The organism is Commensalibacter sp. M0268, from assembly GCF_016101925.1.
GTDB classification, from domain to species: domain Bacteria; phylum Pseudomonadota; class Alphaproteobacteria; order Acetobacterales; family Acetobacteraceae; genus Commensalibacter; species Commensalibacter melissae.
In genome coordinates, this window is sequence record NZ_JACFPQ010000003.1 from 1 (window position 1) to 115,343 (window position 115,343).

Consider the following 115,343-nt stretch of genomic DNA (forward strand, 5'->3'; position numbering starts at 1 on the left):
CTGCACCAGATTCAACAATATCAAAACACTCGCCTTTTTCTGCCCATTTAGAGGAGAAAAGCTTTCCAGGTCTTTGAATAGACATATATAATCCCAACCAACTTTATTGTAAAATAACTAATTAATCATAATAAGAAATTAATTAATTACTTATTGATTGAATAGGGATTATTTGCCTTAGTTAATTAACTTATCAATATTATTCATTTACAAATTTTAATATATCACTTAATTATTTTAAATAACAAAGCCGAGAAAAATATTTTTCTCGGCTTTGTTATTTAAAATACATCTATTACATTAGGGAAAAATTCTTTTAGTAATAAAATAAAATATCAAATAAACAGCCAAATAAATAAAAGGAACGCAAAATATGATTAATTCAAGATAACCACCCATTAGAATTCTCCTGTTGAATCACGTAAATCTGATTGAGCATCAAATAAAACTGCCCCTGCCACTGATATGAGAATAATCATCACTGTACCAATTAACCATGCAAAATACCAAGGTCCCTGATCACCCACAAAAACAGCGATTAATAATGCGACTATTAAAACCAAGCCAAGTCCAGTGAAACGTAGAAATATAGACATAATAACACCTTATTATTCAATAACTGTGATGATCGTTTATGATATTGGAAGTTTTAACCTTACCCCGCATGACATAAAAGCACCATGACGTATAAGAAAGGATGATGGGCACAAAAAGACAAGCCACAACAGCCATGCAAATTAGTCCATATAAACTACCGCAACTGTTCCATATTGTCAGACTTTGATTTGGAATTGTTGTTGAAGGCATAAAAAACGGAAACATGGCAGCCCCAACCGTACCAATAACACCAATCCAGGAACCAAGTCCGATCCACCAGGCAACAACAGGTCTATCAGATTTAACCATTAATGTTCCCAGTAACATGCATAAAACACCCAGCAAAGGTAATCCCCATAAAATTGGATGTTCATAAAAATGATGTAACCAGGCCCCTTTATATAATGCAACATTCTGACCAAATAATGGATTTGAAGGCATTGCAGGATGACCACTGACTAAAACAAATCCTTTAATTTGCGTAATCCATAATCCTCCCAAAACAAATAATATTATCGCTATCATCCCTGCAATAGTGGCATATTTTTTTGCCCGTAAATAAATGGGATCTTCACCACGTATCATCAACATGGCTCCACCTTGATAAATACTTAACGAAACCGATAATAAACCACATAAAACAGCAAATGGATTAATCAGATAGCTCCAGAAAGATTCATCTTGAAAATACTGTCCATTCCAAATGAAATGATATCCTACACCTTGCAAGATATTACCAAAGGCTGCTCCACAGACAAACATTGGAAAGAAACCAGAAACCAAAAAAATCCAGTCCCAACTCGAACGCCATAATTTTGCATCAACTTTTGATCTAAATTCAAAAGCTACAGGTCGCAAAATCATGCTGAACAACAGTAAAACCATAACAACATAAAAAACAGAAAACGCCGTGGCATACAAGGTTGGGAAAGCAGCAAAAATGGCACCTGCTCCCAAAATAAACCATACCTGATTCCCTTCCCAATGGGGTCCGATAATATTAAGGGCTGTACGACGCTCAACATCATTTTTGCCAACGAAACGAAGAAGCATACCAACACCCATATCCATACCGACCATCAGGCCCAATCCAATAAGCAGGATACATAATAATGTTGCCCAGATTAATTTGAGAATTACATAATACTCCATATCAATCTCCCCAGCCTTCTTGATATGTAAACACTTTTTTCGATAAAGAATCCCTATCTTGATATTTTACCGGCCCAAGTCGAGCAAATTTAAACATCAAATAAAATTCCACGACAATAAATACACTGTAAAATAATAAGAAGCCGATCAAGGAAAAAACCATATATCCCGCACTATGTGTTGACGAAGAAACAACTGTCGGCAGAATTTCATAAACGGACCATGGTTGTCTTCCCACCTCTGCTGTGATCCAACCGAACTCGGATGCAATAAAAGGAAGCGGAATTGACCATGTAATTATCTTTAAAAACAAACGGTTTTTTTCAATTTGTCTTTTCAGGCTTACGTATGATCCCATGGCAAAAATGACAAAGAAATAGATTGCAAGGAAAACCATAATTCTGAAGGCCCAGAATGTAACAAAGACATTAGGGACAATATCATTCTTGGTTTTTTCAATAATAGTCGATTTATACTCTGGCGTGATTTTTGCTATATCCTGATCTGGAGCATATTGACTTGCCAGAAAACCATATCCCATATCTTTTTGATGAGCCTTAAATATATCGAGATCAGCCTGTCGATGGTCTTCCCCATAACGTTTTAAAGCCGATACCGCCTTTATGCCCGACTCAATCCTTGGAACCGCTTGATTTTTTAATTCCTTAACACCAGGAATAGAAGTTGTAAAATCATGGGTTAACAAAGGGGTTAAAACAAAGGGAACTCCAACCTCCAAATGGTTTGTCTGCTTTTTATCATCGGGAATACCAAATAAAATCCATGGTTCATAAGGAGGTTTGCTTGTTTCCCACAACCCTTCCATTGCAGCAACTTTTGTCGGTTGATGCATATAATCCAATCGGCCAAGGACATCCCCAAGCGTTATGACTGCAATTGTTGAAATAATTCCAAATAATGCGGCCATACGAAAAGAACGTGCGGCAAATTCACGATGCTGTTTACGTAATAAATAAAATGCGCTGATCCCCATTACAAACATTGATGCGGTTACAAATCCTGCCACAGAAGTGTGTACAGCTTTTGCCTGTGCATCAGGATTGAAAACCAGAGCAACAAAACTTGTTGAGGTTAATCGCATGGTCTCTGGATCAAAATGAGCCCCTGCAGGCATATTCATACATGCATTTGCCACTAAAATCCATAAGGCGGAAATATTTGACCCCAATGCGACAAGATAGGTAATTGCCAGATGCGCACCACGACTCAACCGGTCCCATCCAAAAAACATTAGTCCGATAAATGTTGATTCCATAAAGAAGGCCATTAAACCTTCAATCGCAAGAGGTGTTCCAAAAATATCGCCAAAGAACCTTGAATACATTGACCAGTTCGTGCCGAATTCGAATTCCATGGTTAATCCTGTTGCGACACCAATCGCAAAATTAACACCAAATAATTTTCCCCAGAATTGTGTCATTTCCTTGTAAATTTCTTTACCAGTAATGACGTAGGCAGTTTCCATGGCAGCCAAGATAAATGTTAGACCCAGTGTCAAAGGAACAAACATGAAATGATACAAAGCTGTCAAAGCAAACTGAAAGCGGGAAAGATTTACAACCAGAAGGTGTATCCCATCCATTTTATATAACTTTCATTTTTCCAAAAAAATGTTCTAGTCTAATATCTGGCTAAAATAGAAAATCATAGAAAAAGACAGCAAAAAACCCTATACCAAATAAAAGAATAATTATTTGATTGCTTTTATAAACTATTTTATCAACGAGGTGTTTTCTATAATAGCCAAACACAAATATTGTTTGAATATTTTACTTATGAATATGTTTCATAAAATGGGGGCGCTCTTGCCCCATTTGCCTTGTAAAAAATATTGAGTGGAGCCTTAGCAAGATATACCCGATATAAATATAAAATAATGGATATTAAAATCGAAGGTAATAGAGGCTCATAATTAACAATCGATATTGGCAACCAAAAAATACTACAATAAAGACAGAAAAGTATCCCTTTTTGTTTTGAATGAGAAGTTGAACTGTGAGAAAAGGAAATTTTCTCATCCATTGGCATAATGACGTTATTCATACTCAACATACTGTTCATATGTTGCATATGCATCATGGCCTTTGGCGCGAATTGCCCATTATGCATTGGGCAATGCCATATTTTCGTAAATGTCAGGGGCGTAGTGAATAAATGAAAAACAAAGAAAAACAAAACTGTCAGTGCTGTATAGTTACAAGCCCTATCTATGTTTTTTTCTTCAATTTTCCGTTTTGGATACATTATCAAACAGCTAAAAACAATATTAATTCCTTATAACATATCCTGTTAAAATCGATTGATAAAAAAACTGTAATTATACGTAAAATATTCGTGTAATTTAATTTTGAAATTAAGATTATTTTCTATAGTCATCCATGATAACTTTATTAAAACATCCATTTTCCAGCGAAAAAACAAGATTCATTAAAAACAATATACTTGTTTCATGAGTAATGATTATCAGAGTTTTGTCAGCATATAGTTTCAATAATTCCTGCATCATTGTATATTTTGTTTGCTGATCCAAACCATCTGTTGGTTCATCAAGAATCAGCCAAGGGGTTTTACGTAAAAGAGCAATAGCAATAGCCAATCTTTTTGCCTGTCCTCCCGACAATTCTATTGCGTTATTGCCTATATGACTGTGAATATTCTTTGGTAGTCGTTTAACAAAATCATCAAGTTGCACAATTTTTAACACATCATAAATTTCATTTTCAGTTGCATCCGGTACAATCAATCTAAAATTATCCATGATACTTCCAGAAAAAAGATGAAAATCCTGGGAAACAACAGTGATAAAAGAAGATAAATTATACGTATTCAAATTCTTGACAGCTTCACCGGCAAACTTAATTTCTCCAGCCTGGATTGGATAAAACGAAAAAATCAAATTGATCAAACTACTTTTACCAGTCCCGGACTCGCCAATAATCGCCACTTTATCACCTTGTTTGATTGTTAAAGATGCATTCTGTAAAATCATTCTTGGGTTATGGGGATAACTGAATTGAACTTTGTCAAATACGAGACAAGTGGAAGAGGATACGGAATTGATGACCCTACTGCTTTGTTTCTTTTTCCCTGCATTTGATAGAATCTGTAACCGTTTTTGTGCCAAGCATGCTTTTATATGAGCATGACAGGCCTGTGGTAAAGGAAGTATAACATCAAAAGCTGCCATTACACCCAAAACCAACATGGGAATTTCAGCTGCATTCAGTCCCATATCATGATGAGCATTACTGGCCTGAAACAAAACGGCAATAACACAAATCATCATAATAAATGTAATTAATGACTTGGCCACACTTTCAATACAATCCAGCATCAATCTGCTTTGATCAATAGATTTCTGAGCAGTCTGAATTTTTTTAAAATACTGATCAATAACCTTAAAAATATATAATTCACCAAAATGACGCAGAGTCTCACCTAGATCAGCCTGTAAATTGTTTCTTGATTCAAGAATATGACAAATATACTTGTATGAACAACCGTAAACTCCAACAGAAACCAGACCGACTGCCATGATAAAAGCTATGGCCAAGGAGAAAGCCGCCACAGGCAAAAAGAAATAAAAGGTAACAACAAATATAATCCCACAACATAAAGCCCGAATAAATGGAAGCAATGCATCAGTATAATAATTTGCTATATTTTCTGAATCGGAAACAAATTGTCCCAGCAAGTCACCCCCTCTTTTATTCACAAGTCCTGCAGGTGTTAAGGGGATCAGACATTCATAAACCTTTTTTCTTGCCAGGCTTATAACCCTTAATGCACCATCATGCGTGATCACACGTTCCAAATATCGTGTCACAATCCGTGTTATGGCAAAAAAACGGACCCCTGAGGCTGGAACAATAATATTAAATGCCTGAACGGCAATAATCCCACTTAATCCAACTATGGCTGCACTAGCTATCAACCATCCTGATAAAAACAGCAACCCAAAATTACTCAGGGCCGCGATACAAGATAAAAATAGACCCAGCATTAAATGCCATTTAATCGGTTTAACCAATTGAAAAAAAGAAAAATTAAAATTCATAACGACTTGCCTCCAACCCTTGAATTATGAAGCAGTTGTCCCCGATCTATTTGTACAGAAACCTCACCATAAAAGATTAAAAGGGGATTGTGCGTTGCCACAATAACAATCCTGTCCTTTTTAAGAAGTTGAATAGTCTGAATAATCTGCAAGGCATTTTTTTGATCCAACCCGGAAGTGGGCTCATCAAGAATCAGAATATCTGGATTTTTTAACAGCGCTCGTGCCAACATAAGGCGTCTTATTTGTCCACCCGATAAATTCTGCCCTTCCTCCCCTATATGAGTTTCAAAACCCTGTGGTAAGGTTTCTATAAAAGACAAAATACCGGCTTGATTGGCTACACTACACAATTGTTCAAAAGAAGGTTCAAAAGCTTTCAGGGATAAATTATCCCTAATCGTCCCATATAGCAATAAAGGTTCTTGAGGAACCCAGGCAATATCCACCATATTTAGAGATTGTGACTGGTTTTTTAAATCAACCATTCTAAGCGTGCCTGATTGTATAGGCAAAAAACCAAGTAAAATATTTAATAACATCGTTTTTCCAGCACCGCTATGACCAAATATAATATTGAGCCTATCTCTTAAAAATGTACAAGTAATATCCTGCACTAAATTTATATTTTCTTTATTCTTAACCGTTACATGATCGAGAATGATTTCCCTAATACCTGTATCTGTTCTTTTATTTTGATAAGAAAATTTAATTAATTTTGGTAAACTATATATTTTTTTTAATTGATCCAAGGCTGCATTTGCATTTTGTCTGGCATGGTAACTCGATGAAAAGTCTCGTAAAGGCATGAAATATTCTGGCGCCAATAACAGGACAAGAAAAGCAGAGTGAAAATGCATGGTTCCATTTAACAAACGAATACCAAATGTCACAGCGACAACTGCAATTGATAAACTTGAAAAAAATTCCAACACTGCTGACGTTAAAAACGCAACCTTCATAACTGACAGTGTTGTTTTACGATATTCATCTGAAAGTTTTTCAATAAATTTCAGACTTTCACCAGCCCGTCCAAATAACCGTAAGGTCTTCAACCCTTTCAACATGTCAAAAAAGTTTCCGCTTAACAGGGATAACTGCCGCCATTGTCTATCCATAATCACCTGTGCCGTATATCCAACCAAAGCCATAAAAAGCGGAATTAAAGGACCCGTACATAACAAAATCACAAAACCCCAAATATCAAAGTTTAAAACAGTGGCCAAAATAAACAGGGGCAATATGACCATCATCACGGCACTGGGGATATAGCGTGCAAAATAAGGAAGCAGATTATCGACGGCTTCTGTTAGGCTGTTAACCATTTCCCCCAAAGAAATATGACTGTAGGAAATTGGACCTGTTCTAAACAGTGATTGATAAATCTCCAACCTTATGGCTTTTGTAATTTTTAATGCCGCTTTTATGCCAGTAATATCAGAAACAGATCTGGTACAAATTTGAAAAAATACACAACATATAAAATAAATAACTTCGTTATCAACAAAAGAAATATTCGCTTTATAAAATATGATTGAAGTAATGATTTTTGACAACAACACCAATTCTAATATTAATAATATTGATGAAATTGAAGATAAAAAAACAGTAATAACAAACCAATTTACTGATAATTTAATAAATTTGTTAAGCGTTATTGATATATTATTCATTTTTATAAAACATATAAAATTAATCTAAATTTTATACTAATCTAAATAATGATTATTTAAATTGGCGGCAACATGATGATAATGATTATAAAATGTATTTTATATTGACCCCTAAAATTATAAAATAAACATTTTCGCGAAAATTGAAGTTTGTTGCAAAATAGAAATAATTGATATATATATAAAAATTAATATCATCAAATTTATCTTCTAGATAAATCTGAAAGTTTATATTTACACAGATTTAAAATACTTTATAAAAAAGTAATTTATTATATTTTTTAAAAATTAACTTTTATTTTTTGTTAAAATAGTTCATATTCACATTTACGCAAGTGATTATTCCCCTTTCAAAGCCATATCCCTATGTTTTTATTCAGATATATTACTCAAACATTACATTTATATATAGCTTTGATTATTGTAGTTTTTGCCGTTACAACATCCACCGTCCGTACTAAAACCATAACTCTATTGAATTCTTCCTATGATCCGACACGAGAATTTTTTCATCAATATAACCATTTTTTTCAACATTACTGGAAACAGAAAACAGGTCAGGATGTCATAATATACCAATCCCATAGTGGTTCAGGAAAGCAGGCCAGGGCCATTATTGACGGTATGCAAGCCGATATTGCCACACTAGCTCTTGCCGGAGATATTGATGCAATCAATAAATATCACCCCTTGCTGACCAAAAACTGGCAGGACAATTTTCCCAATCATAGTGTTCCTTATACATCAACCATTGTTTTTCTTGTTCGCAAAGGTAATCCCAAGCATATCCATGACTGGAATGATCTTGTCAAACCTGACATTGCTGTAATTACCCCCAACCCAAAAACCTCTGGTGGGGCAAGATGGAATTTTCTCGCTGCATGGCTTTACAGTTATACCAAAAATCATGATCCACAAGAGGCCTATGATTTTGTCAAACAGCTTTATAAAAATGTTCCCATACTTGATGCCGGGGCAAGGAACGCCAGTCTTACATTTACCCAACGCAACATTGGAGATGTACTTATTTCTTGGGAGAATGAGGCCTATATGGCAACCCGTGAATCAGGGGCAGGACAATTTGAGGTAATAACCCCATCCACATCTATCCTAACGGAACCCCCCGTTGCACTCATCGATACTGTTATTGACCAAAAAAAAACAAGGGAAGTAGCAAAAGATTATTTACTTATGCTTTACAGCGATGAAGGTCAAAAAATTGCCGCTCAAAATTATTATCGTCCCATTAATCCACGTATAGCATCCCATTACATCATGTTTCGTCCCCTTCATCTTTTAAAGATCAATGATTTCTTCAAAAACTGGACAGAGATTAACCAAGAGTTTTTCAAAGATCATGCCATTTTTGACCAAATCATTCACAGTATTAATCAATAAAGCCATAAGGAAAAAATTATGTCTTTTTCCCGATATTCAATTCTTCCAGGGTTTTGGCTTAGTTTTGGATACAGTCTTTTCTGGTTGTCCTTTATCGTTTTATTACCATTGGTTGGACTGATTCTTTACAGCACCCATATCAATAGTCATCAGCTTGTCATGATCTTAACCGATCAACGCTTATTAAGCGCATTAAAACTTTCTTTTTACACCTCTTTCTGCGCTTCTTTAATGTCCTCTATCCTGGGCGGTTTTTTGGCCTGGAATTTAATACGTTACGAATTCAAGGGAAAAAAAATAATTGATTCAATGATTGATCTTCCCCTGGCATTACCTACTGCAATTGCAGGCATTGCATTAACGGACTTATATGCGCCCAACGGTTTATTCGGTACAATTTTACCCTTCAAGGTTGCCTACACACCCCTGGGCATTATTCTTGCCCTCATATTCGTTACAATTCCCTTTGTAATCAGAACCTTGCAACCCGTTATAAAAGAGTTCCCCCCCTCATTACAAGAAGCGGCTTACACACTAGGTGCAACCCGTTTACAAACATTTATATATATCTTTCTCCCCATTTTATTTCCTGCATGGCTTACCGGTTTTTCGCTTTCTGTTGCAAGAAGCTTGGGAGAATATGGCTCCGTTGTGTTCATTGCCGCAAATATTCCTTACAAAACGGAAATTTTACCTATCTTAATCGTATCAAAACTTGACCAGTTTGATTATACGAGTGCCACTGTAATCAGTCTCTTAATGTTGCTGGTTTCTTTTTCTTTATTATTTTTTTTCAACCTGTTCCAAAGACATTTTAAACCTTACCGCCTAATTCTATCCACATCCCAGCTTTCCCCTTTTAATATTTTTCAGAGGAATACATAAATGCCCTTTTATTCCTCCAAACCTTTTGTAAATTGGCAAAAAAACAGCCTTATCTTTATTACTTGGCTTATTTTTTTAATTATTTTTATCGCACCCCTTTCTATCATTCTAATTGAAGGTTTAGGCAAGGGTATTGTCTTTTTCTGGGTCACCTGTAATTCGTCAGAAGCCCTGGCGGCACTAAAATTAACAATAATAGCGACTTCCTGCGCCGTTTTTTTCAATGGAATCTTCGGACTGATGGCTGGATGGTGTTTATGCAAATATGATTTCAAAGGGAAAAATATACTTTTAACCCTCATCGATCTGCCTTTTTCCATTTCCCCTGTGATTGCAGGTTTGATTTATACCTTATTCTATGGATCGCAAGGTATTTTGCATACTTTTTTAATGCATTATCACTTACAAATTATTTATGCAATTCCAGGAATTATTCTTGTAACCATTTTTGTGACTTTTCCTTTTATCGCACGTTCTTTGATCGCCTTAATGCAAACCCAGAGCAATCAAGAAGAGGAAACCGCCCGTCTGTTAGGTGCATCAGGATGGCAAATTTTTAAAAAAATAACATTTCCCAACATCAAATGGGCATTTCTATATGGTATTGTTATGTGTACCGCCCGTGCCATGGGAGAATTTGGTGCCGTTTCAATTGTTTCAGGCCATATACAAGGCCTGACCAATACCTTACCCCTTCATATCGAGATTTTATATAATGAATATAATGCCGCGGCCGCATTCAGTATTTCCATTCTCCTTCTTATCATGGCCCTATTCATTCTCATTCTAAGATATTGGTGTGAGAAACAACTTAAACCGTCCCAAAAGAAGGGAAATAGTTAAAATGGGTATTCAGATATCTCATCTCAATAAATGGTTCAATCATTATCATGCACTCAATGATATAAACCTCACCATTGAAAAAGGTGAGCTTGTTGCACTCCTAGGACCATCGGGATGTGGAAAAACAAGCCTGTTACGAATTATTGCAGGTTTGGAATTGCCCACCTCGGGACACATCTTTTTTGAAAACCAGGATATAAGCAAGGAAGATATTCGTAATCGACATATTGGGTATGTATTCCAGAATTTCGCTTTATTCCCACATATGAAAGTTATTGACAATATTGCGTTTGGTCTACGCATTAAACCAAAAAAAGTACGGCTTTCCCCCAAAGAGATCACGAAAAAAGCTCAATTTCTTTTGGAAATGGTACAACTTGAACATGTGGCCAATCATTATCCACATGAACTCTCCGGCGGACAATGCCAAAGAATTGCCCTGGCCCGTACCTTAGCCATAAATCCCAAAATTCTATTACTGGATGAACCTTTTTCCGCTCTTGATACAAAGGTCCGAAGAGAATTACGACGTTGGCTAACCCGGTTTCATCAAGAAATTCAACTGACAACCCTTTTTGTAACGCATGATCAGGAAGAGGCCATGGAAATTGCTGATCGTGTTGTCATCATGAATAGGGGTATCATTGAACAAATTGGCTCCCCGATTGAAATCCTCAATAATCCGGCCAATGATTTTGTCTATAATTTTTTGGGCGATTCGAATAATTTACGTATTGGGGAAAAAAGCTTTAATTTTCGCCCCTATGAAATTGATATACAAATTAACGATATATCCCCTATAGGATACTATCCAGCAGAAGTCATCGATATACGACCCCTTGGTGCTTTAATGAAACTAGTTTTAAAACCTCAACAATGCACCTCTCACATTGAAGCCCAAATTCCAAAAACAATTCCAAAAATTCATAATCTAAAAAAAGGCCAAATTATTTATTTTAAGCCAATTTTAGATTTTGAAATATGAATATATACAAGGAAATTATAAATTTTATATATAAATCAATAAACTACAAATAAAATGTACAATATTTTATAGTTATTAATTGACTTTATTTACTTAAATAATACAAATTATATTGCTTAAATTGAAAATATTCTATATTTTACAGTTAATTAAAGTAATTTGAGGAATAGTTTTATCATGGATCAGCCCCCTATTGCAGATTATCCTGTTTAGTCATTAACACCAGAATTTCTAACCGCATCTTTTTCAAATTCCTAATAACAGAATTATTATATCAACTTAGGTAACAGTTTACGATGACACCACTTGAATTCTATTCCAAACATCCAAGCGAGCAATATGAACAGAAGCTCGAACAAACAAGGTCATTCCTGCAAAAAATAAATCGGGATTATTCACCATTGGTTCAGGCAACCAGTTTAGGGGTGGAGGATATGGTAATCACAGATCTTATTCATCAGCTTGATTTACCCATTCAGGTTTCCATGCTGGATACACTAAAACTGCATCCTCAAACGCTAGCCTTAAAAAGACAAGCTGAAATTCATTATAATATTAAAATAAAAAGCTACTATCCAAACAAAAGAACAATCCAGAATTATGTTCAAAAAAATGGTGAAAAAGCGATTTATCAATCAACTGAGCTTCGTAAAGAATGTTGTCACATCAGAAAACTGGTCCCCCTGACCGACCTTTTACGGAACTATAAAGGTTGGATTACAGGATTACGCAAGGAACAATCAAATTTCCGGGCCAATCTTCAAGCAGTTGAACCTGAAAACAAAGGGAATGATCAACCTGAAGTAAAGCTAAACCCTTTACTTGACTGGACAAATGGAGATGTGTGGTACTACGTTAAAACATATCGCGTTCCCTACAATACGCTTCATGATCATTTTTTTGTCAGTATTGGCTGCGAACCATGCACTCGCGCCATCACTCTTGGCGAAGATTTTAGAGCTGGACGCTGGTGGTGGGAACAGGATGAGGCGAAGGAATGTGGTCTTCATGTGAGTGCACCCATTTCTTTCAACTCTCATCAGTCTTAACATATTTTAATTATGGTCATTTTATCATGAATTTTCTCATATCATCCTCGAACCCTGCCTTAAATGATCTGGAAGAAGAGGCCATATTCATTATGCGTGAAGTGGCTGGTTCCTTCGAAAAACCAGCCCTGTTATTTTCTGGCGGCAAGGATTCATGTATTTTATTAAGGCTGGCTGAAAAAGCCTTTGGGCAGGGACGCTTCCCCTTTCCGCTTCTTATGATCGATACAGGACATAATTTTCCAGAAGTCATCCAATTTCGTGATCAGAGAGCAAAAGAATTAAAGGCAAATTTAATCATTCGATCAGTAGAAGAATCAATGAAACGAGGTACGGTGAGGCTATCTCATCCTTTGGAAAGCCGTAATCCCCATCAATCAGTAACATTGTTGGAGGCTATAGAGGAATTTGGTTTTGATGCATTAATTGGAGGGGCCCGCCGTGACGAAGAAAAGGCCCGTGCCAAGGAAAGAATTTTTTCACACAGGGATTCTTTTGGTCAATGGCAACCCAAAGATCAACGGCCAGAATTATGGAACATATTCAATACCAGAATTCATCCGGGTGAAAATTTCCGTGTTTTTCCAATCTCTAACTGGACGGAATATGATGTATGGCGTTATATCGAACAGGAAAATATTCCCTTACCCAGCCTTTACTACGCTCATCAACGGCAAGTCATTCCCCGCAAAGGGTTGCTTGTTCCTGTAACAGAGGTGACACAGCCTAAACAAGATGAAGAAATTCTTACCAAAACTGTCCGCTTTCGCACGGTCGGTGACATGACCTGTACTTGCCCTATTGAAAGCAATGCAAAAACAGCACGCGATATTGTCAGGGAAACAGCTACCGTCACGATCAGTGAACGTGGTGCAACCCGTATGGATGACCAGACCTCAGAAGCCTCAATGGAAAAACGTAAACTTGAAGGTTATTTCTGATCTCTCTATCCCCGTTTTTATTTCTTAAGGAATGCATCATGATATCTTCTCCCGTAAATTCCACCTCTCATTCACATCATACATTAAAATTCCTGACCGCCGGAAACGTTGACGATGGCAAAAGCACATTAATCGGCCGTTTATTACTCGATAGCAAGGCAATTCTTGCCGATCAACTATCTGGTATACAACAACAGTTTTCGACAGACCGTTCCTATGATCTCGCCCGGCTTACAGATGGATTACAAGCTGAACGAGAACAAGGTATTACAATCGATGTGGCATACCGTTATTTTACCACACCAACTCGTAAATTCATTATCGCGGACGCACCAGGTCATGAACAATATACAAGAAACATGGTAACCGCCGCCAGCAATAGTGACGCTGCCGTCATTTTGGTCGATGCGACAAAATTAAACTGGGAGATGGAAAATGTTGACTTGTTGCCTCAAACCCGTCGACACACATTACTTGCCAACCTATTAAAAGTCCCTTCGCTGCTTTTCGCCATCAATAAACTTGATGCTGTCAAAAATCCCGATATTGCCTTTGTGCATATTAAAAAAGCACTAAAAAAATTCACTCAGGAAGCAAATATACCTGTTACGCACATCATACCCATTTCAGCATTAAAAGGTTATAATATCATCTCCACTATAGCTGATAACGAAAGATATCGCTTATGTGAAAATGTCTATCACGGTCCCTGTCTTTTAGACGCCTTGACCGAACTTCCCTCCCAACAACATATTGTCAAATGTCCTTTATATTTCCCTGTCCAATATGTACAAAAACTATCTGAAACCCAATCCAGCCCCACCCAACATGGTCAAAGAATTTTTTGGGGGAAAATAGCGGCAGGAACTGTCAAGCCAGAAAATGAAATTATTGTGCAACCTTCTGGACTAAAAGCAAAAATTGCTAAGATTTTTGCCGATGCACTACAAAACGAAATACCCTGTGCTGAAGCGGGTAAATCCGTTGGATTAATTCTTGACCGGGAAATAGACATTTCCCGAGGGGACTGGATAACCTCTCCTTCCATATCTCCATTACAAAAAGAGATCCAAGCCACCCTGGCATGGTTGGATGACGAACCTTTGATTATTGGAAGACTTTATTGGTTGAAACATGGTCACCGCTGGATCAAGGCGAAAATCTCATCAATTCATAATCATCTAAATATACATAATCTGGAAAAAGAACCTGCCAAGGATTTACAGAAAAACAGTATTGGACAAGTTTCCCTAACCTTGCAACAGCCAATTCCGGTTTTACCCTATAACCAGGCAAAAGATGTGGGTGCAGCCATTTTGGTAGATACGGCCACCAATCGGACTGCTGGAGCTGTTCTCCTCCAAGGCTAGCCGGCAAGCTGTTATTGCACTATCACCCATAAGATATAGAGACTTTTATTTTTTAATAAAATTATCAACCTGGCTTGGCAAATAAACCGGTATTTTTTCCTTTCCCTCAATCGATAACCATGTGGAGGTTGAAATATCTCCACCTGATGGCAAAAACTGATCCGGACTAAAAATCCAGCTCAGTATATCCTGCACCACAATGTTTCTATTTCTACCACGCAACAATAAATGATATCCTCCAGGAATATAATCCTTTCTTACCCAAGAAGGAAATTGTCGCCAGACCTTTTTCATTGAAGAATCAGGGATGAGCTGATCCATATCACCATACATTACAAGGATTGGAGAATGAATATAAGGAGCCGCCTTTGCAGCCTTGCTCATCAAATTGACCAACCCATACAATGCCTTTACACGGGCTTTGTGCAATGATAACGGATCAAAATACAAACGTAACAGGGATTCATCATTATCACTTGCCCTGATGGTTACCGGGGCGCTTTTTCCACTTAACCGCCAATTCGGGGCGATCGTATTGATCATGCGCAAGATAACATCGGCAACCAGTCCCAGCTGTTTATGACCCCACACGGCTGGGGCCAGTAAAATATAACCATCGACTTTTGGAACATTGGGACGTGAGGCCAAACACATGGCGACAGCCCCCCCCATACTCTCTCCCATCACATACAAGGGTGTATCGGGATATCGAGTTTTTAAAAATGATATTTCCTCAATAATATCGTCAATCATCCGACGGCTACCCGCCCAATTCCCTCTTAACGGTGCTTGTCCAAATCCTCTCTGATCCGGGGAATATAAAGTTACACCTGACTTAACAAAATAATCTGCTGAATCTTCCCACGCATCGCGACTATCATTAAATCCATGTAAGGCCAGGATAATTGCCTTTTGTTGTATTGCCCGCCATATACGCACGGGAATACGGGCATGATCCGACATTTCCCACCACAAATCAGGAGGAATCAGCTTTTTATAACGTGCATAGGGATCAGAACCGATAGAGGATGTATTCAAAACAGAACTATTCACTTTAACTTCTGCATAGGCTATATTACAATGTTGGGTCAGGAAATAAATTCCGATCAGAAAAAAATAGCAAACTTTATGTAAATAGACAGAACTTAAACGGTTTAAGAAAAACATATTTGTCCAAGATAAATTTTATTTTTATAAATGATAAGTTCTGAACCACTTAACAAGGGTATATTCATGAATTTAGAAAAAGATTCTACAACAACCTTACCGACGAAACCTATTGAAACCATTTATACGTCCTCCCAAACCGTTGCTTGTGAGGGTAATCATACACTATTCGGTCATCCACGGGTTTTTCTAAAACTAAAAAACGGACAGGCAACCTGTCCTTATTGCTCAAAATCATTTGTCTATAAACCATCTGAATCAAATTAACATCTTTCATGACTTCATCTTCTGCATCAAATCAAAAACACTTAATCCTCATTGATGGATCCGGGTTTATTTTTCGTGCTTTTCATGCCATTCCCTTAATGACTGATCCATCAGGAACACCTGTCAACGCGGTTTATGGTTTTACTAACATGATGATAAAACTAATCCGTGATCGTGTGGCCAGTCATATGGCTGTAATTTTTGATGCAGGAAGAAAAACCTTCAGGAATGAAATTTATCCAGCTTATAAAGCACATAGACCCCCTCCTCCTGAAGAGCTTGTTCCCCAGTTTTCACTTGTTCGGGAAGCCTCTGAAATTCTGGGATTACCAACAATTGAAATGGCAGGATGGGAAGCTGATGATCTTATTGCAAGTTACGCAAAAGCAATCGTGGCAGATGGGGGCAAATGTACAATTATTTCTTCCGATAAGGATCTGATGCAATTAATCAACGAACATATTCAAATGCAGGATCCCATCAAGGAAAAAATCATCAAGATTGAAGAGGTACAAGCTAAATTTGGTGTGTCCCCAACAGATATGATTTCCTTACAAGCATTGATGGGAGACCCGGTAGATAATGTCCCTGGAGTTCCTGGCATAGGTCCCAAAACGGCAGCCGCTTTAATTCATGAATATGGACAGTTGGAGGATATCCTTGCTGCCATTCCTACGATGAAGCCCTCCAAACGGCGCGATAATCTTGAAACCAACAAGGAAAATGCACGAATTTCATACCAACTTGTTCAGCTAAAAGATGATATTTCTCTACCCACCCCGATTGATCAGTTAAATTGTTGCAAGGCTGATCCTGAAAAAGTTACCGCATGGCTTCAAAAACATGGATTCCGCTCCATATTAAATCGCTGGACAAAAAATTCTCATAATACAAACGACATTCCTCATACATCTCGCAGACAGGAAACACAGACCGGTCCCGAACCAAACAAAGCGGTTCTTGCCGCCCCGTATCATCAGTATGAGACCATTCTCAATAACACGCAATTACAGGAATGGATTCACCGAATTCAAACAACCCATTTTTGTGCCGTGGATACTGAAACCGACAACCTTAATGCATTACAGGCAAATCTAATCGGGATTTCCCTAGCTGTAGCCCCGGGTAAAGCCTGTTATATTCCCATCAATCATCAAATAGATGGAGAATTATTAAAACCAGAACAAATTTCATTAAAAAATGTCATTCAGTATCTTGGCCCCATTCTGACAGATCCTTCCATCCTCAAGATTTTTCATAATGCTAAGTATGATTTTCTTGTTTTGGAACATAACGGGTTTCCGCAACCTGCCCCCTATGATGACACAATGATTATTTCTTACAACCTGGCGGCAGGAGAGCACAGACATGGAATGGATGAGCTGGCAAAACGCTATTTGAATCATCAAACAATATCTTATGATGCATTAACCGGAACCGGTCGTAAACGTATCCCTTTTGCGCAAGTTTCAATTGAAGAGGCAACAACCTATGCAGGTGAAGATGCAGATGTCACTTTGCGTTTATGGGAAATATTGCGACCTCAATTAAGAACCGCACATGTTCTAGGTCTTTATGAAGAAATAGAACGCCCCCTAATTCCAATCCTGACCAGGATGGAACAGAATGGAATTATGATTGACGCTTCCCTTCTTCAAAAGCTTTCTACTACTTTCACCGAAAAAATGTCAGAACAAGAAAAAGAAATCTATCATGTTTCCGGTGACGAATTCAATTTGGCCTCACCAAAACAGCTTGGGGAGATCCTTTTTGACCAGATGAAGTTGCCTGGTGGAAAACGTATGAAATCTGGTACATGGGGGACAGATGTCAAGGTATTACAGGAACTTAGCGATCAGGGTTACGAGATTGCTGAAAAACTGCTGGCTTGGCGACAATTGGCGAAACTTAAATCCACCTATACGGATGCCTTGGTTAAGGAAATAAACCCGGAAACAAAACGTGTACATACCAGCTTTAATATGGTTGGAACCGTTACGGGACGTTTGTCTTCCAATGATCCCAATTTACAAAATATACCTATTCGAACAGAAGAGGGTGGAAAAATCAGGGAAGCATTTATTGCCAAGCCTGGCCATGTTCTTGTTTCCGCAGATTATTCACAAATAGAATTGAGGCTTCTCGCACATGTTGCAAATATTCCCCAATTAAAAGAATCCTTTATTCATAATGAGGATATTCATGCCCTTACAGCCTCAGAGGTCTTTGACGTTCCAATCAATGAAATGCAACCTTTGCTGCGTCGACAGGCCAAAGCCATCAATTTTGGTATTATTTATGGAATTAGTGCCTTTGGGTTAGCCAAACAACTGAATGTTTCATCATCTGATGCCAAACAATATATTGAGACCTATTTTAAACGTTACCCTGAAATAAGGGCATATATGCAAAATACCCAGGAAGAGGCAAAGGAAAAGGGATTTGTTCTAACACCTTTTGGCAGAAAATGCTGGATTGCTGGAATTAAAAATAGCAAAGGTCCACAAAAGGCTTATGCCGAACGCCAAGCCATAAATGCTCCTATTCAGGGGGGCGCCGCCGACATTATAAAGTGCGCAATGCGGGATATGGACAAAATCATCACAGAAAAAAAACTCCCCGTAAGCATGTTATTACAAGTTCATGACGAGTTGCTTTTTGAAGTGCGAACAGATTATGCTGAAACATTCGTTAATCTTGTTAAGCAAACAATGGAAAACACTGTTAATCTTTCCATTCCCCTTGTTGTTGAGGCTGGAATAGGTAAAAACTGGGCAGAAGCACATTAAACCATGCCACAGAATCAAAAAAAATCTATTTGGATTATTTCATTCCTATTTATCGCTTTCATTATTGGCATGATGTTCCTCGGGATTAAATTCACTGCCAATCATACAGCCGTTGCGCCTGAAAATTCCAATGTAATCGGAGGGGGTTTTCAACTTATCAGCCCTGCAGGAAGTATCGTCAATGACGGAATATTCAGGGGAAAATGGATGTTGATGTATTTCGGTGCAACACGTTGCCCGCATAATCAATGTCGTAAGGATCTTATAAAAATGGGTGAGATCATTAACCATTTAGAGAATAAAGCATCTCAACTTGTTCCAATTTTCATATCCTTTGATTCTAACTATGATACACCCAGCCGTCTGATGTTAAGTATGAAAGCCTATAATGATAAAATTATAGCCCTGACCGGTGGTGAACTGGCGCTTCGTGATATTTCAATTCTTTATCATGTTTCCATTAAAAAAGCGCCAATCAATAGTGATATAAGCCTTGTTGAACCTTATGATCAGTTCATTCTCATGGATCCAGAGGGAAAATATAGAACCTCCATTCAAACAGGAACAGAAACGCATCAGATTGTAGAGACCCTTGAATCAATAATCCATTAAATATAGTTTATACAAACTGTCCTCATTTCAAAAAGCGTGAAACTGCATAAATTCTTGATATGATTATTCACATATATTTACTTTAAATATCTATAATGAAATAACAAATGATCACAAATAAAACTTGAAACAAAAAAATAGCTGTGGTCATAATCTTTCTGCCATCGCAATTGAAACGGCCAATTCTTTTTGAGGGCAACAGTTTCCAAAATTTCTGGTTGTAACTGTTTTAATAAAAATTCATCCGTTGTTCCCTGATCAATCAATATGGGAAAGGGTTGATCAATATAATGTTCCATTAGAAAACAGCTATCATAGACTTGCCAAGTTTCCTTGCTATCTCCAAGATAATGACAAAATGCCTTCCGCCCAAACGGCACCTGCATTGGATTAACAATTGGTGCAAAAGCCGAAACCGAACAAAATCGACCAGGATGTTTTAGGGCAAACATCAAAGCACCATGACCACCCATTGAATGTCCAGCAATAGATTGCTTGCCATTCGATTTAAATTGTCGCTTGATCAATTTGGGAAGCTCAATGGAAATATAATCAAACATTTGATAATTTTGTTTCCAGGGTTCTTGTGTCGCATTAACATAAAAACTCGCTCCCTGTCCCAGATCATAAGAAGGCGCGTCAGGAATTATATCACCTCGGGGACTTGTATCAGGGACAACCAGTATAATTCCCAATTCTGCAGCATATTTTTGCGCCCCTGCCTTAGTCACAAAATTCTGGTCATTACAAGTTAAACCGGAAAGCCAGTATAATATAGGTAAAGTTGTATTCCTGTAATCAGGTGGCAAGTAAACTGAATAACTCATTTCGCAGCCCAGTGTGACTGACCAGTGTCTAAACCGTTTTTGCTGTCCACCAAAAGATTGATGAGTTTCCAATTCAACATATTTCATAATATTTCCTGTCAAACCTATCTGAAACTAGTAATGTAAAACAGTTCGAATAGCCTTTCCCTGATGCAATAAATCAAAAGCCCTATTAATCTCATCAAATGCCAAGTCTTGTGTTATAAAATCCTCCAAAACAAATTTGCCTTGCAGATAATCATTTACAATAACAGGCAATTGTGAACGCCCCTTAACCCCACCAAATGCGGATCCTCGCCATACGCGGCCGGTCACCAACTGAAAAGGACGGGTGGAAATTTCCTCACCTGCCCCGGCAACACCAATGATAACAGATTCTCCCCAACCTTTATGACAACATTCAAGAGCAGAACGCATTACCTGAACGTTTCCTATACATTCAAATGAAAAATCTACTCCACCTTTTGTTTTTTCAATTACAACTTCCTGTATTGAGACGGAATAATCTTTAGGATTTATAAAATCGGTAGCACCTAACTTCCTAGCCAATTTAAATTTTTCTGAATCAATATCAATTGCGACAATGCGACCTGCACCCGCCATATGGGCTCCCATAATGACCGACAAGCCAATCGCACCCAACCCAAAAACTGCAACACTATCACCTTTTTGTACTTTTGCCGTATTTTTTACAGCTCCCATACCAGTTGTGATTCCACAACCCAATAAACATACTTTTTCCAAAGGTGCCTGTTTACTGATTTTTGCTACGGAAATCTCTGGAACAACCGTATATTCGGAAAATGTAGATGTTCCCATATAATGATAGATAGGTTCGCCGTCTTTAAAAAAACGGTTCGTACCATCAGGCATCAACCCTTGACCTTGAGTGACACGAATAGCCTGACAGAGATTGGTTTTACCAGAACGACAATATTCACATGTTCCACATTCCGGAGTATATAAGGGTATAACATGATCACCAACAGAAACACTTGTTACCCCTTCACCAACAGCCTGTATAATTCCCGCCCCTTCATGACCCAATATTGCTGGAAATATACCTTCAGGATCTTTTCCTGAAAGCGTGTATGCATCTGTATGACATACGCTGGTTGCAATTATCTTTATTAAAACTTCCCCTTTTTGTGGCGGCATTAAATCAACTGTCTCAATTGAAAGGGGCTGATTGGCTCTCCATGCAACAGCAGCCTTCGTTTTTATCATCTCCATCTATGATCACTCTTCTGATACAAAAATTAATTTATTCAATTAAATATTAAAACCTAGGATTTTATAAACCAAACAAACAGTTTCAAAGTAAAGATTATATCTATAAAATTGAATTTCATGACTCAATTTAGGTTAAAATTTATTATAGTCTTCTGGTTCCAACAGTTTGAAAATAATCAATCCATAAACCCCAAACAGGCATTGATAGAATTTTCTTTCTTGATATATTCTTACTTCAGATAATCTTCCCGAAAAAGTATTTTTAATTTAAACCTGTTTCAATTTTAAAAATAAAATGGCAATAATCAAATAAACTATATAATAAAAAACATATATATCGGCTGAACCGATCATAAATATTATTCAATTATACATGAATACTACTTGTATATTTTTAGTTGTGTCTTAACTCAAAATGAACCGTGGTGGTTGTCTGAACAAGCGTATCATTATCCTCCAGTGCACTGCATTTTATTTGTTGGACTGCCTCGATTGCAGCCCGATCCAAATCAACAAAACCACTTGTCTCAACAATTTTTACCTGACCAACCTGTCCATTTGACAAAATTTGCAATGCAACCTTTGCAACACCCTGTTCATGTCTTCTACGGGCAGCCAAGGGATAAGTGCTTTTTGGTGATGAGCAGCGTTGCAATGGAAAATTGTGGCTGACTAAAGGTATTGATGATTTGGCTTTTTGTTCCATTCCCCTATCCTGCCTTTTCTGCTGTCCCATTGCTGATTGAGCAGCTATTTTATTTTTGGAAATGTTGCGATTACTCGATTGATCCTGAGTGGTTGGCACTGAAATTTTTTGCAATGCGTTCATGGCCGGCAAAGCATTGACAGGACTTCTGGCCACGGGGATGGTTACTGCCTTCAGATCATCCGTTTTATTTTCTGCAATTGCATCCAATGAGGAAAGAGATTTCATCCCTTCTTGAAATTGAACCACAACCATTGAAGAGAGTGGGAAAACTTCTTTCTTTACATGTAAACAAAAAAACATTAGCAGGAAAACAATTATATTAAATAGAACAGCAACCGTACAGGCCAGCTCTATCCCTACTGAATTGACATGTTCGGAAAAAACCAACGTCCTTTTTGGAAATGATGATAAAATCGTTTTCTGTTTCAGAGAAGGACAGATAGGTTCCTGTTTCATAATCCTTGATGCCATATTTGCTCAAATATATTAGAGGTAAAGAGCCTTTATTCTATTCTATCTATAAAACAAAACATTCAAATACTAAAAAGAAATTTGACTTTATTCTTAATTTTAATCAAATAAATAATAATGATCTTCAATACTTGACCAAGGCATTAATGATTTTATCCTCTACAACAAATATATGGGTAAAAAAAAATAAAGATTCTTATCCTGTATCTTTATATTCTGTTATTATTGTCCTGTTTCTGTTTATAAGTCATTTAATTCTTTTACCTTTTACATTTACCTCGCTTTGGCATTGTCCAATGATGCAAAATCAGCATGCATCCATGTCAATGACGATGTGTGACACTGCCACTCTCTCCCACTCTAAGATAAGCAAGAAAACGGATCAACATTCCAAACACAATCAACAACATCATGGAATCTTTGTTTGTCCCCTCTGTAATGGATTGGCTGTTCCAAGCCCCTTGTTAAATTTATTACTTATCTTTCCCCAATTGACAATTATTCATCTTTTTTTGAAGCGCAAGGTTTATCAGGCTCAACCTCCCCCGATATTACCCTTGAATACGCAGCTACCCCGTGCACCACCCCTTTATTAACACTGATAGTTCTAATGGTCATACAAATATTATGATCAAATTATTCCTTTGTCATTATTATATCAGGTTAATCTATGTCTTATCGATGGCATTGTACATGTAAATTTTACCTTTTTTTATTGTTGTGTTCTCTTTACCCCTATAATGGAAAAGCACAAAAAAACATTACACAAAATAAAACCTCTCTTTCAAGAACCAATACCACTGCACCAGTTCCAGAAATACATATTGAATCAGAAGACATCCCAGACTTTTCCACAAATCCACCCAATTCAATTTTTTTAAAAAAGGATAAATTAAAGGATATTGTGAATAACAGTCCAAACCCAATGGATCTTTTCAAAAATCAAATGGGTATCAGCCAATATGGTGCGGGTCGTATTGCCTCTTTACCCGTAATTAACGGAATGGCGGATGATCGGGTGGCCACGTTCATTGATGGTATGCGTATCAATGGGGATTGTCCAAACCATATGAATCCTGCCATTTCCTATCTTAATCCCCATGATGTTGCAACAGCCAAAATCATGGCCGGTATCACACCCGTAAGTATGGGAGGGGACAGCCTGGCCGGATCAATTGATATCCAACGAAAAGATCCTCTTTTTGCAGAAAAAAACAAAAAAATTCTCATCAAAGGAGAAGTCTCAAGCTTTTATCATAGTAATGGTTCAGGCGTAGGAACGGCAGGAAACATTACTGTTGCCAATAAACATTTAAGTCTCCGCTATAACGGGTCATGGTCTCAATCCCGCAATTATCATGCAGGCAGCGGAGGTGGAAAAGTGTATTCTTCTGCTTATAAAACATTCAATCATGATGTGACCCTAGGTTATAAAAAGGATAACCATTTATTCTCTTTGACCTATGGACAATCTGACACACCCTATGAAGGTTTTCCCAATCAATATATGGATATGACCAATAATCGCTCCATTTTTGTCAATGGAAAATATAAGGGTGACTTCGATTGGGGAACAATTGAAGCAAGAGGCTATTGGCAACGTGTCACCCATGCCATGAATATGCTCAGCAATAAAGGCGGCCATTCCGCCACGAAAGGAATGCCCATGAACATTGATGGTCGTACAGCTGGATATAATGTTAAGGCAACGGTATTCATAGATAATCATAACACGTTACGGATTGGCAGCTCTTTCGATCATTCAGGTTTAAATGACTGGTGGCCCCCCCTACAAAAAAACATGATGATGGGACCTCATACCTATCACAATATCAATAATGGCCATCGGGATCGATTGGGAAATTTTGCTGAATGGGAAGCCCAATGGACCCCAAAAGTCACAACCATTCTCGGTTTTCGAAATGATCTGGTCATGATGAATACAGGGAGAATATCTGGATACCAGGGCATCAATGGAATGAATGCCGAGGAACGGAAAGCCATTCATAATTTCAATACTGCAAACCGTGGCCATACCGATACCAATTTTGATGTTACAGCCATGGCACGATGGACAGTCAATAAATCCTTTACCTGGGAAGGTGGGTATGCCCGGAAAAGCCGTTCTCCAAATTTATATGAACGTTATACATGGGGCACATCTCCAATGGCCATGCGCATGATTGGCTGGTTTGGTGATGGAAATGGTTATATCGGCAATCTCAACCTCAAACCGGAAGTAGGCAATACCATCAGCACAACCTTTGACTTTCACGATCCACACCAGGATATATGGGAGGTCAAGGTTCAACCCTTCTATACCTATATTCACCATTACATCAACGTTAATTACCTTGGGAGTATGCGAACACGTCAAAATACAACTGTCTCAAAATTGCAGTTTGACAATCATAACGCCCAAATCTATGGAATTAACACAGCTGAATCCTATAAATTATGGAACAATAAGAAATATGGTCAAGGCATATTGAAAGGAAATATCAACTGGGTTATGGGTCAAGATCGAACCAATCACAACAGCCTTTATCACATGATGCCATTAAATGGAACGTTAAGCCTTAATGAATATTTTGGTCCATGGGCTGGCAGGATCGAGGCAAATTTCGTCAATACAAAAAGTCAGATTGACCCTATGCGTCGTGAACCAAAAACACCTGGGTATGTTTTGTTCAATATCGGGGGGAGTTATACATGGCGTATGCTTCGCCTGGACGCAAGCATAGAAAATATTACCAACAAAAAATATTATCTTCCTTTGGGAGGAATGTCCTTAGGGGATTTAATCACAACAAACGAATTGCGTGCCCTGCCTGGCCTGGGTCGTTCTTTTAATATCGCCCTGACTGCCAGCTTTTAACTAAAGTTGCTGTAATTTCATTAGTGTATCTCGAATAACCGTTTCAAGCGGATGGGACATGTCAATTTCTATATGAGGTTCATCCACCTGGAGCGGTTCAAAGCTTTTCAGCTGTGTATCCAGTAAACTTGCGGGCATAAAATGCCCTTCACGTTTTTCAATACGATGAAGAAGAACATCATATGGGACTTTTAAATTTACAAAATAGAAAGGTTTCCTAATGCCCTTGCGCAAAAAATCACGATAGGATCTTTTTAGGGCGGAACATGTTAACACCCCTTTCCCACCATGTTCTTCCGCGCATGCCTTCAACCATGCATGACATTTTTCCAGCCATGGCCAACGATCGCTATCTGTTAGGGGTTTGCCTTCTGACATTTTCTGGATATTATGTTGTGAATGAAAAGAGTCCCCTTCCTGAAAAGGCCAGTCAAGATACTGATCCAAACCTTTTGCCAATGTCGTTTTTCCACATCCCGAAACACCCATTATCACCAATAAACAAGGCCTAATCTGTACATTATCATTCGTGGACAAAGACATTGATGTGTTCCTTTACTTATATAAATGCTGAATCCCGTTATAACCTGCGACTAAAGCCTCATCCGTACAATTAATAAATAAACCGCTTTCGATAACCCCAGCAATCGAAATGATATCTTTCTCTAGTCGCACAGGATCGTCAATAATTCCAAAATCACAATCGAGAATCATGTTCCCACCATCCGTCAGGAAAAAATCAGGATGATCATTCTTGACTCGAACTTTTATTGATGCTCCAATTTTTTCCAAATGTTTCATTGTGGCTTCCCAACCGAAAGGGGTAACCTCAACTGGAACAGGTGTATGCTCACCAAGCTTATCGACTAATTTACGTTCATCAACGACTATAACAAATTTTTTGGCTGCATAGCGAACAATTTTTTCTCGTAATAAAGCGCCACCCAACCCCTTAATTAACTGTAATCCTTGATGCGTAACCTCATCTGCCCCATCAATGGCAATATCCAATTCTGGACATTCCCCCAATGTTGTCAGTTCAATTCCGTAAGATTCGGCCAGCTTGGCCGACGCAATCGAGGAAGGCACACCTTCAAAACGCAACCCTTCCTCTTGCCACCGCTTGCCTAAAGATCGGATAACACATGCCGCGGTACTCCCACTTCCCAATCCGACTTTCATCCCTTGCGAAACTAATGAAGCCCCTATTTTTCCAAGCTGCTCTTTATATTTAACGATTTGTTGTGCATCCATCTCTATCTAGTATTCTTTCGTTATCCAATTACCGACCGCTTTTATTCACCACCGGCTGCTTTATCCAAAATCCAGTGAACCTCTCCTTCCGTTTCAATTTTTGAAGAGGGATATATTGCATTCTCTTCCCTTACCTCACGGAAAATCTTAACCTTGTTTTCTCCACTCACTACAAATATTACCAAACGGCTGGAAGCAATTGCTGGATAGGTCAATGTCATTCTTCTATGAGGGGCGTCTTTTGGTTGACACCAAGAAACCCACTTCTGTTTTTCCTCCAAAACAGCTGTGTCAGGAAAAAGTGAAGCCGTATGACCATCTGTTCCCAGTCCCAATAAAACGATATCAAATAAGGGTTCCCCATTCTTCAATACCCTTGATCCATATTCGTGCTGTAGATTTTCTTCATATAATCGCGCAGCTTTTTCCACATCTTCTAAAACAGGCATCGGATGAACATTCCTAAATGGAATATTCACATGATTAAGCAGAGCCTCGGTAACCATACGAAAATTGCTGGCTTCATCCGTATAGGGCACCATTCTTTCATCACCGAAAAACAGATGCAACCGTTCCCAAGGCAGTCGATGACTGTAAGTCTCTCCCCCTAATAATTCATATAATTTTTTAGGTGTGGATCCTCCTGATAACGCTATCCTGAAAACCGCATCCTTTTTTTCCTCAATCTGATGCAAAATGATATCAGCCAGGTAATTAGCCTGTGCATTTGCATCGGGTAAGACAAGAACATATCCGGTTTTCGCATTATGCCCTTTTTCCATATTGTCTGTCATAGATAACTCGTTCTTTATAATTTTTATGTACCCCTTCCCGGGATTCAACAATTCAGATTACAAAATTAAACCATTATTTCACAACTTAAAATATTTTCATTTAAATTGAAGTAAAAATTGATTAACAGCATAAGCCCATCCATTTTCCTCATTCGTACGTGCAATATGATGAGCATATTGTTTTACCCTTTGACTTGATTGTCCCATAACAATCGGCATTCCTGCAATTTTCAGCATCGGAATATCATTATCCATATCCCCTATACAGGCCGTTTTACTTAACGGAATTTTAAGTAATTCCGCTATTTTCTGAGCTGCAAATCCTTTATTTGCCTTTAAATGAGAGATATCCAGATAATTTTTTGAAGAATGAACTGCGGAAACTTCCCGGCCATGACGTCGTTTTATCTGTTGTGCTAGATTATCAAGTAAAACAGTATCCTGGGAAATACCCATGATTTTTATTGTATCCGTTACATGATCTTGAATGTTTTGAATAATTTTCGGCTGCAATTGCAAGGCTTTTTGTTCATGCTCCACAAAGGCGCTTTCAGTAGTAAATACAAACCATTCAAGACTACTATAAAGCCATATTTCAATTTTATGCTTCTGGAGCATATTGCATATATCGAGAATCAGGACAGGATTCATGCAAATTCTGGAAAGGATATTTCCTTTTACATCAAGAATTTCTCCGCCATTCAATGCGGCAAAAGGCAACTCTATTTTCAATTGCTCCAAATACAAACGCATACCCAAGGCAGGCCTGCTACTTACCAGGGACAATCCAATCCCTGCCTGTTTCATTTTATGAACAGCATGAATGCTTTCATTTGTGACAATTTTATTGTTTGGTATCAATGTTCCATCAATATCCGAAATTAACAACCAAATTGCTGGAGTTGTTTTATTCAAGATTGACACTTTCCAACTGTATTAAAATGTTTTAAAACCATCCAAAAAGCCATTTTTGATTTTCTAATAATCAATTGGAAAAATATTATATTCACAAATTGATAAAAATATGACGATATATAATTGTCAAAATATAAAAACACCCCTTGACCGCAATCGTCAAGGAGTGTCATCAATCACATATTTTAATTTAGTCTCAATGTTTTAATCCCAATACAACAGGATTGACTTCATCCGTTTCAATTGATGCCAGGGCCTCATATTGTTTATAACGACGGTCAATTGCCTTTTGTGCATTTTCCATAATTTCCTCGGCATCATTCGGACGTATCCGTTTTAGATTCCGATATCTGATTTCATTACCCGCATATTCTTTTAAAGCAATACGTGGTCTGGCTGAATCCAGTTGGAAAGGATTTTTACCAATTTTCCGCATCATAGGATCAAAACGGAATAATGGCCAATAACCGGATGCTGTCGCCAATTTTTGTTGGGTCAATCCATGGCGCATATCTATTCCCTGTCCAATGCAGTGGCTGTAGGCAATGATCAACGATGGCCCATCATAAGCTTCGGCCTGGCGAAATGCTTTTAGGGTATGTTGCGGATTGGAACCCAGGGCAACCTGGGCAACATAGACATTATCATATGTCATGGCCATTAACGCCAAATCTTTACGAATTGTTTCTTTTCCCTTTGATGCAAATTTGGCAATTGATCCGAACGGTGTCGCCTTTGAGGCCTGACCTCCTGTATTGGAATACATCTCTGTATCCAGCACGAGGATATTGACATTTTCACCTGATGCTAAGACATGATCCAAACCACCATAACCAATGTCATAGGCCCAACCATCTCCACCAACAATCCAGATACTGCGACGGATAAAGTAATCAGCCAATGCCAATAAACGTTTTGCATCATCACTGTTAAGCCGAGCTAAACGTGTCTTCAGCATTTTTACCCGTGAACGTTGGGCCTGAATTTCAGATTCTTCTTTCTGTGATGAATTCAAAATCGCATCAGCCAGATCCGTACCGACCTCTTCCCTCAATCGCTTCAATAAATGACTGGCCACTTCTAGCTGTTTGTCAACAGCAATCCTAAAACCCAATCCAAATTCGGCATTATCTTCAAACAAAGAATTGGACCAGGCTGGGCCCTGTCCTTCTCCATTTACAGACCAGGGCGTTACAGGCAGATTGCCACCATAGATTGATGAACAACCAGTCGCGTTGGCAACTTGCAAGCGATCTCCAAACAACTGGGTCAATAATTTCAGGTAAGGCGTTTCCCCACATCCGGCACAGGCACCAGAAAACTGAAATAAAGGTTCCAGAAACTGCACACCCCGTACATTCGAAAAATTAACTTTGCTACGATCATCAACCGGTAAAGTTTCAAAAAACAAAATATTCCTTTTTTCTCTTTCAAGCAGGGATTCCTTTGCTGTCATATTGATTGCCCTAGTTTCGGGCTCAATAGGACTTTTCGCTGGACATACATCAACACACAAAGTACACCCTGTGCAATCCTCCACGTAAAATTGCAAAGTATAATTAATATTTGGATATCCCCTAACTTTTAAAGGTGCCGTCTTAAATCCCTCTGGTGCTTTTTCCAGATAACGATCATGGTAAGTTTTGGAACGTATCACACTATGTGGACAAACATAGCTGCACTGACCACATTGCACGCACAGATCCTCTCGCCATTCAGGAACAAAATCCGAAACGTTACGTTTTTCATAAACGGCTGTTCCGGAAGGAAAAGTTCCATCTGCCGGGATCAAGCTTACTGGAATTTGATCCCCCTTGCCCGCAAACATAGGAGCAATAACCTTATGAACAAACTCTGGTGCATCTGCTGGAATAGGACATTCAAGATCGATATTGCTTGATACACGGTCTGGAACCTTTACTTGCTGTAAGCTATCGCAGGCTGCATCAACAGCCCTGTAATTTTGCTGTACAACATTCTCACCTTTTACAAGATAGGTTTTCCTGATCGAATGTTTGATATATTCAATCGCTTTATCCCTTGGAAGAATATCCGAAATTGCAAAAAAACAGGTTTGCAAAATCGTATTGGTGCGCATACCCAACCCAACTTCCTGGGCAACTTTTGAAGCATTAACAACGTAAAATCTTAATTTCTTTTCAATAATACGCTGTTGTACCAAACGAGGTAAATGTTGCCAAATTTCATCTGCATTATAATGCGCATTCAGCAGAAAAACTCCACCTTCCACCACATGTTCAAGAATATCCTGACGATAAAGAAAATGAAAATGATGACACCCGACAAAATCGGCACGTTGAACCAGATAGGCCGCCTTGATCGGAATTTTACCAAAACGTAAATGGGACACGGTCTGCGCACCGGATTTATGAGAATCATAAACAAAATACCCCTGTGCATATTCCCCTGCATCCTCAGCAATAATTTTCACGCTATTTTTGTTGGCCCCAACAGTTCCATCCGCACTCAATCCAAAAAACATGGCGCGTTTAATTTGATCACTATCAATTGTAAAGGATGAATCATAAATTAAACTGTTATGGGTTAAATCATCCTGGATACCGACTGTAAAACCATGTCGAGGATTCTCTGTCTTTAACTCATCAAATACGGCCTTGACCATTGCAGGGGTGAAATCCTTGGATGAAAGACCATACCTACCACCGATAATCAAGGGCAAATCCCTTCTTTTCCCCCTTGAGACAGCCTCGGCCAAAGTCGCCATCACATCTAAATATAAAGGTTCCCCCAACGCACCTGATTCTTTTGTGCGATCCATAACTGCAATTCGTTTGACTGAAGTAGGCAGGAATTCGAGAAATTTTTCTGAAGGAAAAGGACGATAGAGACGAATTTTTAAAACACCAACAGATTCCCCCTGTTTTATGAGGGCTTCAGCTGTATTATCAGCAGTTTCGGCAGCGGATCCCATCAATACGATAACATATTCTGCCCGAGAATCCCCAACATATTCAATCAGATCATGGTAACGCCCTGTTAAATCCCCTAAACGCTTTACGTATTTTTCAACAAGTTTGATAACCCGGTTGTAATATGGATTAACCGCTTCACGTGCCTGGAAAAATGTGTCAGGATTATGAGCCGTTCCTCTAATAAAGGGTTTTTCGGGATTTAGGGCCCGTTCACGATGTGCAATGACAAATTCATCATCGATCATTTTAGCCATAATCTCATCAGATATGATATCCAATGTGTTTAATTCATGAGACGTACGAAAACCATCAAAAAAATGAATGAAAGGTACACGTGCCTCCAATGTAACAGCATGCATAATCAAGGCCAAATCATGGGCTTCCTGGACTGATGCAGAACAGCACATGCCAAAACCTGTCATTCTGCTTGCCATGACATCAGAATGATCCCCGAAAATTGACAGGGCAGAAGTTGCAACAGAACGTGCTGCCACATGAAAAACCGTCGAGGTCAATTCACCAGCGATCTTGAACATGTTTGGCAACATCAACAACAATCCCTGTGATGCCGTAAAGGTTGTTGTTAACGCCCCTGTTTGTAAAGAGCCATGTACTGCTCCTGCAGCACCACCCTCACTTTGCATTTCCTGAACAAGGGGAATATTTCCCCAAATATTTTTAATTCCCTTTGCCGCCCATTCATCAATATGCTCAGCCATCGGGGATGAGGGCGTAATCGGAAATATGGCACAAACCTCATTAACACGATAAGCAATATGGGCAACTGCAGTATTGGCGTCCATTATTGTATTAGTCATCTATAACCATCCTCTCTTGAGACGTTATCTGCATGTAATATTAATATATTTAGATATTTTCAGCTGTCATATCAATTGCTTGGCATGGACAGGATTCAAAACAGACCGCACATCCCGTGCAACGATCCATATCCAGTAAATACCCTTTTCCCACTCCGGCTTTGGTTAAAGCATCCTCTGGACAAGCTGCCAGACAGTTATCACACTCATAGCAATTTCCACAGGAAAGACAGCGTTTGGCTTCATACAGAGCTTCCTTTTCATTAAAACCTATTAATGTTTCCGTAAATCCAACACGCTTTTCAACAGGCAATTCCTTTTGTAGGATCTGAGGTGTATCCTCCAATAAGGGAAGATGTAAATCCGTATAATAGGTAATCGGATTTTTTGGGGATACAATAAAGGGTTTATTATCCAGCCAAGCATTAATGAACCGAGCAGCCTTTTTACCAGAACCCACAGCATTCGTGATACTTCGAGGACCGTCAATAGCATCCCCGCCCGCAAATATGCCAGAAACCCCGGTCATCATCTGGGCATCAATAACCAGAGTCCCCTTTGAATCAAATTCTATTCCTTCAATATTTTGCAAAAAATGATTATCAGGTTGCTGTCCCAATGCCATAATAACGGTATCCATCTGTATTTCCTCCATCTCCTCGGATGGTTCCGGACTAGCATCCTGGCCAATGATCATTTTCCGTAAAATTACCCTGTCTTTAAAAACAGAATCAATTGTCCTCATACATTTAAATTGAGTACCTTCTGCCTCTGCATCCTTAATCTCAAATTGATGCGCCTCCATATGCGAACGATCCCAAAAGAAAATAACCGTTACTTTTTGCGCCCCTGCACGAAAGGCTGTTCGAGCGGCATCCATCGCTGTATTTCCGGCTCCATAGACCAAAACGTTCTTACCGATTTTTGGATTTTTCCCCGCACTGACATCACCCAAAAACTCTATGGCTGACAAAAGACGCGCTTCTTTATCAATTGGAATATTTAACAAACTTGGTTTTGTAGCCCCTATTGCCAAAAAAACCGCATCAAACCGTTCCTCCTGCTTTTCTTTCAATAAGTCCCTCACTGGATCATTACATCTGATCTTGACCCCCATCTGTTCAATCCGATAAATATCAAGCTTTAGAATATCTCTCGGTAAACGATAAGCGGGAATGCCATAACGCATCATGCCTCCAGGTTCAGGAAAAGCCTCACGTATTACAACTTCATGCCCCATACGACACAAATGATAAGCTGCAGATAACCCCCCAGGTCCAGCTCCAACAATTAAAATACGTTTACGATTAGGATTATCCGCAACGGAAACTTGCCATCCCCGGTCATTAGCCATATCCCCCAAAAACCGTTCAACAGCGTGAATGGTGACAGATCCATCCAATTCTTTACGATTACATGAACCTTCACATGGATGATAACATGCCCGCCCGTGAACTGCAGGCATGGGATTATTATCAAGAATATGTTCCCAAGCCTCTCTAAACTTTCCCTCTTGAGCAAGGGAAAGCCACCCTTGTATATCCTCGCCGGCGGGACAAGCATAATTACATGGTGGTAAATGGCGATTATAAACAGGATATAATTTCCTTACCGGCCCACCAAACTGTTGTTGAGTCATATCAATGACCGGACTCATATCGTGATGTTTTGTTCCCATTAGATGATACCCTTAAATTATATCTTGTAGATTTTTATAATCTTTATGAAAAACCATTATGCTTATGTATGTTGTTAGAAAATTATTATGTCATAAACCATTCAATAGCGAATTTTGTTTAACGTAATGTTAGTAAAATAAATTTGATTTATTTCACTAACTCCATATATTCCTTATATATTTTGTATAAAATTTATAAAAAAAAGCCTTAATCCTCACGATTAAGGCCTTTTCCAATAAAATTGGAAAATTTATATTATTTCTTTTCTACATGGCCACCAAAACCAAAACGCATTGCTGACAACATCTTTTCGCCAAACGTATTTCCTGAACGGGAACGAAAACGGGTGAATAAAGCGGAAGTTATAACGGGGGCAGGAACAGCCTCTTCAATTGCGGCTTCAATGGTCCAGCGCCCTTCTCCCGTATCTGCAACATCACCTTTAAAACCTGCAAGAGTACCATCCTTTGCAAGCGCATCCGCACATAAATCCAACAACCATGATGGAATAACGCTGCCACGACGCCATACTTCTGCAATATCTGCCATATTCAAATCAAAACGTTCATCTTCGGGTAAACGATCTGACCCTTTGGTACGCATGATATCAAACCCTTCTGCATAGGCCTGCATCATACCGTATTCAATACCGTTATGAACCATTTTGACAAAATGTCCAGAACCTGCGGGACCACAATGAAGGTAACCTTTTTCCGCACGGGGATTCAAATTGGCATTACGTCCCTTTGTACGTGGAATATCGCCCATTCCAGGAGCCAAAGAGTCCAAAATCGGATCAATATGGTCAACAGCTTCCTTACTGCCACCATACATCATGCAATATCCACGTTCCAGACCCCAAACGCCACCGGAAGTTCCAACATCAACATAGTGAATACCCTTTGCTTCCAGCATTTTTGCACGACGTATGTCATCTTTATAGAACGTGTTTCCACCGTCAATAACGATATCCCCTTTATTTAACATATCTCCAAGACTTTTGATTGCCTGTTCTGTCACTTCACCACAAGGCAGCATAATCCAAACAATTTTTGGGGAAGGCAATGCTTCTACCAAAGATTTCAAATCATCGACAATGGTACTTTTAGGAGCTTGATTATGAATTTCCTCACTTTTGCTGCGCGTACGATTTAACAGAACAACTTCATGACCATGACGAGCCAAACGAATTGCCATGTTACCACCCATTCTGCCCAAGCCATACATACCTAGTTTCATAGTTAATTTCTCCATTTTCATCACAATAAGTTTATATCTTGCGGTAATCGTAAGATATAAACGTTGATTAATCTACAGAATATTTAAAATTGATTGGCTTAATTTATCCAATCCAACTTTCATATTCCCTTTTACATGAATACGGATAACCCTTCTATCCCGTTCCGATAATACATCGAAATCACCACGAGCTTGTGCTTCCTTCACAATTCCAAATGTGTATTTTTCACCGGGAACAGGCAAATCATGATCATCATCGGCAGTGATCTGTAAAAATACACCACTATTGGGTCCACCCTTATAAGCCTGTCCAGTTGAATGCAAAAACCGGGGACCGAATTCAGCCGCTGTTGCAACCTTTTTCTTGTCTCTTATAGCCAGACGTAATTTCTGGATCCACTCCCGTGTTGCCAAATCACGTTCAATATAGGCCAAAACAGCAACATAATCCCCTGCAGCAATTTCATTGAAAAAACTTTTCAAGGCTTCAGAGATTGTGGAAAGACCTTTTAATTTTGCAATTTCAACCTTACCTGCATAAAGATCAAACCCTTGCTCTTGAACGATTGGGGTAATAACGGGAAGAGAACCTTTTTCATTATAAGCAGTTGTAATTTTCTTGGTTTCAATCTTACTGGCTTCAACATCGGGTTGATCAAAAGGATTAATCCCAATGAAGGCACCCGCCACAGCGGTTGCAAATTCAGTTTGGAAAAAAGTCTGAACAATCTGTGCTTTATCATGTAGATTTATTGTCACAACAGGCTGTTGAGCCGCTTTTAATTCAGCAATCGCTTTTTCCTGTTGAGGATCAATCTTATTCTCTAACCGTAAATAGATAAATAGACGATCCTTTCCATAGACAGATGGAACAGTCAAGGTTTCCTCATCTATAGGAATGATTCCTTTACCAACCTTACCCGTTGATTCTGCCAAAAGTTGCTCAAGCCATGAACCTAAGGAGCCAATATCAGGTGAGGCTATGATTGTAAATTTATCCCGTTTGAATTCAGCAACACCAACCCCGAAAATTGTCCCGAGTTGAACTCCCGGATTTTGTGCCGGTGGAGATCCTGCAGAACAAGCTTTTTCCATTCGTTGGGCCGAATACAGGATTTCCTGTAAAGGCAATCCCGCCGCGGCTGCGGGAACAATTCCAAAATTAGATAAAACGGAATAACGCCCACCGATTGATTTCAAGCCGTAAAAGATTTTCCAGAAACCATCCTGCTTGGCCACATCTTCCATATGGGAACCCGGATCGGTAACCGCAACAAAATGCTGCCCCACTTTGTCACCCAGCACCTTTTTGGCTTCATTGAAAAAATACGCCTTAAGAATATTAGGCTCCAGAGTGCTGCCTGATTTCGAAGAAACAATAAACAGGGTTGTCGCAATTGTCACTTTCTGCTGGAAGCTGTGCACTTGCTGTGGATCAGTGCTATCCAGGACATGAAGACGCGGAAAACCAGCCTGATGTCCAAAAACCTCTCCCAGAACTTCAGGACCAAGACTTGATCCGCCCATACCTAGTAAAAGGATATCGGTAAAACCTCTATTCCTGACTTCTTTTTGGAATTCCTCCAGTTCAGCAAGATTTTCAACCTGTTGATCAACAATATCAAGCCAACCGAGCCATTTATTCTCATCCTTTCCCGTCCAGACAGAAGATTCACGATCCCACAGTTTGCGGACTGTACCATTCTTACGCCATTTATCCAGACCAGTTTTTACAGCGGTTTCATAATCTGAAGGTAAATCAGACTGCAAATGAGTTAGCTTATTCCCCTGTAATATCATCTGCTTTTCACCAACAGAACCCAATAATTGATCAAAAGCGTCGGCAAATGAATTAACACCGTCTTCCAATAACTGATCCGTAACTTTTTTTAAATCAAGGTTCAAATGTTCAGCCTCAGCCAGAATCTTTTTAGCTTCATCAATATTTTGTTCCAGGGTGTCAGCCACAGTACCATGATCTCTAAAAGCATCCATGGTGGCAGGTGGAATTGTATTGACAGTATCCCTACCAATCAGTTGATCAACATAAATAGTGTCTGGAAATGTCTTATCCTTGCAACTTGTACTGGCCCATAATAAACGTTGGGGTTTCGCCCCTGCAGCCTCAAGTTTTTTCCATCGGTCACTTTGCATCACTTCAAGATAATGCTGATAAGCAAGTTTTGCATTTGCAATGGCAACCTTGCCACGAATAGCTTTTAATGCACCGCTTTCCTTATCCCCTGCGGCGATCCTTTGATCAATTTGCTTATCAATGGCCGTATCAATACGACTAATAAAGAAAGAGGCCACACTGGCAATATGCGCAATATGATGCCCCTTGGCAAGATGCGCTTCAAGCCCCTTGATATACGCTTCAAGAACCTGTTTGTACATATCCAAGGAAAATAGTAAAGTTACATTAACATTGATTCCCTCGGCAATGGCCCCTTCAATAGCGGCAATACAAGGTGCTGTTGCTGGAATCTTGATCATAAGATTCTTTTCAGCAACCCTTTTCCATAATCGGCGTGCGTCTTCCAATGTTGCATGCCCGTCCATAGCGATATATGGAGAAACCTCCAAACTGACATATCCATCCAGTCCATGGGTTTTTTCCCATACAGGATACAATACTGAACAGGCCGCACGGATATCATCAATCGCCATTGTTTCATATAAGGTAACAACATCGGTGATTCCCGAAGAAATCAGTTGTTTAAATTGTTCATCGTAGTCAGTGCCATGCCCCATTGCCTTTTCAAAAATTGAAGGATTGGAAGTAACGCCCTTTAATCCATCTTCATCAACCAGTTTTTTTAACCCACCGCTTTGTGTAAATGAACGCTGGATAAAATCTAGCCAAGGTGATTGTTTATACTGTTCTAATTTAATGAGAGGGTTTTCAACCATTTCTATTTCTTTCCTTAAATATGCTGCGACAAAAAATCCTTCTTAATAAATTAAGAAGGATTCACTACATTTACCTTGTCAATTGTTCCTGTGCCGCTTGTAAAACAGCTTCAAGAGTAAACCCGAATTTTTTCTGTAGATCACTATAGGGAGCAGAGGCACCAAAACCACGCATAGCGATGATTGTACCGGTTGTTCCAGCATAACGATCCCATCCAATGGGAGATCCCTGTTCAACCGCGACACGTGCTGTTATATCAGGAGGCAAAACCTGATCACGATAAGACTTGGACTGTTCTTCAAAAAGTTCCCATGAGGGCATTGAAACAACCCGAACCTTTTTTCCGGATTTTGTTAAAACCTGATAAGCTTCCATAATCAAACCAACCTCGCTTCCTGTCGCCATGAGAATCAAGTCTGGCTTACCTTCACAATCCGCAACAACATAAGCACCCTTTTTAAGCCCTTCTGCCGAAGCATATTGATGGCGGTCAATTGTTGGCAAATTCTGACGGCTTAATGCCAGAATGACTGGTTTAGAATTTTCCTGCATCGCATATTTCCATGCCTCGACAACCTCGTTTGCATCGGCGGGACGAAAGACAACAAGATTAGGCGTTGCCCTGAAGTGAACCAACTGCTCAATTGGCTGATGTGTCGGACCGTCCTCACCAACCCCGATACTATCATGCGTAAAAATATATATGACCGGCAAATGCATCAATGCAGACAAACGGATGGGATTTTTCATATAGTCAGAAAAAATGAAAAATCCTGCGGCATACGAACGCAAACCGCTTAAGGCCATTCCGTTGACAATTGCCCCCATGGCATGTTCACGAACGCCAAAATGAAAATTCCGTCCATCATATGTACCGCCATAAGCAGGATTTTGAAAAACCCCGGCCCCTTCAAAATCCAGATTGCTTTTATTAGAGGGGGCAAGATCAGCAGACCCACCGATTAACCAGGGCACATTCTTCGCAATGGCATTCAATACCTTACCTGAACTGGCCCGCGATGCAACCCCTTTGGCATCAGGCGCAAAAATTGGAATATCCTTGTCCCATCCCTTTGGTAGGCGATGATTTAAAATATCCTCGATCTCTTGACCCAACTCGGGATATTTCACCTTATAATCCGCAAACAGCGTATGCCATTTTTGATAGGCTGCAGCCCCTCTTTTACCAATATTGGCTTTAAAATGATCCATTACACCATCAGGGACAAAGAAATCTTTGTCTTCAGGCAAACCAAGATTCTTTTTGGTCGCTTTAACTTCTTCCACCCCAAGCGGTTCACCATGCGCTACTGATTTTCCCGCTTTATTAGGAGACCCATACCCGATAACACTATCAATGACGATGAAACTTGGCATGGCTTTATTTTGACGCGCTTGATTAATCTTATTTTGGAAATCATCAATATCGTTACCATCTTTTACATGATAGATTTTCCATCCTGCAGCTTCAAAACGTTTTTCAACATTTTCTGTAAAGGCAATATTGATATTGCCCTCGATCGTAATACGGTTCCGATCATATACCCAGATAAGGTTACCTAACTTCAAATGTCCTGCAAGAGAGGCCGCCTCATATGAAATCCCCTCCATAAGATCACCATCACCGCAAAAGGCATAGACATGATAATCGAACAATGGAAATTCTGGTCGATTATAACGTGCAGCAAACCATTCCTGGGCAATCGCCATCCCCACAGACGTTGCAATCCCTTGAGCTAAAGGTCCTGTTGTGGTTTCAATTCCGGTGGTATGCAAATACTCTGGATGACCGGGCGTTTTTGAATTGAGCTGTCTGAATTGACTTAAATCTTCAAGGGTTAAGGCTGGTTTGTTTTCCACTTTACCTTGACGTGTCACTTCCTTAATACCGCTTAAATGAATCATGGCATATAAAAGGGAACAGGCATGACCACCTGACAAAACAAAACGATCGCGGGCCGGCCACAATGGATTCGCAGGATCATAATTTAAAATATTATTCCATAAGGCATATGTCGCGGGTGCCAAGTCAAGCGGCGTACCTGGATGACCAGAGTTAGCTTTCTGCACTTGATCAATTGCAAGTCCACGAATGGTATTAATACATACCTTATCCATATTCATTCAAGTCTCTCCATCAAACAACTTTTAAAATAACTTCGTTAATCATAAATTTAATCGTTTTTTTTAAATCAATTTATATCACCCAATAAAAAAGGAAAAAAAATCGATTGTTCAAATTACAAAAATTTTATCCTACAAAGCTATCAATTAACTTAAGATCGAATTGTTAATATTCCGATAAATTCTGACCCCTGCCAAATGTTCAATTAATAAAACATTTTATCTGTAATCAATTTTATCGATTATATTAAATTATATTAAAATCATACACTTTTATAAAACTTTCTCCTATAAAAGAAATCTTATTTTTCTTGATCTTTCTTTTTTATATGCGGCACTATAAAATAAAAACCAGATTTTTGTTCATTAACTCTCAATAATATGGCAATACCATGACGGTTTCATCTTCTCTTGATTCTAGTTCTTCCCCCGAATTCACTTCACAGGAAATAGAGACCCTTTATTTCAATTCTGCTAGAGAAGGTTCACTTCCTTTGCTTGAAGAATTCATCGCCGCGGGTATGAATATCAATCATCAGAATGAAAAAGGCTATACTCCTCTCATCTTAACCACTTACAATAATCATCATGATGCAACGGCTTTCCTATTAAAAAGCGGGGCAAATCCTGATCTGCAGGATAAAACAGGTGCAACGGCTTTAATGGGCGTAGCTTTCAAAGATCATGTTGAAATGGCCAATCTTTTAATTAAGGCTGGTGCCTCGGTTGATATTCCCAATAATCTAGGACGCACACCTTTGATGTTTGCAATCCTTTTTAACCGAAACGACATGACTGAAATTTTATTAAAAGCCGGGGCGAACCCTCTGCACGCCGATGGGGAAGGCATTACACCCTTAAAACTTGCAGAACAACAAGGGAATAAACATCTAATATACTTACTTGAAAACTATCAAAACATTTAAATTTCATAATTTTTTAAATAGGTATATCCTTATGCAAAATCGTTATTGGAGTTCTTTTGTCAAAAATTTAGTTCCTTACACGCCTGGGGAACAACCCAAGGTAAATAATCTTATCAAACTTAATACAAATGAAAATGCGTATGATATATCCCCCAGCGTATTAAAAGCCATACAGACAAATACCAACAATTTATTAAAATTGTATCCCGATCCTACATCCCAGGCCCTTTGTAAATCCTTGGCTGATTTGCACCATGTCCAACCAGACCAGGTTTTCGTCGGTAATGGCTCTGATGAGGTACTTGGGTTTGCCTTTCATGCCTTATTAAAACATGAAAAACCTATTCTCTTTCCAGATATAACCTATAGTTTTTACCCTGTTTACTGCAATCTTTTCAATATTGACTATAAAACCATTCCCCTAACCGAAAATTTCAAGATTGACCTTGAACAATATGATGCAGAGGATGCTTGCGGGATCGTCATTGCCAACCCCAACGCTCCAACTGGCTTGCTGATTGACCAGGAGACAATCCGGCATTACCTTGAAACACACCCTGAACAAATTGTTATTATCGATGAAGCCTATATAGATTTTGGTGGAAAATCGGTTATTCCCCTTATCAATCAATTTCAAAATCTTCTTGTTGTTCGAACTTTCTCGAAATTTCACGCCTTTGCAGGATTACGGGTTGGTTATGCAATTGGAAACACACAATTAATTGAGGGTATTAGACGTGTAAAGGACAGTTTTAATTCATATCCCTTAGATCGATTGGCACAAATTGGTGCGATTGCATCAATAAAAGACATTCAATGGTCTGTTAATAATGCCCGACAGATTATCAAAAACAGAGATTACCTGATCAACGCCCTTTCTGAATTAGGATTCACAACTCTCGATTCAAAATCAAATTTTGTTTTTACATCTCATCCCGAGATATCTGGTGAAAAACTTGCAATTCAGTTAAGAAAAAATAAGATTTTGGTAAGACATTTTAATCTCCCACGAATTCAAAACTGGCTTAGGATAACAATTGGCACAGAAAAAGAATGTCAAATCCTGATACAGGTCATAAGCACAATAATATCAACTAATTGACAATACAAAATAAATAAGATTAACTTAAAATTTATATTAGTAACAATTATTTGAAATGAGGTGTGTTATAATGTCTCATCCCTATTCCCAGCTTTTTTTTTCAAAAAAAAATGATTTATCCAAAATTGTTTTAATTAATTTTGTTATATATCAAGCGCTGATTAATCAACATTCTGCATATGCGGTTGGAAATTCCCCTATTGTTAATCAGGGCGCATCTCCATCAACAAATATTAGCGGTGCAACCCCGGTAAAAAAATCCCCTCCACCAGCCACAATCCTTGATAAGGATACAGGTCAGGCACCCGAAAACAACGATATGTTATTGGGAAATATTTTGGGATTACGTTCCCTTATGGCACAATATGGTCTGACCCTCACCCTGGTGGATGTCAATGAGGTATGGGGAAATCCTTATGGGGGGATCAAGCAGGGTGCTGCCTATACAGGTTTGACCACAGTTACCTTGAACTGGGATCCCGAGAAAGTGACAGGAATTAAGAATGGTCTTTTTAACATTAGCGCCCTGCAACTTCGAGGACGGGCTTTTACGGCAGAAAATATAGGAGCCTATAACTCTACCAGTGGTTGGGAAGGCGATCGCTCGACACGCCTATGGGAACTATGGTATCAACAGGGGTTTTTCGATAATAAAATGACCATTCGCATCGGGAAATTAAGTTTGGACCAGGAGTTTAACATCAGCGATTATGCAACGCTATTCATTAACTCCTCTTTTGGATGGCCCATGATTCCATCAGTCAATACCTATAGTGGAGGAATTGACTATCCCGTTGCCTCTCCTGCAATCCGTTTCAGTTTTCAACCCAATGATCACTGGACGGACCTTTTTGCAGTTGCGGACAGTAATCCCAACAATGTTTCTTTTTGCAATCCATCCGGACCATTTACCTGTGATCCGTATTCCAAGCATCAATCAGGAACACATTTCAATTTTACTACCGGGGTATTCATAACCAATGAAATTCAATATCATCTGAATCCTGGCAATGAAGATGATGAAAAATATACAGCTTATCCTGGAACTTATCGGTTGGGAGCCTATTTTGATAGTTCAAAATTCCCGGATCAACGTTATAACAGGGATGGGGATCCATTAGGAAATCCGGACAACCCCCAAACAATGCTCAACCATCGCCATACCTGGTCAGTTTATGGAATTATGGATCAAATGATATGGAGAAACCCGGGAAACAAAAAAGAATCTCTTGGCATATTTGGAAGAATGCAAGTCAGCCCAACTGACCGCAGCCCCATCAATTATGCAGGAGATGCAGGGATTGTCTATAAGGGACTTCTCAATCGGGAACATGATTCCCTGGGTTTTGGCTGGGGATTTGCCCATACTGGCAACCGTGCCAGACATTATGACCGTGATTACCGCAATTTTGCGGATCCATACTGGTGTGTTCGAAAAACAGAACATCATATCGAGCTCGCCTGGCAAATACAGGCCATATCATGGCTAGAGCTAAAACCTGATTTTCAATATGTCTTCCGTTCCGGTGGAGGATTGAATCTTGAGGAAAATAGTAAAAAGAAAATTCCAAATGCCGCCATTTTTGGATTGAGATCTACGGTCAATTTTTAAAAAAAGGTTATATACATTATCGATAAATCGATAATGTATATAACTTGTATTTTATTTTTTTAAAATTTAGGAAATTCTTTTCGAAATACTGTCCGCAAGTTGCGTTAACAGCAAGCAGCAAGAAGTTGCACCAGCATCCAAAATGCCTTTTGAACGTTCACCCAAACGACTGGCACGACCTATTTTAGCAACAAGATTGCGGGTGGATTCCTTACCATCATGTGCTGCCTGTTTCATAATAATCAAAGCTTCATGAAATGTTTTTCCGGATTCATTCGCTTTTTTGAATCCTTCAATTGCAGGCATTAAAGTATCAACCAAACATTTATCACCCTGTTTGGCAGAACTAATTTCCTGTAATTCATGCAACCCTTTTGAAAGCATTTCCTTGAATTCATTTGAATTCAAGGTATTTTTACCTTGAATTGCCTCAGCCCATCCAGCAAAAATACTGCCATATAAAGGCCCCATTGAACCACCAATCCCCTCCATCAGGGAATCACTTAATATTTCAAAGGCTTCTGACAATGAAAGATTTTTCCCATCAATACGATGTTTGCAAATGTTAAATCCCTTTGCCATATTGATCCCATGATCACCATCACCGATCGCACCGTCAATCTCACTTAAATAATCACGGTTATTCACGATACAGCTGATTAGATCATCAACAATCTCGGTACCATTTTCAATCTTAGCCACTTCTGTCATGCCATTTACTCCTGTACCAAACCCAAAGAACGTGCAGGAACATCAATCAGTTTTTTTAATTCCGCATCTAATTTCATAACGGAAAGCGTCACACCCATCATTTCAAGAGAAGTAAAATAATTTCCTACATAACAGCGATGGATCTTGACATTTTTAGCCTTCAAAAGACGTTCAACCTCTGCATAATAGATATAAAGCTCCATAACAGGTGTTGCTCCAAGGCCGGAAACCAGCACGACCACTTCAGATCCGGGTTCAAAAAGACCTTCCTCCATGATTGGATGAAGCATGGTTTCCGCCATCTCTTTTGCCGTTTCTATAGGAACAACCTTGATTCCAGGTTCACCATGATGGCCAATACCCAATTCCATTGTTCCTTTTTCAATATGGAAATTTGGTTTTCCAACTGCAGGAATAGTACAAGAACTCAAGCCAACCCCAATTGAACGACAGTTATTTATTGCTTTTTGGGCAGCGGCAATAACACCATCAAGATCATATCCTTCGGCAGCGGCAGCCCCACCAATTTTCCACATAAGGATTTCACCCGCAACACCGCGGCGTTTCTCTATTTCACTGGCTGATGCGGAAGCGACATCATCATTGGCAACAACTGTTTTGACTGTAATACCAGCGGCTGTGGCCTTCTTTATTGCCATCTTGACATTCATATTATCGCCAGCATAATTGCCATATAAACAAGCAACACCAGCACCTGAATCTGCGGCTTTCATCGCATCCAAAAATGCACCAGCAGTGGGAGAAGAAAAAATTTCCCCAATTGCAACCGCATCAACCATATTTTTACCCACATATCCCAGAAAGGCTGGTTCATGACCGGAACCGCCACCTGTAATAATGCCAACTTTACCTTTTTTTTCTGAACCTGAATATTTTAGAACTCTAGAATTATCCGTTTTTTCAAAAAATTCTGGATGGGCGACGACATATCCCTCGATTGCATCTTCAACGACTAAATCTGGATCATTAATAATTCTGTTCATTGTCATTATTTATTCTCATTATTTTTTATTTCTTTTTATTGAATGGTAAATCCACCATCAATGACTAAATTAGCACCATTCACAATAGATGCTTCAGAGCTGGCAAGATAAACAGCTGCAGCGGCAATCTGTTCGGGTTCAGCAAAACGGCGCATGGGAATTTGCGCCTTCATATCCTCACCAACTTTACCTGCCCATGCTTTTTTCCCAAGTTCCGTCAAAACAACGGTTGGAGAAATCGCATTAACATTGATCCCATGAGGTCCCCATTCCAATGCCAATACATGTGTCAATCCAATAACACCTGCCTTGCTGGCACAATAAGCAGCATGTTTTTGCAAGGCGATAACCCCCGCCTGTGAAGCCATATTAATAATGGATCCACTCTTTTGTTTTAACATCACGTTTCCCACTGCCTGGGCAACCCAATAGGTACCAGTTAAATTGATATTAATAGTCGCATTCCACATTTCTTCACTGAGCGTTTCAGCTGCATCAAGCAAAGCAACACCCGCACAATTTACAGCAATATCTATACGACCAAAATAATCAACAACTTTTTTTACTGCCTGATCAACCTGTTTTTTATTCGTTACGTCAACCTGGATACCAATAGCATTATCTGGACCTAGATTTTTTGCGACTTGGTCAATGCTATCAAGTCGGTCCAACAACGCTACCTTTACACCTTTTTGTAAAAAAGTCCGAACAATCTCGTTTCCAATACCGGCAGCCCCCCCGGTAACAAGTGCAGTTTTACCTGATAAATCAAACATTTGATTTGTTGACATAAATCTCTCCTTAATAGGCTATAATGTTTCTTCTATTGCCACACCGACTTCTTGATCGATTGTTTCATTTTTATATTGTTGAACCTTGACAAAAATCATTAATGCTGCAGCAACAAAATAGAGCCCGATATAAATATACATCACCCCGAAATTACCAATGATCCCTTGAAAAAGCATGACAATTGCATAACCAAAAAAGTAACTCATTCCCGCACCAAAATTAAGAATTGACATGGCCGCACCCTTATTTTCAGGGGCAAGATTTGGCATAATGGCTGATAAAGGGACAAATGCTGCAAGTAATGCACCATATACAGCGGCGCATATTTTTATGGTAAAAAGATCCGCATGAATAGAAATGCAATAGGTATATGCAATAACGCTCAATGCACAGCCTATACAGCCAAACCACATAACAACATTACGCCATCCCAATTTGTCACTTGCGGCCCCAAAGATAAGATTGAATACAACATTACCCATCCATAAATACACGGCAACCTCAAGCCACGCATTTTCAGCATATCCCATACCGAATAAAAAAGTTGGCATAAAAACTGAAAAACCGTAAGCGGCACTTGTATTAATCATCCGGACAAGACCACCAATCCCCACTTTTGGTTTTTCATAAACAATCGTCAAACCTTTTAACAAATGTTTTAATGAATGGGTTTCATCATCTTCTGGATAATTATTTTGGGCAGATTTTTTTCCACTTAGACTCAATGCAATAACAGCACCTACAGCAACAAAAATCAATGCTGTCCACAATAAATGCAGATTTTCCATATGGAAATAATAAAGCATAATATTTGAATAGCCAGTTCCCAGAACGGAAATCCCTCCTGCATAAACAAGCCAGAACATACCGACAGCCCCTCCCAAGCGCTCACGGGGAGCCTCATAAGCGACGGAAACTAAAAAACCATAAGCGAACAGAGGATAAGCAAGTCCCCGCACTGCATAGGTAGGTAATATGACGCTAAAATTATAAGTTGGAATACCAAAAACCAAAAAAAGAAATGACCCTACAAAAAAAAGGACAAGTCCAATGGTCATCACTTTCCGAACCCCGAAAATCTCTGCCAAAACACCTGAAAGCCATGATGAAATGGCAACCATCAATCCATAAACCGTGAAAATGGTAGAAGCCTGATGTGCAGTTAGACCATGCTGTTGTAAAAAGGGAGACAACCAGTTCTGTTCCAGCCCTTCACCAGCCATGAAAATTAATACTCCAAAATAACCCAACATCAATTTTGGAGAAATGAAAAGTCTCTCTATGACTTTGTTCACGCGCAGGCCTCCCTCTTAGTAAATAAATTACTTTCAAATAATTAGATGGCTAAAATTCAATAAATTATAAATTTGGATCGAGTACGACCTTTAAAGAACCCACTCCTTTTTTCATTATGTCAAAAGCTTCCTTAAAATCTTTTAATGGGAAAACATGCGTTACAACGCCCTCCGTTGGAAAATCACCATTTTGTATTCCCTTGATCACCATGGGATAGCAATAAGGACCCAAATGAGATCCCAAGACATCCAACTCCTTACGATCGCTAATGATACTCCAGTCAACCGATACGGGGTCTTTGAATACAGAAAATTCAACAAAACGACCAAGCTTGCGAATCATTGACAGACCCTGCTCCACTGATTTGCCTGCACCCGTAGCTTCAATATAAATATCGCAACCATATCCTTCGGTCATATCCTTGATTTTCTTGACAACATCTTCACGGGCTGGATTCATCACGATATCAGCACCGAATTTCTTAGCCAATGCTAAACGATCATCATTCAAATCAAGAACAACCAGTTTGTCGGGACCGGATTTTTTCAATGCACCAATCATACCTAAACCCAGAGTGCCCGCACCAGATAGCACCACAAAATCTCCCAACTTAACGCTTGCACGTTGCACGGCATGTAATGAACAGGCATATGGCTCAACCAGAACAGCCTGTTTCATGGGAAGATCATCTGGCAAATGATAGTTGATCGCTTCTTTAGGCAATTTTATATATTCTGCCATGCCGCCATTAACGTTGTTTTGAAAACCGTAAAGATCGTGTTTTTCACACATCCAGTATTCACCACGTTTACAGAAACGGCATTCCCAACAAGGAACAATTTGTTCGGAAATAATACGGTCATTCAGTTTGAAATCTTTGATTTTATCGCCATAGGCAACAACATGCCCAATAAATTCATGACCGGGTATCATAGGAGCCTTAATATAGGCAGGCTGTTTTTCATCCCCCCAAAAACTTGGCGCCCCATCAAATGCTTTGGTATCCCCAGCGCAAATTCCACATGCCTCTACTTTAACAAGAATTTCTTCAGACCCAATTTGTGGTACAGGAACCTCTTCCAAACGGTAATCATGTGGCGCATAAGCAACAATTGCTTTCATTGTCTTGGGAATATTATCTATTTTCGTAATAGAAGATTTACCGTTTTTTTCCATCATTTTTCTCTGCTCATCTGTAATGTTTACTATGATGATCAGCCAGAATATATTCAAAAACAAATAAACTTCTTGTGATCTTTTAATCTAAATTACTTGTATATTTATTGGTGAAAAACTTTATAAAATACATGCCATGAATGGGAATCTTTAAAAATATTTTAATACACCAATACAATGAAATATTTTGAGAAATTTTAAGGAATATAAAAATGCCTTCTATTGCTATCGGCTGCGATGATGCTGCTGTTGACTTAAAAAATAAAATCGTAGACTGGCTTCAATCCAACAATATTGAAGTGACAGACTACAGTAGCGATTCCAATCGCGATTCAAATCTGTATCCGGATATTGCCTGGTCTGTAGGACAGGCAATCAAGTCCGGCAAACATGAAAGAGGGATTTTGATTTGTGGCACTGGAATAGGAATGGCAATTGTTGCAAATAAGATACCCGGCATTCGTGCGGCTCAATGCCATGATACCTATTCCGCCGAACGGGCCAGAAAAAGCAATAATGCACAAATCATCACATTGGGTGCCCGTGTTATCGGTGAAGAACTGGCAAAAACAATCCTTCAGGCCTGGCTTGATTCTGAATATGAAAAAGGTAGATCAGAGCCTAAGGTAAAAAGAATTGCGTATTACGAAGATAAAGCAATTTCCGAGTAATCCTACATAATTCCATAGACTATTAATTGGTATCGATTAATAGTCTATGGAACAGGAGATACCCGTATCAATCATTTGACGAAACTGTATAAAAAGATAACTGACAGGTCATATCCTCACTGCAGGAAGCGATTTTATGATATTGGCGTGGCTTTATCATTTCAGGTTGATGCACAACTGAATATTCAGTTTCTTTCTCAATTTCTTTTTTATCATTCAAAAATTCCATTACCAAAGATCCTGATAATATCTTTAATTTTGCCCAGACACCCTCTTTTGTATTATGGCATTCCTTGAAAGATTTTGGTAAAGTTTTTACATTCCATATTGGCAAAGTTTTATAGCAAACCAATTTACCATCCTCATAATTTTGTTTTACAGCATTCATCATTTCCTCATTATCTATTAAAAATAATCATGATTTAGATTCTATACTTAAATATATTCCAATTTTTTATAAATTTACTCAATTTTATTATCAGACCTATAAAAATCGGGGCATTTCAAGACGGGTATTGCAATTTCCTGACCTTTTTTCTGAGATTCAATACAGAATTCGGCCACATAAGTCGCCATATATCCCCGCCATGCGTCCGGACCCTGTAATTTTCCAACCAGACATTCATTAATGAATTCCTGTATTTCAATATTATAGGCTTCCAAAAACCAATCCTGCCAATTTGCCAAAATTTGATCATACCGTTTTTCATGCTGGCATATTGAAACAGCAGCAGGAGCGGGTAAGCTGGCCACACCTTCTTCACCCACAATTTCACATTTGATATCGTAACCATATTGACAGTTTACAAATAATTCCACATTAATTCTGATTCCTGATTGGGTTTCCAAAAGTGCAAACTGAGGATCCTGCAAGCCTTTTGGCGCTTTTGATGTTTTACGGATTGGAATCATACTTACGGTAACAAATTCATCGTTCAACAACCAACGAAATATATCCAGTTCATGAATTAAGGTATCCGTTATAACCATTTCAGATGTAAAATTCTCTGGACACTCCTGATTCCTATGTGCCGCATGTATCATCAGGATCTGGCCTAATTTTTTATCTTGAATGATTTTTTTCAGTTCTTGATATCGCCGATCATAAGAGCGCATAAATCCAACCTGAACTAAACGTTTTCCATATGTTTGCTCAGTCTCGATGATCGCTTGACATTCCTCGATTGTCGTTGCCAGCGGCTTTTCACAAAAAATGAATTTTTTTGCCTCAATGCCAGACAATATATATTCCGCATGGGTTTTACCTGAAGAGGCAATGATAATTGCATCCACCTCTTTCGCTTGAATCAAATCGTTCCCTGATTCATATGCTTTAGCATCCAATCCATATGTGGAAATGGCATTCTGTGCAGATTTTTTATCAATGTCACTGACAGCAACAACCTCGACTCCTGATAAAAAGTTCGTACATCGTTTGATATGATCCTGACCAATAGCTCCAGTACCAATGATTCCAATCTTTAACGTTTTGTTACCTGATATTTGTTTAATCATTATCGAACTCTTTTCTTGGATTTTTTTATTTAAACAAAATGACAAAAAAATAAATAAAATATTTCTGTCATTATCCAATTAAATGTAATAGTTATATAAACTACTGAACTGTAATAACAATAAAACTATTTATAATTACGAACAAATATTTTTTTTATTAAAAATTGCTATTTCAATCTTTTATAAATAGAATGAAATTACTTTGAAATAACACATTTGTTATTTTTCATACTTACGGAATATTGGTAACATAATTGTGTATTTTATATGTTTATTCCAGTAAGGAACATTTCATGGCTCAAGCTCTTGTACTTGAAGAAAAAGGCAAATTAAGTATCCGTAACATTGATTTACCCTCTACAGTAGGGGATAATGACGTTAAAATAAAAATACGTAATGTTGGTATTTGTGGAAGTGATGTACATTACTACACACATGGAAAAATTGGCCCTTTTATCGTAAATCAACCAATGGTGCTCGGGCACGAGGCTTCCGGTATTGTTATTGAGACAGGCAAAAATGTTGAAAATTTAAAGATTGGGGATCGTGTATGTATGGAGCCCGGCATACCCAATCCACACTCACGCGCAACAAAACTCGGTATTTACAATGTTGATCCTGATGTCGTGTTCTGGGCAACCCCACCCGTTCATGGATGCTTAACGGAAACGGTGGTACATCCCGCCGCTTTTACATTTAAACTGCCCGACAACGTATCTTTCGAGGAAGGTGCCTTTGTTGAACCTCTTGCCATTGGCGTTCAGGCTGCCGTAAAAGCCCGATTAAAACCTGGCGATATCTGTTTAGTGACAGGATGTGGTCCAATTGGCATTCTGACCGCACTTGCCGCACTTGCCTCTGGCGCAAGCAAGGTTTTCATCTCTGATCTTGCTCAACCCAAACTGGATATTGCCAAACAATATCATGGCATTATCCCAATTAATTTGAAAAATGAATCCGTAGAGGAAAGAGTCAAGGCGGAATGCGGTAAAGACTGGGGGGCAGATGTCGTTTTTGAGGCTTCAGGACATCCCTCCGCTTATGACACCGTATTGGCCTGTGTCCGCCCTGGTGGAACCATAGTATTTGTAGGGATGCCCGTTGACAAGATCCCCTTTGATCTTGTTACTGCACAAGCAAAGGAAATACATATGGAAACAATCTTTCGATATGCACATGTTTATGACCGGACCATTAATCTGATTGCTTCTGGAAAGATTGATATCAAGCCATTAATTTCTGGAGTTTATCCATTCTCAAAAAGTATCGAGGCTTTTGAACGGGCCGCATCAGCACAACCTACTGATGTAAAATTGCAAATTGAAATGCCCGAATAAGATTCTTCTGAATTTTATTCCGATACAAAGCCCGAAATCAATTCAATTCGGGCTTTTTTTATAAACTTATCATGCTCAAAGATTACTTATGAATAATATCCAAACAAAATCACGTATGATGATGGGAATGCCAGTCTCTCTGTTTTGGGGGTATATTGCCATTGCCCTTTTCATGATTGGCGACGGTCTTGAACTGAATTTCCTTTCCAAATACATTGTTACACTGGGATTCGCAGAAAAAAAAGTCAGCCTTATTTTTGCTGCTTATGGGTTAACCGCTGCAATTTCAAGCTGGCTTTCTGGCGTTCTAGCTGAAACATTTGGTGCAAAAAAAATCATGATGATTGGTGCCATTACATGGATTGTTTTTCACGCAGCCTTTATGCTTTTCGGAGTTATACCTCATAACTATTACATGATGTTGCTATTCTATGGTCTACGCGGTTTTGCTTATCCCTTATTCTTTTATGCATTTTTCTATTGGGTTGTAAAAGAAACCCCTGATAGCCAGCTTGCCTCGGCGGTGGGGTGGATCTGGTCCATGTTCACCATAGGGTTTGGCATTCTCGGAAATTTGTTACCGATTTATTCTGTCCGTTACTTTGGCGAGATCAACACTTTATGGCAATCCATAGGCTGGGCAACTGCAGGTGGTGCAATCGCCTTTTTCCTTCTCAAGGCGCCCGTTATAGAAAAGAAAAATCATCAGATTCATTCATTCGAACACAAATTTAAAGGTATTATCCAAGATCTCTCACTCGTTTTTTATAATCGTGATCTGGCAATTGCACTCATAACCCGTGCGATCTGTAACTTTTCCCTTTTTGGTATTCTTGCGGTCGTAATGCCTATTTTCTACACGTCTGAACATGGTGGACATTTTACGGATGAACAATGGAAAATTATCAGCCTTAGTATATATCCAATCCAACCTTTAACCAATGTTCTATGGGGCATTATCGGCGATCGTATCGGTTGGTTAAAGCAAATGCGATGGGCGGGATTTATAGGATGTGGAACGGCAACCATCCTGCTTTATTTTATTCCGGTCTGGTTTCCCGGAAATATATGGGCTAGCATATGCGGAATCCTGTTTTTTGCCCTGACCATTACAGCCTTTGTTCCAATGGGAGCCATTTTTCCAATGTTAACACCTGAACATAAAGGGGCAGCCGTATCCATCCAAAATCTTGGTGGTGGTCTAAGCAATTTTGGCGGACCCGCTTTGGTTTCTCTCATTCTTTTTACAGGATTGGGACATTTTAGCGTCTTCATAATTTTTGGTTTCTTATATTATTGTGCGGCAATCATGACCTATTTTATCCGCCTCAAACAACCCGGTGTTGATAAACCTTTTTAATTACAATTAACGTAACAACAATCAGCAATCACCCGGACGCTATATAACAATATAACAATATAACCATATTAGGTTAATACCCCTAATATGGTTAAACAATACACGACTAATTTATTTTACCTCTTTCCCTATAACGATCATTACGAACATAAATGTAAGAATCCATTGCAATATGGGTATAATCATTTTTCAAAACTATCAATACGCAACTCAAGAACTGATCTGGCATATATTTGCCCCATATTATTGATGGATCATAATAAATAAGTGGTGGCTTATTTTTAGGCAAATCTTTACAAAGGTCCCGTTCATAATGGTGCCAAGGATGTGAAGCGTAGTCTGTCTCCCATGGTAAATAAGCGTGATATTTTTTTATGGGCAAACGGTTAGCCAAAATATAAATATCTGGATTATAAGGTATAGATAATATTCTTTCGTTTTTATCAACGTAAAACCAAATTGCTTTCGTGTCTTTATTATATCCTTCACGAAAGGCATGCCATTGATAGGCATTACGTTGTTGCTTGTCTAAAATATTGGGAGAGGATACTGCATATTGATCAATGATAAAAAAGATGCAAAAAGTTGAAATGACAGAGAAAAACAGGGAAATATCCGGCTTGACTTCCGTTGATTTTACAAAAGCAACGATTATTAAGGTTACAGAAGCAATAAGGAAAGCACCATTTTGAAACAGGATACTTCCTCTAGCCTGCAAACCCAGAATCCCGCACAATACAAGACATGCACTTATTTTATATTTTCCTTTTGTAACCAGGATAATCCCCCCAGAACAAAACGAAAATAAAGCAAATGTTTCAACAATATGATTAGAGGAAAAAGATGGAATCAAACTTAGAAAAAAATTACTTAAATTGAAGGGAATGTATCGTGCATAATTCATTTGGTTGGTGATGAAATGAAAGGCAACCATTCCACCTATATCCCCATATATACCTAACCAGACAAGCATCATAATGATAGATGTCAAACACCCCGACAAACTTGTCGCGAATATCGAAACATATTTTCTATGATCTATACAAATTCCATTGATAACAACAAGAAATAAAATAAAGGCGGTTATTGCAAAAGGATAGGCAATAAAAGGCAAAAACGTAATAAAAAATCCTCCTGTAAAGGCCTGTATCCGTGACGGCTTTATGTCATAAATCATGGGAATAACAAGAGTGACCAAACCAATAGCTGCAAAACACCCACCTAATGTCCAATAATTATCAAGATATAAACCCTGTATAAGCCAGACACTTGAAATGAAACCAAACCACAAAGCGGTTACAAGATAACGTTGCCAAAAATAATGAAAAATTGGAGAAAAAAATAAACACAGGGCAGCTAGCATTGCGCTAAACGAAGAAATAAGTCTCAACAGCCATACTTCTGAGAAACCAACAATTAATCCCATCATCCATGTCAGCATATAAATTACGGGACCATGATAATCTATATAGTCCCTGTAAAGTTTGTCGCCTCTATGAATGGCTTGTGCACCTACAAAATGACCTGATTCGTCTGTAAATCTTAAAAAACCTAAACCTTTTATATTTTCATATAAAAATAATGCAAAACACAAAATTAAAAACAGGAATGAAATAATGGATGCCTTGTTTTTTTTAAAATGATTCGGATACATATCCAATAATTCTCTTTGAAATTATTACCTGTGTATAACAATTGTTTTCCACGATTATATAAAAAGATACAAAATATTTTCTTGAATGAAGATGGTCTATACCAAGGCCATAAATATGATTTCAAATCGTCAATGAATCCATTTATTTTTTACCTGATAGTATATCCTATGAATTCATGCCTTTAATTCAACGTAAATTCAGCAAGAGCCGTTTTTCCCATTTCATCCATTACCGTCAATTGTTGCTTTCCATGATTATGAAAAACATGATCAAAACTTTGATTTCCATCAGTTTCCTGAATAAGATAACCATTTAGGAACCACCATTTTTTCTTTGTCCCCCCAAGAGCAGATAATTTTAAAGTTAACGAATGCATATTACTGGGAGGCAACTGTAAATGGTCTCCGTTTTTTACACCTATAATGGACAAGGAAGAAGATTCCATCAAAGATAAGGAGGGACAGGATAAATCCTGTGTGGGCAGACGATTGTGACGCTGTTCTGTAAGGGGCAACCAAGGTTCAAGTGCAATTGGCCACAGATCAATTTTTTTGTCAATGGCTCCTGGACAATCAGACGATACTTGAAATCCTCGTTTATTGATCCATACCGTTTGGCTGATACCCGTTCCTAACGGTTGATCGGCCATTTCCAAAGTGGGTGGAACTATATGGTTTATAATCCATGCGGTCCTTTTTTGTCGGCAATTTTGATCCCTATCCGGCAATATCTGTCCAGATGGCCAACATATCTGTGCCACGCTTACTGTTGCCGGCTCATGATCTTTAATACTATATGAAAACGTCTGTGAAGCTTGGTTTCTGACCATATCATATACTTGAAATAATAAGGGGGTTGCGGAAGCTATTCCATATTGGCCTGCCACAGGTGTGCCATCAGGTCTTCCAATCCAGACCCCCATTATATGATGTCTGCCAACGCCAACAGCCCAAGCATCCCTATATCCGTAACTTGTCCCTGTTTTCCATGCCAAATGATCCTGCTGAAAAATCTGCCGATCAAAATTACTATCCAATGGACTTTCCCCTTCCAGAATTTTCCGAATAACCCAGGCTGAACCTTTAGACAATAATGGCCGTTCACTCATGGATCCATTATTCTTGAAACGTAACATTGCAACCTTCCCCTTTCTTGCGAACGCGCTATATGCTGTAACAACATTTTCCAAAGACGTGCCAATCCCGCCAAGAATAATTGCCAAATTTGGTTCAACCATTTGAGGCAGTTTTAATCCAATGCCGGCACCTGTTAATTTGCCGTAAAATTTTCTGGCTCCATAAACTTCCAACACTTGTACGGCTGGTAAATTAAGTGATCTTCGCAATGCCTGGCTTACTGAAACGGGTCCAACAAATGAAGAAGAAAAATCCTCTGGCCTATAATGACCAGATTGTCTTGGTACATCCTGCAATAAGGATTCAGAATGGATAAGCCCTTCATCCATGGCCAACCCATAAAGAAAAGGCTTTAATATTGAACCGGGTGAACGGATAGCGGTTACCATATCCACATAACCAAAACGCTGTTTATCCTGTAAATCTACAGAGCCGAGATAGGCTTTAACCTGCATTGTCGCTGAATCCACCACCAAAATGGCAGCGGAATTATGAGGCGGTAAACGGTTTTTCCAATTTTCAAGAAGTTCCTCCAAATGACGTTGCATATCTATATTGATAGTGCTATGGATGACTGCATCTTTGTTCTGAAGTGATAATCGTCTCGCCAATAAGGGAGCCAATTGTGGTATCTGACGTTCACTTAATAAAACATTTTCCCCTTTAATTTCCTCAATATCCCTCTTTGACCATACCTTGAATTGAGCTAGCCGCTCCAGAACTTTGTCACGGGCCTTCTTGGCACGCTCAGGATAACGATCTGGTCGTAAACGGCTGGGCGCTTGTGGTAGAACAGCCAGCAAGGCTGCCTCTCCTTTGGTAAGTTGATCCGGTGGTTTACCAAGATATGTCCAACTTGCCGCCGCAATACCCTCTACCATTCCCCCATAAGATACATGATTTAGATAAATGGTTAGAATCTATTCTTTATTCAAATGCCATTCAAGTTGCAACGCCCGGAAAATCTGCCCAATTTTTCCCAAATAAGTATGGGGACAGGGATCAATAATACGAGCAACCTGCATTGAGAGCGTACTACCACCCGATACGATATGATGATGATAAATATCTTGTCCAAAAGCCCTGCCCAAAGCGACAGGATTAATGCCGGGATGATGATAAAACCACCGATCTTCATAGGCTAACAAAGCTTGAATATAATATGGAGAAACCTGTTGGATGGTAACAGGATAACGCCAGACCCCTTTTTGATTGGTAAAACGCCATAAGGGCGTTCCATCCTCTGCCAAAACGACACGAGAAGAACTGATATTTGGTAAAGGAAGAGGGTTGGTTTTATCCGCTATAAATAACCCAATGCAAATAAATAAACAGAATATTACCCCTTTTCGGTAAATCTGACCTATCACACGCACTATACACACCATTTATTTCTAATAAAAAAGGCGTACACCATCATATATTGATGCACACCTGATTATGACCTTTTTATTAATTTTTTTAACGTGCTTTAACTATTAATGTCATATTGCCACTGGTCCTTGCAAACCGGCCTGGCTGATACATCGACTGTAATGTTGCCGATGGTATGTGATACCTTCCAGGTGTCACCGCACGGGCCAAATAAACCAGTTCAGTTTTATTTGTAAGATCCAATTGGGCTACATAACGGTCATCACGATATTCTTGATGTTGAATGGATGCTTCCTGCATTTTTTCAAGAGATTTTTTAATTACCTCCCCTGCATTTTCCAAATTGACAGAAGCATTTGAAAGATCTTGATTTTCCAGCTCAAATCCAGCGGGCAGGAAATCAACCACCAAAGCGTCGTGCATTCTTGAAAACGAAAATATCTTAATTCTAACCAATATAAGATCACCCGTTTTGACATTTTTCAAATCCACTGGATTACCGTAAATATCAAGAAATTCTCTTTCTATGTTCAGTTCCTTTTTCTGAACCTGTACAGGAGCCCGTAACGGATAACCGGATAAACCGAGATTTGGATATAGATCAACATCTCCCGTTTTGCTGGCAAGGCGAAGCGTATTGATCTGTCTCATTTCCTGATCATTGAATTGCAAAAAAGATTTTTGGTTTGTCAGGTTATAATGATTCCCTGCCACGTCGACCTCAACCTTCCAGTTTTTAGCGGATTTTGAAACATAGCGATATCCTGCCAGAAAAATTGCATTCTTTTCCTGTGTAGACAAATATATTTTATCTTCAATTTGATGACTTAAAGCAAACAGCCTTTGTATAACAACGTCATCACTGACCAAATGATTATCCTGTAAAAGTGCAAGAATTAACGCATTATCACGAATATCACTTCCATAATCTCCTATCCACCAATCATGAACACGTTGCCCATAATGTAAACCTTCATTTAAGGTCTGTGCAGAACGTCCCTCATCTCCCATTAGCTTTAATGCTGCTGACAACTGAATTAAAGAAAGTCCTGATGGTGCCTGTTTACGATGATTGTAAAGATTTCTTAATGCGGCTAAAGGTACCTGTTTTGTTCGTGCCAATACATATCCAGCATAGGCTTGAACCGTAAAACGCGATTCATTAAAGTCACGACTGTAATAAGGATCAATCTCATTGCCGTTTTGAACATATATTAACAAACGTTTTAAGGCATTTTGCAAGGCATCTTCAGGAATCATATAACCCCGGTCCCGTGCCTGAATAAGAAAATCCGTGATATAAACGGTTAACCAATATTCTTCTGGGCTGTCACTGCTCCATAACCCAAATCCCCCATTTGAACGCTGCATCGTTAGTATATGGAAAATCGCTGCATTAATCGCATCATGACGCTGTTGATCGGTTAGCTTGTTTTTAATATTAAGCTGTTTTAAGATATCCTTATTTACATAGAGGAAAGGATAAATTCCACTTGTTGTTTGTTCGGCACATTCATAGGGATAAGTTTGTAAATCCTCAATCTGTCTGGATAAATTCAAGGGTGGATAAGGACTTATGTTCAGTCTCCCCTCACGACCTGAAATCCCGATATTATGCAAGACCGATGATGGTATCTGCCAACTTTTTTTATTTAGTTTAGTCTGTTCTATTATAAATTGAGCAGCATAAGGCGGGCGTGTTCCAATTGACCATGAACGGCTCAATACTTGCTTTTTGCCGTTGGAGACAATTCCTGAAACATCAACCCTGATTTTTCCTTCTCCTGATCCTGTTTTTGCCTGGACAGGAATTTTTAGTGTTTTCCGTTCATTTGGTGCCAATATAACAGCTTGATCCCCAGAATGCGTTGCAAAAATAAATCCTTCTGTCTTGAAACGCACAGATAATTCCTGTGACTGTCTGGTCATGTGTAAGATCAAGTGCCAGAACCGTTTCATCACCCCCTGCCAGGAAACGTGGTGTGGACATTTCGGCAACAATAGGTGCGGCAACTGTTATTTTATTTTCTGCCATACCAAATTGACCAGCTGTCCAAACTTGCCCCATAATTCTTAATTCGCCGTTAAAATCTGGAACAGTAATTGAAATCTCGGCTTCACCCTGATCATTCACATGAATAGGCTTGGGTTGTAACGTAACAATCTTGATCTTGGTATCGGGCAGTTTCCCCCCCCTTAGCGATTGCATCCCCACCAAAAGCCAAACTTGCCAAAGGGTTTTGACCTGCCTCGATTAACTTGCCATAAACATCTAACTGATCAACATTATAAGCTTTGCGATCAAAGAAAGCCCTGAAAGGATCTGGAGTTTTGTAATCCGTAATATTTAAGACACCTGTATCCACGGCGGATAATAAAACCTCGGCATCCTTTACAGGTTTCCCATATGCATCCGTAACTTTGACCTTAACTTTCTGATCCGTTAAAGGCTCGATTTTTGAATTCATTTTCATTTGAAGTTTTAACTTACGATCCTGCCGATCAAGAGGTAAGTGTAATATTCCCACAGATCGTTTTGGAGTGGCACCAACCTTACGGTCACCGGGTCGGATAATCAAAGTTGTAATATATACATCATGACGTAACCATTTTGAATTAATGGGAAGGGTAAAACTTGAACCTTTGGCAGAAGCCTGAATAGATTGCCGCCATAATAGCTGACCTGATGATTCTACCGCCAAATAACCCTTGCCATCAGAAGGAAGGGTCAAAGTGATTCGGGCAATATCGCCAGCTTTGTAAGCCGTTTTATCCAGCATGACCTTAACCTGATCGGGACGCAAATTCTCTTCTGAACCCGCTTCTTCAACTGCCCCCGTTTCAAAAGAATAACTGGATGTCAAACCGGTATCTGGATTGAACACTTCCAATCGATAGGATCCCCAATCTTTGGAAGGAAATGTCAGCATCGCTGTTTTGTTTTGGCCTATGTTTAAAAGCTGTTCATCCTCTATAACATCTTTCTTATTAAAATGGCTGTCCCACCCTGTATCATCAGAATACGTCCAATAATAATCATGACGTTCATGAATAAATCTTGCTTTTAAATTTTTTGCAGGTAATTTATGCCCTTCGAAATCAGCCATGACAACCTCAAATCGAATTGGCTTGTCATGCGAGGTAACCGAATCAAAAAGGGGCCGGATACCAACCAATTGCTTGGCTGGCCATACAAATTGCGTCAAATGTCTCACCACTGGACGTCCTCCGGTTTCAAACAGGCTGGCCTCAATAATCAATTGAACAGGTGATCTGATCCCTTGCCATTGATTGGCCATTTTAATTTGGCCATAACCTAGCTGATCCAGATGAATCTCGTCAAAATCCATCCGTTTATCAAGATTTTTTTCTTGACTATCACCAAATTCAAATCCCTTTAATTGAGGAACCGCTTTTCTCAATGAGTGCATGGTAATTGAACCTGATAAAAGATTATGACTGGCCGGTGCCCCATACAGATACCAGCCATTCGCCTTGACATGCAAATCTTGCCGAGAGGTCAGAGGCACATTATTTTTCGAATTTTCCAGATTTTCCGATTGTAAAGTAAGACCCATACGTTCAGGCAAAAAATCCTCAACTGCAAATCGATACTGATTCAATTCTTTCCTCCCCGCTTTCACAACAACAGACCATTTGCCTGTTACAGCATTGGCGGGTAATTTTAACTGATATTGATAAAATCCTGTCTCTGAGGCTTTCCAAACAAAATTTTGAGCCTTTTTTCCCTCTGCATTATAAACAATAGCATTGACTGGAATATTTTGAACAGGTTGCCCATCCGCATCCCTCAATAAAGCGTTCAATATTACGGTTTCTCCCGGACGATACAAATCACGGGGGCCAAAAACAAAAAACTGTAAATCATGCTGGATATCTCCATCAATTTTAAAATCTGATAAATCCAAAGCTGGAGACTTTAATTGGATAAAGGATGTTTGACCATTTTGTGTTGCCAGCAAAATTCTAGCTTTTGACATATTTGTCAAATTTGCATAACCGTCCTTATCTGAAAAAGCTGTCGCAATGATATGCCCTTTTTTATCCAAGGCACTGATATTTACGTTTGGTAAGACATCACCCGTTTCTAGAGACTGTGTAAAAACGCTGATCTGATCATTATCCTGATAACGATGTACGGAAATGCCAATATCAGAAATCGTAAACACTGTAACAGGATAACTGTAATTATACATTCCCGCGGAACGCATAACCGCAAAATAAACACCCTTTTTTTGTAAAGGTTTAATGGAAGAAATCGGCAGTAAAATTTTCTGACGATGATTTTTATCTACATTTAGCTTAAAAGAACCCGTATATATCAGATCCGCCTTATCAACCAAAGCCGAGATCATGTCATTTGACAAGATTGAGGAAGATTCCTTATCTTCAAAAAAATTGACAAGCTGGTCATTTTTTATTCTGAAGAATTCAACATTTGCCTGATTTACATTCAATGTTATAACAGGCAAACCCTCGGCCAATCTAACGGGAAACAAAGAACCCTGACTGGCAAAGCTGATATTTGGACTTAAATCGTTTGTTGTGATTTTGGCCGTATATTCTTTTCTGAGAATTTTTGCGTCTTTACCCTTTAATCCAGCATCAACAGTTAAAACCAGTTTCCGGTTAGACTCAAGATGATTAAAAATAAGTTCCTGATGGTCTTCAGATAAAATCCAGGCGCCATCCACCTTGCCTTTTTTTGCATCAAAAAGATGCAATATCTCTTCAAAGTTCTGGTTTTCATTCAGGGGGGATGAAAAAGTAACCGCAAGACAGTCCCAACCATCCCTGTCTATTTCAGATACGTCAACAACCTTTAAAATTTGTTCATTACCCGAATTCTGAACATTTAAATTTCCATAAACAGTTTTGACAGATAATGAATTTAAAAAAAAACTACATATAAATAAACATATAAAAAAGGCAAAGAACCTTTGTTTTTCAAACATCTAAAAATCCAATAAAATAAAACATTTTTCAAAAATAAACTAAAAAACAAAAACTTAAATATTCAAATTAATTTATATAGCACTATAGATGCTCAATAAAATGGAATAGTTATTCTTTTACCGTCATATAAAGCAAACATGATCTTTTTATCGTAGTATTCGGCTAGATAAACATCCTCCAGTTTCAAGAAATATTTATCAAGTAAATGCTGGACCGTATCTTGACTTATATCCAACAAATGGGATGGACAATCCTTGATCTCGCTATCAAGGATTAAAATGACGGAAGGATCCTTTTCCTCTTTATTTTTAACAGTCAACGATCCATTAGGCTCAATTTGGGCATAATATATTTCCTGCATTGAACCAATGCCTCTGGAATGTAAACTGGACATAATATTGATAATATCAATTTTATTTTTTTTATCCTGGATATTATCCATTAATAAGGAACCGTTTTTAATAAAAACAATCGTGTTACCCAAGGCCAAGGCACGGAAAACATCAAATTTTTTGGCAATATAATTTAGAAAATGCATTAATAGAGTGCCAATTATCAAGACAACAATATAACGAGACAGAGAAATACTATCAGTATAAATAACCCCCCCAATTATTCCACCCAATATAAAATTTCCAATCAGATCAATAGGAGTCATTTGGGAAAGCTGAGTTTTTCCGGACTGATTAAAATAAAAAATTACAACAGCAAAGCCGATAATAAATTTTACAAAAACCAACATATAAAAATTCATGAAAAATCTCTTATATGAATAACACACTGAATAAATTCATTTTTACTCTGTAAATTATAACATATTGGATAATATTTATATATTTATTTAAGAATTATTTTAATTAAATCAGTTTTTTATAGTTAAATTAATATATATTAATAATTTATATTTAATTACTCTCAACTTTTAGTAAATCATTACTCCATCCAGTTTTTTGTAACAAACCGCTTTTATAATAACTTGCAACTTTTTGAATAAACAATCTCATATCCGGATTTTCTTCAACCAACCGGTTTACCGAGCACCAATCCACCTCTGCTCTAAATGCCGCCGGAATCATTATCTGACTATCAATTACATTATCTGTTTTAAGTATAATTAACCCAATACCATGTAAAGCCGACAACATTCTCAGCTCATTCATCGTTCCATCATCTGGAATGCTTGCACTCACAAGATAACCGTAATTTGCCCAACTGGAATTACTAACGGCTTGAAAAAAATATTGACGAACCGTTGAGCGGGAAATCTGTTTTTTTACTTCAAAAGACCATAGATAAGCCATTTTAGCATCCCCTGACTGTACACAAGTTTTAACCAAACTATTCCAGTCTTCAGTCACTGCCTGCAAAGCAACAATATCCGGATGCAACCATTTATTGCCATTTTCCCCTTTACCTTTTTTTGAAAATTTTTCATTGATCCTATCACATTTTAAATTATATTCCGTACCAAGATACTCAATCAATAAAGGATAAAGATCAGCTTCCGTATAATTTATCTTTTTTAATGGCAAATTTAAAATGTCTTTACCTGCATTTTCTTCATCTTTCAGTTTATCTATAAAATTGCTCTTGAGCCTGGAATTACCTTTCCATTCGTAAACTCTTGGTCGAGGTTGGTCCTGAATCAATATTCCTGCATTTGATTGTTTCAACCTTTTAATACGTGAACCAATTTCAGCAACAATTTGAGAAATAAAAGAATTTTCCGAGGTAAAACGCTGCTGGCTATTTAGTCTTTTTTGTTTATAATAATCAGGATAAATTTTAACTAATTGGATTGCAATTTCACGCGCCGTAAATCGTTTATGCGGATTATCTTTTAAAAATAAAACAACTTGCTGAATTAATGTATAATTTTTCATAATATTATAAATTGTTCAGATAAATTCATTATTTCTATCATATGATATTAAAATAATTGGTTAACCTTATTTAAAGAACATAATATATAACCAGTTAAATTACCCGATACCGCCTATTTGATTTTAAAAAGGCTTGGGACAGGCAATTTATCAATAATTTTACACGCGTTTTGTCATGCCACCATCAACAACAAGGTTGCTTCCTGTAATAAAACTTGCCTGTTCACTTGTCAGAAAAACAACTGTTGAGGCCACATCCTCTGGTGTTCCCATACGACCTAACGGGTTATTCTTCAAGGCTGTATTATAAAGTTCAGGCTGCTCCCGTTCAATTTGATCCCATATCCCTCCCTTAAAATAAATTGTTCCTGGAGAAACAAGATTAACCCTTACATTGTGTTCTGCAACTCTTAGTGCAACCGATTTGCCATAATGATTCAAGGCAGCCTTTAAGGCACCATATGGTTCAGCAAATACGTCTATTTCAGAAGCGGAAACACTGGATATGATAACAATTGATCCGTTTTTCTGTTTGGTTAAATAAGGCAATGTCTCGTTAACCAGGGCAACGGTACCTAACAGGTCTGTATCAACCGCCTTTTTCCAGGTTTGCAGATCTCGTCCCGAGGCAAGAGCGCTTACATTCGCCACCACATGATCAAGCCCACCCATCTTTTTGTGACTTTCCTTGATCCATCTTTTAACTTCATCCGCCTTGTTAATATCAACAGTCATGCCCATGGCCCGGTCACCCAATTGCAGAATAGCCTTATCGATACCTTGCTGATTTCTGGCACAAATACTGACAAACGCACCTTCATCAATAAATTTTTGGGCAATCGCCAATCCAATTCCTTTGGAACCGCCACTAATAAGCACTTTTTTATTTTTTAGACCAAGATCCACTTTATTATTCTCTCAAATTTTAAAAGACATTATTATCTCTAGAATACGTAAGGCAGATATCTTTTGCAACGAAATAGTCTATAATCTCCATTCATAAACCATAACCTATAAAACAAAAACTTTGTATTATCATGATCGAACCCAATATCCTAATTTCCACTCTTCATGCCATACGCGCAAAAAATCCACTTATCCTCAATATAACCAATCAGGTTGCAACCCAATTTACCGCAAATATTTTACTTGGGCTTGGCGCATCACCCGCCATGGCCAATGCGGAGGAGGAAGTTGAGGAATTCGTTCAAAAATCCAACGCTCTGGTTATCAATATTGGGACTTTATCAACACCCCAATTACGCTCCATGCAGTTGGCCAGTCGTACCGCATACCAGCAAAACATTCCATGGATACTCGATCCGGTGGGCATCAGTGCCTCTCTTTATCGAGCTAAAACAACGCTCAGTCTTTTACAGAATTTCCCCAATGCCATTCGGGGAAATGCGTCAGAAATTATCAGTCTTTACCATTATCATCAAAATACATCTCCTCGAACACAGGGCCATGGAGTGGATAGTCTTGATTCCTCTCATGATGCACTGGAAGCCGCTAAACAACTGGCCTTATCTTATAAAACCACTGTGTCAATCAGTGGCCAAACAGATTATATCACCAACGGAAAAGAGATTGTCTCCGTAAGAAACAGCCACTCTCTCTTAACCAAAGTAACAGGATCTGGTTGTGCAGCAACCGCCATCACCGCAGCATGCCTGGCTGTTGAAAAAAACACCCTATATGCTTGTTCCGCGGCAATGGCTTTTATTGGCATTGCCGCCGATATCGCTATGCAACATATCAACGCCCCCGGCAGTCTGCAAATCGGATTAATTGACGAGCTTTATCTATTGAACGATGAAAAGATTATAAAATATGCAAAAATTAATCTTGTCAAATAATGGATAAAATAATTTTCCAAAATGATGAAAATGAGATTTCATTTTCATCATCCCTTATTTGGACATCAAACGAAATTCGGAATACCTTCCGCCTTGAAAACAGCAAGAACCCCATCATCTTTTTGCATTTTCATATAAAACTGCAACAGATTCTTATAATTCGAAATATCTATTTTTAGATTTTGAACCCAGGTCAAGGTCATGAATAAATATGGATCTGCCACACTACGGAAACCCGCAATCCATTCCTTTTCCGCCAGTTGTTTATCAACCTGACCGTATAATTTATGAAGTTTTTTACGAGCGGCAGTATCAAGGATTTCAATCACTTTTTGATCGCCGCTGATTTGTTGTCCTCCAAAAATCAAACCGAATACAGGATGAATATCGGAATTTACAAAAGCCAACCAACGCAAAGCCTCTGCCCTTTGTTGCTTACTACCATCTCCGAGCAGCTTCCCTTGTGGAAAAGAATCCGCAATATAATTCATGATGGCGACATTTTCAGTCAGCACAAACCGATCATCAACCAATACGGGCACCTGACCTGATGGATTCAATTTAAGAAATTCATCCTTTTTTAAACCATCATGATCAACAATTTCAAAGTCAAAATCAGCTTTGCACCAATATAGGGCAATATGACATCCTGTTGAGCAAGCACCTGGAATTGTATAAAGCTTTAACATCAATAGTCTCCTTGAAATATCCTGAGAAAATTATAATGCTTTTATAATTATTCAGGCAATAATAAATCATCTTTTTTGTTAAAAGAACGTTTCATTAAAATCAAACCAGCAAGTATTGAAACAGCCAATAAAAGTAAACTTAACGTAATTTGCCCAAAATGGCCAATCCGAATTCCGCCGCCGAGTAAAACAAAAACAACCGTTTGTGGAAAGCTTCCCAGAAAAGTCGCACAGATAAAAGGCATAACGGAAATACCAACTATACCAGCCATGGTATTCAGCAGAACGGAAGAGCCCACAGGCATCAAACGGCAGATAAGAACGGTATGAAAAGGGTTTGTTTGAATAAAATGATGAATTTTTTTTAGTTTTGCATGGGAAAGATATTTTTTCCCCCATTCACGTCCCAGCCACCGGGCCCAGTTATAGGCCAATAACGCTCCTATGACAGTCGCAATCGTGGCGTAAAAAATACCCAACCAAAAACCGTATACCACCCCAGCCGTCAGACAGACAAGCTGTCTTGGAAAACCGACCATGCACATAATGATGGCAATGGATAAGAAAATCAGGGGACCTTTTATCCCGCGCCTTAATAACGTATGATCATTTAAAAACAAATCAAAGCCGTGAAAATAACGAGCAAGTAAAAGAACAATAACAATTCCAAAAACCATACATAATGGTTTTATTACTTGACCAATTAGTGTTTTGTATTGAGTTAAATTTTTATTTCTTTTCATAACACAACTAAATTATTGACCTTATGAAAGGCTTGACTTGCAAAAACCTTCTTATAGGACTAAAAAAAACACAATATCTCACTTTTCTTTAAAACGATACCCTTTATCATTTATTTAGAATTTCTTTACTCATGCAAAACAATAAATCAATTTCAACGTGGCTGTTCCTCATCTGCTTTATGCTTCTTTGCATGATAGCCCTTGGGGGATATACACGACTAACGGGTTCCGGTCTGTCCATCATGGATTGGCGTCCAATCACTGGTATCATTCCCCCTCTAAGCCACGCAGAATGGGTTCGGGAATTCGATCTTTATAAAACCATTCCACAATATCAAATTCTTAACAATGGGTTTGGACTGGATGGATTTAAACAGATTTTCTGGGCTGAATGGAGCCATCGTTTTCTGGGAAGATTAATAGGTCTGGTTCTCATTTTACCCTTAATCTGGTTTATTTATAAAAAAATGATCACAAAACAACTGGCTCTGCGCCTGTTCATTTTTTTTATTCTCGGTGGATTACAGGGCGGTATTGGCTGGTTCATGGTTCATTCTGGATTCAGAGCAAACAGCACCGCGGTTGAACCGGTCCGTCTCGTTTTGCATCTAGCCTGCGCCATTATTCTCTATATCGCTATTTTATGGACAGCCCTTTCATTACGCCACCCTGTTCCCAATCCACTGACCCAAAATCCAGCCATAAAATTTATTAAAACCCTATTGAGAACTGATTTCATTTTATTGCTAGTCACCATTGTTGCCGGTGGTTTTACTGCAGGAACCCATGCGGGTCATTCCTTTAACAGTTTTCCCCTAATGAACGGCCACCTGATTCCTGCTGATTATAACAGACTATCCCCTTTCTGGTTAAACTGGTTTGAAAATATTTCAACCATTCAATTCAATCATAGGCTCCTGGCAACATTTACGGGCATAATGATTCTAATAACCGTTATGACAGGTCTGAAATCCTCATTGGACAAGGCGACCAAGGACAGCTTTATGGCAATGGGATGGGCTGTCCTTATCCAATACGCCCTGGGGGTTACAACATTATTGCTTGTTGTTCCCGTCTGGGCAGGCACCGTTCATCAAGCCTTTGCAATCGTTTTATTGACAACAGTTACGATTGCCCTACATCATATGCGTAAAAATAAATCATTATCATAACTAACATTTTTTATTTTGATCCTCTTGAAAGCTATCATTTATGACTGACCCCATCAATGCCTTGACCCTGACAGATTCTATATTTTTTAATCCACAGAAAACCCAGCTGGATCGGGATAAGACAGAAAAATCCATTCATCAGACCCTTTCTTCCATGGATGATGGAGAACTGTTTCTTGAATATCGTGAAAGTGAAATGATAAGTATTGATGATGGAACCATCCGAACCGCGACAACAGATATCACTTCTGGATTTGGCCTACGATCAGTCTTGGATACTCAAACAGGATTTGCTTTTTCCAATGAATTAAGTGATAAAGCCTTAAAACGTGCCAGTGAAACTGTCAGCCAATTGAAATCAGATCATGAATCTATAATCAGTGATAAACCTGTCCTGACCAATCATCAGCTTTATCACCCTGACAACCCACTTCATCAAGGTAAATTTGCCGATCGGGCTCATTTGCTTCATGAAATTGATGCTTATGCCCGTTCAAAAAGTCCTCATGTCGTTCAGGTAAGCGCATCCCTATCGGCAGAATGGCAGGCCATTCAAATTATCCGGACCAGTCAGTTCCGTGTTGCTGACATCCGTCCCCTGGTTCGACTTAATGTTACCATCATAACAGAAAAAAATGGACGTCGAGAAATAGGTTCCTATGGGTGTGGTGGACGCTATGGTTATGATCATATTACACAGGAAAATATTTGGAAAAATGCTGTTCATGAAGCCTTGCATCAATCCCTAATCAATCAGGAAAGTAAATCTGCACCTGCCGGTGAAATGGATGTCGTTCTCGGGTCTGGATGGCCTGGTATTTTGTTACATGAGGCTATCGGCCACGGATTAGAAGGTGATTTCAATCGCAAGGAAACCTCTGCTTTTGCCGGTTTAATGGGTAAAAGAATTGCAGCTCCAGGGGTTAATGTCGTTGATGACGGCACCCTCTCTGAACGACGGGGAAGTCTTAATATTGATGATGAGGGAACTCCAACTCAACGGACAAACCTGATCGAGGATGGCATTTTGACAGGATTACTTTATGACCGTTTGAACGCCCGTCTGATGAATAAACCATCAACGGGAAATGGACGTAGAGAATCTTTTGCCTGTGCGCCAATTCCTCGTATGACCAATACATTTATGCTGGCTGGAAAAGATACGTTGGACGATATGATTAAAAGCACCAAAAAAGGTCTTTACGCTGTCAATTTTGGCGGTGGTCAGGTTGATATTACCTCTGGTAAATTTGTCTTCTCTACTTCTGAGGCGTATCTGATAGAAAATGGAAAGGTCACCCATCCAGTTAAAGGGGCCACCCTGATTGGAAATGGTCCAGATGCCCTTACCAAAATCACAATGATTGGCAATAAAGTTGAATTAGATAAAGGGGTGGGAACTTGCGGCAAGGCTGGTCAAGGCGTACCGGTTGGAGTTGGACAGCCATCCCTTAAACTTTCCGGCCTGACCGTCGGGGGAACAGATTTCTAATTTTTGTCAATACAAACGTAACTGATCCTTATACCCCAAGGATCAGGAAATCATCTCTCCTCCTGTATTTTATCACCGATCTTTATCTATTAATATCCTCTATCAATATCTGTCCCCTTGTCAGATCAAGTAAACGTCGCTTCAAAGCCAAATACTGTTCTTCAGGCACGACAAGATGACACTCCACATCCATGGATTCAAAATTTTCCATGGCAATTTCTGCTTGATATTCTCCAATACGGACTTTTACCAAAGCATAATCTGAAAAAGAACAGACAATTATAATTTCTTTTTTAGGAATATATAATTTGAAGGAAGACTGACGTAAACATTCAGCCGCAGTTCCACTATAGGCCCGAATAAGACCGCCTGCGCCTAGCTTAATACCGCCAAACCATCGAATAACTATTACTAGTGTACAATCAAAATTCTGTCTTTCTATAACTTGTAAAATGGGTCGCCCCGCTGTTCCGGAAGGTTCACCATCATCATTGCTTTTATAATTTTGTCCTATACGATAAGCCCAGCAATTATGTGTTGCCTCTGGTATTTTTAATCGTTGCAACCATTCCCCAACCTGCATTTCTGTATAGACGGGCACAGCATGTGCCAAAAATATACTTTTTCGAATTTCTTGCTGAAACTGATAAGGGGCGGTTAACGTATAAATCAGATTGTTTGCTATCATCAATTCATTCAGAAATTATGTTTTTATGTAATAAAGCAATGTTTGAGAATACATTTTACTAACAATTCCTATATAATTCATTCCAAAAAAGCCATTTTCGCCTTATTTCGTACAAAAAAACAATATTTTTACATATTTTTATAGTTTACTTTACCAAGTCGTTATAAAATAAAACAAATTTGCCTTTAAACTTGGAGCTGCTTCTATGAAAATAGTGCAATACCTATTATTTAGTCTTTTCCTTTCCTTTGGAATAATATCTATACAAAATACCCACGCGCAAGAAGCAGCCAACTCTCTTATTTCCTCATCAACCCCTTCAAATACACCTGTTTTTCTCAATATTCCCGATACAACAACTCAACCAATTTTAAATAAGCTTATAAAACAATTGGGAAATATTAATAAAAGCTTACAAAACCTTCAGCATTCTGAAGATTTTACACAATTCAAAAATCTGCTGAATCAAGCGCGATCCATATCCACCTCGGCAGATGCGATTGTAACTGATTTGACCCCTCGTCTGAAGGGATATAATCAGGCTTTAAAGCTACTGGATAACGTTATCCAAAATACAGGAAGTGATAAAAATAAAGATGATATTAAAAATTTAAATGATCGACAAAAATCCTTTATTCAAAATAGAAATGATCTTAGCGCAAAAATTCAGCAGGCAACAATCATATCCTTGGAAGCCAATAGTCAGGTTGCACAAATTCAGCAGGCTTTATCCAAGATTCAACAGGTACAGTTATTTACCCGCATATCCTCCCCCCTAGGTTATAATTTTTGGCATGAAATTGCCATTCATTACGATGATGACAGTTCCCGCATAAATAAACTATATTCTGATTTTGGCAGTTTATTCACCAAAACATGGCAAGATGGCTGGGGAAGCCGTCTTACAATGCTTGCAGGTTTTCTTGGCGCTATTCTGTTAATTTTCATCCTACGTCCTCTTATTGAAAAGGGACTGGTACAGTTCACAGAAAAATTCATTCCCCCCACACGTCTTAGACGCAGTTTAATGACGCTGTGTTCAGCAATAATAGCCTCTCTTACCGCAGGATTATCTGCCACACTCATTTTGGTAACCATTAATAACCACAATACGATCAGCCCACAAGCCTATGCTTTTGCACAAAACATAATTCACCAACTTTATTTTTGCGGTTTCATCTTTGGACTTTATCGAGGTTTCCTTGCTGTAAAAAATCCACAATGGCGGTTATTGCCCATTGGTGATGAAGTTGCGCATTCAATCAATATTCTACCCAATATTTATATGGCCATTATCCTGCTTCTTGGAATTGTCCGTTATATCAATAATGTTAGTGGTGTAAGTATTATAGCACAGCAATTATGCAATGGTTTTTTTGCCTGTGTCGCCTCAATCCTTTTTTTGTCCATTCCCATAAAGCTTCGCGAAGTGGGTCAGAAAAGAATCAAACTTCATTCAGCACAAAATAATCAAAGTCCGGATATCACACTTCTTGTCGTTGCAATCGGGCTCCCATTATTCTGTATCATCTCTATTGTTGCCATCCTAACAGGATACATCCATTTGGGTTATTCAATGTGTGTATGGCTTAACTGGGTAATTCTGGTTTTCAGTACTTTAAGTCTTTTAAGAATACTTTTGAATGATATAACAAACCTCATCTTTGATCCGGATCGCTGGCTGGGTAAAAAAATACAACTTTTAGGCATAAAACCTCAAAGCATGGAACAATTATCAACCATCATTACCGGTGTCATCACACTAACAACTGTCATTCTGACAATTGTTTCCATTATTTCCCCCGGTAATTTTGATCTGGTCGTCTTCATCCAACATTTAACAACCACCCTAACCAACCAAAAAATAGGTAACTTTACATTTTCCTTTTCAACAATTGCCGAGGCAATCTTGGTATTTTTCATTGGTATATATTGTATAAGAATTATCAGAAACTGGTTAAATAAAAACTTCTTTCCAAAAACCAGTCTGGATAATGCAACCTGTAATTCAATTGATACAATTTTCAATTATTGCTGTTGGGTCGTTGTCGCCATTATTGATTTATCCATCCTTGGGGTAACAACCCAAAACATTACCTGGATTGTCAGCGCTCTTTCTGTCGGTATTGGTTTCGGTTTACAAGCCATTGTCCAGAATTTTGTTTCCGGTCTTATCCTTCTCGCTGAAAGACCCGTCCGCATAGGGGATACGGTTATCATAAATGGTGTTAAAGGAGTGGTAATGAGCATCAAAGTAAGAGCTACCGAAATTCGTTTGTCAGATTTTTCAACCCTAATTGTTCCAAATTCACAAATTATCACATCTTCTGTTCAGAATGCCACCCGTGGACGTCATATGGGTCTGGTTTCATTTAAATTACCTGTAATTACCATTCAACAATTGGATCAGGCACGTACGTTAATCATGAAAATCATGGAAAAACAAAAAGATGTTCTAGATGATCCAAAACCCTATATATGGGTTGATAACATTACAGAAAGCTCTTTAGTCATGACCATTGTTTGTTATACAAATTATCTGGCAAATACAGATGCAGTAAGAAATAACATCTTATCTGAATATCTAAATAATATAAGTCAGCTATCCAATAACAAACCCTCCTCAGAAAAGGGTGACAAATAGACAATATACATAAATATTAATAACTTAACATTAAGAAAAATTAAAAAATAATTAATTTTTTGCTATTTTTATATTATTATTTCGATATATTTATAATTTTAAATACGTATTATTGTTATTTTTCTAAAAAGTTATTTAAGTATGAAAATTTGTCTCGCTTTATTTCTTAAAAATGAAAATCCAAACATTTTATCATGGATTTCTTGGCATCTTGCTATCGGTATCGATAAATTTTTTATTTATGATGATCACTCAACAGATGGAACATATGAAATATTAAAAACTGTTTCTAATATATATAATATTGAAATTGAACTAACAAATCCTGTCAGTATTCCTTATTTTTATGATCGACAAGCTAATGCATTTGAAAGCGCTTGTCGAAAAGCATTGAATCAAGAATATGACTGGATTGGATTTTTGGATGCCGATGAATATGTATCACTAGAACACGATCTATCTATACAGGATTTTTTTAAAAGATTCTTACACTATAATGGTATTTCTTTAAATTGGAGAATTTATGGAAATTCAGATAGAGTTTTAAAGAGCAAAATTCCAACCTATGAAGCTTATACTAAGCACTGTGATAAAAATTTTTCCGATACTTTATTAACAAAATGTTTTATAAGGCCTAGAAATTACTCGTTTGAATATGAGAATCCTCATTATTTCAAAACAATCCCTCAAAATTATGCAAATGCGTGTGGATTACCTGTTTCAAACAAACGTGCTGATAGTGATACTGTTATATGGGATAATGCATGTATCAACCATTATATTAACCGATCGATGGAAGATTATATAATTAGAATTCAATACCGCCTAAATACAGATTTGATAAATTCAGAAGGTCGATGGAAGCATTTCAATAGAAATGATATACAACACGAAGAAAGAAAAGATTTCATCAAAAAAGCCAATGAAATCTTAGTAACCCTTAAACAGGAATGTGTATATCGTTATATATTTGAAATTACGGGATCTTTTAACAAGAAAAAATCCAACAACAAGCAATCAAATTGTTTCAAACTTTGCTCAACAAAAGAACGGTATCTAGCTTTACATATGCGTGAAGGATATTTATTTAATTTTGAAAATATACAAAACATGATACCAATATATGGCGTTATATACAATCATAAACCAAATTTGATTTATCTTTTCTATAAAGAAAGCAATTCCATATCTACTATTCCTTTCATTATTAAATTTTTAAATAAATTTTCATCAACCTATCAATTTTCAGTTTGCTCAATTGATAATACACCTTACCATTCATTACAAACACCTTATTCTAAAAAATTTATGTCGTTAAATCCTGATACAGGTTTTTTTGGAGATGTAGATGTCAACAAAAACATTTGTAAGGAATGGGAATACCTTCAACTGAAATCAAAGGATTTAGAAATTAATTTCAATGTTTCACCTGATTCTGTACATGATCTATACAGTTTTTATAATTACTTATATCAAAATAGTGAAGATATAACCTATGCAGATTTTATCTTGGCATATAATCTTTTATCCAAAAAAGAACAATCTAAAATACATATACATAATGTTGGAAAAATTATAAGTTGGCTATAAAAAAATTATTTTCAACTTCTGCCAATATGCAGTTTCCTTTATTTAATATGATAAGTTATTAAATAAATATTTAAGATTTCATGTTTAAACTCAAAATATCGCAAACCCTTTTTTTCAACTCTGGTAAAACTTCCGTTTCAAAAAAAGGGTTCTTTTTTGCCCAAATTCTTGTCCGCCATGAAGGATGAGGAAGAGGCAAAAAATTAGGTAAATAATCCCGAAAATTCTTAACTCGTTCTGTTAGGCTTCCTTTTCCCAAGACATAATTTTGTGCATAAGATCCAACCAGAAGGGTTAATTCAATATTAGGCAATAATTTCAAAAGTTTGGCTCTCCATTGTGGCGCACATTCTTTACGAGGAGGTAAGTCCCCACCTCTTTCATAACTGCCTGGATAACAAAATCCCATTGGAATAATTGAAATCAATTGATCATTATAAAATAAGGATCGGTTAATTCCCATCCATTCACGCAAACGATCCCCCGAAGGATCGTTAAACGTTATTCCCGTTTCATGTGCACGTGTACCCGGAGCCTGTCCAGTGATTAACAACCGCACTTTAGACGAACCTACCTGTAAAATGGGTTTTGGACCCAAAGGTAAATCCCTGCAGATATGACAAGCCCGAACCTCTTTCAAAAGACGGTTTAAAGAGTCAGTCATTCTTTTCCCTTATTTCTGATAGGCGTTTAATAAATAATTGACAAATTCGGGAACCAATTCTGTTGCTGAACCTTGCCAGGATTCATCAAAATTTGATGTGCCCATAGAATGTTCCAGATTTAACTCGATTGTTTTCGCTCGCCCCTGTACTTCGTTTACAAACCCCGCAGCAGGATAGACTACACCGGAAGTGCCAATGGCGACAAATAAGTTACAATCTGATAATGCCCTTCCAATTTCTTGCATATAATAAGGCATTTCCCCAAACCATACAATATCTGGCCGTAATGTCACAGCATGACAATATGGACAAGATGTATATGGAAAACATGACTTATGCCATTCCATACGTCGATCACATGTTGTGCATCTTATCTTGTACAATTCTCCATGCATATGATAAAGAAAACGGCTCCCGGCACGTTCATGTAAATCATCAATATTTTGCGTTATCAAAACCAATTCAGCTTCAATTTCTTTTTTCAAGACAGCCTGTTCAAGTTTCGCCAAGGCAATATGAGCGGCATTGGGTAAATATTTAGGCAAATTCGAACGTAACTGATTATAAAATTCATGTAATTTTTCAGGATTTTTCTTAAATCCTTCCAAGGTGCAAACTTCTTCCATATTATATTTCGCCCAGATCCCATTAGCATCACGAAACGTATCAAGACCCGATTCCTGACTGATCCCGGCTCCAGTTAAAACAACAATTTTATTCATTGCTCGATACTTCTTATAACATTTAATTCATAAAATTATTTTATGATAAAAATAAACAAGTTTGATTAATTACGCTATATAAACCTAAATATCTTATATTTTAAAATATTATGTTATACTTAATTAAATAGTATTCTATAACTTAGTATAATGACCTTTTAAGTTTGAGATTTATCTAAATGAATTTAAATATTTTTAAACAATCTAATAAAATCGCTGTTCTTACTGGAGCAACCGGGGGGTTGGGCAAAAAACTTGTTTCTTACCTTTTAGAAGAACATTACAAAATTATTATGATTGCAAGAAATCTTGCGCAATTAGAACAAATTTCTCTCCATTATGGAGATAAAGTCATTATTCGTATTTGCGATATTTCTCATCTTAATGAAATACAGTATTTATGTGAGGATATTAAAAAACAATTCCATCATATTAATGCTTTAATCCATTGTGCAGGAAATATTTATCCAGGTTCGTTTTCAAATTTAAGTGATCAATTAATACTTAACCAACTTCAGGTAAATCTTAATGGGGCCATTTTTTTGACCAAGGGCTTACTTCCGCTTATGCGTAAAAAAAGCTCAATTATTTTTGTAAATTCATTGGGAGGTATTTTCCCCCTAAAAGACAGCGCATTATATTCTGCCAGTAAATATGGTTTACGTGGATTTGCCTTGGCGTTGGCCATGGAGCTCCGTCCCCGGAAAATATATGTTTCATCCATTTTTCCTGGCGCCATTAACACGCAAATGCTTCATAATGAAATGCAAAATGGAGGGTCTTTGCTTAATTTCTGCTCTCCACCTCTTGAACCCGAAATTGTCTGTAAAACAATTATGAAAGCCCTCAAGAAAAAAGGATTGGAATATTACATTCCCAAATGGTCAGGATTGCAAACTAAACTTTTGATGCTAAAACCATATTTTATCCTACGATTAATGCCTTTTGTGGAAAAGTTTTGTGAAAAAAGAAAAAAAAACTGGCAGAAAAATAACCTACATTCATAAGATCAATAAATTTATTGCGTGACGTATTTGAACCTTTTAAAACATGAATGGTTTATGTTAAATTTATTAATGATTGTTAGAAATGAGCAACGCACCTAATCAAACAGATTTCACACCACCCACCAATATAGATTTAAAAAAATATATTCGTACTATTCCTAACTATCCTCATGAAGGCATATTATTTTACGATATCTCCACACTTCTACGCAATGCTGATGCCTGGCAGATTGCTTCTGCACGTATGGCACATGGAATTGCAGCTTGGCAACCCGATCTAATTGCCGGAATTGAATCAAGAGGATTTGTTAGTGCATCACCCCTTGCAACAGCATTAGGCTGTGGAATGATAATGATTCGTAAACCCGGAAAATTACCTGGAAAAACGATTTCAATTGATTACGATTTGGAATATGGACAAAATTGTATCCATATTCAGGAAGATGCAATCAAGCCCGGACAGCGCGTTGTTATTATTGACGACTTGCTCGCAACTGGTGGAACGTTGCAGGCCGCTATTAAACTTTTACGTAAAACTGGTGCCAATATCATCGGAGCAGCTGCCTTAATTGAACTAAAAAATTTAAAGGGACGCGAAAAAATTGACGTCCCCTTATTTTCAGCAATCACTTATAATGAATAAAGCTTCAATTATATTCAGCTTTGTTTTTCTCAATAAAATGTTCCAGCCAATGAATGGTATAGTCACCTTTCTGGAACTCTTTATCTGCCAATATTTTCTGCTGTAATGGAATGGTTGTTTTTACACCTGTCACAACCATTTCCTCCAATGCTCTTTGCATTCTTGCAATTGCAGTTGCCCTGTCATGTCCATAAGCAATTAATTTGGCAATCATACTATCATAATATGGTGGAATAGTATAACCAACATATAAAGCGCTATCCAAACGAACCCCCAGTCCACCTGGAGAATGAAAAACTTCGATTTTTCCAGGATTGGGTACAAAATTTTCAGGGTCCTCGGCATTAATACGGCATTCTATTGCATGTCCTTTAAACTGAATGTCTTTTTGGCTTAATTTTAATTTTTCTCCTGCAGCCACACGAATTTGCTCGGCAACAAGATCAACATCGGTAACCAGTTCGGTAACAGGATGTTCAACCTGTAAACGCGTATTCATCTCAATAAAACAAAATTGTCCATCCTGATAAAGAAATTCAAGCGTACCGGCATTTTTATATCCCAATTGCTGCATGGCATGGGTGGCAACTTTACCAATAAAATCACGTTCCTTTACAGTTAGACAAGAAGACAAAGCTTCTTCCAACACTTTTTGATGCCGTCTCTGCAAAGAACAGTCCCGCTCACCCAAAAATAAGACATTACCATGTTGATCGCCAATAATCTGAACTTCTATATGACGAGGTTTATCCAAATATTTTTCCATATAAACTTCGTCATTACCAAAAGCCATTTTTGCTTCAGCCCTTGCAACCTGCCACGCCTCTTCCAACTCTGTTTCTGTAGAAGCAACTTTCATGCCGCGACCTCCACCCCCAGCAGAAGCCTTGATCAAAACTGGATAACCAATCTTATTTGCAACCTCTTTTGCTGTAGCAAGATCTGACAGGGCCCCATCTGAACCTGGAACCAGAGGAACATTGAATTTCTTCATGGTTGTTTTGGCCTGGATCTTATCACCCATCATACGAATATGCTGGGCAGAAGGACCAATAAAAACAAACCCATGCTCTTCAACCAATTCGGCAAAATCTGCATTCTCGGAAAGAAAACCATAACCAGGATGAATTGCTTCGGCTCCTGTGATGGCTGCTGCAGATAAAATTGCCCTCTTATTCAAATAACTGTCTGTGACTGAAGGGGGACCAATACATACGCTTTCATCTGCCAAACGCACATGCATTGCATCTGTATCCGCAGTTGAATGCACAGCAACGGTTTTAATGCCCATTTCACGACATGCCCGTAAAATACGAAGAGCAATTTCTCCACGATTCGCAATTAAAATCTTTGAAAACATTTTATTCAATTACCGCCAGAACCTCACCATATTCTACTGGATCACCGGAATTAACAAGCATACGCGTCAATTTTCCTGATTTATGGGCACGAATTTGATTAAACGTTTTCATCGCTTCAATAAGCATGATGATCTGTCCAGACTGAACCTCTTGTCCAACAGTTACAAAAGGGGGGGCAGAAGGTTCCGGCGTTAAATAGGCCACACCAATCATTGGACTTAGCAGCGCGCCAGGATGTTTAGAGAGATCTTCTTCCTGTTTGGCATCATCATTATTAACCGTTACAGGCACAGGCTCGGAATTCATGACAGGAGCCATGGAAACGGGAGCTGTTACTGGACTTGCGTTAACGGTAATATTCTTTACGACGCGAATATGCTGATCCTTTTCGGAAACCTCGATTTCTGTTAACCCTGTTTCAGTTAAAATATCAGCCAATTTACGAATAACTTCTACATCTACGAGCATTTTGCTCATCAACTATCCTCTTCCAATATAAGATTTGCCAACGCAGCCAAGGCCAAGGCATAACCCTGAATACCCAATCCACAGATTACCCCTGTCGCCGCATGAGAAACATAAGAATGATGCCGAAATGATTCCCGGCGGTAAATATTTGATATATGTACCTCTATAACAGGTAAATCAACTGCCAGTAAAGCATCTAAAATTGCTATAGAAGTATGACTATATGCTCCTGCATTAATGATAATTCCCTTTGCTTTTCCCCTACACTCCTGAATCCAGGAAACAAGTTCCCCCTCATCATTGGATTGGCGAAAATCAATTGCTATTTCGAGCTGTTCTGCATTTTGAATACAGATTTGTTCTACATCATCCAAGGTTGCATGACCATACACATTTGGCTGACGCATTCCTAACATATTTAAATTAGGACCATTCAAAACATATACGAGGGGCAATTCCATCACTAGTTATTCATGCCTTTAATCAGGTTTAACACTATATGAATTTAAAAAGCCTCTCTTATAAACAGTCAACAAATTAATTAAATTTTCTCTTAATTTTTTGATAAACTATGTCTATTTATATCATTTCAGCCAGAAACAATAGATTAAACAAATTATTTGCCATATGTGCGTCAATTGTATTAGCGTAAAGTTACAAAAGCAAATCTTTTCATTTTTTTGCCATTTTTTTTCTCTAGCTTTTAACATGGTTTATATTAACTTAAAGGAATTATGGCAGTTTTCTTAATCATTATGATTAAAAAACGCTATAATAAACAGGGTATATGAAACGTCGAAATAAATTACTGGCTTTGTCACTTGTTATCGGATTAAATGTTCAATCCATGCAAGTATATGCTAACTCCGGTTCTCATAAGATCACCTCTCACCGGATTCGAAAATTAAAGAAAAGAGTGATGCCCTACACTCTTCACAAAAATAGACATCCTGCAGACATGATCATCAGTACAGATGAAACAGCTTTTCAAAGCGGTATTGCCAGCTGGTACGGCGGGCGACATACGCAAAGACGTAAAACAGCCTCTGGCTCAACATTCAACAACCAGAATTTTACCGCAGCTCATCCTACCCTTCCTTTGGGAAGCAAAGTGTTGGTTAAATCAGAAGATACAGGGCACTCAGTCATCGTCACCATTAACGATCGCGGCCCTTTCGTAAAACATCGCATTATTGATCTATCAAAAGCTGCTGCAGCAAAAATTGGCATGTTAAGCCGGGGAACTGCCCATGTAACAATTAAACCCCTGAATAATATCGAAGTTGCTGAAACTCCCCAATAATTTTCTATGACTATGGTATCTTGTTAGAAGCCTCGCTTCTATCCAAGATATATCCTTCTATCTGGGCATTGAACTGAGCACCAACCAGAACAACATAGCAGGAAACCAGAAACCACATCATAACAGCAACCACGGTTCCCAATGGGCCGTAAGTACTTGTAAAATTTGCAAAATGGGCAACGTAATAAGAAAAAGAAAAGGCAGCCAACAACCATAAAATTGTGGCGATAAAAGCGCCTGGACATGTCCAACGCCAATGCACGTTGGAACGGCAGGGCCCAAAACGGTAAAATAAAGCAAAAGTCCACGTTGCAAAAAGAAAAACAATAATGTTACTACTTATTCTCACCATATTGTAAGCTGGAAAGTAATCTGTAAGAATATTTAGAAATTGATATGGCAAAATATTTAAAATTGCCGGTAAAGCAACAATAACCGCAAGGGTCATAATCGTTCCCAAAATAGCGCAGAATGTCAAAACAACAGATAGAACCTGAAATTTCAAGTAACTCCGTGTCTCATGTGTATTATAGGCAACGTTTAGCCCCGTAACCAAACCCTTTGTCCCAATGGATGCAGACCAAAGAGCGAACAAAATGGAAACAACCAATTGTATTGTTAAAGTGGAATGGGTTTGCTCGACAATACTGTTAATCATTTCCTGTAAAAAAACATAAACATTCGGGGGGAAAAAATGTTGTAGAAATTCCAGTTGTGGCTCAACCGTTTGTGGATCAAAAACCAGCCCATAAATGGAAATCAAGCTACTTATAGAAGGAAATAGTGACAAGGTAGAAAAAAATGCGCAACCAGCTGCGACCAGCATATATGGACCATCAATTAGTGTATGAATGGTCGCCATTATAATTTTTATCCATCCATGAAATGATATCTTTAAAGGGGAATGATGTTTTTCAACAAAAATATGACTTTCAGAAGACCGATCCAAGTCTCGCATTACTTCTTTTAAACCTCAATCAAATATTAAAAAATTATTCTAAAAATTTTATTCGTACCCATAAGAAATATGACTCTACAAAACCATGATGTAATGTAAATGATAGAGTAATATTATCCAACCCCGTCAATTCTATTAACCAATTCATGACATAAAAATAGAAATCTAAAATACTCTGTTAACTAATCCAATGAATATCAATTTTGTTTATATATAATCAATATAATATCAGATATGTAACAGTTGCATTGATTGTCTCATTTAATCAACGTGTCAGCAAAAATAAGGCCTGTTCCCCAAAAAAATTGGCCAAACGTATTGAACGTCGCCAGGGGGCCTTTTCCCCCTCGCCATGATCATCAATAGCCATCCACTGACTAATATGATATCCCTCTTGTTTACATAGTGATACAAAATCTGTTAAGGTACAGGGATGAATATTCGGCGTCTCAAACCAATGGGTTCCCCATACTTTTGTCATGGGCATATGTCCCTTAAGAAGCAGTTGCATTCTTACAGTCCAATGACCAAAATTTGGAAATGAAACAATAGCATACCGTCCTATTCGCAACATTTGTTGCAAAACTTCACGTGGGCGATTAACCGCCTGTAGAGTCCTCGATAATACGACATAATCAAAACCATCCGTGGGATAATTCTGCAAGTCAAAATCTGCGTTTCCCTGAATTACAGATAAGCCTTTACTTACCGCCTTGGTAACACAGGACATATCCAACTCTATTCCTCGTGCATCACATTGATGATTACAGCACAGATAATCGATTAATGTACCATCACCACATCCAATATCCAGTATTGTTGAATTTTGCTGAATCATGTCAACAATACAACATTGATCAAGACGCATTATTTTCCAATTGCCTCTGTCTTTTAATTCCTGCCAGAAAACCGCTGATTACATGATCGAGATCCGGTTCATCCAACAAGAAGGCATCATGCCCTTTATCACTTACAATTTCAACAAAAGAAACCTTGGCTCCAACACGATTTAATGCCTTGACTATCACTCTTGACCGTGAAGTGGGAAAAAGCCAGTCAGAAGAAAAACTGATAACACAAAATCTGGATTTAACCTGTGAAAATGCCTTGACCAGATCCCCATCATAAGCTTGGGACAAATCAAACCAATCCATTGCCCGGGAGATTGTCACATAAGAATTTGCATCAAAACGTCTTACAAAATTCGATCCCTGATAATGCAAATAGCTTTCTACCTGGAACATTTCCCCGAAAATTGGCGACGAAGAATCTATCATTGTTTCTTGCAATCTCCGTCCAAATTTTCGGTTTAATGCATCTTCTGACAAATAGGTAATATGTGCCATCATACGTGCTACAGCCAACCCTCTGGACGGGATAACACCATATCGCCAATAATCTCCATTTTGCCAATCGGGGTCTGAAAATATGGCCTGTCTTCCCACTTCATTAAATGCAATATTCTGTGCCGAATGAAAAGACGAGGTGGCAATTGGTATAGCTGCATAAACTTGATCTGGATAGCTTACCGCCCATTGCAATACCTGCATTCCTCCCATTGAACCACCGATAACGGCAAACAACTGATCAATTTTGAAATGATCGATTAGAAGTTTTTGGGCATTGACCATATCCCTAATGGTAATTGCAGGAAAGTCTATTCCCCAATAGCCTATTTTCTGATGATCTGTTCGTATGGAGCGTGGTCCTGTCGTTCCCATGCAGCTTCCTAAAACATTACTACAAATTATAAAATATTTGTCTGTATCAATAGGTAGCCCAGGACCAACCATTCTGCTCCACCAACCAGGTTTCTTGCTGATTGGATTAATACCTGTAACATACTGATCGCCAGTTAAAGCATGACAAATCAAAATTGCATTATCCTTGGCTGATGACAACTTTCCATAAGTCTGATATGCAATTTCCAAGTGGTTTAGTTTTTGACCATTTTCCAAAACAAGTCCTTCAGTAAAAAGTAATTTCTGAATAGATTCATTTTGTGTTTCGTCAGCTGCAACCTGTTTAATCCCTGAAGTTACCATAAATAATACAGGTATCCTTTTTACTATAAAATATGAAAATCCATCCCAGAAATCATCTCTTTGCCATAAACTGCACTATCTTATATAATCATTTGAAATTAAAAATGTTATCTCTGTATAAGTTAGTTTTTTTAAAAAGTTCATCTATTAATATCAAATATTCTTGTTTAGAAAAAGGTCTTAATAATTATGAATAAAAAACTTGTTGTATTTTGTATAATCAGTGCCTTTGCTTTTACTGTCCAATCCTCTTATGCAGTTTCCCGTCATACGAAAAAAAACAGAAATTATCAAAATCCAAAATCAGGAAGAGTCGTTTTAACCCCCCAACCTGCGAACAATTTTTCAACAATTGCATATAACTTGAATAAAACCGATATTAATTTTGCTGTTCAACATGGTGAGAAACCGCTTATCCTTATTGGCAATGCAAACCTCTCCAGCACAAAAAAACCGCAAACTGTTCTATTTACCCAGTTACAATCCGCCAGTCTTTGTGGGTCTGGAGGCTGTACCACCACAGCCTATCTTAACCGTAACAATCATTGGGTAAAAATACTCGATTCTGTTACTGGCAATATTGAAATAAAAAAAACATCCCACAAGGGGATGCATGATTTGATAATTGAAGGTTCAGATGTCTGGATATGGAATAAAACAACTTATGTTGAAACCCAACAGGGACCCAATCTAAATGGATTAAAAAAATCCATTCATAAATAACCTGAATAAGCGATATAAACACATTAACTATATATATCACCAAGAATAATCCTGATTAATAACTCCCGATAACCTTTTCGATTTCCTCTGGTTTATCATGGATGCCAAAACGGTCAATGATGGTCGCCGTGGCATCGTTCATTCCCTGAACCTCCACTTTTATACCACGTTGGCGAAAATGGATGACAACCTTATCCAATGCCATAACTGAACTTACATCCCAAAAATGCGCATGGGTTAGATCGACTGTAACATTCTTAATTTCTTCCTTGAGATCAAAGCTATTTATAAAACGATCAACCGTTACAAAGAATACATGACCATTCACTTTATAAATACGAGACTGATCTTTTTTTTCTGATTTAATCAGCATGAAATGTGAAACCTTGCTTGCGAAAACAAGAGAGGCAACCAGCACGCCTGTTAATACTCCATAGGCCAGATTATTTGTTCCAACCACAACACAGACCGTTAGAATCATGACAATATTGGTAGAAAGCGGATATTTTTTTAAATCAAGAATTGAACGCCAGGAAAAAGTACTAATAGAAACCATGATCATCACAGCCACCAAGGCGGCCATAGGAATCCGGGCCACCCATTCCTTTAAAAAAACAACAAGAATGAGCAAGAAAATACCAGCCACCAAGGTAGATAATCGTCCCCTTCCTCCGGACTTGATATTAATAACCGATTGACCAATCATGGCACATCCAGCCATACCCCCCAGAAAAGCAGTACAGATATTGGCAATTCCCTGCCCCTTACACTCACGATTTTTATCACTTGAAGTATCCGTGAATTCATCAACGATCGTTGCTGTCATCATGGTTTCAAGTAATCCGACCGCTGCCAGTCCAGCAGAATATGGTAAAATGATCATGAGGGTATGAAAGTTCAAAGGAATATCTGGAATAGCCAAAATTGGTAAAGAATCTGGCAATTTACCCATATCACCCACCGTTGGAATATTTAAACCATAACCGATTGAAATGGCGGTCATTATAATAATACATATCAAGGGAGACGGTATTAATTTCGTTAAATAAGGGAAAAGGTAAATAATTGCCAATCCACCACCAACAATCACGTAAACATGCCATGTCACATGCACTAATTGCGGAAGCTGTGCCATAAAAATCAAAATTGCCAACGCATTTACAAAACCAGTCACGACAGAATGGGAAACAAAACGCATTAATTCACCAAGTTTCAAATATCCGGCAATGATCTGAAAAATACCTGCAAGAATTGATGCTGCGAGTAAATAACTCAATCCATGAGTCTTTACCAAAGGCCCCATCAGTAAAGCCATTGAACCCGTCGATGAGGATATCATTCCAGGACGTCCGCCAAATAACGAAATGACACAAGGAATGGCAAAGGCCGAATAAAGTCCTACACTCGGATCAACCCCAGTAATAATGGAAAAAGCAATTGACTCTGGTATCAGGGCCAATGCAACCACAATACCAGATAGAATATCCGCACGAATATTTCCAAGCCATTCTTGTCGATTACAAGACAGCAACATATTATAATCCTATAAATATTTTTAAATTGAAAAATTAATCAATAACAGACTGATCGCATCAATCCTGTTCCTGTTTTTTTAAAAAAACAGAAATAATAAAATTAGTTACACAGTGCTAACTTAGGGCGGCGTTAAAACAAACATTCCGATTCAACAAAACAATAAGAATTTAGTTTTAAAATCAATCAATCTAGTAACAAAAACTAATAATTTATAATTAAAAATATTCAAAGAATCAATACGTAAACGCTTTTTCTATAAAAATGCCACTTTCAGAATAATAAAATATAAATATCTATATCAGAAAATAATTAATTTCTATTCACCATTTCTGGATTGGGAAAAAATTCACCATAACGCCATGAAGTATGAAAGATTTCTGGCTGTCCATCCCTTCTAATATACAAATCATATAAATTCCTATCGGAAGAAATATATTCACATATTTTACACATGACCTGGTAATTATCCTGTAACAGGTTAATCAATTTCTCCAGGTCATTATCAGGTTCCGTCAAATAACTGTTTATTTTGGCAAATAGACTTTCAGAAAGATTGATAAATCTTGGTAAGTCCAAATTATTCTGCCTATTGTTTTCAGAAAATTTCTTGGTTTTGAGTATGGAATTCACCTTATCATATTCCATATAAATTTTATGAATTTTATCCCATATAATCTTTGCGTTTTTAAAATCTCTCATTCCCTTATTCATGAAACAGGGGCAAATTGATCCAAAATAAAATACGGAATCAACAACATATTTAACAAAAATATAATACCAATTATCTTTTTGTTCGTACATTTTATCAAATACGTTACTATAAGCAATTACCAGATCTGATATGACCGAATTATAAAATGCCATACGTTCTTTTATGTCTTGACCATTTTTTTCCTGTGCAAGGACATCAACTATAAACGTGTTTTCAATGCACATCAAATCTATACCACTTGAATAAACTGGATCCAAAAAAATGCATGCATCCCCTGTTAATGCCCAATGATTTTCAGAGATACAGGGCTGCGCAATAGATGCGTATTTTCTCAAATATTTAAAATCAAGGATGGAAAATTGTTTCTTCAGCAAATAATCATAAAAAACCCTTTCATGCGTTTTTAACCATTCAAAGGTTTTTTCCAAATCCGATAAACTGTCAAATTGATGAATATTCTCACTAAAACATATTCCCACACTGGTCGTATGATCAGAAAGCCGAAGAACCCAGATCCAATATCCCTTTCCATCAATATGTAAGGAACTGTAGCTTCTATCCATGCCATAAAAAGGGTTATCTTCTTCTGCCGGATAGATTTCATCTACCAGAACAGCCCCCTTGACTCTAAACCAGACTGAAGAATTGGGTAAATTACCTTTGCTTGATAAATTATACTTCCTGGAAATAACTTTTTTCCGTCCGGATGCATCAACAATCCAACGAGAATTAATGATTTTCTGGACTTTGCTCAATTCAACTACGTGGATTCTTTTAAAATGCCCCTCATCTTCAACATCAAGAAAACGCGTATTTTGTAAAATATCAATTTTATCTTGTAATAATGAAAAAAAATGATTTTCCAGTTTGCCACGTTCAAATTGATAGGAATTTTTTTTGGGAAAATTTCTAATTCCCATTTCTTTATAGAATTCATCATTTGTATAAATAAACCGCATTCCCATTTTTATAAAATGTTCCCGACCTAGATATTCATCTCCCAGCAATTCCCTAAGATAATACCCACCCAAATCAATTGTTGCCTCTCCAACTTTGAAAGCTGTCTCTTCATTGGGAAATTTTGCATCATGAATAAGACAAATGGAAATATCAGGTATATCACGCAGCAATTGACTGGCCAATGTCAATCCGGCAAGTCCACCCCCAATTATAACTACATCATAATTTTTCACTATATCCCTCAATTTAATATTAAAGTAATTAATTGTTTTATTTATGATTAAGATAAAACAATAATACTAAATTAGGTTGAATATCTAAATAATCAATTTTATCGATATTATGTAGTTTAAAATAAAGAATATTTCTTGGAGCGGATGAAGGGAATCGAACCCTCATGAACAGCTTGGGAAGCTGTCATTCTACCATTGAATTACACCCGCCAAAATTTGAAAAATAACATTTCATATTAAAATAACCAAATTGAATAGAAAAATATATCTTTTTTGATAATTTTTAAAAAATAAAGAAATTACTAACCACTTTTCTTGCATTCCTCTATCATGAACGCTCCTTATGGTTATCAAAGAGAAATATTATGAACAAAACCTCTTCCCATCGCCTAGCCACTCGTTTACTTCATGATAATATTGAACGTTCTTCCTTTGCTGAAACATGTGAAGCTCTTTTTTTAACATCTGGGTTCATTTATGAAAGTGCAGAACAAGCAGAACGCACTTTCCAAAAAAAAGAAAGGCATTATCAATATAGCCGTGTTAATAACCCTACCATTACCAACCTTGAAAATCGACTTATTCATTTGGAAGAGGCTGAATGTTGTGTTGCCACCTCAACAGGAATGAGCGCAATTTTTGCTGCATTATTTTCCAATTTGAAACGTGGGAACCGTGTTATCGCCTCTAAGGCGCTTTTTGGATCAAGTTACTGGATTGTTGAAAATTTTTTACCAAAATTAGGAATCGAAACCGCTTTTGTTGAAGGCACGAATATTCAGGAATGGAAAAAAGCATTATCCAAACCTGCAGCAGCTGTTTTGATTGAAAGCCCTTCCAATCCAATGCTAGACATTCTGGATATTCGGCAAATTGCTGACTTGACCCATCAGGCAGGAGGAATATTGATTATTGACAATGTTTTTGCCACTCCATTATATCAAAAACCTTTGAAAGTAGGGGCTGATCTTGTTGTCTATTCTTGTACAAAACATATGGATGGACAGGGGCGTGTCCTAGGAGGTGCTATTCTAGGTAGTAAAGACTTGCTTGAAGCCGATATTATACCTTTTGTTCATAATACAGGACTTACAATTTCAGCTTTTGATGCGTGGATATTGCTGAAAGGTCTGGAAACTTTTCCACTTCGTATGGAAAAAATGACCGAAAATGCAAAAATCTGCGCAGAATTTATTGAAAAATCTGATGTTGTTAATCTTATTCGATATCCCGGATTACACTCACATCCTCAATATGGCCTTGCCTGCAAACAAATGGATGCGCCAGGTGCCATGATCGCCTTTGAAGTCAATGGGGGGAAAAAAGGTGCATTTACATTCATGAATGCCTTACAGCTCATATTAATTTGTAATAATCTTGGTGATAGTCGGAGTATTGTAACGCACCCGGCAACAACAACACATATGAAGGTCAGTCCAGAGGATCGTTTAAAACTCGGAATTACTGATGGCATTATCCGCTTTTCAGTAGGAATGGAGGATCCACAGGATTTACTTGAGGATCTGCAAAAAGGATTTGATAAATTAACAATTTTTTTGCAAAAACAAACAATAAATAAGTAATCTTTTAAATTGAAAATATATTAATTTTTTCCATATATTTTAATACTGAAGGAAAATATAATAAAATCGTGTAGTTTCATTTTAAACAAAACCGTTTAATTTTCCCTTTACAAAATTAATATATATCTTTTTATATTGTCCAAAATTACTTCATACCAAACAGAAACATTGAACAGTTTTACTGGTTTAAAAGATTTATAGAATATGACTGATAAAAAAACTTCCGCCCCCTCTCGTTCAGAAGCTGAAGAAGCGGTGCGTACCCTTATTCGCTGGGCTGGTGATGATCCGGATCGTGAGGGGTTAATAGATACGCCAAGCCGTGTTATAAATGCCTATGCCGAATTTTTTTCTGGCTATAAAGAAAACCCGAAAGAAATCCTTGGCCGAACATTTGAAGAAGTCGGTGGATATAAGGAAATTGTCCTTTTACGTGACATTCGCTTTGAAAGTCATTGCGAACACCATATGGTTCCAATTATTGGAAAGGCTCATGTTGCCTATTTACCCAATAACTATGTCGTCGGCATTTCCAAACTGGCCAGGATTGTAGAGGTTTTTGCCAAAAGATTACAAATTCAAGAAAGAATGACAGCGGAAATCGCCAATATAATCCAAGAGGTATTACAACCTAGAGGGGTCGCTGTAATCATTGAGGCCACTCATCAATGCATGACAACCAGAGGTGTGCATAACCCAAGTGTATCTATGGTTACATCAAAATTGCTTGGTGTTTTCCAACAGGATCAAAATGCAAGAGCAGAACTTTCAGCTTTATTAAATCGTTCTGTTTCATTTATGTAACTAATTGATCTCAATCGTTGAATGATCATCTAGAATACGACGTAAAATTTGTTGAACATCAGGATATTTCTCCGTGGAAATCACTTCACATAAATAACGCATTTGTCGTCGCGTCGTATAAAGCTGATCCAAAAGTTGCAGAACCAGAGACATTGAATCTTCTGCCACTCCCAAATGATCCCTTAATTCAAGAATTAATTTGGCCCTTGCCTCATCAATCTCCTTAAATAAATAATTTCCCTCTTTCTTTTCTGGCCTCAACCATTGATTATTTATCCAGTGATAGACATCATTGGCTGTTATTTCAGGTAAATTATAGCATAACATTTCAAGGGTTATCATTTTCTTTCCCTTTTACATTTTTTAGATTTAATTGGATTGATCAATGGATTTACGTAAAAACTCTTCCAAAGCGGGATCGACTTTACCAATCGTAATTTGTAAAGTTACATATAGATTCCCAGCCTCAAGATTTTTACGGGATGGGATACCCCGTCCACGTAACCTTAGTACAGTTCCGCTATCTGAATGAGCCGGCACATTTAACGCAACCTCACCGGTAGGGGTTGGAACAGTCAGCTTACCGCCCAAAACCGCTGTCTTTAGATCAACAGGCCACGTCATTCTTATATCCTGACCATCTCTTTTAAAATAGGCATGAGGCATTACCTGAATGGTAATCAAGGCATCCCCGGCAGGACCATTTTGAAAGCCAGGATCCCCTTTTCCGCGCAACCTTAAGGTCTGACCATCATCAATTCCAGGAGGGATTTTAACATCAAGTGTTCCTCCTTCAGGTAAGGTAATTCTCGATGTTGTACCATTAACTGCATCCAGAAAACTAATTTTCAGACTATAGCGTCGATCCTGCCCTTTCTGTGGGCCCCTACTGGATCTTCCTTGAGAAAAACCCCGACCAGAGAAACCACCCCAGCCACCGCCGCCAAACCGGTTCAATAGATCCTGCAAATCATCCTCGGAAAATTGATTACCGTGCATTCCTTCACCCTGACTGTACCGAAATCCTTGCGCTCCATCAGCATAATGACGATATCCGGCACCTCCCCCCGGAAAGCCCTGTTCCTGACCATGAATGTCAATCTCACCACGATCAAAACGGGCCCTCTTTTCTGGATCTGAAAGCAATTCATTCGCAACGCTAATCGCTTTAAATTTATCCTCAGCCTCTTTATTTCCGGGATTTAGGTCAGGATGATATTTTTTTGCCAATTTTCGATACGCTTTACGTATCTCATCCTGACTGGCTGTTTTCGATATTCCCAAAATGGTATAAGGATCTAAACTCACTGCACTTTTCTCTTAATTTTCTATCATTATGGCTTTGAAATCGATTTCATCGGATAAAGTAATCAACAACGCCTCAAACACATCTGCTGGAATGCCTTTTGCAGCAGAGTTTCTTGCCACCTTAATTAATTGATCCCTTACAAATTCTTTTTCAAAATCAGTATTCTGTTTTTTATTATCATCCATAGTCTGGCAGTCCCAATAAACTTTGAAACCAAAATTTATTTTTTAAAAGTATAACCACATTTTCATTAAACTTGAAATCAAAATAGCTGATTATTTATAAAATACAGTTCATCAATATAATGATAGTTTCTATTATTTATGAATTATCTCCCCAAATTTTCCGATTTGACCGCGATGCCTTAACCAATGATCTGCCAAGACACAGGCAAACATGGCCTCTCCAACTGGAACAGCCCGTATACCGACACAAGGATCATGTCGACCTTTGGTAATTACTTCAACAGATTCACCTTCTGAATTAATTGAAGGTTGAGGGACAAGAATTGAGCTTGTCGGTTTAACTGCAAAACGGACCACAATTGGTTGACCGCTGGAAATACCGCCCAGAATACCACCCGCATGATTAGAGGCAAATGAAAGCTTACAATTTTCAAGATATATAGGATCAGCATTCTCTTCACCCCGTAAGGTTGCAGCGGCAAAGCCTTCACCGATTTCAACAGCTTTTACGGCATTGATACTCATCATGGCCTGGGCAATATCAGCGTCCAGTTTTCCATAAATTGGCGCCCCCAATCCTGCCGGAACCCCTTCGGCCACCACTTCAATCACCGCACCGATGGATGACCCAGCCTTACGGATTATGGATAATTCATTCTTCCAAATCTCGACCATTTGTGCATCGGGACAAAAAAAATCATTTTTTTTAACCTCGTCCCATGACCATCGGTCACGATTGATTTTTTTATCCCCAATCTGAATTAGGGCCCCACGAATAAAAATTGAATTTCCCAAAATCAAACGGGCAATCGCTCCAGCAGCAACACGCATGGCTGTTTCCCTGGCTGAAGATCTTCCTCCCCCTCGATAATCCCGTATACCATATTTCAAATCATAGGTAATATCTGCATGACCTGGACGGTAGGACTGAGCGATATTGGAATAATCCTTGGAACGCTGATTGGTGTTTTCAATCAATAATGATATAGGAGTGCCTGTCGTTTTACCTTCAAACACACCTGATAATATCTTCACCTGATCAGGCTCATTACGCGTGGTTGTAAATGAGGATTGTCCAGGTCTGCGTAAATCCAGCCAAGGTTGAATCAATTTCTCAGAAAGCGGAATCAAGGGAGGACACCCGTCAACAACACATCCGATTGCAGGCCCATGACTTTCCCCCCATGTCGTAACCCTGAACAAGCTTCCAAAACTATTACACGACACGTTACTGTTCACTCACTGTAAAATTGATTAATTATCTGACAAGGCAATATCAGGTGCATCAGGATTTTTCATTCCAACCAGATGATAACCACAATCAACATGATGTATTTCACCTGTGACCCCTCTAGATAAATCAGAAAGGAAATACAAACCCGCCCCGCCAACTTCATCAATGGTAACGTTACGTTGTAAAGGAGAATTAAGCTGATTCCATTTCAGGATATAACGGAAATCGCCTATTCCACTTGCCGCCAATGTTTTGATAGGACCGGCGGAAACCGCATTGACACGAATATTATCAGGTCCAAGATCTGCTGCCATATACTGCACGGAAGCCTCCAAAGCCGCCTTGGCTACACCCATAACGTTATAATGAGGCATCACACGTTCAGATCCCAGATATGTCAAGGTAAGAAGTGATCCACCATCTGGCATTAATCTTGCGGCCTCTTTTGCAACAGCAGTAAAAGAATAGCATGAGATATCCATGGCTGTTAAAAATGCCTCTCTAGGAGTATCAACATAACGTCCACGCAAATATTGTTTATCAGCCCATCCAATCGCATGAACAACAAAATCTAGTTTTCCCCATTTTTGGGCAATATCTTCAAATACGTTGCTGATATCCTCATCTTTACTGACATCACAAGGCAAAAGATAGGTTGATCCCAAACTTTCGGCCAAAGGGGCGACCCTTTTTTTCAAGGCATCTCCCTGATAAGTAAAAACAAGCTCTGCCCCTTGTAACGCACAAGCACGCGATATTCCCCATGCTATCGAATGATTATTGGCCAAACCCATAATCAAACCGCGTTTTCCTTGCATCAAATTTCCCTTTACAGGCAAAACATCATTTTTCGTTATCATAACACCCCTTAATAGATTTTTTGTTTTTGTATGTCTTTTGACAATTAAAAAGTAGACAGAACAATTCCTAAATTGGCGTTCATTTTAAAACAAAAAAAAAAGAAAAGAAATCATTTTCATTATGGATACAATCTTTAGAGATTAAACCCAAACATTATCAAATAATACCCCTCAAACTTTTTGTTTTAATTAAGCTCCAGCATTCCTGTCACAAAAATGTGATTCTTTTCAGCGCTCTATTTCAGCCTAGAATTCATTTTATCTATTAAAAAATCAAATAAGCGATTAATATCCAAGATTATACCCCGTTTATTTTAAGGAAAGGGAATAAACAATGCTTAGCGTCAAGAAAATACTCATTCCTATTCAAGGCACCCCTTTATCTGAATCTACTCTAACCACTGCCTATTACCTCTCAAAAAACTATAATGCTCATCTTGCCGTTATCCATATTCAACCCGATAGAAAAGACCTCATTCCGCTTACTAGTGAGGGATTGTCCGGATCCATGATTGAAGAGGTCATGAATATTGCCGCCTCAGAAAATCAAAAACGGTTAAAACTTGCCCGAGAAATATTCGATAATTTTATCGATAAATACAATATCGAATTAACCGACCCAGACCTTACTGAATCTGCTAAGGAAAAAATTACGGCCAGTTTCACCAATATGGTTGGACGGGAAAATGAATTAATTACCTACTGGGCACGCTTGTCCGACATAACGGTGATTTCTCACCCCGATTCAGACAGCGAAATTTCCTCTTCCGAAGCACTTCATACCCTATTATTCGATAGTGGCCGCCCCATCATTATCGCCCCCAAACAAAAACCCCTGACAACCGGCAAAAAAATCTGTATCTGCTGGAATGGCAGCGCAGAATCAGCCGCCGCCCTGCATGCAAGTTTGAGATGGCTTCATTATGCTGAACAGGTCTATATCCTATATACGAATGATTATGAAAATCATGGTAAAAAAATTCAAGATGTTGTTAACTATCTCAAATTCCATAACATTCAAGCAACTCCCCATCAATTGGGCAATGACAGGGATGTTGGAAATACAATCCTTTCAACCTGTAATGAGATAGGAGCGGACATGTTATGCATGGGTGCCTATTCCCACCCACGTTGGCAGCAGCTGATTCTGGGAGGGGTCACACGTTACATGCTTGAAAACGCCAATATATCTGTCTTGATGAATCGATAAAACATCATCTTCATTTATCCTTATGGTAAAAGGATAATTTTTCCTTTTACTATTTTTTTTGTGTAATTATAAAAAATAATGTTATATATACATACTTGTATAGTTATAAAAAGGAATTACCTATTGTGGTTTCTCAAGACAGGCAGGCCGATCAATCTGATTATTATGTTTTAACCGCAAATCGTCTTCTGGATGGGCGGGTTGTGTGGTTCACCCCGCAAGAATATTGGGGGATAATGCTGGAAGACGCCCAACTTTTTTCCAATAAGGAAAATGCCGAAAAAAAATTGCAGGAAATCATCCAGTCCAATACTGCCCATTTTTTAATTGATTTACATTATGTAGAATTAATAAACCCTTTCCATCCAGCATCAGCACGTGAAAAAATTAGAGCGTTTGGTCCCAGTACACATCCTGGATTTAATCCACGCTCTATAATAAGATGATTATCAATGAAACAGTTTCCATCCCATGATACCGATTCAAACTCCATAAAAGCCATTGGTCGTTATAACTATGACGAAATTGATTTTGATTTTTTAAAAGAAAGAATCAATCAATTCAGGTCACAGATTGAAAGACGGCTGAATGGTGAACTTTCTGAAGATGAATTTAAACCTTTACGATTGATGAATGGTGTATACCTTCAATTACATTCCTATATGCTTCGTGTCGCCATCCCATATGGTATTTTATCATCAAAAATGTTGCGTGGTTTGGCATATATTGCCCGTTACTACGATCGTGGATATGGTCATTTCACTACCCGTCAGAACATACAATTTCATTGGACAAAACTAGAGGAGGTCCCCGATATTCTAACATATCTGGCATCTGTTGAAATCCATACCATCCAAACCAGTGGAAATTGTATCCGTAATATCACCAGTGATGAGTTTGCTGGTGTGGCGCAAGATGAGATCTTGGATCCCCGTATTTATGCAGAAATTATGCGTCAATGGTCAACGCTTCACCCTGAATTTTCATTTTTGCCCCGAAAGTTCAAGATTGCTATAAGTGGCTCTTCAAATGATCGTATCGCTGCTTGTTTTTATGATATTGGCATATTAACCCGTCGCAATGAACAGAATAAACCCGTTTTTGAAATCTGGGTTGGTGGTGGCCTGGGCCGCATTCCGGTTAAAGGTAAAATCATCCGTGATGACTTGCCCCCTGAACATTTGCTTGCTTATCTTGAAGCCATTATCCGTGTTTATAATCTGCATGGAAGTCGAAATAATTTATATAAATCGAGAATCAAAATTCTTGTAGAGAATCTTGGTATAGATGCTTATCGCAAACAGGTTGATAAAGAATTTGATACCATGGATTTAGAACAATACCGTTTGTCTGACGATATCATAAATTCGATTCACAAACGTTTTGGTCATCCCAATCTTGCCGATATCCCAAACGCTTCTGAAACCATGAAAAAACATCAGCAAAACAATCCGGAATTTGACCGATGGGTAAAACATAACAGCCACCCTCATTTTCATAAAGATTATATAGCAACCGTCATTTCCCTTAAAAACATCGGGGAAACACCTGGTGACATGACAGCAGATCAAATGAATGCTCTGGCCAATCTGGCAGAGGAATATTCCTTCGGGGAAATTCGTGTGACTCATTTACAAAATCTTGTCTTGGGGCATGTCAGAAAAGACCAATTATTTTTTCTATGGCAGGCTTTGCAAAAATATCGGCTGGCAATGCCAAATCAGGGATTAATTACAGATATCGTCTGCTGTCCCGGACTTGATTACTGCTCCTTGGCAAATGCGCGGTCAATCTCTGTCGCCAAGGAAATAATGTCTCTATTTCAGGATATCCGTTTACAGGAAAAAATAGGTCCCATACATATTGGAGTCGATGGATGTATCAATTCCTGTGCCCATCATCATATCATGAATATTGGTGTTTTGGGGGTTAATAAAAAGGGGGAGGAATTCTATCAAATAAAACTTGGCGGATCTTCCTATAAAGGCAGAGCCGCAATAGGTGCCATACTAGGAGCGGCACTTACTGCGGAGGAAGCGGTTGATGCCGTTCGCAGGCTAATTGATTTTTATCTTGAGCAACGTCATGAAAATGAATATTTTATTGATACTTACAACCGCCTAGGTATCAGCCCATTCAAGGAAATTGTCTATGCTACTGCTTAAAGATGGTGAAATTATTGATAACCCCTGGATTGTAATTGAAAATAATTTACCAACATCGTTACCTGATTATCCGATCCTGTCGCAAACGCTTTTATCCACACTTGACAATATCGATAAAATTCATCAACCACTTGGTGTTTTATTGCCATGCGATCAAGATATTGAACACTTAAGACCTTATCTTGAAAAGCTCTCCCTTATTGTCCTGGAATTTCCCTCTTTTAAAGATGGCAGGGCTTTTTCACAAGCTCGCCAAATCAGAGAGCATCTAAAATTTACAGGAGAATTACGGGCAATTGGGCATATTCTTCCCGATCAATATCAATTTCTAACCAGGGTTGGTTTTACAACCATCTTGATCCCAGATAATGCCAATATAGCAAGTTGGAAAGAAAATAGACAGCATTTTACAATCGGTTTTCAGTCTTCCGTTTTAAAAGAGCCCAAACAGGGTTTGGTAAGAAAGCTTTAGGTCTCTTACAAGTAACGATATATTTTAAAATATACTGTTATCTAACTAATAAAATAAAATCTTGTTCAAATTGTACAATAGATTCCTATATCAATCATATGTAAATCTTTATCACCATCAGTTTCAAACAGCATTTTATCCATTTTCAAATGTTTGCTTCCATAAAAAAAATAATTCAAAATAGTTTAATCTTTATTTTAAGAGGTTATTTAAAACTGGCCTTACAAACAACATGTTGGCAATTTGATATTGACCCGCAAGCACGCTCTTTACTTACTTGTAGGGATGGTCAACCCGCCATTGTCATTTTTTGGCATGAAACCCTGATCCTTTCACCACGTTTGTGGTGGTGGGCCTTACCTCAGAACCCTTATCTTACCCTATATGTACTTATTAGTAAAAATAATGATGGACGCCTCATCAGCAAAATTGTTAATCCGTGGCGAATATGGACAGTACAAGGATCTGCCAATAAAAATGGACAAGATAAAGGTGGGGCGACCGCTTTCCGCAAACTTCTAAAATTATCCAAAACAGGTCATCTAATCGCCATCATGCCCGATGGGCCAAGAGGCCCACGCCATCATTTACATCCGGGATTGATCAAGCTTGCCTTACTTGCCAAAACCAAAATCGTACCTGTCGGAGCTTATTGCAGCTCAATACGCCTAAACAACTGGGATAAATTGATCGTCCCCTTACCGTTCGGTAAAGGAAAAATGGTTTGTCGCACACCTATCAAGGTCACAAAGAAAAATTATGATATAATTGAAACAGAAATCATTAACCAACTACATCAAGCCAACCAGCTGGCACAATCATGAAAATCATAATTGAGGATCATTTTCTTTTATCAGCCTGGACAGCATTAACGAATTGTTTGTCTCCCTTTTTACCATTTTATCTTCAAAACCGTTGTAAAAAGGGTAAAGAAATTCCCAACCGCCTTAAAGAAAGGCAAGGTTATCCTACCCAATCCAGACCTGCCGGTTCAATCATACAGTTTCATGCCGCAAGTGTTGGAGAACTTGTTTCCATTTTTTCGGTCATTCAAGCCATTCATATTCAGGATTCCAGCCAGAGTTTTTTAATTACAACAGGAACAGTTACCTCCTTTCGTATCTTAGAAAATTTCATATCGCATCATCCAATATTAGCCAGACATATTATTCATCAATTTATACCCCTCGATATTCCACAATGGATCAATCGTTTTTTAACTTATTGGCATCCATCCCTTATTGTTCTGGCAGAAAGTGAAATCTGGCCCAATCTTATCAAAGAGGCCTGCCAAAAAAAAATACCACTTGCTTTAATCAACGGACGCCTTTCCGATCGCTCATTAAAAAACTGGAAAGTTTGTCCATCCCTTATCCAAAACATTCTATCACGTTTTCAATGGATCGTTTCCCAATCTGAACATGACCAAAATAATTTTGCACATCTACAGATTACAACCGATTATTTGGGCAATTTAAAACAAACAGCACAAAAACTCCACTTTAATTCTCAAGAATTGGTCGAGTTAGAAAACTATTTTAATAATTCTCCAATCTGGCTGGCAGCATCAACCCATCCTAACGAAGAAACCCTTATTGCCAAAACGCATGCTGTATTAAGAAAAAAATGGCCCAACCTTATTACAATCATTGTACCACGCCATCCTGAACGAGGACAGGAAATCATTAATGAAATAGGAATGGTTGCCCAACGCAGTAAACATGAGCTTCCTTTTGAAAACGGTTTATGGCTCTGTGACACTTTAGGAGAGCTTGGACTATTTTACAGATTGGTTGACATTGTATTCATAGGCAACAGTCTTGATGTTGTTCATAAAGGGGGTGGACATAATCCATTTGAAGCTGCGCGATTAAATTGTACCATTGCAACTGGACCCAAAATACATAATTTCAGACAGGCTTATTATCATTTGCAGAAAGCGGTTACAATAATTCACACCATAGACGATCTGACAAACTGGGTTGATAAAATGCTGTCCAACCCACAATTGAGAAAAAAACAAGCCTGCCTGGCCTTGGAAATCATGGAACAAAAAAGCAATCTTGCTACGGATATTGGCACTCATCTTCTAAAATTAGCAAGGCAATCCATATGAAGGCTCCCTTTTTCTGGCAACAATATCCTCCCACACCAACAGCAAAAATTTTAACCCCCTTTTCGTTCATAACCTCACTTATCACCCGTTATCAAATAAACAAACCAGGATGGCATGCCCCTATTCCTGTTCTCTGTTGTGGAAATTTGACTATTGGTGGCACAGGAAAAACTACCGTAGCGCTGGAAATGGGTCATTATTGCCAACAACAATCAATTCCTTTCGCCTTTTTGACGCGTGGCTATAAAAGAAAAAGCAGAATTGCAGAACCATTTATGGTTGATCTCAATCAGCATAATGCCAAAGATGTTGGTGATGAAGCCCTTTTATTGGCCCGACTTGCACCAACGTGGATTGGTGGCAATCGAGCCGCATCGGCCAAAGCAGCAATAAAGAAAAGTCCTATAAAATTACTAATCATGGATGATGGTTTGCAAAACCCTACCCTGTATAAAGATCTATCCATCCTAGTTATTGATGGTGTAACAGGTTTTGGAAATCAAAGACTTTTGCCTGCCGGCCCTTTACGACAACCTGTTATACAAGGGCTTAAAACAGTCAAAACCTGTATTTTTATTGGCAAAGATAAAACAGGGCTTTTACCCACGATTTCATCCCATGTACCCGTTTTCAGGGCAAATCTAACAATGAATCCTGCCATTCGACAGTTTTCTAATCAATCTGTTATCGCCTTTGCAGGCATTGGACGACCTGAAAAATTTTTTCAAACCTTAAAAGATAACCAACTTATCCTTTCAAAAACAATTTCATTTCCAGATCATCATCATTACACAAACAAAGACCTAAACAAGCTTTTATCACTTCATCGCCATTATCAATTGCCCCTGGTAACAACACCCAAGGACTATGTTAGGTTACCAGATCAATTCAGACCTTTGGCCACTCCACTAAAGGTTTGTTTGACATGGCACGATCCTGCATCTTTACAAAAGATATTCCATATGATTCATTTCTAACCAATTTATTTTTCAAGATTTCTCTATATCTTTTCTATGTAATCTTTTAGACTGTCATCCATTCCGTTTTAGTAAAATCCATTCAATAAAAATTTCCTTCATGTCCTTGCCCTTACCATCCCGTCAGATTATTTCCAATTGGTTGAAACAATGTTTATATTACGGTGAATATCTGATCGCTGAAATTTGTATTAACCTCTTACAAAAACTTTCTCCAGAACAAGCCTCCAATCTAGGTGGATGGATTTGTCAAAAAATTGGCACGAAACTTCCCGTTTCCAAAATAGCTGATAGAAATATAAAATTTGTCATGCCTGATCTCTCCTTGCAGGAAAGACAAAAAATTATAGCAGGCGTATGGGAAAATCTTGGAAGAACGGTTGGAGAATTTCCACATCTTGCTAATCTTGAACAAAATACCAAACAAGGTGCGGGCTGGGAAATCATTGGGGAAAATTATTTAATTGAACAGGCAAAGCGTAAAGGACCGGTTTTATTTGTATCAGGTCATCTTGGAAACTGGGAAATGTTGCCACCGGGGGTTGCACAATATGGGGTTCCTTTTTCTTCTTTTTTCCGTACAGCTAGCAATCCCTATGTAAATGAGCTTATCCTTCAATTACGATATCAAGCCATGCAACAAAAAATTCCCATGTTTGCAAAGGGAGCAAAAGGGGCAAAACAAGCATTAAGACACCTTTTACAAGGAAAAAGACTTGGTGTTCTAAGTGATCAGAAGATGAATGATGGCATTCGGGTTAATTTTTTTGGAAAACCTGCAATGACCTCTTCCGCTGTTGCAAGCCTGGCCCTGAAATTACGTTGTCCCATCATTCCCGGTTATGTAAAACGACTTGGACCTGCAAGACTGCGCATTATTGTCGAAACACCCATTGATTATTCGGATCTAGTCGAAAACAATATAGAAAATGTTCGAATATTAACCCAACGCATAAATGACAAAATTGAAGAATGGATAAGGAAACAACCAGAGCAATGGCTCTGGCTGCATAAAAGATGGCCAAAAGAATACTATAAACCCTAATGTGTCATACTGCCCGATGTATTATCTTTTGGAGTTGAAATCATTTTCCCTCCACCAAAGGACTGAATTTCAAAAATCTGTAAATCACGTTTTACTGTTCCATCGGGATGCAGGGCAAAAAAGCCATCAATACCATTAAATCCATCAGACCGCGTTAGATTTTCTATTGAGAAACCACCTGGACGTTTTCTCAAACTGTTTGCCAATGCAGCTGAATCATAGGTGAAGTCCGCTAGGGGTTTTGGGGTTTGTCCATATCTTGCCATATATTGCCGGATAAATTCCTGACGTTTGACCGGATTGGGCGCGACATACCAAGCCCCTTTTAATTTTCCCAACTTACCGGCAAAAGATGACCATAAAGTAGGTCCCATAATCCTGACCTGGCTTGTAGAAACCTGCACTTCATTCATCGCATTGATAACAGACTGCAACTGTAATCCTGTATCAGCCAAAAGCAAGGCGTCAAACGGAGGTTTATCCAGTTTCAGTTTTTTTGTCTCGACCGTTTTTTCAGGTTTTGAAGGAATAAGTTCATTTTGTAAACTATCTCCATCTTCCTTGGGTCCATTCGCTGCAGTGGTATCAGTTGAATTCTGGTTTTGAGAGTTTATTTTAGCCGCTTCCGTTCTTTCATCAAAATTTGACATTGATTTCAATTTTTGTGTGATGTCAGACAGGTCAGCCGCATGATACACGATTGTGGGTTGCATCAATCCCTGATCAGAGCAACTTTTAATTAATCCATCTGCCATTGCCCGACCAAAACTGTTATCAGGTAAAAAAGCTGCAAATTTCATTCGCCCTTCATTTTTGGCTGCTTTTACCAAAGTTTCAATTTGCTGATTTTGCGTAATTCCAAAAATCCACACATTTGAAGATGCTATTGAAGCATTACTGCTATAGGAAAGAACCGGAATATTGACCGCACCAGTCACTGCTGCAACCTCTGTTGTATCCTTAGCTGTCAAAGGACCAAGAATAATGCCATCACCTGCCTCAATGGCTTTATGGGCTGCTGCAGAAGCCCCACCCGTTTCTGCCGTATCATGAACGTCGAGTGCAGAGGGTTCATCAATGGCGAGCCGGGCGGCTTTTAACATATTGTTTCCCAATCCGCCATTTCTCCCCGTCAAGGGAAGAAGAAGCCCAATTTGTTTTTTGGAAGGTTGTTGCAAATTTTGAGTAGGTGTCGTAATAGGAGTATTATTATCACTATGACTAGAAGAACAAGCTGCCAGCAAGCATACAGGGATAGTGACCTTTAACAAATTTGCCATAAAAGAATTCAATCCTAAACAATTTTGTTTAAAAGGTATTTTCTGCTCTATCAATAGTATTCTCCTTTGATTTAATCAAAATCTGATTATCAGTTATTATTAAAATGCAAAAACAAAATATTCAATCAAATATTAACACAATCCAATATAATCGTAGCATTGAAAATAATGCTCGATTTTTTTTGGTTTCCACACCAATTGGCAATCTTGGTGACCTAAGTTTTCGTGCCAAAATGATTTTACAGGAGTGCGATTTGATTTTGTGTGAAGATACACGGGTCAGTGCAAAACTTCTATCAACCTACGGTATTATAACCCCAACCGAATGCCTGCATCAACATAATGAAACCCATCGTATCCATCATGTTTTAAATTTACTTCACCAGGGTAAAAAAATTGCATTGATTTCTGATGCTGGCACCCCTTTGGTATCTGATCCAGGATATCAACTAACCCATGCTGTCATAAAAGAAAATATTAAAATTACGGCCATTCCAGGCGCAAATGCAGCTTTAATGGCATTAACTTTATCAGGACTTCCACCACATCCCTATTTATTTATTGGTTTTCCGCCACCAAAATCAACAGCTCGGCAAAATTCTTTTGCTATCTTAAAGGCAGTAGAAAATATAGGACTGACCCCAACCTATATCTGGCATGAAGCACCCCATCGATTGGTCGATATGCTAAAAGATTTGAAAGAGGTTTTTGGCGAAAATCGTGAGGCAGCCGTAGCTAGAGAATTGACAAAAAAATTCGAAGAAATTCAACGTGGTACTTTAAAATCTTTGCTTGATCAATTTTCCCAAATCTCACCAAAAGGTGAAATGATTGTATTATTGGCCCCCCCCTCTTCAGAAAAAAATAACCATGATATGATAGATCTTGATGCAAATCTTATTGAGGCCTTAAAAACAATGTCCATTAAAGACGCTGCCCAAGTTGTGTCCACCGCTCTTCACTTGCCCAAAAAAATTGTTTATAAACGTGCGCTTGAACTGCAAAAAATATAATCCCTATTCATCATCCTTAAAATGAATGTTAAATAACTCATCAGAAACAGATTTTTTAGGATGAAGGTCATACAGGTCAACTTTGGTAACCTGACCCTGCGCATCAACGACCTCCCATCCTCTTAAAACCATATAATTTTGATTGAATATCAACGTCAGGCTTCCCTCTGAAGGAGAGGCCGTCCTGACAACCGTGACCTGAATTAAACCATTTTCCTTTTCATATTTAACAATCGTGACATCTCCGGAAAAATGAAGATCCGGCTTTAATAACAGTCCTAATGGATTTTGATCAATTGGAATGGTGGTTGTTTGACCAACAGCTCCATCATGAAAAACCATTTTCCCTTCATTCGCTACCAACAATAATTGACTGGGTTTATCATATTCAAACCTAATCCGCCCTGGACGCTTGATCCAAACCTGTCCAGTGCTTCGTTGACCATTCGAGGCAATCTGCTGAAAATTGGCTTTCATTATTGTCAGATTGTTGATCCAATTTTCCAATTGCTGAATGTTATTTAACTGCTTGGACGTCAATGTCACACCCGTCATTGCATTCCCTGTCTTATCCTGAGCAAAAGCAAGATTTCTTAAACCCACCATTTCCAAAACAACAATAAAACAGCAAATGGAAACAACTTTCAACAATCGCATGGCCAAACCCTTTCAGCAGAAATGTAATTATTGTTACAGACTTGCCTGCACAATACGATAACTTACATCAGGTGTAATATTTTTTCTTTCCCCCAATGCGGTCATATGATGTCTCTTTAATTGCTCAATTACCTTTTCCGCAGCATTATTATCAATATCATATTCGTGTAAATAGGTTTTTACACCAAAACTTTCAAAAAATTCCCTTGTTTTGCTGATTGCTTCATCAATAATCTTTTCATCACTATATCCTGTTAATCCCCATACTCTCTTACCATATTGAAGAAGTTTTTCACGTTTATCTTGACGCATTTCCTCTAATAAGGATGGAAGTACAATCGCCAAAGTCTGCCCATGATCAAGACCATACAAAATTGTCAGTTCATGTCCAATCATATGAGTGGCCCAATCTTCCGGAACCCCTGCGGCAATCAAGCCATTTAGGGCCATTGTTGCTGCCCATACAAAATTTGCGCGAGATTCATAATCCTCTGGATTATTATAGGTCTTTGGACCCTCTTCAATTAAAGTTAACAAAATCCCTTCAGCAAAACGATCTTGAATGGATCCATTAACTGGATAAGTCAAATATTGTTCTGTAGTATGGACAAAAGCATCAATAATTCCGTTTGCAACTTGCTTTTTCGGTAAACTGAATGTTTTCGTTGGATCCAGAATAGAAAATACAGGATATAAAAGCTCGTTTTTAATCGGCAATTTATCTTCTGTTGTCTTCCGTGAGATAACAGCATTACTGTTCATTTCCGAACCTGTTGCCGGTAAGGTCAAAACAAATCCGAAAGGAACAATCTGCTGAATATCTTTTCCACCATCAAGTACCAATTTCCAAGGATCATCCTTGCAATGTACTGCCCCGGCGATAAATTTGGTCCCGTCCATGACAGATCCTCCGCCAACGCCCAATATAAAATCAAAATTTTCCTGACGAATTTTCTCAACAGCTTTCATGAGAGTTTCAAAAATAGGATTGGCTTCTATTCCTTCAAAAATCTCGACATGACGACCATCCAATGCCTTTTGTACCTCAGCAAGAGTTCCATTTTTGCGAACACTGCCCCCTCCTATAGTAATTAGTACTTTTGCATTTTTAGGAACTAAGCTGTTCAATTTTTCAATTGTATTTTGTCCGAAAACGATACGTGTTGGATTATAAAATTCAAAATTTTGAATCGACATGACTAAATTCCTTTTATAAAATCAATTTATTAATTTACAATATTCAACCTTAATGACTCAAAGAACAATAAAATTAATTTTTTATCTTCCCTAAATCATAGACTCTTTCATAATTCGCCTTACATCTCCCCCCCAAACCGTTTCATAACGGTGTAACCAATATTCAGACTGGGTTGGACCTCCCTCAGCAATTTCAAATAGGGGAATCAGATACTTGGTTTCATCATCACCATTCTCATCCTTAAAATTGCGATTTTTCAATCCTTGTTGAGCCAACTGAAGAAGACGCTTCATAAATTCCCTAAGGTTTTCTCTACCGATTGATGCTGACAATCCCTGTCCAATCACTTTATTTCTTAAAGCTTTATAGACAGACCATTCCTGTTCCCTGACCAGTTTTTCCACAGCCAGCAATGTTGAAGAATCATACAATAATCCCGTCCAGAAAGCCGACATTGCAATCATCATTTCCCTTGATCCTGCATCCGCACCCCGCATTTCAAGATATTGTTTCAAACGGACATCAGGAAAGGCGACTGTTATATGGTTTTTAAAATCTCCCATGGTCAGTTTCTCATGCTCCAAACCCGCAGGTGTTCTACCCTGTATCCATGCCCGAAAAGATGCCCCAGAAACATCAATCATCTTACCATGACGAATGACAAAATACATCGGCACATCCAACAGCCACTCGATATAGTGTTCGAAACCAAAATGATCGTCAAAAAAAACATCGGGCATACCTGCACGCTGATTATCCGTATCTGTCCAGATATATGCACGCATTGACTGCAACCCGCTCGGTTTTCCTTCATAAAAGGGTGAATTTGCAAATAGAGCGGTAAATATGGGCTGTAAAGCCAAAGATACACGCATTTTACGTGCCATGTCTTTTTCTGAAGAAAAATCCAGGTTGACCTGAACTGTACAAGTTCTTGTCATCATATCCAGGCCAAGTTTTCCAACCTTTGGCATATAGGCTTTCATAATTTCATATCGCTTTTTCGGCATCCAGGGCATTTGGTCACGTCGTGCAAACGGATGAAATCCCAAAGGAGAAAATCCCAATGCCAAAGAGTCAGCAGCACGATGCATATCCTGAAAATGCAAATCCATTTCCCGGCGCGTTTCATGCAAAGTTTCAACAGGCGCCCCAGATAGCTCAAATTGTCCAGCCGGTTCAAGGGAAATCGCACCCCTGTCACCATTAAATCCGATAAGGTTATTCATATCGTAAAGCGGCTGCCAGCTTTCATGCTGATCTTGAATATTTTTTAAAACATCCTCTATTCCATCCGGTTTATAAGCGGGAGGGAATAAATAATCACGATCATTCTGAGAATTAATGAATCCAAATTTTTCATGCTCAGTACCAATACGCCAATTTTGAACAGGTTTACATCCACCGGCCAAATAATCAGCCAATTGTTTTACGGAAGTTACTAAAGTCTGATCATGATCAATTAAACTGGACATATACAATCTATCTACATTTACATTTTTAAAAAAGAAGTAATTATTATACTATATTAAGCTTTTACATAAGGAAATAATTTTGCAAGTCCTGCAGCAATAGCTGTTTCCGCTTTTAAAACAAGATTTCCCAAGGATATAGGAAGTATAAATTTATAGGAAAGTAATTTTTCGATTTCACATTCATCAAACCCTCCTTCGGGACCAATAAGGAGCCCCTCGTTTCCATTATATAATGGTTGAAAAGTTGCATCAATCTTTCTTTCATTTCCACGCTCTAGCGCTATCAGCAAAGGCTTGTCCTGTGGCCAAACATCACAAATTTCGAATAGGGAACAAAGTGACCTTATTTCGGGAATGGTCAAACGGTTACTTTGTTCTGCAGCCTCTTTGGCGATAGCCAGTAACCTTTCATCTTTAATTCTTCGACTGTTTGTTCGCAATGTCTGAACAGGCTGAATAATTCTGACCCCCAATTCAGTCGCCATACGAACAGCCAAATCTGTTGCATCTCGTTTCAAGGGTGCAAAAAGCAAGGTTGGTCCATGAGCAAGAATGGGTAACCTTACCTGCTCCAACAGATGAACAACCCCTTTGTTTTTGGATATATGCTCTATTTCACCAATCCACTCTCCATCTCGGTTATTAAACAAAATAACCCTGCCACCTTTTTTCAACCGTAAAACATTTCCTAGATAATGAGCAATCGTAGCGGATAAATAACAAGGTTCATTTGCAACCAATGTTATAGATTGATCTAAATCAATATAGATACGCGGTACAAAAGACATTCATTCCACCATTCTGTAACAAAATATTCAAACAATCTTTTTCTAGTAAAAAAACAGTTTTATACTATAAAATCCATAAAGCTTTTACACCATCCTCGATATTCAGGCACAAATTTACCTTTTGGAATTAACTGTGAATCAAAAATCATCATATTCTGATATCAATTTATCAAGTTGGATTAATTTTTTACCGTCTTCCTTAAAACCTTATGCCATCTTATCCAGACTGGATCGCCCGATTGGAAACTGGCTTCTCTTTATCCCGGGGTTATGGGGAATCCTATTACCCCATCAAATCAATTGGGCAATACGCTTAAAACTCATATTTCTTTTTGCGCTGGGCAGTATCATCATGCGCAGCGCCGGTTGTGTGGTAAATGATATATGGGATCGTGATTTTGACCGTCAGGTTGCCAGAACACAACAAAGGCCCCTTGCAAATAATACAATTTCCCTAAAAAAAGCAGTTTGTTTTTTACTTGTTCTCTTGGCTCTTGGTTTTCTCATTCTATTACAGCTAAATCCTCTTTCATGGCTTTTGGGCGCTTCCTCCCTAATTCTTGTTGCTCTCTATCCTGGTGCAAAAAGAATTTTTGCCTGGCCACAACTTGTTCTGGGATTTACATTTGGATTTGGTGCCCCCCTTGGATATACCGCCGCTACAGGCTGTTTATCCTGGTCCCAATTTGCGTTATATGCCGCAACTATTTTTTGGCAAATCGGTTTTGATACTATTTACGGATATCAAGATATAGAAGATGATCAACGAATTGGTGTCAAATCAACCGCCCGATGGGCCGGGGAGGCAGGAAAGATTTTCGTGGGTACAAATTATGGCTTTTGTATCATAATGTTATTGATTGCCATGATTTTAAATCAGAATAGCTGGGTTTCTTTCTGTGCCCTTCTCTTACCCTTGAGCCATTTTATATGGCAGCTTAAAAACTTTGACTTATGCAACCCAACCTGTTGCCTAATATTGTTCAAATCCAATCGTGATGCCGGTATATTGATCGCCCTGGCTTTATTAATGGGAAATATTTTTCAATGAATCCGGCACTATTCCAAAAATTTATTTCCGATTATACCATTTTAAAAGAAGTTGATTTTGTTCCGGAAATTTCACTTTATCAAGCCAGTGATATTACACCTATTTGGCAAGCGACTGAAAACTGGCTTGCCGAGCAAAATATTGAACCGCCTTTCTGGGCTTTTGCCTGGCCTGGGGGAAAAGCTCTCGCACGGTATATTATAGATCATCCTCAATTTGTTAAACAGAAAAAAGTCCTGGATTTTGCAGCAGGATGTGGAATTGCCGCCATTGCAGCGGGCAAAAACAACGCGCAATTTATTGAAGTCGCAGATATTGACCCTCTGGCACAGCAAGCGTGTGCATCAAATGCAAAGGTCAATCATATTCTTCTAGATAAAAATTCCAAAAATATTGTTGGACTACCTTGTCAATGGGATCTGATTCTTTGTGGTGACGTTTGTTATGAAGCCCCAATGACCAAGCATATCTGGCCCTGGCTAAAAAAATGTGCCGCCACCGGTGCACAAGTTATTATTGCAGATCCTGGACGTAATTATTTACCCAAAGAAGAACTTTTCCCTATTCATGAATATAATATTCCGACAACAATGGAACTGGAAGATTGTACCAGTCGTCACACGATATTATATCAACTCACCCTCTAGACTTCCAAATCAGAAATTGACATATCCGGTCGTTCCCACCAATGACCTTGTCCATTTTTCGATTGGGGAACAAAATCAAAAGGATTGCCCGAAAAACTGACCGTATTTGTCGGGGTTTCCTTGATATCGATTTTAAAACAATATAAGCTGGTTTTTTCTGCATCCAAAATTGTATTGACCTTGATCATTAATAAACAAGCCATTAATTCAGTTGTTGGATCACCTGGTGTCACGACTAAATGCCTTACACGTTTTGGTTCATTTTTGATAAACCAGGGCAAAAGGGGATCATCTTCTGAAAGCTGAAAAGAATGATCTATGGAACCATCCACAAATTGATGCCATTTCTTTTTTGCATAATAGAAAGGAAGGACCATATTTGCAGAACCATCCAGTCTTTCCGCTTCATGAGCCTTTAAATAAACGCTCACCTCTTCATTATGCCCATGCGGTGTGGCACAAATATCTCCAGCCCCGTGAATTAAACGATGCCCCATAGAATAACGACGAGTAAAAACCAAATCAAACACCAAACATTTCCTTTTGCCGCAAATAGGTCTCCCATCCAGCCTGACGTAATTCGCAGGCAGGACAATGACCACAACCATATCCCCATTCATGATAATGGGTACGATCGCCAAAATAACAACTATGTGTTTCCTTATTGATTAATTCAATAAGTGAATCATTTCCCAAAGTTTCAGCCAATTTCCATTCTGCAGCCTTGTCAAGCCACATTAATGGTGTATGCAAAACAAATCGCGTATTCATTCCCAGATTAAGCGCAACCTGCAAAGCTTTTAACGTATCGTCCCGACAATCAGGATATCCTGAAAAATCTGTTTCACACATGCCACCAACCAAATGCCGCAAATTTCTTCTGTTTGCAATAATCGCGGCATAAGTTAAAAAAAGTAAATTCCTTCCAGGAACAAAAGTCGAAGGTAATCCCTGCTTATTCCATTCAATTTCGGTTTCCCGCGTTAAGGATGTATCAGAAATCGCTCCCAAATCTGATAATTTCAAAATATGATCCTCTCCAAGACGCTCTTTCCATTCCGGTTGAATATTCAAGATCTTTTCGCGAATTACCGAACGGCATTCCATTTCCACAAAATGACGTTGTCCATAATCAAATCCTAGCGTCTCAACAATTGGGAAATGTGTCAAAGCCCAGGCCAAACAGGTTGTTGAATCCTGGCCTCCCGAAAATAAAACCAGGGCCCCTTCTGAAAAATCTGCTGTTTTTTTCATTATGGAATTCCTATTAATTTATGTGTTTGCAATGAAAGATACCATTTTGGGTGATCCTGACAGTATTGGATTGCCTGACGCAAATGTTTATCTCTCTGCTCATCATCCCTAGGCTGCAAACGAAAACTCTTAAAAGATAATGATTCAAATTTCTGGGGATCCATCGCTTCTTGTGGATACACTAATTTCAATTCATCCCCATGCATTTGCATTAGGGCAGCCCCTTGTTTGGGACTTACACAAATCCAATCCACCCCTTTTGGTACAGGCATCGTTCCATTTGTCTCAACAGCAATAAAAAAACCATTTTTCTTCAGAACATCAATCAAGGATTTATCTAGCTGCAACAAAGGTTCCCCTCCGGTAAAAACAACAAAACGATAGGAAGTATCCCTTTCTCCCCAATGTTTTTCAATAGCTATGGCCAACGAATTTGCATCTTCAAATCGTCCACCACCAGAACCATCCATTCCGACAAAATCTGTATCACAAAACTGACAAATCGCAGTAGCTCGGTCTTTTTCCTGTCCGGACCACAAGTTACAACCGGAGAAACGGCAAAAAACCGCTGTCCTGCCTGCAAAATAGCCTTCTCCCTGCAAGGTAAGAAAAATTTCTTTTACTGCATAGCTCATTATCTTAATTTCAAAACTGTTCAAACAATCAATGAAGTATTCTAGTACCATATAATTTTTTATCTTTTAAAGATAAAATTTATTACAGGTTTTCCTTGTATACAAAATTTGAAATTGTTTCGAATGGAAATTCGAATACACTATATATATGAAATAATTCTTTAATTTCTAACCAAACTTTAAAATTTATTCTTCAATTTAATATTCTTATTTTTTTCAAACCTCTGACAATAAAATGAAAAAAACGACACTTAATGCATTGCAATCATTTTTGGCCGTAGCACGAAATAAAAGCTTTACAAAAGCTGCAGCTGAATTAGGAATAACTCCATCAGCTTTAAACCATATAATCAAAGATCTTGAAGAACAACTTGGTTTACGATTACTCGCCAGAACGACACGCAATGTTTCTCCAACCAAAATTGGTGAACAATTAATAACATCGGTTGGATTTCATTTAAATCAAATAAATTTGAAACTTGAAAAGATCAATGAATTACGTGGTAAACCAGTAGGTACTATAAGAATAACTTGTACTGATGATTCTATTGAAATGTGTCTAAGACCTCTTTTAAAAGATTTTTTTATACAATACCCTGATATTATCTTAGAATTACATATCAATTATGAATTTATAAATATTATAGAACATAAATTTGATGCCGGTATTCGTCTTGTAAATTCCATAGACAAAGATATGATTGCTGTTCGTATAGGAACCAATTGGCGCATGGCTGTAGTCGGGTCTCCTGATTATTTTCAACAAAATTCATTTCCAACAACCCCATATGAATTGATCCATCATAAATGCATCAATATTCGACATAATAATTCCGGAAACATTTATGCCTAGGAATTCAGAAAACATAATGAAAAATTCACGGTCAAAGTTAATGGGCCTCTCATTTTAAATAGCAGTTTACAAATGTTGAATAGTGCCCTTGATGGAATAGATTTGGCCTTTATTCCCCAACCACTTGCTGCACCTTATTTACACAATGGTCAATTACAAGAGACATTGAATGATTGATGCCCTGTTCTCCAAGGATTTCACCTATATTATCCCAATCGTAGAAACATGTCGTTAGCCTTTTCTAATTTTATTCAAGCTATTCGATATAGAGATTAAATCAATCTCTATTAACAGTTTACTTGAAAAATTTGAATCAATATCAAGAAATTCATACAGATGATCTTGAAATTCAATATTTTTATTTGTGATTTTTTCTCATAACCACATAAAACTTATTAAATCTAATCACGTTAATCTATTCCCTTTATAATTAAATCCATCCGCAATTTTTAAATCATCCATTCTATTGATTTTATTAAAAAATCTACGACACGAATTGAAAATACATTTACAAATCTAGGAATACAGATAATGAAAGCCATATAAATTCATAATTATGGTGATCCAAATGTTTTAAATTATGAAGAGATACCTATTGTTCACCCCAAAGCTGGAGAGGTTCTTATCCGTAATCGAGCAATTGGAGTCAATTTTGTCGATATTTATTTAAGAAAAGGGATTTTTAATACACCACTTCCATTTATTCCAGGTAAAGAGGGGGCTGGCGATATTATTGCCATTGGTGAGGGAGTAAAAGATTTTTCCGTTGGGGATCGAGTAGCTTATATCGAAACCTTGGGTGCTTATGCAGAACAAACAATTGTTCCTGTACATTTTCTTGTACCCTTGCCTGATAACATCTCTTATGAAACTGCAGCCGCATCCTTACTCAAAGGATTAACAGCCCGGTTTTTAATCCGACAAACCTTTCAAATTAAAGCCATCATTCATGGTCAGGGATGTCATGTTGTTTATGATAGTATTGGCAAAAAAACCTTTCCTGGTTCACTGGATTGCCTGCGTCCTTTTGGTTGTTTTGTTAGTTTTGGCTTTTCTTCAGGACCTATTCCGCCTTTTGATATTCTAACTTTATTAAAAAAAGGATCGCTTTATGCAACTTGGCCTGGCTTAACAACATATCTTTCCAAACGTTCCGACGTGCTTTCCATGAGTAAAA

The 115,343-nt window shown here is 38.2% G+C and carries 101 protein-coding genes, 1 tRNA gene and 1 pseudogene (1 of these 103 running past the window's edge); 42 read left to right on the forward strand and 61 right to left on the reverse strand.

All coding sequences use genetic code 11. From position 1 onward, the window contains the following. Window positions 1-398 precede the first annotated feature (398 nt). From H3R28_RS05535 to cydD, 6 genes are all read right to left on the reverse strand, one after another. On the reverse strand, window positions 399-596 hold the full coding sequence (locus H3R28_RS05535; protein WP_155566218.1) for a hypothetical protein: 198 nt from the start codon (window positions 594-596) through the stop codon (window positions 399-401). 16 nt (window positions 597-612) lie between these two features. Further along, window positions 613-1,749, reverse strand: coding sequence for a cytochrome d ubiquinol oxidase subunit II (cydB, locus tag H3R28_RS05540; protein WP_155579918.1), 1,137 nt, complete (start codon window positions 1,747-1,749; stop codon window positions 613-615). Window position 1,750: 1 nt separating this feature from the next. After that, window positions 1,751-3,352: a cytochrome ubiquinol oxidase subunit I gene (locus H3R28_RS05545; protein WP_155567548.1), complete on the reverse strand. Its 1,602-nt coding sequence runs from the start codon at window positions 3,350-3,352 to the stop codon at window positions 1,751-1,753. 191 nt (window positions 3,353-3,543) lie between these two features. Further along, window positions 3,544-4,014, reverse strand: a complete 471-nt coding sequence (locus H3R28_RS05550) for a hypothetical protein (protein WP_198210061.1) — start codon at window positions 4,012-4,014, stop codon at window positions 3,544-3,546. A gap of 115 nt (window positions 4,015-4,129) precedes the next feature. Continuing rightward, complete coding sequence (cydC, locus tag H3R28_RS05555) at window positions 4,130-5,827, reverse strand: thiol reductant ABC exporter subunit CydC (RefSeq protein WP_198210062.1); 1,698 nt, start codon at window positions 5,825-5,827, stop codon at window positions 4,130-4,132. After that, window positions 5,824-7,500: a thiol reductant ABC exporter subunit CydD gene (gene cydD / locus H3R28_RS05560; protein WP_198210064.1), complete on the reverse strand. Its 1,677-nt coding sequence runs from the start codon at window positions 7,498-7,500 to the stop codon at window positions 5,824-5,826. Before cydD ends, cydC begins: the two co-directional genes overlap by 4 nt. A 366-nt stretch (window positions 7,501-7,866) precedes the next feature. Here cydD and H3R28_RS05565 point away from each other — a divergent pair, with 366 nt between their 5' ends. The 7 genes from H3R28_RS05565 to H3R28_RS05595 all read left to right on the forward strand — a co-directional run bounded on the left by H3R28_RS05565 (window position 7,867) and on the right by H3R28_RS05595 (window position 14,971). Beyond that, a complete protein-coding gene (locus H3R28_RS05565) occupies window positions 7,867-8,898 on the forward strand; it encodes a sulfate ABC transporter substrate-binding protein (RefSeq protein ID WP_198210066.1) in 1,032 nt (343 codons plus the stop codon). An 18-nt stretch (window positions 8,899-8,916) separates the two neighbouring features. Further along, window positions 8,917-9,783, forward strand: a complete 867-nt coding sequence (cysT, locus tag H3R28_RS05570) for a sulfate ABC transporter permease subunit CysT (RefSeq protein WP_198210068.1) — start codon at window positions 8,917-8,919, stop codon at window positions 9,781-9,783. Then, on the forward strand, window positions 9,784-10,626 hold the full coding sequence (locus H3R28_RS05575) for a sulfate ABC transporter permease (RefSeq protein ID WP_198210069.1): 843 nt from the start codon (window positions 9,784-9,786) through the stop codon (window positions 10,624-10,626). 1 nt (window position 10,627) lies between these two features. Next, window positions 10,628-11,611: a sulfate/molybdate ABC transporter ATP-binding protein gene (locus H3R28_RS05580; protein WP_155564824.1), complete on the forward strand. Its 984-nt coding sequence runs from the start codon at window positions 10,628-10,630 to the stop codon at window positions 11,609-11,611. A 296-nt stretch (window positions 11,612-11,907) separates the two neighbouring features. Continuing rightward, entirely contained in the window at window positions 11,908-12,660 is a 753-nt protein-coding gene (locus H3R28_RS05585) for a phosphoadenylyl-sulfate reductase (RefSeq protein ID WP_198210071.1), read from the forward strand. A 26-nt stretch (window positions 12,661-12,686) separates the two neighbouring features. Continuing rightward, window positions 12,687-13,601, forward strand: a complete 915-nt coding sequence (gene cysD, locus H3R28_RS05590; RefSeq protein ID WP_110439299.1) for a sulfate adenylyltransferase subunit CysD — start codon at window positions 12,687-12,689, stop codon at window positions 13,599-13,601. 38 nt (window positions 13,602-13,639) lie between these two features. Next, the gene (locus H3R28_RS05595; protein ID WP_198210080.1) at window positions 13,640-14,971 is read left to right on the forward strand and encodes a sulfate adenylyltransferase subunit 1; all 1,332 of its coding nucleotides are present in this window, start codon (window positions 13,640-13,642) and stop codon (window positions 14,969-14,971) included. 45 nt (window positions 14,972-15,016) lie between these two features. Here H3R28_RS05595 and H3R28_RS05600 read toward each other — a convergent pair whose 3' ends face one another. Further along, on the reverse strand, window positions 15,017-16,138 hold the full coding sequence (locus H3R28_RS05600) for an alpha/beta fold hydrolase (protein WP_198210082.1): 1,122 nt from the start codon (window positions 16,136-16,138) through the stop codon (window positions 15,017-15,019). A 66-nt stretch (window positions 16,139-16,204) separates the two neighbouring features. Between H3R28_RS05600 and H3R28_RS05605 the strand changes: the two genes are divergently transcribed. The 3 genes from H3R28_RS05605 to H3R28_RS05615 are packed head-to-tail and all read left to right on the forward strand — an operon-like array spanning window position 16,205 to window position 19,806. Further along, complete coding sequence (locus tag H3R28_RS05605; RefSeq protein ID WP_155564821.1) at window positions 16,205-16,405, forward strand: zinc-finger domain-containing protein; 201 nt, start codon at window positions 16,205-16,207, stop codon at window positions 16,403-16,405. An 8-nt stretch (window positions 16,406-16,413) separates the two neighbouring features. Further along, the gene (gene polA / locus H3R28_RS05610) at window positions 16,414-19,194 is read left to right on the forward strand and encodes a DNA polymerase I (protein ID WP_198210084.1); all 2,781 of its coding nucleotides are present in this window, start codon (window positions 16,414-16,416) and stop codon (window positions 19,192-19,194) included. A 3-nt stretch (window positions 19,195-19,197) separates the two neighbouring features. Next, window positions 19,198-19,806, forward strand: coding sequence for an SCO family protein (locus H3R28_RS05615; RefSeq protein ID WP_155564819.1), 609 nt, complete (start codon window positions 19,198-19,200; stop codon window positions 19,804-19,806). Window positions 19,807-19,883: 77 nt separating this feature from the next. Here the strand turns inward: H3R28_RS05615 and fghA are convergent, their stop codons facing one another. The 3 genes from fghA to H3R28_RS05630 form a co-directional block, all read right to left on the reverse strand. Then, the gene (gene fghA, locus H3R28_RS05620) at window positions 19,884-20,720 is read right to left on the reverse strand and encodes an S-formylglutathione hydrolase (RefSeq protein WP_198210085.1); all 837 of its coding nucleotides are present in this window, start codon (window positions 20,718-20,720) and stop codon (window positions 19,884-19,886) included. Between the two features lie 27 nt (window positions 20,721-20,747). Further along, entirely contained in the window at window positions 20,748-21,860 is a 1,113-nt protein-coding gene (locus H3R28_RS05625; RefSeq protein ID WP_232351239.1) for an S-(hydroxymethyl)glutathione dehydrogenase/class III alcohol dehydrogenase, read from the reverse strand. 400 nt (window positions 21,861-22,260) lie between these two features. Further along, window positions 22,261-23,031 carry an energy transducer TonB gene (locus H3R28_RS05630; protein ID WP_198210086.1) on the reverse strand — a complete coding sequence of 257 codons (771 nt, stop codon included), beginning with the start codon at window positions 23,029-23,031 and terminating at the stop codon, window positions 22,261-22,263. A gap of 161 nt (window positions 23,032-23,192) precedes the next feature. Between H3R28_RS05630 and H3R28_RS05635 the strand changes: the two genes are divergently transcribed. Beyond that, window positions 23,193-23,642 carry a DUF2946 domain-containing protein gene (locus H3R28_RS05635; RefSeq protein ID WP_198210087.1) on the forward strand — a complete coding sequence of 150 codons (450 nt, stop codon included), beginning with the start codon at window positions 23,193-23,195 and terminating at the stop codon, window positions 23,640-23,642. A gap of 74 nt (window positions 23,643-23,716) precedes the next feature. Continuing rightward, a complete protein-coding gene (locus H3R28_RS05640) occupies window positions 23,717-25,924 on the forward strand; it encodes a TonB-dependent receptor (protein WP_198210088.1) in 2,208 nt (735 codons plus the stop codon). Here the strand turns inward: H3R28_RS05640 and H3R28_RS05645 are convergent, their stop codons facing one another. The 9 genes from H3R28_RS05645 to tkt all read right to left on the reverse strand — a co-directional run bounded on the left by H3R28_RS05645 (window position 25,925) and on the right by tkt (window position 40,615). Next, window positions 25,925-26,467 carry a gluconokinase gene (locus H3R28_RS05645; protein WP_198210089.1) on the reverse strand — a complete coding sequence of 181 codons (543 nt, stop codon included), beginning with the start codon at window positions 26,465-26,467 and terminating at the stop codon, window positions 25,925-25,927. A gap of 12 nt (window positions 26,468-26,479) precedes the next feature. Further along, window positions 26,480-27,178 (reverse strand): ribose-5-phosphate isomerase RpiA, encoded by a 699-nt coding sequence (rpiA, locus tag H3R28_RS05650; RefSeq protein ID WP_110439287.1) that lies wholly within the window; start codon window positions 27,176-27,178, stop codon window positions 26,480-26,482. A 41-nt stretch (window positions 27,179-27,219) separates the two neighbouring features. Further along, a complete protein-coding gene (gene pgl / locus H3R28_RS05655; protein ID WP_155564813.1) occupies window positions 27,220-27,972 on the reverse strand; it encodes a 6-phosphogluconolactonase in 753 nt (250 codons plus the stop codon). Window positions 27,973-28,068: 96 nt separating this feature from the next. After that, window positions 28,069-28,887 carry a Cof-type HAD-IIB family hydrolase gene (locus H3R28_RS05660; RefSeq protein WP_198210090.1) on the reverse strand — a complete coding sequence of 273 codons (819 nt, stop codon included), beginning with the start codon at window positions 28,885-28,887 and terminating at the stop codon, window positions 28,069-28,071. 196 nt (window positions 28,888-29,083) lie between these two features. Continuing rightward, window positions 29,084-32,659 carry a pyruvate:ferredoxin (flavodoxin) oxidoreductase gene (gene nifJ / locus H3R28_RS05665; RefSeq protein WP_232351240.1) on the reverse strand — a complete coding sequence of 1,192 codons (3,576 nt, stop codon included), beginning with the start codon at window positions 32,657-32,659 and terminating at the stop codon, window positions 29,084-29,086. A 49-nt stretch (window positions 32,660-32,708) separates the two neighbouring features. Continuing rightward, window positions 32,709-34,337: an NAD(P)-binding protein gene (locus H3R28_RS05670; protein ID WP_198210091.1), complete on the reverse strand. Its 1,629-nt coding sequence runs from the start codon at window positions 34,335-34,337 to the stop codon at window positions 32,709-32,711. Between the two features lie 256 nt (window positions 34,338-34,593). Further along, window positions 34,594-35,577 (reverse strand): phosphogluconate dehydrogenase (NAD(+)-dependent, decarboxylating), encoded by a 984-nt coding sequence (gnd, locus tag H3R28_RS05675; protein WP_110439283.1) that lies wholly within the window; start codon window positions 35,575-35,577, stop codon window positions 34,594-34,596. Window positions 35,578-35,649: 72 nt separating this feature from the next. Further along, entirely contained in the window at window positions 35,650-38,490 is a 2,841-nt protein-coding gene (locus H3R28_RS05680) for a bifunctional transaldolase/phosoglucose isomerase (protein ID WP_198210092.1), read from the reverse strand. A 70-nt stretch (window positions 38,491-38,560) separates the two neighbouring features. After that, window positions 38,561-40,615, reverse strand: coding sequence for a transketolase (gene tkt, locus H3R28_RS05685; protein WP_198210095.1), 2,055 nt, complete (start codon window positions 40,613-40,615; stop codon window positions 38,561-38,563). A gap of 392 nt (window positions 40,616-41,007) precedes the next feature. On the opposite strand from tkt, the gene H3R28_RS05690 reads away from it, so the two are divergent. The 3 genes from H3R28_RS05690 (at window position 41,008) to H3R28_RS05700 (ending at window position 44,255) form a co-directional block, all read left to right on the forward strand. Next, window positions 41,008-41,541: an ankyrin repeat domain-containing protein gene (locus H3R28_RS05690; protein WP_155579894.1), complete on the forward strand. Its 534-nt coding sequence runs from the start codon at window positions 41,008-41,010 to the stop codon at window positions 41,539-41,541. A gap of 31 nt (window positions 41,542-41,572) precedes the next feature. Then, on the forward strand, window positions 41,573-42,643 hold the full coding sequence (gene hisC / locus H3R28_RS05695; RefSeq protein WP_198210097.1) for a histidinol-phosphate transaminase: 1,071 nt from the start codon (window positions 41,573-41,575) through the stop codon (window positions 42,641-42,643). Window positions 42,644-42,713: 70 nt separating this feature from the next. After that, window positions 42,714-44,255, forward strand: a complete 1,542-nt coding sequence (locus tag H3R28_RS05700; RefSeq protein WP_198210098.1) for a carbohydrate porin — start codon at window positions 42,714-42,716, stop codon at window positions 44,253-44,255. Window positions 44,256-44,321: 66 nt separating this feature from the next. Here the strand turns inward: H3R28_RS05700 and dhaL are convergent, their stop codons facing one another. The 5 genes from dhaL to H3R28_RS05725 form a co-directional block, all read right to left on the reverse strand. After that, complete coding sequence (gene dhaL, locus H3R28_RS05705; protein ID WP_155564803.1) at window positions 44,322-44,966, reverse strand: dihydroxyacetone kinase subunit DhaL; 645 nt, start codon at window positions 44,964-44,966, stop codon at window positions 44,322-44,324. A 5-nt stretch (window positions 44,967-44,971) separates the two neighbouring features. Then, window positions 44,972-45,970, reverse strand: a complete 999-nt coding sequence (locus tag H3R28_RS05710; RefSeq protein WP_198210100.1) for a dihydroxyacetone kinase subunit DhaK — start codon at window positions 45,968-45,970, stop codon at window positions 44,972-44,974. 35 nt (window positions 45,971-46,005) lie between these two features. Further along, the gene (locus H3R28_RS05715) at window positions 46,006-46,761 is read right to left on the reverse strand and encodes an SDR family oxidoreductase (RefSeq protein WP_232351241.1); all 756 of its coding nucleotides are present in this window, start codon (window positions 46,759-46,761) and stop codon (window positions 46,006-46,008) included. Between the two features lie 18 nt (window positions 46,762-46,779). Continuing rightward, window positions 46,780-48,057, reverse strand: a complete 1,278-nt coding sequence (locus tag H3R28_RS05720) for an MFS transporter (RefSeq protein ID WP_347400599.1) — start codon at window positions 48,055-48,057, stop codon at window positions 46,780-46,782. Between the two features lie 64 nt (window positions 48,058-48,121). Continuing rightward, window positions 48,122-49,237 carry an alcohol dehydrogenase catalytic domain-containing protein gene (locus H3R28_RS05725; RefSeq protein ID WP_155564800.1) on the reverse strand — a complete coding sequence of 372 codons (1,116 nt, stop codon included), beginning with the start codon at window positions 49,235-49,237 and terminating at the stop codon, window positions 48,122-48,124. Between the two features lie 209 nt (window positions 49,238-49,446). On the opposite strand from H3R28_RS05725, the gene rpiB reads away from it, so the two are divergent. Beyond that, window positions 49,447-49,905, forward strand: coding sequence for a ribose 5-phosphate isomerase B (gene rpiB, locus H3R28_RS05730; RefSeq protein ID WP_110439275.1), 459 nt, complete (start codon window positions 49,447-49,449; stop codon window positions 49,903-49,905). A 67-nt stretch (window positions 49,906-49,972) separates the two neighbouring features. Here the strand turns inward: rpiB and H3R28_RS05735 are convergent, their stop codons facing one another. Then, window positions 49,973-50,296, reverse strand: a complete 324-nt coding sequence (locus tag H3R28_RS05735; RefSeq protein WP_155568710.1) for a DUF1971 domain-containing protein — start codon at window positions 50,294-50,296, stop codon at window positions 49,973-49,975. Between the two features lie 71 nt (window positions 50,297-50,367). Continuing rightward, entirely contained in the window at window positions 50,368-51,420 is a 1,053-nt protein-coding gene (locus H3R28_RS05740) for a Gfo/Idh/MocA family protein (protein ID WP_155579929.1), read from the reverse strand. A gap of 293 nt (window positions 51,421-51,713) precedes the next feature. Here H3R28_RS05740 and H3R28_RS05745 point away from each other — a divergent pair, with 293 nt between their 5' ends. Together H3R28_RS05745 and H3R28_RS05750 are read left to right on the forward strand one after the other, a co-directional pair. Then, window positions 51,714-52,757, forward strand: coding sequence for an NAD(P)-dependent alcohol dehydrogenase (locus tag H3R28_RS05745; RefSeq protein WP_198210102.1), 1,044 nt, complete (start codon window positions 51,714-51,716; stop codon window positions 52,755-52,757). Between the two features lie 88 nt (window positions 52,758-52,845). Then, window positions 52,846-54,117, forward strand: coding sequence for an MFS transporter (locus H3R28_RS05750; protein WP_232351242.1), 1,272 nt, complete (start codon window positions 52,846-52,848; stop codon window positions 54,115-54,117). A 106-nt stretch (window positions 54,118-54,223) separates the two neighbouring features. Here H3R28_RS05750 and H3R28_RS08915 read toward each other — a convergent pair whose 3' ends face one another. The 8 genes and pseudogenes from H3R28_RS08915 to H3R28_RS05800 all read right to left on the reverse strand — a co-directional run bounded on the left by H3R28_RS08915 (window position 54,224) and on the right by H3R28_RS05800 (window position 66,048). Beyond that, window positions 54,224-55,771: a hypothetical protein gene (locus tag H3R28_RS08915; protein WP_232351243.1), complete on the reverse strand. Its 1,548-nt coding sequence runs from the start codon at window positions 55,769-55,771 to the stop codon at window positions 54,224-54,226. A 182-nt stretch (window positions 55,772-55,953) separates the two neighbouring features. After that, a pseudogene (gene pbpC, locus H3R28_RS05765) lies at window positions 55,954-58,296 on the reverse strand (peptidoglycan glycosyltransferase PbpC). Window positions 58,297-58,369: 73 nt separating this feature from the next. Next, complete coding sequence (locus H3R28_RS05775; protein WP_198210108.1) at window positions 58,370-60,211, reverse strand: alpha-2-macroglobulin; 1,842 nt, start codon at window positions 60,209-60,211, stop codon at window positions 58,370-58,372. Beyond that, window positions 60,111-60,491: an alpha-2-macroglobulin family protein gene (locus tag H3R28_RS05780; RefSeq protein WP_198210110.1), complete on the reverse strand. Its 381-nt coding sequence runs from the start codon at window positions 60,489-60,491 to the stop codon at window positions 60,111-60,113. The genes H3R28_RS05775 and H3R28_RS05780 overlap by 101 nt, the downstream gene beginning before the upstream one ends. Beyond that, the gene (locus H3R28_RS05785) at window positions 60,409-63,258 is read right to left on the reverse strand and encodes an MG2 domain-containing protein (protein WP_198210112.1); all 2,850 of its coding nucleotides are present in this window, start codon (window positions 63,256-63,258) and stop codon (window positions 60,409-60,411) included. Before H3R28_RS05785 ends, H3R28_RS05780 begins: the two co-directional genes overlap by 83 nt. A gap of 92 nt (window positions 63,259-63,350) precedes the next feature. Continuing rightward, window positions 63,351-64,013 carry a DUF421 domain-containing protein gene (locus tag H3R28_RS05790; RefSeq protein ID WP_155567522.1) on the reverse strand — a complete coding sequence of 221 codons (663 nt, stop codon included), beginning with the start codon at window positions 64,011-64,013 and terminating at the stop codon, window positions 63,351-63,353. Between the two features lie 151 nt (window positions 64,014-64,164). Beyond that, entirely contained in the window at window positions 64,165-65,142 is a 978-nt protein-coding gene (locus H3R28_RS05795; protein WP_155564794.1) for a COG2958 family protein, read from the reverse strand. 159 nt (window positions 65,143-65,301) lie between these two features. Further along, window positions 65,302-66,048 (reverse strand): SDR family NAD(P)-dependent oxidoreductase, encoded by a 747-nt coding sequence (locus H3R28_RS05800; RefSeq protein WP_198210114.1) that lies wholly within the window; start codon window positions 66,046-66,048, stop codon window positions 65,302-65,304. Window positions 66,049-66,179: 131 nt separating this feature from the next. On the opposite strand from H3R28_RS05800, the gene thiM reads away from it, so the two are divergent. Then, window positions 66,180-67,001, forward strand: coding sequence for a hydroxyethylthiazole kinase (gene thiM, locus H3R28_RS05805; RefSeq protein WP_198210116.1), 822 nt, complete (start codon window positions 66,180-66,182; stop codon window positions 66,999-67,001). 65 nt (window positions 67,002-67,066) lie between these two features. Here the strand turns inward: thiM and H3R28_RS05810 are convergent, their stop codons facing one another. Together H3R28_RS05810 and H3R28_RS05815 are read right to left on the reverse strand one after the other, a co-directional pair. Beyond that, window positions 67,067-67,690 (reverse strand): glutathione S-transferase family protein, encoded by a 624-nt coding sequence (locus H3R28_RS05810; protein ID WP_155566185.1) that lies wholly within the window; start codon window positions 67,688-67,690, stop codon window positions 67,067-67,069. Between the two features lie 47 nt (window positions 67,691-67,737). Continuing rightward, a complete protein-coding gene (locus H3R28_RS05815) occupies window positions 67,738-68,367 on the reverse strand; it encodes a TVP38/TMEM64 family protein (RefSeq protein WP_196424189.1) in 630 nt (209 codons plus the stop codon). 197 nt (window positions 68,368-68,564) lie between these two features. Here H3R28_RS05815 and H3R28_RS05820 point away from each other — a divergent pair, with 197 nt between their 5' ends. Both H3R28_RS05820 and tldD read left to right on the forward strand, forming a co-directional pair. After that, the gene (locus H3R28_RS05820; RefSeq protein ID WP_155566184.1) at window positions 68,565-69,605 is read left to right on the forward strand and encodes a COX15/CtaA family protein; all 1,041 of its coding nucleotides are present in this window, start codon (window positions 68,565-68,567) and stop codon (window positions 69,603-69,605) included. Between the two features lie 40 nt (window positions 69,606-69,645). Then, window positions 69,646-71,097 (forward strand): metalloprotease TldD, encoded by a 1,452-nt coding sequence (gene tldD / locus H3R28_RS05825; RefSeq protein ID WP_198210118.1) that lies wholly within the window; start codon window positions 69,646-69,648, stop codon window positions 71,095-71,097. Window positions 71,098-71,179: 82 nt separating this feature from the next. Here tldD and H3R28_RS05830 read toward each other — a convergent pair whose 3' ends face one another. Further along, entirely contained in the window at window positions 71,180-71,785 is a 606-nt protein-coding gene (locus H3R28_RS05830) for a YigZ family protein (protein ID WP_198210120.1), read from the reverse strand. 205 nt (window positions 71,786-71,990) lie between these two features. On the opposite strand from H3R28_RS05830, the gene H3R28_RS05835 reads away from it, so the two are divergent. Further along, window positions 71,991-74,429, forward strand: coding sequence for a DUF3772 domain-containing protein (locus tag H3R28_RS05835; RefSeq protein WP_198210122.1), 2,439 nt, complete (start codon window positions 71,991-71,993; stop codon window positions 74,427-74,429). 141 nt (window positions 74,430-74,570) lie between these two features. After that, window positions 74,571-76,019, forward strand: a complete 1,449-nt coding sequence (locus H3R28_RS05840; RefSeq protein WP_198210124.1) for a glycosyltransferase family 2 protein — start codon at window positions 74,571-74,573, stop codon at window positions 76,017-76,019. Window positions 76,020-76,089: 70 nt separating this feature from the next. Here the strand turns inward: H3R28_RS05840 and H3R28_RS05845 are convergent, their stop codons facing one another. Together H3R28_RS05845 and H3R28_RS05850 are read right to left on the reverse strand one after the other, a co-directional pair. Further along, entirely contained in the window at window positions 76,090-76,683 is a 594-nt protein-coding gene (locus H3R28_RS05845; protein ID WP_155567513.1) for a uracil-DNA glycosylase family protein, read from the reverse strand. Window positions 76,684-76,692: 9 nt separating this feature from the next. Next, window positions 76,693-77,406: an NAD-dependent deacylase gene (locus H3R28_RS05850; protein ID WP_110439258.1), complete on the reverse strand. Its 714-nt coding sequence runs from the start codon at window positions 77,404-77,406 to the stop codon at window positions 76,693-76,695. Between the two features lie 179 nt (window positions 77,407-77,585). Here H3R28_RS05850 and H3R28_RS05855 point away from each other — a divergent pair, with 179 nt between their 5' ends. Continuing rightward, a complete protein-coding gene (locus H3R28_RS05855; RefSeq protein WP_122122825.1) occupies window positions 77,586-78,413 on the forward strand; it encodes an SDR family oxidoreductase in 828 nt (275 codons plus the stop codon). An 82-nt stretch (window positions 78,414-78,495) separates the two neighbouring features. Then, complete coding sequence (locus tag H3R28_RS05860; protein ID WP_110439256.1) at window positions 78,496-79,056, forward strand: adenine phosphoribosyltransferase; 561 nt, start codon at window positions 78,496-78,498, stop codon at window positions 79,054-79,056. A gap of 4 nt (window positions 79,057-79,060) precedes the next feature. Here the strand turns inward: H3R28_RS05860 and accC are convergent, their stop codons facing one another. Genes accC through aroQ form a run of 3 tightly spaced genes read right to left on the reverse strand, consistent with a single transcriptional unit; the run spans window position 79,061 to window position 81,346 of the window. After that, window positions 79,061-80,416, reverse strand: a complete 1,356-nt coding sequence (accC, locus tag H3R28_RS05865; RefSeq protein WP_198210126.1) for an acetyl-CoA carboxylase biotin carboxylase subunit — start codon at window positions 80,414-80,416, stop codon at window positions 79,061-79,063. Between the two features lies 1 nt (window position 80,417). Next, window positions 80,418-80,894 (reverse strand): biotin/lipoyl-containing protein, encoded by a 477-nt coding sequence (locus H3R28_RS05870; RefSeq protein ID WP_198210128.1) that lies wholly within the window; start codon window positions 80,892-80,894, stop codon window positions 80,418-80,420. Next, window positions 80,894-81,346, reverse strand: coding sequence for a type II 3-dehydroquinate dehydratase (gene aroQ / locus H3R28_RS05875; RefSeq protein WP_110439253.1), 453 nt, complete (start codon window positions 81,344-81,346; stop codon window positions 80,894-80,896). The genes H3R28_RS05870 and aroQ overlap by 1 nt, the downstream gene beginning before the upstream one ends. Window positions 81,347-81,672: 326 nt before the next feature. Here aroQ and H3R28_RS05880 point away from each other — a divergent pair, with 326 nt between their 5' ends. Continuing rightward, window positions 81,673-82,188, forward strand: coding sequence for a septal ring lytic transglycosylase RlpA family protein (locus tag H3R28_RS05880; protein ID WP_196424188.1), 516 nt, complete (start codon window positions 81,673-81,675; stop codon window positions 82,186-82,188). A 10-nt stretch (window positions 82,189-82,198) separates the two neighbouring features. Here the strand turns inward: H3R28_RS05880 and H3R28_RS05885 are convergent, their stop codons facing one another. From H3R28_RS05885 to H3R28_RS05895, 3 genes are all read right to left on the reverse strand, one after another. Next, on the reverse strand, window positions 82,199-83,146 hold the full coding sequence (locus H3R28_RS05885) for a YihY/virulence factor BrkB family protein (RefSeq protein WP_198210130.1): 948 nt from the start codon (window positions 83,144-83,146) through the stop codon (window positions 82,199-82,201). Between the two features lie 265 nt (window positions 83,147-83,411). Then, window positions 83,412-84,014, reverse strand: coding sequence for a methionine biosynthesis protein MetW (gene metW, locus H3R28_RS05890; RefSeq protein ID WP_122122823.1), 603 nt, complete (start codon window positions 84,012-84,014; stop codon window positions 83,412-83,414). Further along, the gene (locus tag H3R28_RS05895; protein WP_198210132.1) at window positions 84,004-85,191 is read right to left on the reverse strand and encodes a homoserine O-acetyltransferase; all 1,188 of its coding nucleotides are present in this window, start codon (window positions 85,189-85,191) and stop codon (window positions 84,004-84,006) included. Before H3R28_RS05895 ends, metW begins: the two co-directional genes overlap by 11 nt. A gap of 189 nt (window positions 85,192-85,380) precedes the next feature. Between H3R28_RS05895 and H3R28_RS05900 the strand changes: the two genes are divergently transcribed. Next, on the forward strand, window positions 85,381-85,914 hold the full coding sequence (locus tag H3R28_RS05900; RefSeq protein ID WP_198210134.1) for a hypothetical protein: 534 nt from the start codon (window positions 85,381-85,383) through the stop codon (window positions 85,912-85,914). Window positions 85,915-85,969: 55 nt separating this feature from the next. On the opposite strand, the gene H3R28_RS05905 is transcribed toward H3R28_RS05900, so the two are convergent. From H3R28_RS05905 to H3R28_RS05915, 3 genes are all read right to left on the reverse strand, one after another. Continuing rightward, the gene (locus tag H3R28_RS05905; protein WP_370552837.1) at window positions 85,970-87,445 is read right to left on the reverse strand and encodes a SulP family inorganic anion transporter; all 1,476 of its coding nucleotides are present in this window, start codon (window positions 87,443-87,445) and stop codon (window positions 85,970-85,972) included. A gap of 314 nt (window positions 87,446-87,759) precedes the next feature. Further along, on the reverse strand, window positions 87,760-89,355 hold the full coding sequence (locus H3R28_RS05910) for a lycopene cyclase family protein (RefSeq protein ID WP_198210138.1): 1,596 nt from the start codon (window positions 89,353-89,355) through the stop codon (window positions 87,760-87,762). 136 nt (window positions 89,356-89,491) lie between these two features. Continuing rightward, window positions 89,492-89,565: transfer RNA gene (locus H3R28_RS05915), tRNA-Gly, on the reverse strand. A gap of 155 nt (window positions 89,566-89,720) precedes the next feature. Here H3R28_RS05915 and H3R28_RS05920 point away from each other — a divergent pair. Both H3R28_RS05920 and folE read left to right on the forward strand, forming a co-directional pair. Then, window positions 89,721-90,938, forward strand: a complete 1,218-nt coding sequence (locus H3R28_RS05920) for a PLP-dependent aspartate aminotransferase family protein (RefSeq protein ID WP_198210140.1) — start codon at window positions 89,721-89,723, stop codon at window positions 90,936-90,938. Between the two features lie 204 nt (window positions 90,939-91,142). Further along, complete coding sequence (gene folE, locus H3R28_RS05925) at window positions 91,143-91,742, forward strand: GTP cyclohydrolase I FolE (protein WP_155564777.1); 600 nt, start codon at window positions 91,143-91,145, stop codon at window positions 91,740-91,742. On the opposite strand, the gene H3R28_RS05930 is transcribed toward folE, so the two are convergent. The 5 genes from H3R28_RS05930 to fabI form a co-directional block, all read right to left on the reverse strand. Further along, a complete protein-coding gene (locus H3R28_RS05930) occupies window positions 91,743-92,084 on the reverse strand; it encodes a hypothetical protein (RefSeq protein ID WP_110439244.1) in 342 nt (113 codons plus the stop codon). It abuts the gene before it with no gap. Window positions 92,085-92,111: 27 nt separating this feature from the next. Next, entirely contained in the window at window positions 92,112-93,050 is a 939-nt protein-coding gene (locus H3R28_RS05935) for a DnaJ C-terminal domain-containing protein (protein WP_198210149.1), read from the reverse strand. A gap of 12 nt (window positions 93,051-93,062) precedes the next feature. Beyond that, window positions 93,063-93,236, reverse strand: a complete 174-nt coding sequence (locus H3R28_RS05940) for a hypothetical protein (RefSeq protein ID WP_155564776.1) — start codon at window positions 93,234-93,236, stop codon at window positions 93,063-93,065. Window positions 93,237-93,368: 132 nt separating this feature from the next. After that, window positions 93,369-94,463, reverse strand: a complete 1,095-nt coding sequence (gene aroC, locus H3R28_RS05945) for a chorismate synthase (protein ID WP_198210156.1) — start codon at window positions 94,461-94,463, stop codon at window positions 93,369-93,371. A 27-nt stretch (window positions 94,464-94,490) separates the two neighbouring features. Beyond that, window positions 94,491-95,330 (reverse strand): enoyl-ACP reductase FabI, encoded by an 840-nt coding sequence (fabI, locus tag H3R28_RS05950; protein ID WP_110439241.1) that lies wholly within the window; start codon window positions 95,328-95,330, stop codon window positions 94,491-94,493. A 334-nt stretch (window positions 95,331-95,664) separates the two neighbouring features. Between fabI and H3R28_RS05955 the strand changes: the two genes are divergently transcribed. The 8 genes from H3R28_RS05955 (at window position 95,665) to H3R28_RS05990 (ending at window position 103,315) form a co-directional block, all read left to right on the forward strand. Then, a complete protein-coding gene (locus H3R28_RS05955) occupies window positions 95,665-96,540 on the forward strand; it encodes a universal stress protein (RefSeq protein ID WP_198210158.1) in 876 nt (291 codons plus the stop codon). A gap of 125 nt (window positions 96,541-96,665) precedes the next feature. Continuing rightward, window positions 96,666-96,986 carry a DUF2849 domain-containing protein gene (locus tag H3R28_RS05960; RefSeq protein ID WP_162988503.1) on the forward strand — a complete coding sequence of 107 codons (321 nt, stop codon included), beginning with the start codon at window positions 96,666-96,668 and terminating at the stop codon, window positions 96,984-96,986. Between the two features lie 6 nt (window positions 96,987-96,992). Then, window positions 96,993-98,705, forward strand: a complete 1,713-nt coding sequence (locus H3R28_RS05965; protein ID WP_198210160.1) for a nitrite/sulfite reductase — start codon at window positions 96,993-96,995, stop codon at window positions 98,703-98,705. Beyond that, complete coding sequence (locus H3R28_RS05970) at window positions 98,692-99,177, forward strand: DUF934 domain-containing protein (protein ID WP_155566170.1); 486 nt, start codon at window positions 98,692-98,694, stop codon at window positions 99,175-99,177. Before H3R28_RS05965 ends, H3R28_RS05970 begins: the two co-directional genes overlap by 14 nt. A gap of 149 nt (window positions 99,178-99,326) precedes the next feature. After that, the gene (locus H3R28_RS05975) at window positions 99,327-100,001 is read left to right on the forward strand and encodes a lysophospholipid acyltransferase family protein (RefSeq protein WP_198210162.1); all 675 of its coding nucleotides are present in this window, start codon (window positions 99,327-99,329) and stop codon (window positions 99,999-100,001) included. Then, entirely contained in the window at window positions 99,998-101,293 is a 1,296-nt protein-coding gene (locus H3R28_RS05980; protein WP_198210164.1) for a 3-deoxy-D-manno-octulosonic acid transferase, read from the forward strand. Before H3R28_RS05975 ends, H3R28_RS05980 begins: the two co-directional genes overlap by 4 nt. Further along, window positions 101,290-102,270, forward strand: coding sequence for a tetraacyldisaccharide 4'-kinase (gene lpxK, locus H3R28_RS05985; RefSeq protein WP_198210165.1), 981 nt, complete (start codon window positions 101,290-101,292; stop codon window positions 102,268-102,270). Before H3R28_RS05980 ends, lpxK begins: the two co-directional genes overlap by 4 nt. Window positions 102,271-102,370: 100 nt before the next feature. Next, complete coding sequence (locus H3R28_RS05990) at window positions 102,371-103,315, forward strand: lysophospholipid acyltransferase family protein (protein WP_198210167.1); 945 nt, start codon at window positions 102,371-102,373, stop codon at window positions 103,313-103,315. Here the strand turns inward: H3R28_RS05990 and H3R28_RS05995 are convergent. Then, window positions 103,312-104,595 (reverse strand): penicillin-binding protein activator, encoded by a 1,284-nt coding sequence (locus H3R28_RS05995; protein WP_198210169.1) that lies wholly within the window; start codon window positions 104,593-104,595, stop codon window positions 103,312-103,314. The genes H3R28_RS05990 and H3R28_RS05995 overlap by 4 nt on opposite strands. A gap of 104 nt (window positions 104,596-104,699) precedes the next feature. On the opposite strand from H3R28_RS05995, the gene rsmI reads away from it, so the two are divergent. Then, a complete protein-coding gene (rsmI, locus tag H3R28_RS06000) occupies window positions 104,700-105,608 on the forward strand; it encodes a 16S rRNA (cytidine(1402)-2'-O)-methyltransferase (RefSeq protein WP_198210171.1) in 909 nt (302 codons plus the stop codon). Window positions 105,609-105,611: 3 nt separating this feature from the next. On the opposite strand, the gene H3R28_RS06005 is transcribed toward rsmI, so the two are convergent. From H3R28_RS06005 to H3R28_RS06020, 4 genes are all read right to left on the reverse strand, one after another. Beyond that, window positions 105,612-106,265, reverse strand: coding sequence for an outer membrane lipoprotein carrier protein LolA (locus H3R28_RS06005; RefSeq protein ID WP_198210173.1), 654 nt, complete (start codon window positions 106,263-106,265; stop codon window positions 105,612-105,614). A gap of 33 nt (window positions 106,266-106,298) precedes the next feature. Beyond that, window positions 106,299-107,462, reverse strand: coding sequence for an iron-containing alcohol dehydrogenase (locus tag H3R28_RS06010; protein WP_232351245.1), 1,164 nt, complete (start codon window positions 107,460-107,462; stop codon window positions 106,299-106,301). Window positions 107,463-107,552: 90 nt separating this feature from the next. Further along, a complete protein-coding gene (locus tag H3R28_RS06015) occupies window positions 107,553-108,938 on the reverse strand; it encodes a glutamate--cysteine ligase (protein ID WP_155568684.1) in 1,386 nt (461 codons plus the stop codon). A gap of 53 nt (window positions 108,939-108,991) precedes the next feature. After that, entirely contained in the window at window positions 108,992-109,726 is a 735-nt protein-coding gene (locus tag H3R28_RS06020) for a 16S rRNA (uracil(1498)-N(3))-methyltransferase (protein ID WP_198210175.1), read from the reverse strand. A gap of 133 nt (window positions 109,727-109,859) precedes the next feature. Here H3R28_RS06020 and ubiA point away from each other — a divergent pair, with 133 nt between their 5' ends. Then, on the forward strand, window positions 109,860-110,777 hold the full coding sequence (gene ubiA / locus H3R28_RS06025) for a 4-hydroxybenzoate octaprenyltransferase (protein ID WP_122124217.1): 918 nt from the start codon (window positions 109,860-109,862) through the stop codon (window positions 110,775-110,777). Then, window positions 110,774-111,424, forward strand: a complete 651-nt coding sequence (locus H3R28_RS06030; RefSeq protein WP_198210177.1) for a methyltransferase — start codon at window positions 110,774-110,776, stop codon at window positions 111,422-111,424. The genes ubiA and H3R28_RS06030 overlap by 4 nt, the downstream gene beginning before the upstream one ends. Here the strand turns inward: H3R28_RS06030 and H3R28_RS06035 are convergent. From H3R28_RS06035 to queE, 3 genes are read right to left on the reverse strand one after another with little or no spacing between them, the layout of a single operon-like run. Continuing rightward, complete coding sequence (locus tag H3R28_RS06035) at window positions 111,421-111,954, reverse strand: 6-carboxytetrahydropterin synthase (RefSeq protein WP_198210179.1); 534 nt, start codon at window positions 111,952-111,954, stop codon at window positions 111,421-111,423. The genes H3R28_RS06030 and H3R28_RS06035 overlap by 4 nt on opposite strands. After that, window positions 111,947-112,678, reverse strand: coding sequence for a 7-cyano-7-deazaguanine synthase QueC (gene queC / locus H3R28_RS06040; RefSeq protein WP_198210188.1), 732 nt, complete (start codon window positions 112,676-112,678; stop codon window positions 111,947-111,949). Before queC ends, H3R28_RS06035 begins: the two co-directional genes overlap by 8 nt. Beyond that, a complete protein-coding gene (queE, locus tag H3R28_RS06045; RefSeq protein WP_198210190.1) occupies window positions 112,678-113,313 on the reverse strand; it encodes a 7-carboxy-7-deazaguanine synthase in 636 nt (211 codons plus the stop codon). The genes queC and queE overlap by 1 nt, the downstream gene beginning before the upstream one ends. 235 nt (window positions 113,314-113,548) lie before the next feature. Between queE and H3R28_RS06050 the strand changes: the two genes are divergently transcribed. After that, window positions 113,549-114,166, forward strand: coding sequence for a LysR family transcriptional regulator (locus tag H3R28_RS06050; RefSeq protein ID WP_198210192.1), 618 nt, complete (start codon window positions 113,549-113,551; stop codon window positions 114,164-114,166). 594 nt (window positions 114,167-114,760) lie between these two features. Next, window positions 114,761-115,343 carry the 5' portion of an alcohol dehydrogenase catalytic domain-containing protein gene (locus H3R28_RS06060; protein ID WP_408869245.1) on the forward strand. Its footprint extends 134 nt past the window's final position, so only the first 583 of its 717 coding nucleotides appear in the window; its start codon is at window positions 114,761-114,763; its stop codon lies beyond the right edge, outside the window.

What these genes read in the sequence shown, in the direction of transcription:
- aroQ (WP_110439253.1), bottom strand. Translation starts at nt 81,346, where the DNA reads ATGGAATTGCCCCTCGTATATGTTTTGAATGGTCCTAATTTAAATATG.
- H3R28_RS05975 (WP_198210162.1), top strand. Translation starts at nt 99,327, where the DNA reads ATGTTTGCTTCCATAAAAAAAATAATTCAAAATAGTTTAATCTTTATT.
- H3R28_RS05835 (WP_198210122.1), top strand. Translation starts at nt 71,991, where the DNA reads ATGAAAATAGTGCAATACCTATTATTTAGTCTTTTCCTTTCCTTTGGA.
- H3R28_RS05670 (WP_198210091.1), bottom strand. Translation starts at nt 34,337, where the DNA reads ATGGGAACAAAACATCACGATATGAGTCCGGTCATTGATATGACTCAA.
- H3R28_RS05690 (WP_155579894.1), top strand. Translation starts at nt 41,008, where the DNA reads ATGACGGTTTCATCTTCTCTTGATTCTAGTTCTTCCCCCGAATTCACT.
- H3R28_RS05995 (WP_198210169.1), bottom strand. Translation starts at nt 104,595, where the DNA reads ATGGCAAATTTGTTAAAGGTCACTATCCCTGTATGCTTGCTGGCAGCT.
- hisC (WP_198210097.1), top strand. Translation starts at nt 41,573, where the DNA reads ATGCAAAATCGTTATTGGAGTTCTTTTGTCAAAAATTTAGTTCCTTAC.
- H3R28_RS05860 (WP_110439256.1), top strand. Translation starts at nt 78,496, where the DNA reads ATGAGCAACGCACCTAATCAAACAGATTTCACACCACCCACCAATATA.
- H3R28_RS05790 (WP_155567522.1), bottom strand. Translation starts at nt 64,013, where the DNA reads ATGAATTTTTATATGTTGGTTTTTGTAAAATTTATTATCGGCTTTGCT.
- H3R28_RS05535 (WP_155566218.1), bottom strand. Translation starts at nt 596, where the DNA reads ATGTCTATATTTCTACGTTTCACTGGACTTGGCTTGGTTTTAATAGTC.
- cydD (WP_198210064.1), bottom strand. Translation starts at nt 7,500, where the DNA reads ATGAATAATATATCAATAACGCTTAACAAATTTATTAAATTATCAGTA.
- queE (WP_198210190.1), bottom strand. Translation starts at nt 113,313, where the DNA reads ATGAGCTATGCAGTAAAAGAAATTTTTCTTACCTTGCAGGGAGAAGGC.
- H3R28_RS05740 (WP_155579929.1), bottom strand. Translation starts at nt 51,420, where the DNA reads ATGATTAAACAAATATCAGGTAACAAAACGTTAAAGATTGGAATCATT.
- H3R28_RS05545 (WP_155567548.1), bottom strand. Translation starts at nt 3,352, where the DNA reads ATGGATGGGATACACCTTCTGGTTGTAAATCTTTCCCGCTTTCAGTTT.
- H3R28_RS05680 (WP_198210092.1), bottom strand. Translation starts at nt 38,490, where the DNA reads ATGGTTGAAAACCCTCTCATTAAATTAGAACAGTATAAACAATCACCT.
- H3R28_RS06050 (WP_198210192.1), top strand. Translation starts at nt 113,549, where the DNA reads ATGAAAAAAACGACACTTAATGCATTGCAATCATTTTTGGCCGTAGCA.
- H3R28_RS05550 (WP_198210061.1), bottom strand. Translation starts at nt 4,014, where the DNA reads ATGTATCCAAAACGGAAAATTGAAGAAAAAAACATAGATAGGGCTTGT.
- H3R28_RS05840 (WP_198210124.1), top strand. Translation starts at nt 74,571, where the DNA reads ATGAAAATTTGTCTCGCTTTATTTCTTAAAAATGAAAATCCAAACATT.
- H3R28_RS06020 (WP_198210175.1), bottom strand. Translation starts at nt 109,726, where the DNA reads ATGTCTTTTGTACCGCGTATCTATATTGATTTAGATCAATCTATAACA.
- H3R28_RS05965 (WP_198210160.1), top strand. Translation starts at nt 96,993, where the DNA reads ATGAAACAGTTTCCATCCCATGATACCGATTCAAACTCCATAAAAGCC.
- H3R28_RS05990 (WP_198210167.1), top strand. Translation starts at nt 102,371, where the DNA reads ATGTCCTTGCCCTTACCATCCCGTCAGATTATTTCCAATTGGTTGAAA.
- H3R28_RS05920 (WP_198210140.1), top strand. Translation starts at nt 89,721, where the DNA reads ATGAACAAAACCTCTTCCCATCGCCTAGCCACTCGTTTACTTCATGAT.
- lpxK (WP_198210165.1), top strand. Translation starts at nt 101,290, where the DNA reads ATGAAGGCTCCCTTTTTCTGGCAACAATATCCTCCCACACCAACAGCA.
- H3R28_RS05780 (WP_198210110.1), bottom strand. Translation starts at nt 60,491, where the DNA reads ATGCAATCGCTAAGGGGGGGGAAACTGCCCGATACCAAGATCAAGATT.
- H3R28_RS05630 (WP_198210086.1), bottom strand. Translation starts at nt 23,031, where the DNA reads ATGAAACAGGAACCTATCTGTCCTTCTCTGAAACAGAAAACGATTTTA.
- H3R28_RS05820 (WP_155566184.1), top strand. Translation starts at nt 68,565, where the DNA reads ATGCAAAACAATAAATCAATTTCAACGTGGCTGTTCCTCATCTGCTTT.
- H3R28_RS05980 (WP_198210164.1), top strand. Translation starts at nt 99,998, where the DNA reads ATGAAAATCATAATTGAGGATCATTTTCTTTTATCAGCCTGGACAGCA.
- H3R28_RS08915 (WP_232351243.1), bottom strand. Translation starts at nt 55,771, where the DNA reads ATGTATCCGAATCATTTTAAAAAAAACAAGGCATCCATTATTTCATTC.
- H3R28_RS05625 (WP_232351239.1), bottom strand. Translation starts at nt 21,860, where the DNA reads ATGATAAAAACGAAGGCTGCTGTTGCATGGAGAGCCAATCAGCCCCTT.
- H3R28_RS06005 (WP_198210173.1), bottom strand. Translation starts at nt 106,265, where the DNA reads ATGCGATTGTTGAAAGTTGTTTCCATTTGCTGTTTTATTGTTGTTTTG.
- H3R28_RS05600 (WP_198210082.1), bottom strand. Translation starts at nt 16,138, where the DNA reads ATGTTTTTCTTAAACCGTTTAAGTTCTGTCTATTTACATAAAGTTTGC.
- H3R28_RS05700 (WP_198210098.1), top strand. Translation starts at nt 42,714, where the DNA reads ATGTCTCATCCCTATTCCCAGCTTTTTTTTTCAAAAAAAAATGATTTA.
- cysT (WP_198210068.1), top strand. Translation starts at nt 8,917, where the DNA reads ATGTCTTTTTCCCGATATTCAATTCTTCCAGGGTTTTGGCTTAGTTTT.
- H3R28_RS05575 (WP_198210069.1), top strand. Translation starts at nt 9,784, where the DNA reads ATGCCCTTTTATTCCTCCAAACCTTTTGTAAATTGGCAAAAAAACAGC.
- H3R28_RS05895 (WP_198210132.1), bottom strand. Translation starts at nt 85,191, where the DNA reads ATGGTAACTTCAGGGATTAAACAGGTTGCAGCTGACGAAACACAAAAT.
- H3R28_RS05855 (WP_122122825.1), top strand. Translation starts at nt 77,586, where the DNA reads ATGAATTTAAATATTTTTAAACAATCTAATAAAATCGCTGTTCTTACT.
- H3R28_RS05940 (WP_155564776.1), bottom strand. Translation starts at nt 93,236, where the DNA reads ATGGATGATAATAAAAAACAGAATACTGATTTTGAAAAAGAATTTGTA.
- H3R28_RS05580 (WP_155564824.1), top strand. Translation starts at nt 10,628, where the DNA reads ATGGGTATTCAGATATCTCATCTCAATAAATGGTTCAATCATTATCAT.
- H3R28_RS05710 (WP_198210100.1), bottom strand. Translation starts at nt 45,970, where the DNA reads ATGAACAGAATTATTAATGATCCAGATTTAGTCGTTGAAGATGCAATC.
- fabI (WP_110439241.1), bottom strand. Translation starts at nt 95,330, where the DNA reads ATGATAACGAAAAATGATGTTTTGCCTGTAAAGGGAAATTTGATGCAA.
- H3R28_RS05605 (WP_155564821.1), top strand. Translation starts at nt 16,205, where the DNA reads ATGAATTTAGAAAAAGATTCTACAACAACCTTACCGACGAAACCTATT.
- H3R28_RS05955 (WP_198210158.1), top strand. Translation starts at nt 95,665, where the DNA reads ATGCTTAGCGTCAAGAAAATACTCATTCCTATTCAAGGCACCCCTTTA.
- H3R28_RS05715 (WP_232351241.1), bottom strand. Translation starts at nt 46,761, where the DNA reads ATGTCAACAAATCAAATGTTTGATTTATCAGGTAAAACTGCACTTGTT.
- H3R28_RS05850 (WP_110439258.1), bottom strand. Translation starts at nt 77,406, where the DNA reads ATGAATAAAATTGTTGTTTTAACTGGAGCCGGGATCAGTCAGGAATCG.
- H3R28_RS05870 (WP_198210128.1), bottom strand. Translation starts at nt 80,894, where the DNA reads ATGAGCAAAATGCTCGTAGATGTAGAAGTTATTCGTAAATTGGCTGAT.
- metW (WP_122122823.1), bottom strand. Translation starts at nt 84,014, where the DNA reads ATGCGTCTTGATCAATGTTGTATTGTTGACATGATTCAGCAAAATTCA.
- H3R28_RS05745 (WP_198210102.1), top strand. Translation starts at nt 51,714, where the DNA reads ATGGCTCAAGCTCTTGTACTTGAAGAAAAAGGCAAATTAAGTATCCGT.
- rpiB (WP_110439275.1), top strand. Translation starts at nt 49,447, where the DNA reads ATGCCTTCTATTGCTATCGGCTGCGATGATGCTGCTGTTGACTTAAAA.
- polA (WP_198210084.1), top strand. Translation starts at nt 16,414, where the DNA reads ATGACTTCATCTTCTGCATCAAATCAAAAACACTTAATCCTCATTGAT.
- H3R28_RS05930 (WP_110439244.1), bottom strand. Translation starts at nt 92,084, where the DNA reads ATGATAACCCTTGAAATGTTATGCTATAATTTACCTGAAATAACAGCC.
- thiM (WP_198210116.1), top strand. Translation starts at nt 66,180, where the DNA reads ATGATCGAACCCAATATCCTAATTTCCACTCTTCATGCCATACGCGCA.
- H3R28_RS05845 (WP_155567513.1), bottom strand. Translation starts at nt 76,683, where the DNA reads ATGACTGACTCTTTAAACCGTCTTTTGAAAGAGGTTCGGGCTTGTCAT.
- H3R28_RS05880 (WP_196424188.1), top strand. Translation starts at nt 81,673, where the DNA reads ATGAAACGTCGAAATAAATTACTGGCTTTGTCACTTGTTATCGGATTA.
- H3R28_RS05785 (WP_198210112.1), bottom strand. Translation starts at nt 63,258, where the DNA reads ATGTTTGAAAAACAAAGGTTCTTTGCCTTTTTTATATGTTTATTTATA.
- H3R28_RS05565 (WP_198210066.1), top strand. Translation starts at nt 7,867, where the DNA reads ATGTTTTTATTCAGATATATTACTCAAACATTACATTTATATATAGCT.
- cysD (WP_110439299.1), top strand. Translation starts at nt 12,687, where the DNA reads ATGAATTTTCTCATATCATCCTCGAACCCTGCCTTAAATGATCTGGAA.
- H3R28_RS06030 (WP_198210177.1), top strand. Translation starts at nt 110,774, where the DNA reads ATGAATCCGGCACTATTCCAAAAATTTATTTCCGATTATACCATTTTA.
- H3R28_RS05775 (WP_198210108.1), bottom strand. Translation starts at nt 60,211, where the DNA reads ATGACCAGACAGTCACAGGAATTATCTGTGCGTTTCAAGACAGAAGGA.
- tkt (WP_198210095.1), bottom strand. Translation starts at nt 40,615, where the DNA reads ATGAATATGGATAAGGTATGTATTAATACCATTCGTGGACTTGCAATT.
- rsmI (WP_198210171.1), top strand. Translation starts at nt 104,700, where the DNA reads ATGCAAAAACAAAATATTCAATCAAATATTAACACAATCCAATATAAT.
- H3R28_RS05900 (WP_198210134.1), top strand. Translation starts at nt 85,381, where the DNA reads ATGAATAAAAAACTTGTTGTATTTTGTATAATCAGTGCCTTTGCTTTT.
- H3R28_RS05970 (WP_155566170.1), top strand. Translation starts at nt 98,692, where the DNA reads ATGCTACTGCTTAAAGATGGTGAAATTATTGATAACCCCTGGATTGTA.
- queC (WP_198210188.1), bottom strand. Translation starts at nt 112,678, where the DNA reads ATGAAAAAAACAGCAGATTTTTCAGAAGGGGCCCTGGTTTTATTTTCG.
- H3R28_RS05585 (WP_198210071.1), top strand. Translation starts at nt 11,908, where the DNA reads ATGACACCACTTGAATTCTATTCCAAACATCCAAGCGAGCAATATGAA.
- H3R28_RS05795 (WP_155564794.1), bottom strand. Translation starts at nt 65,142, where the DNA reads ATGAAAAATTATACATTAATTCAGCAAGTTGTTTTATTTTTAAAAGAT.
- folE (WP_155564777.1), top strand. Translation starts at nt 91,143, where the DNA reads ATGACTGATAAAAAAACTTCCGCCCCCTCTCGTTCAGAAGCTGAAGAA.
- H3R28_RS05735 (WP_155568710.1), bottom strand. Translation starts at nt 50,296, where the DNA reads ATGATGAATGCTGTAAAACAAAATTATGAGGATGGTAAATTGGTTTGC.
- H3R28_RS05750 (WP_232351242.1), top strand. Translation starts at nt 52,846, where the DNA reads ATGAATAATATCCAAACAAAATCACGTATGATGATGGGAATGCCAGTC.
- H3R28_RS05615 (WP_155564819.1), top strand. Translation starts at nt 19,198, where the DNA reads ATGCCACAGAATCAAAAAAAATCTATTTGGATTATTTCATTCCTATTT.
- cydC (WP_198210062.1), bottom strand. Translation starts at nt 5,827, where the DNA reads ATGAATTTTAATTTTTCTTTTTTTCAATTGGTTAAACCGATTAAATGG.
- tldD (WP_198210118.1), top strand. Translation starts at nt 69,646, where the DNA reads ATGACTGACCCCATCAATGCCTTGACCCTGACAGATTCTATATTTTTT.
- H3R28_RS05885 (WP_198210130.1), bottom strand. Translation starts at nt 83,146, where the DNA reads ATGCGAGACTTGGATCGGTCTTCTGAAAGTCATATTTTTGTTGAAAAA.
- H3R28_RS05640 (WP_198210088.1), top strand. Translation starts at nt 23,717, where the DNA reads ATGTCTTATCGATGGCATTGTACATGTAAATTTTACCTTTTTTTATTG.
- cydB (WP_155579918.1), bottom strand. Translation starts at nt 1,749, where the DNA reads ATGGAGTATTATGTAATTCTCAAATTAATCTGGGCAACATTATTATGT.
- H3R28_RS05595 (WP_198210080.1), top strand. Translation starts at nt 13,640, where the DNA reads ATGATATCTTCTCCCGTAAATTCCACCTCTCATTCACATCATACATTA.
- H3R28_RS06015 (WP_155568684.1), bottom strand. Translation starts at nt 108,938, where the DNA reads ATGTCCAGTTTAATTGATCATGATCAGACTTTAGTAACTTCCGTAAAA.
- pgl (WP_155564813.1), bottom strand. Translation starts at nt 27,972, where the DNA reads ATGACAGACAATATGGAAAAAGGGCATAATGCGAAAACCGGATATGTT.
- accC (WP_198210126.1), bottom strand. Translation starts at nt 80,416, where the DNA reads ATGTTTTCAAAGATTTTAATTGCGAATCGTGGAGAAATTGCTCTTCGT.
- H3R28_RS05635 (WP_198210087.1), top strand. Translation starts at nt 23,193, where the DNA reads ATGATTTTATCCTCTACAACAAATATATGGGTAAAAAAAAATAAAGAT.
- dhaL (WP_155564803.1), bottom strand. Translation starts at nt 44,966, where the DNA reads ATGACAGAAGTGGCTAAGATTGAAAATGGTACCGAGATTGTTGATGAT.
- H3R28_RS06010 (WP_232351245.1), bottom strand. Translation starts at nt 107,462, where the DNA reads ATGTCGATTCAAAATTTTGAATTTTATAATCCAACACGTATCGTTTTC.
- H3R28_RS05810 (WP_155566185.1), bottom strand. Translation starts at nt 67,690, where the DNA reads ATGTTAAAGCTTTATACAATTCCAGGTGCTTGCTCAACAGGATGTCAT.
- H3R28_RS05815 (WP_196424189.1), bottom strand. Translation starts at nt 68,367, where the DNA reads ATGGTTTTTGGAATTGTTATTGTTCTTTTACTTGCTCGTTATTTTCAC.
- gnd (WP_110439283.1), bottom strand. Translation starts at nt 35,577, where the DNA reads ATGAAACTAGGTATGTATGGCTTGGGCAGAATGGGTGGTAACATGGCA.
- H3R28_RS05725 (WP_155564800.1), bottom strand. Translation starts at nt 49,237, where the DNA reads ATGATGGAAAAAAACGGTAAATCTTCTATTACGAAAATAGATAATATT.
- H3R28_RS05830 (WP_198210120.1), bottom strand. Translation starts at nt 71,785, where the DNA reads ATGATAGCAAACAATCTGATTTATACGTTAACCGCCCCTTATCAGTTT.
- fghA (WP_198210085.1), bottom strand. Translation starts at nt 20,720, where the DNA reads ATGAAATATGTTGAATTGGAAACTCATCAATCTTTTGGTGGACAGCAA.
- H3R28_RS05645 (WP_198210089.1), bottom strand. Translation starts at nt 26,467, where the DNA reads ATGTCTTTGTCCACGAATGATAATGTACAGATTAGGCCTTGTTTATTG.
- nifJ (WP_232351240.1), bottom strand. Translation starts at nt 32,659, where the DNA reads ATGACTAATACAATAATGGACGCCAATACTGCAGTTGCCCATATTGCT.
- rpiA (WP_110439287.1), bottom strand. Translation starts at nt 27,178, where the DNA reads ATGGATGCACAACAAATCGTTAAATATAAAGAGCAGCTTGGAAAAATA.